This is a genomic window from Paenibacillus sp. GCM10023252 (assembly GCF_042653305.1).
In the GTDB taxonomy this organism is placed as follows: domain Bacteria; phylum Bacillota; class Bacilli; order Paenibacillales; family Paenibacillaceae; genus Pristimantibacillus.
The window spans coordinates 1-115343 of record NZ_JBHSHW010000037.1 but is presented as its reverse complement, the minus strand read 5'-3'; the positions used below and the strand labels follow the sequence as shown (position 1 = coordinate 115343).

Sequence of the window (115343 nt, the reverse complement as noted above, 5' to 3'; positions counted from 1 at the left end):
CCCATAAGATAGGTGTTTGTTCTACAAGCTCTTTGGTTATCACGTAACCCTGCTTAGCATCATAAGGTATCGTGACTTTCCCGTCCTCCACCTCAATCGTGCTCACGAATGTTTTCCCTTTGGTTTCATCCAGTCTATATAGATTTACATCAGTGACATCCTTCCAGCTCACGGGAACGGTCCACGTTTTCTCTCCGCCATTCGTGCTATAGGTATAGATTTTCTCTTCTGTCTTCGCATCCCACGGAATAAAGATTTCTTGAATGTCATCATTAAGGGTGGCATATAAGACACCATGCTTGCTGATTGAACGCTTAGTCCCATCAAATACAGATTTAACACCATCTTTAAACTCCGCTGTTAAATAGTTATGATTTGCTGCATCCCTGATAATGCTTGTAATCTGGAAGTTTTTTAGATAGGTGTCTGCTAAGGTGTGCTGCCAAAATTCACTCACTGCACCGTCAACCGTTTTTTGTGATTCCGACCATCCCAGAGTCCCGTATGACTTTTGATAGCCTGCACCTAACACATTTTGATAATCTTTCGACCCAGCTTCATAAATAGCTTGATCATTAATAATGAATCTTCTAATATCGGAGTTGCCATGGTTTCCCCCATTTTTTTCCTCTCCGTAGAAATAGGTATGCACCCACGACATATATTTAGGACTAAGAGCATTTGTTGCTTCACTATTCAAGGTATAATTCACATACCCCAGATACATTTCGGTAAAATAGGTCCAGTCCATTTCCTTAAACTTCTGAAGAGTCTTAAAGGTCGTCCATCTTGCTTCTTTTCCATCCCATCTGCCTGATGATACATCTAAATATTGAAATTTCATCGATGGAAACTCTTCTTTGTGCGCTTCATATCTCTCGTCTAGCAGCCCGCTTGACCAATACTCGATAGCATCAACCGCTGTTCCTCCTCGGTCAACCAAGTCCCACACGCCGCCATTATATTTTGGAGTCTCCTCATACAGAGGGGATTCTGGATAGGCTTCTACAGAGTTCGTATGTGTACCTACTGTAACGTTGTATTTCCCTGCTTCCTCAATAAGCCATCTGAACTGATCATTACCGCCTAGTAATGGGTTATTGTCCGCATAAGAAGGCCATCCATCTCCATATTGTCTGTGCGAGCCCTTGACCAGCATGAGTTGGGGGAAGTTGTCCGTTGCCAATGCTTGACGTTTTACATAATCAAGGCCATTTTCCCACGTCCATGACTGCCGGCCCCAATAGTTTAGAAGAATGTTAACCGCTATTGTCTTTTGAGCTACATTCTCACCAATCATTGGATCCATTATGTCTCTATAGGCTAGCGCACCATCTTGCCAGTTCAATAGCCCATCATGGTTAGCGTCATCTGTAATCGCAATCTTAACCCAAGGCAACTGGGTTACGCTTTTATCCGGACCCCGATACATGAAGTCAATATTCCATACAACGGTCTCCTTGTAGGACCCTTTTTGCTTCGTCTGGAGGTAGTTATACTGAGAAGTCATGTCGGATTCAATAGATGCTGCAAGCTCACTTGTATTTAGAATGACATGTCCTACTTTAACTGGTGCTGAATCGGCTGGCCTATCGGCTGCCTGGATGAACTTGTCTCCATTCACAAAATTAGAGTTATACGATACAGCCGCTCCAGGTTGTGTGCTTCGAATAGAAATCAGTCCGTGGTTAGGGAATTCTAGGTATCGTACCACTTGATTGGGATCAATGATATCGGTTACGTTCATCTCTAAAACGTTGTCATTAACCTTGAATTTCAAATGAATGACTACACCCAACAGGTCTGCGTCTGTAAAGTTCAAACGATAATTCACATGATCTATCTCATTAGTGTAACTTACTATGGGCGTATACAATTTACTATTGATTTTAACTTGGGTTAGCTTTTCATCTTGACCGTGCATGATTTTCCCTGTGCTTCCCCATTCATATTCAATTACCCTTGGAAACTGACGGTCTAAGAGAACAGATAGAACACCATTCTCAATGGTTAACGTTTCTCCAGCTTCCGTACTTCCTGCTGCGGCAGCATGATCTGCTGATCCAACATCATTGGATAACATGCCAAATACTAATAATGCAGTGATGACAATAAATAATCTTAACCCTTTGCTCATCCCTCTTCCTCCTTCATCTTATCCCTTAATAGATCCTGAGGTAATGCCTTCTATAATGAATCGCTGCATGAATAGATAGAACAACAGCAGCGGCAAAATAGATAAAAACATCATTGGGAAGAAATTGGTCCAGTCCACGGAAAATTGTCCGATGTTACGGAATAACTCCAGTAATAAAACTGAATTTTCACGCGATTGTAAAAATAGAAGGGGGGTCATAAAATCATTCCACGTATTCAATGCGGTTAAAATAGCTACGGTAGCTACAATAGGCTTCAACAGAGGCAAGACGATAAGGAAAAACGTCTTGAGAACACCGCACCCATCCATCCAAGCTGCTTCCTCTAGCTCCCTGGGCACCGTCGAACTGATAAAGCCTCTGAACAAGAAAATGGAGAGCGGCAGGTTATAGCATAATAGAATAAGTATGACGCCAATCAGCGTATTCATTAATCCCATATTGACTACGATGCGATACAGGGCAAGAATACCCATCTGATAAGGAACCATCATACCGACTAGAAAAAATACAAACAGGAAGCTGTATACTCTTCCTTCTTTTCTAGCAAAGCTGTACGCTGCCATCGCTCCCAGCAATACAATTCCAGTCACCGCACACACGGTTATGATCAAGTTGTTCTTCAACGCGCCCCAATAATTCATGGACTCAAATACATGATGGTAATGCTCCAAAGTAATCGTCTTCGGCAATGACAAGGGGTGAGCGACCGCTTCCGCCGGAGATTTAAACGTAGTGACGAGCAAATAGTAGACTGGGATTAGAAATACCGCTGCAACTGCCAACATCATCATCTCAAGTCCGAGCAGCTTCCATTTGAACTTGCCTGAGTAGAAGGAGTATGAGTTTTTTATCATTTGGTGTCCCACCTGCTTATGAATTTCATCTGAATGAATGTAATGATTCCTACTATACCGACGAATACCATGCCGAAGGCAGCACCGTGACTATAGAAGCCTTCACTTATACCCTTCTTGATCATCAGTGATACAATGGTCTCCGTCGCGTAACCTGGCCCTCCTGAGGTCATGGCATAGATAATATCAAATATCTTCATGCCGTTAATCATGCCTGTTACGGTTACGAACGTTATAGAAGGTAAGAGAAGCGGCAGCGTAATATATTGAAAGGACTGCATCTCGTTAGCTCCATCGATGGTGGCTGCCTCATAATAATCCTTGGATATACTCTGCAAGTTGGCAAGAAAGATGACCATGTTATATCCAGTCCACTGCCAAATCTGAGTAAAAATAACCGAATAAAGCGCTAGCTTCGGATCGCCCAGAAAATTAATACGGGAGAATCCCAGCCATTCAACAAGTCGGTTAATCAATCCAAAATCAGATGGTGAGTACATAAAGTTCCATAAAAAGCCGATGACGAGAATACTGAATACAGCCGGAGTAAAAAAAACAGAGCGCAGTAAATTTCGAGTAACTAACGGTTTGTTCAGCAGGACAGAGAGTGGTATGGCAATAGAGCTAATAATGACGGTTGATAACACAGCATAGATGAACGTATTTGAAATTCCTGTGAGATAGATGGAGTCTTCAAACAGTACTTTATAATTTGCTAATCCGACAAACTTGACGTGAACTGGATTGACATCGGACCAATTCGTGAAGCTGTACCAGAAGGTTTTAAGAGTAGGGTTTACAAAAAAAATACAGTATAGAACCAGCGCTGGAAGAATGAACAGAGCGTAAGTGACTTCCCTGCGAAAAATTTGTGTTTTCATTCTCATGGCAATCAACCTTTATCGTTTATTTATAGAGAAAGGGGCTGGAAAAATAATTATCCATGCCCCTGTCTAATTCCTTTTATTTGGATTTTGCCAATAAATCAGCTTGCTTCTTATCCACTGCCTCCAGAGCAGCCTTCGGGTCCTTCCCGCCAATCAACACCTCTTGCAGCTGCTTGCCCAGCTCTGCAAAGGAAACGTCGCGGCCTACTCCCCAGCCGTCAGGCGGATACATGATCTGCCCGGCCTTGAAAGCTTCCTGAGCACCGTCATACTCTGCCGGCATTTCGAATTGCACACCCTTCACATAGGAGGAGATCCCCTTATTATCTTCCCAATATGCGGTCTGCCCTTCAGGGGAAGAGAGAAGATCAAGAATTTGATAGACCGCTTCTTTCGCTTTTGACTCGGCATTAACCCCGAAGGACACTCCAGGTCCACCTACCATCCAACCGACTGGGCCTTCTGTTCCTACATTAGGGAACATACCAATTTTCATATCTGGAGCTTTTTGTTTGAACGTCTCCATATACCATGGACCGGATTGGAACATGGCTGCCTTGCCGCTTGTGAATTCGTCGATTGCTTGCTCTTCCTCAAGTCCAAGCATTTCCTTGGTGAATATCCCCTTATCCATATACGTCTTCCACTTCTCCAGCGCTGGCAGTAGGGCATCGGCCATCTTCGACTCGCCACTCTTGAACTGCTCATTGAATGACTTGCCTTGCTCCGTACCGATATAGTCATTGATAGCAAGCGCTATGAACGATTGACCGACTACTAATGGATTCTTCAGACCAATAGCTTGAGGCTTAATTCCATTCTGCTGGAACACTTCGCTAACCTTATAATACTCTTCGAGATTGGTTGGCACTTCGAGATTGTACTGCTCGAATAACCCTATATTATAGAACATGCCGTTGAACCAGCTTCCTTGCGGCAAGCCGTACAACTTACCATTGAATGTGTAATTAGCTGTTCCAGTCTCAACATACTTATCAGCATAACGCTCTGTCAGATCTTCGAAGTATCCTAGCTTCACCGTGTTATCGTTAATAAGACCTCCGATAATATCCGGGCCTTCCCCTGCAGCGAGCTGCGTCTTAATTACTTCTTCATATTGCTTGTTATCAATAAATTGATATTCCAGATCGATGTTAGGCAGCTTCTCCTCTACCAAGGCAAGCAGCGACTTCACGCTTTCCTCCTTGTTCCAGTAAGATAAGCGAACCTTGACCTTCTCCTCTTCTTTTGCACTCCTTACATTTCCATCGTCCGTAGTATTGACTTGCTGATTGTTCTGGTTAGAAGATCCACAGCCCGTCAATGTCATTACAACTGCAACAACCGATGAGACAAGTAACAACACTCTCTTATTCACACTGAATCTCCCCTTCATGCTATGAATGGTATCTCTTACAATTTCATAATATAAGGTTATGGTTAAGGGGGATATATAACGTTCTGTAGATAACTATCACATTCCTATGATGAAGCTCGCTCGTAAATGGGAATTCGAATCTGGATGCGAGTTCGTCCGTACTCTCCATTGCCAAGCAGAGACAATCCATAGCTTAGACCGAAGAAGAGTTGAAGCCTCTCCTGTACATTTCGTAATCCGTAGCCCTGTTTATGACTGCTCATAACCTCCTCGAGTGAGGCTTGTACAAATCCAGGGCCATTATCTTCAATAATGAATAGGATATCTTTGCCATCCCGCTTCCCTTCTACAAGCAAGCTCCCGCCTCCATCCTCCTTGCAATCTATCCCATGTTCTATTGCATTCTCAACAATAGGCTGAAGAATAAGGTTAATCATATCGTACTGCATAATTTCTTCTTCGACTTTGAATATGACAGTAAAGCTGCCGTTGTGCATTTTGCTCTGAATGCTAATATAGGTCTTAATATTCAGAAGCTCCTCACGAACGGAAATAATATTTTGCCCCTGATTCAGCGCAGTTCGATAGAAACTAGCAAGCTCCGTCACCATCTCACTAATGGAGTCAGACTCCAGCAGCAGTGCCTTTGAGTTAATGTGTGACAAGGTATTATAGAGGAAGTGCGGGCTAATCTGGGCCTGTAAGGCCACCAACTCCGCCTCACGTTGAGAGATTTGAGCCTGATATACTTCAGATATGAGCTGATTGACCTTATGCAGCATTTTATCGAATCGAGCGGATAGCTGCCCAATCTCGTCACGAGATTCCATTCGGACGGATACACTCATATCACCATTCTCTACGAGCTTCATCTTATTATTCAACTTATAGATTGACTTCAGGAACGTCTGAGATAATACATACAGCAACAAGGACAATACGAGCATACTGAGCAGCACAACCATCGTAGCTGCGCTTAATATTTTTGATGCTTCGATATTAATGTTAGAAGCCGGTACATAATATTCCATACTCCAAGTAGATGAGTCAATCGGCTTTTCTAATGAGAAGTACTGCTCTCCATTAATGGTCACCTTAGAATCAGACGAGTTAGCACTCAATAGCGAGGATAGCTGGGCAGGCTTCTCTGAAGCGAACAATGGTCGCTGACCGTCTGTAATGATAACGAGGTGGCCGGCCGGCATCTTCTTCAATACCTGCAAGACAGTCTCTTCGTAATCCAACTGCAAATAGAAGATTCCGATTATTTCCCCGTTGTAGGTATTGTAGATGTTGTGTGTGGCGAACAGCTTGTTGTCGTTATACCACCAACTCGTTCCTCTATGTCTCTTCGTTTCCTGATACCAATCGTATTGAGCGATTCTGGAAGAAGGCAAGATGAAGTTCCCATAAGCGAGCTCCCTGCCCTCAACGTATATGTACATTTCCTTAATATCTCCACCATAATATAAGTTCGTTGTTAGAATTGGTTCTATCTTCTCATTCATGATTCGAGAGAGCTGTACGAAATCAAGCGTATCATCTCCGATGCCTTCAACTAATGTCGGATTGAATACAACTGAATTAATCGTCTTCTCCTGTCTGTCCAGTCTGTAGCTGATTTCGGCAGCAGTCTGATTGAGCGAATGGCTCATATTCTCAATAGCCTGCTTCTCAAGGCTGTTCTTCGTACTGTCGTATGCATACCAACCAAGTATAATCATTGGAATGAAGATGATAGCGATGTTGGACAGTAGCAGCTTCTTATGAATGGATAAATCCCGAAAAAGACGCAGGACACTCATACTCATCTCACCTTCTCACGATATTGAGCTGGCGTTGTGCCGTATCTGTTCTTGAACATCATTGTGAAGTAAGAAGGATTAGGATAACCGACCCTCCTGCCGACTTCCGCTGACTTAAGAAACGTCGTTCTAAGCAGCTCACGGGCACGCTCCATCCTTATTTCCGTTAAGTACTTGCCTACGCTTCTTCCCATACTCTTCTTGAACAAATACGCCATATGGCTCGGTGAGAAATTATATCGAGCTGCAATCTGATCAAGTCCGATATCCTCCCCATAATGTTCCGCGATATAATCGGCCACCTGATGTATAACCTTGCGATTCTGCTCCTCGGAGGAGGTCTCCTTCAGCTCAGCAAGTTGGTCAACAATCGTAAGTAACAACCCTTGCAGGCGGTCGATGTGCATCACCTTATCAATCTGACGCAAGGTCTCCACGATGAGTGGGCGCTGTTCCTGATTGGCATGCTCATGAATCTTACGCAGCAGACCGGTGAATATCAGCTTAGAGAATAAGGGGCTGAATGTACCGGATTGCCTAATATTCCTTACAAGTACTGCGATGCTATTCCGGACTGTATTGTAATCGAATTGTTCAATTTGCCGATAGATGCTGTTAAGCTCCGTCTCCACATCCATAGCAATTCCTTCAACAGTCTCCATTATGTTGTGCCCCATATCCCAGATCACGCTACCATCCATATAGAACCGATAATTCAGATGCTCTTCCATCCGATTGAATTCAAGATGCAATTGCTCAGGCTTATGAACCTCATTGCCTATGACGATAAAACATTGCTTCCCATATTCTTGTTCAATGAAGTGCAATATATGTTCTGCATATGCAATCATGTTACTCTTAACATCTGTATGCGGAGGGTAGCACAGGATGATGACACTCTGCCGTTCATTAAGGCTAATAGTAACGTACTGCTCTCTAATAATAGTAGACAATTCAGCTTCGAACACCTTGCCACATGTGTCAAAAAGCGGGTCATAAGTATCCACAAGAATCATATGGAGGCAGCTGTTATTGAGGGACGTATTACTGAACGCCAGATGATCATGCATTTCCTTATTCCATTCATATCCATGCAACAGAGCATGAAATAGACTCTCCACTTGTAGGTTCTTATACTGCTCAAACGTCCTCGCATCTTGGTTGCAAGCCTCAATGACTTGATTCATGACTTCAAGAAAATTAGCTGGTACTAACGGCTTCATAATATAGTGAAGAACACCAATCTCTATCGCCTGCCTAGCGAACTCGAACTCGCCATAAGCGCTGTAGATTACAATTCGTACAGATGACCTCAGCTTCTTCGCTTGTCTCGCTAGTTCAATTCCATCTAAGAATGGCATCTTAATATCTGTGATCAGAATGTCTGTTGGATAATCTTCCAAATGCCTCAATGCCTCATGGCCATTCGATGCTTGAGTAACTACTAACGGTAAGCGGTATTTCTCAATTAACCAAGTTATGGTCTCAACCTCAATCCGATGATCGTCGACGACTAGAATCTGATACATATCCGCTTCCCCCTTCTACTCTCCGTTGACTAACGCTAGTATATAGTCCGTCTCTCATCTAGCGGTATATCAGTATTATACGAAAAGTATAAGGATTCGACGAATACATACCACTTCTTGAAGAAATTACCCTATAAAAAATCCGCTGACCCTAAATGGTCAGCGGATCTCTATTACTTCAAAATAGCCGTACTATAAGGCGGAAGCGTCAGCTTGCTCTTCTTCAGCTTCGCCGACTTGCCGCCGGCTGCGGCGGAGTGAGCGACCTTGCCGAACTTGCCGTATGGCTCTGATGCAGCAGGAAATTCCACCACCTGCTGCTCCCCCGTCAGGTTATGCACGACCAGTACACGCTCCTTCTGTGAGACGCGCAGATAGGTGCTTACCCCCTTGTTAGGAGCAGCTAGCTTGTACTCGGCAATTGTGCCGTCTCGCAGGGCAGCCTCTTCCTTGCGCCACGAGATCAGCTCCTTGTAGAGTGCCAGCATAGAGCTGTCATCCTTCTGCTGTGCCTCGACCGACACGGTCTCGCTATTCTCGCGATTGAAGCGAGGTAGCTCCCACTTCGTCTGCCCCTCGCCACCAGTCGGCGCCTTGTACCATGGCATCGGCTCGCGGATGTACTCATCCGGCTTCGCCCCCAGCATACCGAGCTCTTCCCCATAGTAGATGAAGGGATTGCCCGGCAGGGTGAGCAGCAGAGACGCGGCCATGCGAGCGTGCTCAGCCTTGCCTTGCAGCACCGTCATGACCCGGTTCTGGTCATGATTGCTGAGGAACGGCGCATCAACGAACGTTCCTCCTGATGACTTCTCATACAATCCATAAGCCCGTCCAAGTGAGAAAGCCAGATCAGGGTCCGTCTCCTTGTCCGCTGCGCCCAGCAGCTTGCCTGTGAGGTCGAAGTTGAATGCGGAGTCCAACCCCTTGTCGAAGTATGGCGCGATGACCGTAAGCGAATCCCACACCTCGCCGATGAGGAAGGCATCCGGCTTCGCAGCCAGCATCCCTGCACGGAACTCCTGCCACCACTGCTTGTTCTTCGCTTGAATCTCTGGAGAGTTCACGGTCGAACCATAGTCTCCGTAGATATGCTTCGCTGCATCGAGACGGAAGCCGTCCAGCCCCTGCTTCAGCCAATATTGGCCGGCCTTGATCATCTCTGCGCGAACCGCTGGCTCGTCAAAGTTCAGATCCGGCATCCCTTCCCAGAATACGCCGAGATACTGATCTCCGCCCAGGCCAAGCGAATGCCAAGGATCTCCACCGACCGCTCCGTCCGACTTCACCTCGGCATCACTGGCCGCGAAGTGATACCAGCTGCGATACTTACTGTCCGCATTCGCCGCCGCTTCCTTGAACCAAGGATGCTCCTTGCTCGTATGATTCACGACAAGATCCATAATGACCTTCATATCACGCTTGTGCGCTTCGTCTAGCAGCTTCTTGAGGTCTGCCAATGTCCCATACTCCGGGTTCACCGCATAGTAATCGGTTACATCATAGCCATGATAGCTGGGCGAAGCGTTGATCGGCATGAGCCAGATCCCTTCCACCCCAAGCTCCTTCAGATAATCGAGCTTAGCGGTAACCCCATTCAAGTCGCCAATGCCGTCTCCATTCGTGTCGTAGAAGGAACGAACGAAGATCTCATAATAGACCGAGGATGGCTGTTCATCCACGGCATATGAAGCAAGGGCAGCATCACTGCCGCCCTTGTCATCACCATCATTATTATTGCTGCATGCGCCTAGCATCAATCCTGCCAATACAAGCAATGAGACCAATCCAGCCGCACGCCAGCGCTTCATCCACAATCCCATTGGAATCATCCCTTGGATGCTCCAGATGTCAGACCCTGAACGAGGAACCGCTGCAGGAAGATGAAGAGCAGAGTAATCGGAATCGCAATCAGGACAGCACCCGCTGCGAACATCGTGAAGTTACTATTCTGATACGTACTGACCATATCCCATAGACCAACCGCCAGCGTCCAGTTCTCCTTCGAACGAAGCACCAGCCTGGCGAAGATGAAGTCTACCCAAGCACCCGTGAACGTCGTCAGCGCAACGTAGGTCAGCATAGGCTTGGACAGAGGCAGCATTATCTTAGTGAAAATCTGCAAGTGGGTCGCACCGTCAATCCGCGCCGCCTCATCCAAGGACCGAGGAATCGTGTCATAGAAGCCCTTGACGACGAATCCACCTAGCACGGAACCTGCGGAGTACACGAGGATAAGCGCCGCATGCGTATCCAGCAAGTTAAGCTGAAGCAGGAAGATATAGATGGCGATCATACTCATGAAGCCCGGGAACATACCAAGGACCAGCATCGTGGTCAGGATGTTCTTCCGTCCGCGGAAGCGGAAGCGCGACAGAGCGTACATGCTCATCGTCGTCAGAATCGTCGAGAAGATCATCGTTAAGGTCGCGATCTTCAGCGTGTTCAGGTACCAAGTGCCATACTTGAAGCTTGGGCTAGTGAACAAGTCCTTGTAGTGCACCAGCGTGAACGTCTCTGGAATGAAGCGGTCACTGAACAAGGAGGTTCCCGGTCTCAGTGAGGAGAGCAGCACCCAGAGGGCGGGATAGACCGCACAGATCGCGATGGCAATTAGAATCAAGTAGCTTAGAGTTAGACGAATCGTGGTTGTAGCCTTGCGTCCCAGTCTCATTGGATCATATCCTCCTCTTTGAATGAACGCGAACGACGGTAGTTAATAATCGAGAACGTCGCAACGATCAAGAATATGATAATCCCGATAGCCGAGGCCATATTGAACTGGCTGTTGTTCAGCGTCAGCTTGTAGAGCCATGTAACGAGCAAGTCGGTGCTTCCCGCATATTGGTAGTTCCCGTTCACCGGGTCGCCGTTCGTCAGCAGGAAGATGACGTTGAAGTTGTTAATGTTGCCCGCGAACTGAGTAATCAGGATTGGAGCAGTGGAGAACAGCACGAACGGAAGCGTGATGATGCGGAACTTCTGGAAGCCCGTCGCCCCGTCCACATCGGCAGCCTCATACATATCCTTAGGGATAGATGTCAGTACGCCAAGAATGAGGACCATGGATACCGGTATCCCGACCCACATGTTCACGAGAATAACCGTCACCTTCGCCCAGAACGGGTCCGTCAGCCAAGGCAGCTTGCCAAGTCCGAAGTAGGCGAGATATTGATTAATCGGTCCGAATTGCCCGTTGAACAGATTACGCATAACCAGCAGCGAGATCAGCTGCGGAATCGCGTAAGGGATGATGAAGAGCGTGCGCCACAGTTTTTTGAACCGGACGCCGTTAGATTCAATGAGCATCGCGACAAGCATACCGCCGAAGTACGTCGTTACGGTTGCAATAATTGCCCATATAATCGTCCAGGTGAACACCCCAATGAAGGTGTTGCTCCAAGTCTTAAGGGTAACGAGATTAGCGAATGTGTCGAACCCGACCCAGTTAACCAGCGACTTAGGCGGAATATGTGCAGGTGATGCATAGTTCGTGAACGCAAGCATGACCATGAAGATAATCGGCATAATGGTCAAGAAGAGTACGCCGATGGCCGGCAAGGACAGCATCAGGAATGGGAAGTTGCGATCCTTAATGTACTCCCATGTCTGTCCAATCGTGCCCGGCGTTCCCCCGGCTTCTCTAAGCTTGCCGTTCCGATAGGCATCCCGAATGTTCATAATGTAGATGACCAGGAATACTGCTAATAGTAATACCGTAATTAACCCGTTAATCAAGAGGAAGATCGAGTGATCTCCTTCCACAACTCTGGTAATTCTTCCTACCTTCTCGAAGCCTTGTGTCTTCGTACCTAATGTGACAATACCCCAGATGCCTTTACCCAGGTTCGGTATAAAATACAGAAGCGCTAGCGCCTCAATAGCAAGCAAAATAATCCCCTTCACGAACTGGCGATTATAGAATTGGCCTAGTCCCATGAATACCGCTGACAGTACAGATGCGGTGGTGCGATGACGATTCATCCCGCTGGGCTCCCTCCTTCTCCTTGGAAAAACATCGGTACCCGCCGAACCAGAGGTTCAGCGGGCTTCCTTATGTTCTAACTATTATTTGCCTGCGCTGCCGTTAGCATCCTTGATCTGTTGAACGGCATTGTCAAGAGCTGCCTTCGGATCCTTGCCAGCATTCCATACATCGGAGAACGCTGCGCCGATTGGCGTCCATACGTTGCCCATCTCAGGGATAGATGGCATTGGTGTAGATTGGTTGAACTGCTGAACGAACCCTTGTACGACTGCATTATCCTTAACCGCTGCATCTTCAGTAGCTTCTGTGTTAGCTGGAATTGCACCAGTCAATTCGAAGTCCTTCAGTTGTGCAGCCTTCGTGGAAGCGAAGCGAGCGAACAGGCGAGCTGCCTGCGGATACTTGGAATACGTGTTCACGTACCAAGCCTTAACGCCGGAGAAGGATGTAGAAGGCTTGCCGTTGATGCTAGGGATTGGGGCTACACCGAAGTCGATGTTAGCTGCTTTGTAGTCACCGATTGTCCAAGGACCGTTAATATCCATCGCCAGCGTGCCGCCAGTGAATAGACCTTTCTTAATGTCATACGTTACATCGCCAGACTTCAGTGGAAGCAGGCTGCTCTTCAGGGAAGAGAAGAACTTCAGACCTTCAATTGCGCCATCGTTGTTCAGACCGATATCGTCTTTGTTCTGTCCTTCGTCGCCATATACATAACCGCCTGTTGTGCCGATGAACGGGTAGTTGAAGTAGAAGTTACCTACATCCCACATCAGGGTGTATTTATTTTTCTTAGGATCATTGTAAGTTTTGGCGAAATCAAGCACTTCCTCGAATGTCTTAGGAGCTTCCTTGATTAATGCCTTGTTATAGAACAGAGCGTAAGTCTCAATGGAGCGCGGGTAGCCGTACAGTGCGCCGTCATAAGTAACAGCGGTAACTGCGTTCTCCGCATTCTCACTCTTCGCTTGCTCTTCATAGAAGTCATTCGGAAGAACTAGGCCAGCGGTAACTGCCTTACCAAGGTTATCGTGCGGGAACACGACTACGTCAGCAGCTAGACCGGCAGGACCGTCTGTTGTCAGCTTCTGAACTTGGTCAGCCGCTCCAACCTCTTCGAACTTCACTTCAATGCCATACTTCGCAGTGAATTCCTTCGCAATCGCTTCTACGAATGGACGCTCTTCCTTGGATTCCCATACGAGCAGGGATGCGCCCTTCTCAGGAGTTACATCTTCAGCAGTCGCGTTATCAGCGCCTGCATTGTTGCCGCCATTGTTGCCAGTGTTCTCAGGAGCGTTGTTGTTGCCGCCTCCGCATGCCGCGATCACGAACAGAGCGAGGACTAAGGACATAACAAGCAATTTCTTCATTTGTGGAGATCCCCTTCCAAGTTGTCTTAATGGTAGTGCTGTCCTTGCTAATCTTGCTGTGGTGCATCGTTACTTCGAACAGAAGGCTGTCTTAAGCAATCCTAGTCCGCCTATTCTCATAAAATGCAACAATCTGCCAAACAATATACAGACGCGCGACTCTAACTATTAAACCATGCTGGGCGTTGTCTGCGCAAACGTTTGATCAGATAGGTGCACTCAAACCCTATGAAAGCGCTGTATCCCATGCTGTTCAGAGGAGAATGGACAGGTGACTGATGTGTAAGCGTTCTATTCCTCGGTTCATCATACAACACGACCCCCATTTAGGAAAAACGTTTGCACAACTTAAAAATAGCGGAAATTTGCAAGTTATCTCACGCAATCCTCGCCTTATCTTCCATTTGCGTAGTCTTTCGTCATTTGTTGCCATTGTGTGCTTAGATATATATTTACTTTACATTAGCGTTGATTTAACATGAGGATGATTCAATGATTGTATGGTCACGGGGGTTAGTAAGCTATGGTCACCATTAAGGATGTTGCAAAAGTTGCCGGAGTATCCCCATCTACCGTATCTCGAGTCGTCTCCGGACACTCTAGAATTAGTAAGGAAACCTCACGCAAAGTAAAACAAATTATGGATGAGATGGGCTACCACCCTAACGTGATGGCGAAGAGCCTGGTGTCTAAAACGACGAATACGCTTGCGATTATGCTTCCTAGACCTGCTGAGGAGTTGTTTCAAGACTTCTTCTTCGGGGAACTACTAAGAGGAATCTTAACGCAATCCACTCGTGCCGGATACGATATGCTGCTCACTGCAGCTACTTCTGAACATACGGAACACGAGACGATCTCAAGATTGGTTATGGGACGCAGAGTCGACGGAGTCATTCTGCTGTCTTCACGAGTCAGCGACCCTCTCATCAGCTTCCTCGGGGAACAATCTATTCCAAGCGTGCTCATCGGCAGACCGAATATGCATCCAGACTTCCTGTCTGTGGACAACGACAATGTACAAGCCGCTTATGATGCCACTCAGCATCTCATTGCCCAAGGGCATAAGAGAATTGGCTTCGTCAGCGGACCGCCTAATCTGACGGTATCCAATGATCGCATGGAAGGCTACGTCAAGGCACTTCGAGATGCCGACCTAGAGATGCGGACCGAATGGATCGTCGAAGGAGAATTCCTGCAGGAGAGCGGCTATCGGGCGATGTCTTTTTTCATGAGCTTGCCTGAACGCCCTACCGCCCTTGTCGTCATTGACGACGTTGTCGCCTTCGGCGTGCTGCGCGGCTTGACCGAGCTTAGCTACAAGGTTCCTGAAGATATCTCGATCGTCAGCTTCAATAACATTGCGCTGTCTGAACTGGCTACACCGCCTATCACCTCCATTGATATCGGTACGTATCAGCTTGGCTATACGGCCTCTCAGACGTTAATTCGCCTTATTCAAGGAGAACCGGTTCATCAGAAGAGGATTGTCATTCCTCATCGACTGATTGTCCGGGATTCCTCTATCCAAGCCTCAACTAGAAGGAGTTAAGCAACTATGAACAGCAAGAGCATTGTGAATGCGAACACAGCCAAGCCTTACCTGGTAGACGGAATTATCGGCAACTCGAAGTTCCTCGCCTCCCTAGGCCGTACCGGCAGAATGTACCGCCTATGGTGGCCGAATATTGACTTCCCCCAGCATATGGATGAGATGCTTACTGGTCTTAAGCTGGATGGTCAGGCTTCCGTCAGCTGGTTCGATGGAGAGGAAGACGGCTGGCAGCATGAAGTCGCTTATGAGAAGCGGACGAATATTCTCGGTGTTAAGGCGTCGTCAGCTCAGTGTCCGGTTGCAGTAGACAGCCGTCATTATGCGGTTCCCGGACAGTCTATTCTCGTTCGTGAATATGACTTCAAGAACACCGGGTCTTCCGCTGTATCATTCGAATTCATCGTGTATTCCTCGTTCCTGATTACGGAGAATCCTTATTACAACACCACAACCTTCAATGTTGATCAGGATGCTTTGGTTCATTTCCGTCATAAGTACTTTTTTGCGCTTTCCAGTGCAAACGTGTGCACAAAATTCCAATCCGGCCAATCTTGGGCAGCGGCTCAGACGGGTGAGCTGAACGGGGCTGTCATTGACATGAAGCCAGATGGTGCGCTCGTGTATCGGGTGGAAGGACTGGAGCCTGGCTCTACGGTCTCCATCCCGCTGTACATTACGGCTGGGCATGATGAGCAGAGCGTCTTGCTGGAGATGGCGGTGGCCAAGCAGCGTACGGCTGCCGATTGGCATGGCGAGACAGCGGCTTACTGGCATCAATACTTGGCAGCTGCTACCCCTTGTCCTCTTGAAGGCGAAGAGATAGCAGAGCTGTATGACCGCTCCCTCCTCATGTTCAAGCTCATGTCGGACGAAGCAACCGGTACGATCGTTGCGGCTCCGGAATTCGACGAGCACTACGAGAAGTGCGGCGGATACTCCTATTGCTGGGGACGGGACGCGGCGTTCATTACGACCGCACTTAACAAGGCCGGCCTAAGCGAGCTGTCCGACCGCTTCTACGACTGGACGCTGACCGCTCAGTCGCCGGACGGCTCCTGGCAGCAGCGCCATTATCATGATGGCAGCCTTGCTCCATCATGGGGCTTGCAGATCGACGAAGGCGCATCCATCATCTGGGGGATGTGGGAGCACTACTACGAGCGGAATGACCGTGCGTTCGCAGAGCGTGTATGGCCGGCGGTGGAGCGCGGCGCGGTATACTTGGCTGCGTACCTCGACGAGGAGACGGGGCTGCCATTGCCTAGCAATGACTTGTGGGAAGAGCGCGAAGCGGAGCATACCTACTCGGCTGCCGCCGTATACGGCGGGATGACCGCGGCTGCTGCGTTCGCTCGCTTGATGGGCCGCGAGGACCTCGCTGCGGAGTGGTCGGCCATCGCGGACCGCATCGCCAAGAGCCTGCTTGAGAAGGGCTGGAATGAAGAAGGAGATTCCTTCTACCGTGCGCTCAAGCTGACCGTCAACCAAGAGAAGTATGAAGCAGCGATTGCTGCAGGGAAGTCTGGCTCAGCTGTTCCTGGGCTGAAGGGCTACACGAAGTATGTGCTGGAGCATGACCCGATTGTCGATATTAGCTTGCTCGGCATCGCCGTGCCGTTCGGTGCTGTTCCTGCGGACCACGACTACATGAAGCGTACAGCCGATACCGTAGAGCGGCTGCTGACGGTTCCTGGCGTAGGCGGCATCCTTCGCTATGAGGATGACATCTACGCAGGCGGCAATCCGTGGATACTGACGACGATGTGGCTCGCCCACTATCGGATTCAGACCGGCGATATCGCTGCAGCCGAGAAGCATCTGGAGTGGGTGCTGAAGCATCGCACCGAGACCGGCCTGCTGCCGGAGCAGATCGACAAGGTAACCGGCGAGACCGCATGGGTCGTGCCGCTCACTTGGTCGCATGCGATGTACGTGCTGTGTGTGTTCATGCTGGCTGCTGCCAAGAAGTAAGGGAGTGTGGGGCTGTCTCAAGTCTGATTGACTTGGGGCAGTCCCTTTTGGTATTCGCTGCGCGGGGCTTCGTTGCGCTGCATGGCGTTGCATGGCGTTGCGTTGCGTGGGAGATAGGTCGGGGGCTCGGGGCCGGTGGGGAGTGGGCTTAAGGCCGCTGTTCCAAGTCGTGTTCCTTCGAATTACAGCTATGCTGTAGGAACACGACTTGCAAAGGCGGACGCGATGCTCCTTAAGCTCCACCCCCCACCTCTTCCTCACCTCCCTCCTATCTCCACTGCACTGCACTGCACTGCACTGCACTGCACTGCACTTCACTGCACTTCACTGCACTTCACTTCGCTCATTAAGGGAACAGCCCCTGTCAAAAAAGACTTAGAGAAACCCCACTGGCGAGGGGAAGGGGGAAAGGAACGGCAAGAGCAGAGCATTGAGAACCTGCGGTTCTCTCGCTCCAACCCCTTTGTAACGGGCTAGCTGCCCGTTTAGAGCAACCGCAAACCCCACTCCTAAAACCATTTATTACGGGCTTCTTGCCCGTACAGCTTAACCCACCGACGGGCTTCTTGGCTTCTTGCCCGTTAGAGACTGTCAGCAGGAACTCACGAAGCAGGAATAGGTTAGTGGGGACTCAACAGCGCAGAAAGGGTGAGACGTCAATGGGAGCATGAAGGTGAGGCATCAACCTACCTTAATCCCACTTGACAAATAGACAGTTATTTATAATAATTATAAAAAAGGAATAAGTTTAAATAAGGTGATCGTAAGTATCATCAGCCACTGTTCCGTACACACTACCCTTGGAAAGGATGTCGATCACATGAGCAAATCAACGATACACACGATACTTAACCGCCAAATCGCGAACTGGAGTCTGCTGTATATTAAGCTGCACAACTACCATTGGTATGTGAAGGGGACGCAGTTTTTCACGCTGCATGTGAAGTTCCAGGAATTCTACGAGGAAGCAGCGCTGCATGTAGATGAATTGGCGGAGCGCCTGCTGGCCATCCAAGGTAAGCCAATCGCTACGATGAAGGAATATCTGTCTACGGCAACGGTGAAGGAAGCAAGCGGCAGCGAAGACGCCACCGAGATGGTTAACGTGCTTATTGCTGACTTCACAACGGTCATTGGGGAACTGAAGGAAGGCATGGAAGCGGCTCAAGAACAAGGCGATGAGACGACAGCTGATATGCTGCTTGCTATCCATACCACTCTTGAGAAGCATGTGTGGATGCTAAGCGCCTTCAACGGGAAGTAAGTAATCTTGCACGGTAAGGGAGGAGCTCCCTGCTGAACCTTATCATCATCTCAAAAGAAGAGCCTCACCCAAATGCTCGCAATTAAGCATTCGGGTGAGGCTCTTCCACTACTCCACGCGCAAGATCGCTGTAATCCGTATATCCTCACACGATGCCCCAACCATAACCAGGAACTCCCCAGGCTCTACGACTGGCTTCATATCCGCACCAAGTATCGCAAGCTTATCCGGCGTCAGCTCAAGCACAACCTCCGCTGACTGGCCAGCTCGCAGAGTAATCCGCTTGAAGTCCTGCAGCGACTTGAGAGGAGTCGCATAGCTCGCCACCTTGTCCCGCACATAGAGCTGAACGACCTCATCTCCGTCCCGATCTCCCGTGTTCGTCACCTCAACGGTCACCGTAACCGAATCCATCGGCCCTATCACATCCCTGGACAGCTTAGCCTCGCTGTAGGAGAAGCTGGTATAGCTGAGACCGTAGCCGAATGGGAATTGAGGGTTCTCCGTCATGTCCACATAGCCGTTCCTGCGGCCGGATGGTTCAGCATTGTAATAGAGAGGGGCCTGCGCCACATCCTGTGGAAAAGTAACCGGAAGTCGCCCGCCAGGATTCACCTCTCCGAATAGAACATCCGCGATGGCATGTCCGCCCTCCAGTCCAGGGTACCAGGCATATAAGATAGCATCAGCCGCATTCACCCAGTTCCGCATCGTGACGGCACTGCCTGCACTAACCACGACAATAACCGGAAGGCCCAGTCCAGCCACATTCTGAATCAGCCTCTCCATCGAGACAGGCAGATTCAGATTAGCCCTGTCCATACCCTCTCCCTCTGTAATGCCTGCCACAATGACAACCGCGTCCATTCCATCCAGCTGCTGACGCAGAAGCTGAACGCCCTCTTCAGGATTCGTGCCCCGATTCCAGCCGAGCCGAATATGCGCATCTCCGCCAGAGGAATGATATTGCACGGTCAGCGAATAACGCTTGCCCTGCTCGAGATCACAAGCGACAATCTGCGTACCGGATAAGGCATCCTCCCACCGGTCGATAAGGAGCTCGCCGTCGAGATACAAGCGCGCTCCACCATTAGCCGTCACACCGAGCTTGTACAGTCCGCTCTCCGGCGGAACCAGGTGACCGCGCCACTCGATAGAGTACGGCTTGCCATCCTCCAGCTTCGGATGTTCCGCCGGCTGGCTGCTCCCCCAGTTGAACGCGACACTTCCGTCATTGCGAATGACGACAGGCTGACCGCTCAGTGTCTGCGAGTCGATATAGCGGCCGGTCATTCCCTGCTCTACCCGATCGTCCACAACACATTCCAGACATTCCACCGGGATAAGTGACAAGGCCAGCTCATCCTCGCCCAAGCTCTCTACACCTGCCTGCACATGATGAATCTCCGTTCCCGCAGGCGCGCCCTCTCTCAGACCCTGCAGGATCGAGATGATCTCATTGCCCCAGCTGCTGTACCCGCCAAGCTTCGGCTTATCCGCTATCGCTCCCATGACCGCAAGCTTCTTCACCTTATGGCCAGCCCCCAGAGGGAGCACATCATTCACATTCCGCAGCAGCACCAAGCTCTTCTCCGCTGCCTTCCTAGCTATCTCGCGATGCCGCCTGCTTCCAGTCACCTCTACAATATCATCAGGAAGGGCATAGGGCTGCTCGAACAAGCCGATGCGGAACTTCGCCAGCAGCACTCGCCGCACAGCTGTGTCGATCGTCTCCTCAGACACCTTGCCTGTCTGGACCGCCTCCATCAGCTTCGTGAAGCCGCTCGTATCGCTCATCGCCGGAATCTCTCGATCCATCCCGGCTGAGATCGACTTCACCGCAATACCCATCAGATCCTCCGCAGCCGCATGCTGCTTAAGCGCCTTAATCATTAAGCCGTAATCGGTCACGACGAACCCTTCGAAGCCCCACTCCTCCCGGAGCACCTTCGTGAGCAGCCAGTGGTTCAACCCGCTCGGCTGTCCATCCAGCGCATTGTAGGAAGCCATGATCGACTGGGAGCCGGCTTCCCTAATGCAAGCCTCATAAGGCTTGAAGTACACCTTGCGCAGCATCCGCTCCGAATAATAGACGGGATGGCTGTCTCGTCCGCCGTCACCGCTGTTCGCTACGAAGTGCTTAGGCGTCGTAACAATGCCTGTACGCTCGAAGCTCTTGCAGAATTCTACCGCCATCCGAGAGACAAGGTACGGATCCTCTCCATAGGTCTCCTCCACCCGCCCCCATCTCACGTCACGAGCGAGGTCAACTGTTGGCGACAGCACTTGGCGGATGCCTCTCACCTTAGATTCGGCCGCAATCGCTGCCGACACTTCTCCCATGAGCTCCGGATCCCACGTTGCCCCCAGTCCGATTGCCTGCGGGAAGGAGGTTCCCTCGCGAAGCGTCAAGCCATGAAGAGCCTCTGCATGAATAAGGGCTGGAATGCCGAGCCTCGTCCCCTCCACGCAGCTCCTCTGCAAGCGGTTAATGATCTCGGCCTCTTCCTTGATCGTATAGGGCATAATGATCCGCTCGAAGGCGAACCCTCCCAGCCCGTCTTCCCCGATCGGGTCCTCCTGCTCCAGCATCTCGTGAATGAATAAGCACTGCAGCTGCTTAATCTTCTCCCCCAGCGTCATACGGCCTAGCAGATCCTCTGTTCTCTCCTCCGGTTGTCTCGCGGCATCTTGATAGATATAGCTCATGATCCTTCCACTTCCCTCTCCCTAGCTTATGAATCTAGCATAAGGGAATCGAGCCGTAGAGAACTAACGGTCAGGGCTACTCTCTTAACAGAATAATGACCATTCCCCTAGCAAAAAAATAAACAAGCCCCCTCGCCTAAGCAAGGGGGCTTCAAGGTAAATGGTCTCTATTCGTTCTTCGTTAACGAGAAGTCATCAAAGTAGCTGGTCTCCGTTCCCGTCCCCGTGACAGCTACAACAACAGAGGTTAAACTGCCGCTGTTGAAGGTGAGGCTGTAGGTCGTCCAGGTCTGGTTCCCTGTCGTGTTCCCTAGAGCAATCGCACTCCATGCTGTATTCATGACCTTGAACGTATTCGCTCTGCCCGAATTGGACCGCAGGGTGAGGGTATAGCTCGTATTGGGCTCTACCGTTACGGTCTGATACAGATTGCGGTATACCCCTCCAGCTACCAGCTTGGCAGCCTGGCTTCCGGCACTTACACTATCCCCTGAGATCGTGAAGCCCGTCTGCAGCGTCCACCCTGTCGCCCCTGATTCGAAGCCGGGGTTCTGAATCAAGTTAACCAGCTCGTAGGCCTTAATATCATCGAAGTACAGCGTTCCTGCTGCAGGTGCGCCTGAGGTCTGTCCTACATAGAATGCGAAGCTTGTTATCGTGCTGAGATCGAGCACCGCGTTGCGGTCCGCTACCCAAGCGGCCAGCTGGAACTGATTGAATGGTATCGTTACCAGCTGCGGTGAGGTTCCGGTTAGCGTGATGTTTTTCTCCCAACCGTAGCCTGAAGCATCTGAGAATTGAACCGTCAACGTATTGCCGGAGTTGTCCGGCTTCATCCAGAAGCTGACGCCAGCGTATTCGTACCAGTTCTTCCCGAGACCAATCGCGGCCCCGGCATAAGTCTTCCCGGCGAAGTCATATTGGTACTTCATTCCGCTGGAGCCCTCGCTCTTATTCACGGTATCGAGAGTGGTCGTAATGGTTCCGCCTCCCCCATTACGTGCCCAAGCTGATGTGAGCGCCGCATTCGGATCAACACTTCCCCCATATACCTCGAAGTTGTCGACGAACCAGTTGTACACTCTAGGATCAATCGGAACCTTGAAGTCCAGCACGAAGTCATCCACGTACAGGCTACCCCCTGTATCCTCCAACACTACCTCAACCGAAGTATGAGTGCCGCTGTTGAAGTCGATCGTATTCCGCTGCCAGCCCGCTCCGCTCTTGCTCGTGCCGGAAGTCAGCGCTGCAGAGCCGCTCTGGATCTTATACCCCATAGTCCCGCTAACCGTCTTAGAGTAGAAGGTTAAGGTGTAGTCCTTGTTCGGAACCACCGTTACCGTCTGAGCCGCTGTGCCACCCCCGCCCGTTCCTGTCAGCTTAAGCGAGCCCAGTCCGAGCCTCTTGTCTGCGCTTGATAGAGCGAAGGATGGCGAGAGTGTCCATGGAAAAGCTATGCCCGTCTCCAAGCTGCCATTCTTCACCTGATTGGTATCCACGGCAATCTCCGGCTTCTCTCTCACTTCCACCTCATCGAAGTAAGTGGTTGCCGCAGATCCTGGCTCCGTCAACAATACCTTCAGCGACGTATAGCTTCCGCTGCTGAACTCCTTCGTATGAAGCGTCCAGTCTGGGCTGGCCGGTATCGCAATATCCAATAGAGTCTTGCTAAGATCACTGCTCGTTACCTTGTAGCGACCGCCCTGTCCCTTGGCATACAGGGAGATGGTATACTGGCCGCCGGACTGAACCGTAATGTTCTGTGAGGAATAGACATAGTTACCTGCTCCGCCTGTCTTCAGAGAGCTCGTTCCCGCGTACTTCTCCGTCGTCACGACGGAAGCTCCGCCTCCAAGCGTCCATGCCAGGCTTCCAGACTCGAAGCCGCTGTTCGTGGTCAGAATCGGATTCTGAATAAGCTGAATATCATCGATATAGGTGACCGTCGGTGTGCTGCCTTCATAGAGAGTCAGGTACAGGGTGCTGAACGCCCCGGAATTGAATGGAATCGAGACGGGTGTCCAAGCCGTTGGAGACACCGTATACACCCCATTGGTCAGCGTGTTAGCAAGGCCTCCATCGCTGGTTACCTTCACCCTAGGATTCTGTCCCTTGGCATAGAAGCTTAGGACGTAGTTCGTATTGGGCAGTACAGTCAGCGTCTGGGTGACTCCCTTGTAGCTGCCTGCACCTGCTGTCTTCAGCGAGGAAGTTCCTGACTTTGCATCCGTTGTGACAACCGCTGCCCCGCTTGTGCCGAGATTCCATCCGCTGCTGCCATACTCGAAGCCGCCATTCATCGCATAGTTCGGCTGTTGGCGGAGCTCTACCTCATCGAAGAAGGTCGATGCGGCAGTAGAGTTGTCCATCAGCTGCACGATGACGCTGCTGTTCGACCCGCTGTTGAAGCGGACCGTGTATTCGGTCCACACTCCATTGGCTGTGGTTGCCTGCACATTCGATGCATCCGTTGTCCCTGCGATGCCGAGCGTATTCCCGCTTGCATCCGTTACCTTGATGGATGCTGCGCCGCCGGCAGCTGTCTTCGCGAAGACGGACAAGGCATAATTCGTCTTCTGCCTTACAGCTGCGGTATGCTTCGCACTCTTCCCTGCACCCAGATTAGCCGTCTTAAGCGAGTATTGCCCTGCTTGCTTGTCGGACGATGTCAATGTGAATGCTCCGGCATCCAGTGTCCAGCCATAGCTGCCAAGCTCGAATTCGCCATTGGCAGTCAAGTTCGCTGAGCTGCTGATTGGCGCTGACACAGGACCGACTACATTCGAGTAGGAGGAGCGTCCTGATACATTTTGGGCAACGACCCGGTAGTAATAGCTGGACCCGCCAATGGCAGAGCGGTCATTGAACGGCTCATAAGGATTATTCACATCCAGTACATCCACGGCCACCACTGACCATGGACCAGCTGTATCGGCAGCCCGTTCAATATCATAGCTCTCTGCACCCGTGCTTCCCTGCCAGCTGATCTTCTGCACAGAGCTGATAGGCAGCAAGGTTGGCGCATCCGGAATCGGCGGGGCAGGTACGGCCATTCCGCGAATCGCGTAAGCCTTGTTAATCATCATCTCGACAACCTTGGCTTGGTCATTCGTAATCGGGTAGCCGGTCGCTTCAGAGGAGATAGGATAATGATAAGCATAATAGCTCGAGTTCTCCCGATGCTGGTAGTAGCCCCCGTCCTTGTTGTGGAATCGCAGACTCCAGATCATCGCTCCGGAAGTACCATTCTGAATGACACGATCGAACATCTTGCTCATATTGAGTGTAGCGGTCAGCCCAATCTCACCAACGATGAGCGGCTTCTTGCCAATCGTCAGCGCTCGCTCTGCATCCACTGTCCCTGCCAGATTCGTATTGGAGTAATAGTGGTTCGACATAATGTCTACATCCGGATTATTAATGGACGCTTGGCTGAGCGTGCCCCAGTTGCCGTCCATCAGCAGCTGATTCGTGTTCACAGACTGGAAGTAGGCCGCAATATCGCTGATCCAAGCATCTGGAGCATGCAGCTCATTGCCAGTCTCCCAAGCAAGGATCGCCTTATCGTCCTTGTACTTCACGCTCGTATAGGTGTTCGTGCGGTTCATAATCGTGTTCATGACTTCCTTGAAGTCGCTAATAACTGTCGTGTCCGTGTAGAATTCATCCGCTGTCTTCCCCCGGAGATTCGCGAAGGCCGCCCGGCCCCCGAAGCCTTCAACATCATTCGTGAACGGAATAATGAGCCGGATCCCATATTGGTTGCACAGCTGCAGCGCCTTGTCGAGCGTCTGGAACAGCTCCTCGTCATACTGCATGTTGCCGCTGCCGTCCCTGCCATAGATGAACCGCTTCGCGGTATCCGTTGGCGACTTCTTAACCGTGAAGTGCATAATCCGAATGACCTGTCCGCCCATCTGAGCCACAGATCGAATTGCATCCTCCATCTCCCATGCCGTTGTTACATGGAGCGTCGGATCTTCATTAATAATAAGGCTTGGCACGTTCCATGAGATGAAGCGGAATTCGCTCCCGCCATCCATCAGCTTGTCTCCGGTACGGGTAATGTAATTCGTGAATCCGCTTCCATTTGCCTGTACACGAGCAGGAGTTAAGCCTTGTGTAATCAGGGTGAGAAGCATGGCTGCCAGTAGGATTGCTGCGGTCATGCGTTTGATCATTATTTCATCTCCCTTGTGAATGGTTGTGCTGCTCCTCTATTCTCATAGAATGATCGTGCTGGAATCTACCTGTATAATCACTGCTCTATCATTATTGTGACTCTTGTCCCCTCTCGGGCTATCCCTTAAGGCACCTATCTAACAGAATGATGACCATCCCGATATTCGGGCATGACGATACTGCCTGGCAGCCTATATAATTAAGAGATAACAGCGATGACAGCACGAAGCCAGCCCATGTTAGCAAAAATAAGGAGAATACCAAGATGCAGACAAAAGGATCGCTGCGCCGCAGCTTGATCAGTCGGGTGGCTATTTTAATAATAGCGCTTACATTACTACTTATCTATATCTTGTATGACGGAATTGGAATTATTCGATCGCAGGCCATCGATTCCCATCGGCAGCTCACGGCTACTTATATGGAGAGAATCGACAACGCCCTCTCGAAGACAAATGCTTATCTGTCCCATCTAGCTGCATACAACGATGACCTCTCCACCTTGACGGCCTATTCCTACGGCTCCTCCTCCTATATTATTAGCAAGATTAATATACAGAAGGAATTGACCGCGAATACCGGCCTGTATGACGGGGTGGCAGCCTTCTTCGTCTATATCGCGAGCAACAAGGATCTGCTGACGAGCAGCGGAGGTCAAGCTCTTATTCATCAGGCTCCTCTGCAGGAAGCGATTCAAGCAACCTCTCCGACGGAATGGACGATTCACATTGATGACCAGTCCCAGTCCATCATTCAAGTAACCTCCTTGTCTAATGGAGTGTACCTTGGTGCCTATATCGATTCGGATGATTGGAATATGACATATGACGGGTTGATCTTCCTATACGGATCCTCGGGCCATAGTCTGCTTCACAAGGATTATAACAGCGATTATCACAGCCTGTCTGCGCAGATGAGAGCTCCCTACAAGGATGGCGGCGCTGCAGAGCTGCATCAGTCGGGCACCGCTTATCTGATGGTCAAGTCTGTGTCCAAGCTCTCCAAGCTGCAGCTGGCTATCCTTATTCCAGAGTCCGAGCTGCTGCAATCCCTTAAGGTATATCGGCAATGGGTATGGCTGCTTCCGCTGCTGGTGGCTGGCATCATACTCACCTTCTACTATTTCCTGCAGAATAGTCTGCTGAAGCCGGTGCTTACGCTGCATCGCTCCTTCAAGAATGTCTCCACGGGCAGCTGGGACCTAAGCGCCAGCGCGAACGGCTCTCGGCCCAATGGGAACAAGCAGTATGAGGAGTTCGCCCTCCTGTTCCAATCGTTCCATTCGATGGTAGGGCAGATTAATGAGCTGAAGATTGATGTGTATGAAGAGCAGCTTCGCTCCCAGCAGGCGGAGTATAAGCATCTCCAGCTTCAGATTCATCCGCACTTCTATATGAACACGCTCAACATCATCTATAATATGGCAGCCCTCGGGGAGACGAAGGCGGTGCAGAAGCTGACGCTTCACCTCGCGCAGTACTTCCGGTTCATTACGAAGACGAATCAAGAGCTCATTACGGTGGCCGAGGAGATGGAGCAGGTTCACAATTATCTGGAGATCCAGAGCATGCGGTTCCCTGACCGATTCCGCTATGAGCTGCAGCTGCCGGATGGGTGCAAGGGAGCCAGCCTCCCCCCGCTCTCCATCCTTACCTTCGTAGAGAATACGATGATTCATGGCTTCCAGGACAAGAGTAACGATCTGTTCGTACAAGTAAGCATTGAGGAAGGTGAACACGGTCAGATGAATATTATGATTCGGGATAACGGCTGCGGCTTCCCGCAGGACATGCTGGAACAGAGGGAAGGTGGCAGCTCCGTTAAGGGCAATGGAATCGGCATCTATAATGTGGCCACAAGGCTTAAGATGATGGCTGGGGATCAGCCATCCGAGATTAAGCTAAGCAACGACGGAGGCGCTGTCGTTCAAATGGTGGTTCCCATACAGCAGGATAACGACAAGAGGAGGACATCCCATGTATAGAATGCTCGTAGTCGACGACGAGGTCTACGCCGTGCGAGGAGTTACCCAGAGTATTGATTGGCAAGAGCTGTCCATTACGGATATCCACGAAGCCTATGGTGCCGAACAGGCGAAGCAGCTGCTGCTGGCCCAGCCGATTGATATTGTCATAGCGGATATTGAGATGCCTCGTATGAACGGCCTGCAGCTCCTGGAATGGATCAATGAGCATTCTCCATCCACTGTCACCTTGTTCTTGACCGGCCATGCTTCCTTCAGCTATGCGAAGGAAGCTATACGGCTCGGCGGCTTCGATTACCTGCTGAAGCCGATCGATCACGACAAGCTGAAGGAGATTGTATCCCGTGCATTGAGCGAGATTGTGGAGACGCGGAAGAATGGGGAGATTCGGGACCTGTATCACCAGTATCTGGGTATGTGGGAGAAGCGCCTCCCCAGCCTGAACGACCACTTCTGGCAGGATGTGCTCGAGCGGAAGAAGCAGTTCAAGCAGGAGCAGTGGGAGCAGGCTTTCCAGGAGCTGCGCATTCCCTTCCTCCCCAGCGATCGTATTGTCGCTGTCCTGGTAAGTGTCGAAGAATGGACGCGGGAGTTCTCCGGCCGTGATGAGGAGATTATGATGTATGCGGTGCGCTGTGCGGCCCAGGACTTGTTCCTGGAGCAGGCGCAGGGATTAATCTGGCAAGATTCCAATGACAGCATATGGGTGCTGCTCGTTCATGAGGAAGGCCGTGCAGCGGCTATTCAGTCACGGGCGGAGCAGCTTATAGCTGCCTGTCGGCAATACTTCTACTGCTCAGCCTCCTGCTATATTGGGCACTCCAAGCCTGCGTCACAGCTCTCCGACGCGTATGATCAGCTGCTGCAGCTTGAGCGCAGCAATATTCATTCGCCCGAATCCGTTCAGCTGCTGGGTGAGCCGCGCTCGGATCTAAGTGTGACGGCGCTGCCTTGGATACCCAATTGGCTCACTCTGCTGGAGATGGCGAAGAAGGAGGAGCTGCTGCAGAAGGTAGACGAGACCATCAGGGAGCTGCAATCCACCAACCGCACAAGCTATGAGACCGTGTATGCCCTCTATCATGGCATCTCCTACTTGCTCTATTACGGCGCCCATAAGCAGGGCCTTATGTTCGAGAGGCTCAGCAGCTCGGCAGAGCTGCAGCAGAGCATCCCTCGCAGCTTCGCAGAGCTTAAGGAATGGACGAAGCGCGTCTTCGAAGCTTACTTCACGATGATGGGCGATCAGGAGAATGACTCCTCTGCGATGATTAAGAAGATTAAGCAGTACATCGCCGATCATCTGCATGAAGAGCTTACGCGGGAGGCGATTGCTTCTCACGTCTATCTGAATACCGCTTACCTCTCCCGTCTATTCAAGCTGGAGACCGGCGGCGTCCTCTTCGACTACATTACACAGACACGCATGGAACGAGCACAGGAGCTGCTTCGAAGCTCTCCGATGAGTGTCAGCTCCATTGCTGAATCGGTCGGCTACTCCCACTTCTCTCACTTCGCCGGCATGTTTAAGAAGATGTACGGCGTCACGCCGAAGGATTACCGCAAGCGATACCAGGAATAACAAGAAGGCTGAACCCTTGTCATCGTTGGATGACTTCAGGTTCAGCCCTTTTCCTGCTTTACTTTGCACTTTTCGTTAATTGCTGTGCAGCCTTTATTTCTGTGCAGCCTTCGCTTCCTTGAATTCCTTCTGAATCTGCTTGTAGATCGGATCATTCACGAGCGTGCTCACATACTTATCCCAATCCTCGAAGCTCATAGCGCTCATAGCCACCTTGATCGCGTTCGCATCAAGATCCTTCGTTAACGCCTTCCACTTCTCGTCATAGGTTGGTGCAGACAGCCCCACTGTGGTGTACTCTACCTTCTCAGCCTCGGCAATCTTCTTCACCGCTGCTTCAATCTCTTGTACACGAGCGGTGTAGCTTGCATCTCCGAAGTTCTTATCGGCATCGAACTGCCAAGGTGTAGCCGCATACGCCCCCATCAAGTTCTGATAGATCCATACTCCTTCATCCTTATACTTCTGAGTCTCTACCTTCTTGCCGTCAACAACCGTGTAGTAGACACCTTCAATCGGGTTCTTGGCAAAAGCAGCATACTCCGCGGTAGCCGTGTAGTTAGCAATCTCGAGTATACGCTCCGCGCCTTCTTGACCAGCCTTAGCATTAATAATCCAAGCTGCATCGAATGGCTTGGAAGCCATGATCGCGTAGCCCTTCGGTCCCTTGACCGGTTCATATACATTCAGCTTCGCATCCTTCACGCCATCCTCGAAGAACTTGATGCCCACATCCGGCAGATGAATCCAATCATACATATCGCCTAGAATAACACCTGACTTGCCCTTCTTAATGAACGAAGTAGGCTGCGCCAGTGCGAATTCAGGGTTAATCGCCTTCTGCTTCACCAGATTCTGAATCCAGCCCAGGAAGTCCTTGTACTCTGGCATGAAGTCACGGTAGATGAAGTCGCCCTTATCATCAATCTTCCAGGGGGAATAAGCGCCAGTGAACGCTGCAATCATCGGTGCGGTGTTCGTCGTGTTGAAGTTGTTCTGATCGAAGTTGAGGCCGTAGCGCTCTGGCGGATTCGTCATCTTGACCAGCAGGCTCGACAGCTCCTCAGCTGTTGTAGGCGCTTGCAAGTTCAGGCTCTTAAGCAAGTCCTCACGAATACGCATAGAGCCTCTGAAGTAAGGGTTATAGACCAGGCCCTTAGGAACGCCATAGATCTTACCGTTCACCTTCATATAATTCCAATATTCCTTCGGAATCTTAGCCAGCTCTGGATACTTCGTAGCGAAGTCAGCGCTCTCGATAATCGGAGTGAGGTCATAGAACGCCCCGCCCTTGATGGCGTTGTAGGTCTGGATCGGGAAGTTGACGTTGTCGCCTAGAATAACTTCCATGGCATCCGGGAGATTTTTGGAAGCGAGCTGCACGTTCACTCGGTCCACATACTGATCGAACGGAACGAACTGCATGGTCAGATCCGTGTTAATCTTCTTCTCCAGCTCAACTTCCAGCTCGTTGTTCTCTGGTGCTACGGTGCCCCATGTGCGCATCTGGATCGTCGCTTTTACCGGTTTGGCGAATGGTTTATAAGCTTCTGCCGTTGCCGTTGCTGTAGCTGTCGCTGTCGGCTCTGGCGTAGCAGACGCGTTGTTTCCTTTTTCTTCATTGTTTGTACCCGTATTGCCGCTGCAGCCCGCCAAGAGTGATGCGAAGACAACTGTTGCTGCTGTGATGCTGCCCCATTTTCTAACGGTCATCATGATTGAGTGCCCTCCCTGAATATCATTATATACCTTACTCATCTATGTGGTAAGAGAGCCGCCTCCGGCCGGAAGGCTGCATCCCGCGTACCCTATCGTCACTTGCTTGCATGAATGAATTGGCGCTAGCCCTTCACGGACCCAACCATGACACCCTTGGCAAAATACTTCTGAAGAAACGGGTACACGAGCAGAATAGGACCCGTTACCACCATGACTGTCGCCATCTTCACAATCTCCGGATTAATCTGCTGATTACGAATCATATCCGAGCCGGATTCTGTGAACTCCGTCATATTGGCCTGCATGACAATCTGCTGAAGCAGCACCTGCAGCGGCCACTTGTCCGGAGAAGTAATGTACAGGATAGCGTAGAAGAATGTGTTCCAATAAGCGACAGCTGCGAATAAGGTGAAGGCCGCCAGCATCGCCATCGATAACGGCAGAATAATTCGGAAGAATGTTGTGATATCATTGCAGCCATCCATCTTCGCAGACTCTTCAATCTCGGGCGGAATGCCTTGGAAGAAGCTCTTCATCACAAGCAGTGTCCATGCCCCTGCGATACCTGGAAGGATCAGTGACCACCATGAATTAATCAGATGCAGCTTATCCATGAGCAGATAGTTCGGAATGATGCCCGGTGAGAACAGCATCGTGAAGATAATTAAGTTGAGTATCCAGCCTCTTCCGGGAAGGGTCTTCCTGGCTAGCATGTAGGCCAGCATGGAGCTGATTGCAATCGATAGCGGAACCCCAATTCCTGTAATGAACATGGAAGCGGTGAAGGCATTGCTGAAGCCTTGACCAGAGAGCACGAAGTCATAGGCATCCCACGAGATGCTTCGCGGGAAGAGGATGAATTCACCGCTTATATAATTGCTGGAGTCACTGAAGGAGATAGCGAGAATATAGACGAACGGCAGAATCATAGACAATGATATAGCTAGGAGGACTAGGGTTAAGACGGCTTGATAGATGGTTTCTTTGCGTTGCATAGGGTAATGATGCCCTCCTCTCTTAATAGAGTCCTTCATAGCCGCGCTTGCGGACGAGATAATTGCTTCCTAGAACAAGGATTAGACCGATAACAGACTTGAATATCCCAACCGCAGCCGTATAGCTGAACTGACCTTCCTTAATCCCTTGCTTATAGACATAGGTCTCGAACACTTCGGAGAATTCCGTGTTGATGGGATTCTGCATGAGATAGACCTGCTCGAAGTTGTTGTCCAGCGTGTTGCCCAGTGCCAGAATGAACATGATGATGACCGTAGGCATGATGGATGGAAGCGTGACGGACCACATCTGCCGAAGCTTGCCTGCGCCGTCCATTCTTGCCGATTCATAGAGTGAAGGATCGACGCCAGAGATGGCAGCCAGGAATATAATCGAGCCCCACCCGACATTCTTCCATTGCTCTTGTCCGATGAGCAGCGGGTAGAAGGCATCATTGTTGAAAAGCAGCTCCTTGCGATCCCAGCCCCAAGAGGCGATTAGATTGTTAAGCAGCCCGACCTCCTTGGAGAAGAAAATGTACGTAAGCGAGATGACGATAACCCAGGAGATGAAGTGCGGCAGATAGACGAACGTCTGAATCCAGCGCTTCACGATCTCATTCCTTAGCTCATTGAGCAGCAGAGCAAGCACAATCGGCAGCGGGAACATACAGAGGCTCAGCAGGGATAGCGTTATGCTGTTGCGGAACAGTCTCACGAAGTCCGGATCCTTGAACAGCTGTATGAAGTGGTCGAAGCCGACCCACTCACTTCCCGTAATGCCCCTGTAGACCGAATAGTCTTGAAATGCAATCACAATGCCCGGCATCGGCAAATACTTGAAAACGAGAAAAAACAGCATGCCCGGCAGGCCCATTAGATATAAATAGCGGTGTTGAAAGATTGCTCGCAGCAGACTGTCCTGCTTACGGGCTAGTAATGGAGACGCAGGCAGCGCCTCTGTATTGGACTTGATCATATGCGTGTCTCCCTCTTACTCCTTGATTGTACTTACATTATATCGCTCAGCTTGCTTATGCTTCTAACCACAGAGCGTACTAGAATAGCAGAATAGTGACCATGTCTACCAGTCTGTTTTCTAGAGCCCCTTCCTTTTCCGGTTACTTTCCACGAGGTGTGTGGGTTTCTGCTCCTTTGCTCCACTATCCCCTTCGCTCAGACGGTGGCGCCTCTCGCCTCCTTTGCTCCACTATCCCCTTCGCTCAGACGGTGGCGCCTCTCGCCTCCTTTGCTCCACTATCCCCTTCGCTCAGACGGTGTTGCCTCTCGCCTCCTTGCTCCACTATCCCCTTCGATCAGCCACTCTTCCGACCATACTCCCACCTCATGCGCTACTATCCCCTTCGTGCTCAAGATTTTAAATTTATTTATAATCCCCTCTTGAAATAAGAACACATGTTTGCTAAGATTAATATAAGAACAAATGTTCTTAGGCGAAGGAGATGACCGGCTTTGGACATCCATTTTGAACAGATGAGCTTGGAGGCATTCCGGCAGTTTTTTCATAATGAAGAGGTGTGCTGCAATTGGTTATTCGGGCAGAAGTGGCCAAATGGCTTCAGTTGCACGAAGTGCGGCCACTCCCATGCCTACACGATCTCAACTCGCCGACTTCCCTTATACGAATGCGCCTCCTGCGGCTATCAGAATTCACTGACCGCTGGGACCGTCATGCACAATACACGCACCTCACTGTTTCAGTGGATTCACACGATGTATCTGGTCTCCCAGCAGGAGAGCATTAATGCAGAACGCCTCGCAGAGGTTATTGGAGTTACCTACAAGACCGCATGGCTCATAATGCACAAGCTTCGGGATGCTATGTCTCAGGTGGAGGAGGCGCAGCCTCTCACCGATCAGGTGAGAATCGACTCTGACGTGTATGGCTATCAGATGTTCAAGCCCACCCTTGACCGCGTCCCTCATGAGCATCCTATACTGATTGGTTCCAGCCATATTGAGGAGGACGAGGACCGTATCACGCAACTTAAGCTTCTTCAGTTGACTGCCCCCGATGTAGTTGGAAATCGCCCGACGAGATTCGGCATAGCTGATTATCAAGAACGATACGTAGAGCATTCTGCAACAATGGTTACTATTGTACCGAGGTACGGCAGGCTTAGAAGAGTACCTATTCTACGTCACTATGCAGAGGACTCCTTCCGATGGATGAACAGGAGATTCCATGGAATCGGCGGCAAGCATCTTCAAGCCTATCTCCATGAATATTGTTTCCGATTCAACACATTCGCTCACCATGCATCCTCATTCAATGCCTTGGTTCAGGCTTGTATAATCCATAGATGCCCTACTTACAAGGATTTTGTTGCTAGAGATTATAGGAGACGGTATTCCAATGTTACAGGGCTTACGGCAGCCTGATTCTATATGTGCCTGGCTTTTTATTGTGAAAGATTTTACTTAAGACTACATTACTGATTGCTTACGCGGCGAAAAAACTAGAGGAGCTAGGGTGTTCTGGAGATTTTGTTCCTGAGCGAAGGGGATAGTGAGCAAAAGGAAAAAAAAAGAGAGGTCAACCGCACCAAGAGTCAATACAAGAATGATGTATATCCATTAACAGCAGAAAACTCCAGGATTCCCCAAACAACAAAAAGCGCAGTGCAACGAGTTCCACAAACCTTGTCACACTGCCCAAAATTAAGTTATTCAAATACGTAAAGACGAACACTCTGTGCTGGTATCGGACTCGAGCCGTCTACTCGACCCAGCTCTGGTTCCGTACAGGACACCAGCCTGCGCTCTCCAGCGAGAAGGCTGCACTGCTGCGAGACAGCGCTCCTGTTCCACACGCATACAGCAAGCCTCTCTCCATCAGCAGAAGCATATGCCTTTGCAACGATCCCTTCGCTGCTATAGCGACCATCGCTGCGTTCGCCGCCTGCACCGCCCTTGTCTGCCTCGTTATAAATCAGCTCAAACCCTCTCGTGTCTACAAACGTCCCTTCCCAGAAGAATTCCGAGTGCTGCCGACAGAAGGTTATTACCTCTCTTAAATATTGCTTCGCAGCCTCAGGTGACATACTCCGCATGAGCTTATGGTCAGGCGGGTAGTACGCCACATCCGCATAATCATCCGGCACCGGCACACGTTCCTCCAGCAAATACCGGACATCTGCCCGGTAACGTGTCTCCAGTTCGAACCGCAGTCCATACAGACAGGCATAGTTGGCATGATACCTATCCATCATCGCCGTGGGATGACGCTGTGTCATCGGCAGCTCGGGGAATGTATAACGGAACAGCTCTGGGAAGCCCTCTTCTCCTCCGGACCATTTGGCAGCCGAGTCCGGCCTGAAGCCGCAGCCCCAGCCATGAACGTAGGAGATGCCCGAGAGCACAGAATCATGAATGCCTTCCGTCATAATTGCGAAGTCTGGGTTCAACCCCCTCATATGCTTAGCAATCGACTCAATGACTGCACGCCGCTCGGTCGTGTAAGCCGTAGCAGGGTTCTTATGCTTATGATTCGGGTTATGACATTCGTCAGGACCGTACACCCCAATCTGGTCGAAAAGAATACCGTCAGCGCCCAGCTCATTCGCCTGAATCGCCAGCTCCAGCATGCGGTTCTGCCATACTTCAGAGCCTGTGCAGCCCATGGCGAACGGCACAGGAGTCGCGCTGTGGAACTTGCGAACCGTTGATACCTGCAGCTCACGGTTCTCCAATAGCAGCGCTGCATCATTGCCATGATAACGATAGAACTCCGTCATTAAGTCCATGATTACCCCGTTGGCATACAGAATTGTTCGAATGCCTCGCTCTCTGGCACGCTTCAGCGCTTCACGAAGCTCTGGCCGGCCCCCCATGAGCTGGTCCGGGACGAAGTCAGGGAAGCAGCGGTCATGCCCGCCATGCGCCCAGCCGAACAATCCAAGGGTGTCCAGTCCGCGCTCCTCTGCCACCGTGCAGAGCTGATCAATGCCGCTGCGATAATCCCACATGACATCCCCATTCTGCTGCTTCAGCACGCTGAGCAGCCAACCGGATGTCTGACGGACCCAAGCTGGAGGCTCAATGATAGAGGCGCTACTGTCATACCAGCTGCGGTACTTGTCAGCCGCTTCATGCCAATGGCCGCTGAAGGTATACAGCACGAACGGAGGGGAGTTCCAGCTCTGTCCTGGCCCAAGATAAGGATGATGCTTCACGCTCACCTGTATGGACTCGTCCGATTCCACATATTGAGCCTCCAGATCGAGCTTGCCCATGTCTGCATCATGCGTGCCCATATAGAGCCCTCCGCGGACATCCGAGCTTCCGTCGTCCTTGCGACTGGCAGCTCCGCTGTCCCTAGCGATTGCGAACCAAGGCATCGTCCCAGTTCCGCTCGGATAGGATAATTTTCTCAGTCCAAGGCCCTTAACACCTTGAATCCTCTGACCCAGTCCATTCGGCCAATAGACGGAAGCATCTGCCACAGCCTCAATGCCTGATAGCCTGACCCCTTCGACTACCCGTATAGACCAAGGCTCCTTATTCTCATTGCGAATAGCAAGAGAGAGGCTCCAGCTCTGGCGATCTATCTCCACAATTCTTAATTCCACCTCGACTTGAGAGAAGGGCTCCGACTCGCTAAGCTGGCTGTACCTGATGTGATAGCCATCCGTAACGGCTTCTGCCTCTCCCGAGCAGTCGAGACTCGATATCGTCTTGCTTGCTCCGGGCATCCAAGGCTGTGAAGGCAGCTGCGCGGTCAGCTGCCAAGACAGACGCCCCTCTTGATGTGCGCTAAGAATAGTATCCAATGTAATGGTTGATCCGCTTAATGTCACGGGCTGTTCCGTTGTCTGCAGCATATTACATGCTCCTCTCTACTGCTCTATGGGTTCATATTCTCTAACTGCCTCTAGGGAAGGCATAGGAAGACCTGGCCGCCTTCGCCTTCCGATATGTCGTAGCGATCAACCTTCACGTCATACGTACGGGTCTTCATTCGCGGGTCCACCACGACGCAGCCGGTCTTAATATCGAACTCCCACTGATGCCACGGACAGCGGACGATCTCTCCATGCCTCTCCAGCTCGAACTGCCCTGGTGCAGGTGAAGTTACTAGCGGTGTGACCAAGCCTCGGCAGAGGGGCGCACCCTGATGAGGGCAGAAGTTGCGAAGCGCATACAGCTCTCCACCCAGGTTATAGACGCCAATACTCCGTCCATCTACCTCCACGACTTGATGGGAGCCCGGCGGGAACTGTTCCGTCGTGCCAATCACATATTCCTTCATCTAGATCGCAGCCTCCCGTGCAGCAGGCTTCAGACCGTACAGCTTAGCTGCATTATTATAGTGAATATTGTTCATCGTCTCCTCATCCAGCTTCGGGAACGCCATCGCAGGGGAATCGAAGTCCCAGTGCGGATAGTCGCTGCAGAACAAGATCTTGTCCTTGCCGTTCATCCACTCCAGCATCGACTTGAACGCTGCCGGACTTGGGCCCGTCTCAATCGGCTGCGAGCCGATGAACACATGCTCCATGAAGTATTCGCTTGGCTTCTTGGTCACCCAAGGTGTCTGATATCTCAGCGCCTTCCAGTCTTGATCCAGTCTCCATAGATAAGGGACGACCCAGAATACGCCGGCTTCCAGCATGACGACCTTCAGGCTCGGGAATCGTTCGAACACCCCTTCGAAGATGAAGCTCGCCAGATGAGCCATGAGCAGCTGCGGCCGGACTGATCGGTACTCAATATAGTAGGAGGGATGTCCCGCTCCCGTCGGCGAAGGATTAATGCCGAAGCCTTCCATGCCAATGTGTATGGTAAAAGGCAGCCCATACCGCTCGCACGCCTCATAAATCGGATCATACACCCGCTGGCCGTACAGCGCCCTAGCTCCGCTAGGCGCAATGGCTTGAACCATATCCTTATGGCTGCCTACCCGTTCAATCTCCTTGGCTGCGAGCAGCGGATTCTGAATGGGCAGCATAATGGAGCCCTTCATCCGGCTGTCCTTCTCCAGCCAATGCTCAATCGTATAATCGTTATACGCTGCGCATAACGCGGCTGCATAGTTCGCATCTGGAGTTGTCGTCACGGGCTGGAACTCTCCGGTCAGGATGCCGTACTCCACGTTGAACGGCTCGAACAGCTGCTCTACCGTGAAGGGCACCTCGGATGCCGGCGGATTGCCGCTTGGCGGGAAGGAATCGACTCGGCGACCCCCGACTCCGCCGTTAAGAGTTGGCAGCGCGGGCAGCTGCAGACCCCAAGTCTCTACCTGAGATCGGTAATGGCTGCTTAAGTAAGGCAGCAGATCATCCGTGCTCCGAATCTGGTGATGAATATCACAATCAATGATACGTCTCGATTTGTTAGACTTGCTGTCCATGGCGCGGCCTCCTCAAGGTCATTACTAATGATGCTCTAGCTTCAATGTAGCTCGATTGCCATGTCACTAACAGGGAATATACGATTCGTTTTTGAACGATGAATATAACCTTGACAAATCTCTGGAACTAGGAGTCAGTCTCGAATTGGCCTCAGCATGGCAGCGAATCCCCCCGAAGGAGCCATACACGCTTGAATGCCCTTGCCTTGCTCAATGACCGTACGGGACACCTCAATCGTATGTAAGGATTCCTTCCCATCGTCGGAGAACATAATCAGCTCGTAACGCTTGTCTGGATCCAGGAAGTACGTAGGAATGACGGTCAATCTAGCATTCTCATTCGTAATTGCACCGACGAACCACTCGTCCCCCTTGCGTCTAGCCAGTACGGCGAACTCGCCGATCAGACCGTCAATCACCTTCGTATCATCCCATACGGTTGACAGTCTCTCGAATAGCTCCATATCTGGCCCGTCCTGAACGAGCTCTGGGCGGTCGTACCAGAACAGCAGCTGCAGCGGGCTGTAAGCAATAATTGACATAGCCATCTGATGCGCACGCGATGTATGTACTCTCGAATCATAGCAGCAGATGGTATAGTCGCCCGCTCCAGCCGGGTATCTAGTGAAGGGAAGCATCGTATTATGTCTTGCCGTTGGAAAATACTCATTCCCCCTAATTCCCTCCTGCGTGAGCAGGTTCGGATACGTTCGGCTATAACCGGTTGGCCGGTAATAGTCATGAATATCGACCATCAGCTTATGCTTCGCACACTTGCGCACCGCCTCCAGCAGCCAGACTGTCCATTCCTGAGGACCCTCGTTGACGAAGCCGAACTTGATCCCGCTAACCCCCCACGCTTCGTAGAGTGGAAGAATCTCATCCAGCTGCCGCTCCAGCGCTCTCCGGTTCACATAGAGGAACACGCCGATTCCCCTCTCCTTGCCATACGCGATGACCTCATGGAGGTCTAACCCGTCATAGTCCAGCAAGTCCTTGATTCGATCCCAATCAGGCGAGACGAAGGAAGCATCCGCTTCCTCGTCGTATTCATGCCCGTACCAGCCCGCATCGTAGAGAATGTACTGAAGATTGTGCTTCGCAGCGAAGTCGATACACCTCTTGCCGCCCGCGGTAGAGAGCGTAATCTCGCGTATGGCCTTGCCCGGCTTAATCCATGAGGTGTCGGACAGCGCGCATTCCTCGTTCAGATTAAGCATGATATCGTTATTCTCAAGCAAGTCTCCAGGCCGCTCACCAAGGATGATGACTCGCCAAGGGGAATAGAATGGCGTCTTGCCTTGAACGGGAGAACTGAGCAGGCTTCGTAGAATGCTTGAGCCTTCGGCTGCACGAACAAGCTTCATCTTGGCATAATGATTCATTCCTGCCTCTAGGAGAGATGCATAGATGGGACCGCTCATCTGCAGAGCAAGCGGACGCTCGCTAGGCTCTGTCATCTGGCTGATTCGCATCGGATGGTAGTCATCCTCCGGCCATCCATGGTGATAAGCAATGGTGTGAATGGGACAATTGAATTCCGTCCCCTCCGACACTACGGTCACTTGCTCGAGCTCAGGCTGCTCGGGGATGATATAACGGAAGGCAACCCCCTCGTTATAAGCACGGAATTCCAGCTTGACACGCTTCCTGCCTGATCCAACATACTCCAAGATCATAGCTTGGTAGTGGTCTCTAACGACACTTCGTTCGCCGTACAGCGGCTCCCATGCCCGTTCCTGAGCGCTTCTGTCTACATGGGTGAGCTGAAGGTTAGACAGCATCTCTCCGTGTCCTGCCAGCTCCAGACTGAGTCTTGATTCCTGAATGACCATCTGAGACCCGAACTGTATCGTGTAGTACAACGTCCCATCCTTCGTGTAGCAAGCTGCCTGACATAATCCGTTCGGCGAGGCTGCTGTATGGCTATTCATAGGCTTCATTCATCTCCAGTATGCTTAGGTTCACATTCACCCTCACATTATGAAGGAGCAACCTGCTCCTATTCTCACAGTACAGATACTTAACTAACATTATTGATACCTCATTCAGCATAAGGCTCCTTCCCGTTAAGCTATGAGGTATAATGTAAGCAACTAATCTCAGCGCAGAGAGGACTATTGTTACATGGTGAAGCCAACCCTACCCATTCTCGCAGAGCCTGCATTCAGCCAGACGCATTGGTATAGAAGCTTGCTTCAGGGCATTGTTCACGAAGCTGGGCGCAAGGGGCTGAAGCCGCATATCTATCTATATGAGAAGGAAGAGCACAGGTCGATTATGGAGTCTGTTCACCATTCAGGAAGAGCTGTGCTCATCCTTGGCTCATCAGAGATGTGGGAAGAGTCCATGGTAGAGGAACTCCATGAAGCGGCCATCCATCCGATTCTAGTCGCTGCTGAACTGACGAATACCCCCTTCCCCTTCAGCTATGTTGGTCTTAACCATACGCAGGCTGCGGCTGAGGTGACTGTCTATCTGCGCAAGGCCGGATGCACACGAATTGCCTATGCTGGTCACACAGACTCAGTCACGGACGTGCTCAAGCACAAGGGCATCACCCGCGCGCTGCTCGCCGTAGGTGATGCCCTTCAAATGGAGGATATCTATTGGAATCAAGGGACAACCAGCTATATCGATCAGCTGGTCGAGCGAATAGATAACTATGATGCCATTATCTGTTCGAACGATATTGCGGCTATTCTGCTCATGCAGAAGCTGAGCGCATCAGATCTGGCCCGCTGTTATATTGTCGGGTTCGGAGATCATCTGGTTAGCCGTCTGCACTCCCCTTCCCTCACGACCGTCACCCTGGATTATGAAGGCGCCGGCAGGAAGGCTGTTGACCTCTACCTCTACTTAACGAAGCACGAGGAGGTTACCTCCTCATCCATTACAGTAGGTAGCCGAATACAAATACGAGAATCCACCTTCCTGCGAAGCTTCGAGGAACGTGAGCGATCGACCAGCCACCGTTCACTTCCTAGGCCGCAAGCACCCAGCCTTCATTCGGATAGCCGTATTCAACAGCTGTTCCGTCTGGAGCATGTGCTTCAGCAATGCGACGAACTCGATGCAGCCATTATTAGAGAGCTCTTCCACGGAATTACCTATGAGGCCATGGAAGAGTCTCTGAATCTGTCTGTCACAGCAATCAAGTACCGAATTAAGAAGCTTGTTGCAGAGCTGGGCGTACAGGATAAGACTCAGATGCTTGCTCTCATAACCCAATACTTAGGTCCGCGAGCAGCCGATAAGCTGTTAGACTTAACCCGTTAAGCCACCGGGTTGAACTGAATAATGATAGAGAGCGAAGGAGATCGGCTCGTTCAACTGGAAGGCTGCCCTTCCTCCATTCACAGCAACTGACTCCTTAGGAGCAGCATCGCCATCCGCCAGCAGCTGTCCTGACGGCCCCTCCTGCTTCAGCAAGCATTGGAGCTGGAGATGCGAGATGCCTTCCGGCATGTCCCACAGCTCCAGCTGTGCAGCAGCCTTATCCGTGCGCTCCCGGAAGAGGAGCAGATATCCCTCCTGGTCATTCCGCACAGACTGGAATCCTGTCCAGCCCGTTCCGCTTGGCTCTTCACCGATGGGTAGAATGGCTCCAGAGTGGATCGCCTCTTGATGCGGCCGATAAGCCCGTATCGCTAGAGCAAGCCGCTCTTGACTCTCGCTGCTGAGTCCTCTCAGCTCCATCCATGCCAGAGGATTCGCGAACATCGTCACCGCGAAGGAGTAGAGAATGCCGCAGCTTGCCGGGGCTAGCGGATCATCCCTGTACACTTCCTTATTACGGTCTACATTGAGGAACTCCATCTGCAGCAGCTGTGCGGGCACATACTTAGCCATTACCCACAAGTTGCGGAGGGTGAAGTGAGGATAATACACTCCCCAGTCCGTGTAACGATTCTCCAGGAATAGTCCTCCGTACTGCGTCTGACCGAAGTAGCCAAGTCTCACTTCGGCCGTCGTATCCTGGTTGAAGTATACCTCCCCGCTCGAAGCAGCCAGCACCGTCTGCATCATGCTCAGCAGATTCCTCTCGCCCGTCTTCGATCTCAGATGAATGCCATCCAGCTTGAAGTAACGAATACCGTAATTCCGGTAGAGTGTGATCAAGGTCTCGGCATCCTTGTGCCACAGGCGATAGTCATCCCCCGCATCCGGTGAGAACCATAGGCCCAGCTCTATTCCAAGCTCGCGAGCCCTGTCAACGACAGGATCAAGGCCGCGCGGAAACCGCTCCTTGTGCACCGACCAGAAGCCCTCCCCCTCCTCTGAATCGTAATAGCTTCCCCACCGTCCCCCTGGATTCACGGAATTCATCGTAGTTCCTTGCTGCCAGCCATCATCAATCTGCACATGCGTGATACCGAGCTTAGCTGCAATGTCCAGCTCCTGCAGGATGAACCGCTCGTTCACCGCGCTGTCTCTGCTTCGGTCTCCCCAGGTATTGCTCATAATGAAGCAGTCTCGGCCCGGAAGGAACCGTCGTCGGAGCAGGTGATAGTCACCAATCACCTGCAGCCCTCCGCGTTCGGAGCCGTCATAGACAGCTACGGCTGTTGAATAATAGGAGATATACTCCTCATCTACAGATGATCCCTCCATCCGCAGCATCGCATACTCCTCTTCACTAAGCCCTGATCCGGCCACGAACAGCCCTCTTCCTCGCCATTCGAAGTCCGCTTCCTGCCTGCCCAGCTGAGCTTCTACCGGTGGACTCTCCTTCACGACGAGCAGGCCAGAGCTCCTCAAGCTGCTCCGGAGATACAACAGATTGCCTCGCAGCTTGCGCCTATCGTTCGGATACAGAAGGCCTCGTTCCTCACTAACCAGATTATTATTGGTGTCTGTCCGGTCGGTCATCGCTATACAATGCCAAGCTGTATGAAGCTCCCTTACCGGAATATAGTCCACATAATGCGCAGGCATGGCATGGCTGTCCGTATTGTTCGCATCTAGCAGAGCGCGGGACTCGGAAGCATTCATATCAACGCCTACCTTCTCAGACTCCGTCCGACTACCGCCCTGCTGCCTGCGCACGCGCAGCTCTTGGCGAATAATCGGAGTGGAAGGCGCAATACGCACGAGCAGCTGCCAATGCTTCTCCCTGGTTGAGAAGGACACCGTAACCTTAAGCTGGCGTTCTCCTATGCCGAAGTCATCCCAAGCCTCGGCCTGCACTTGGACAGATCCTTCCATAGCATAGGCATCCGAGAAGCTTGCGGCCAGCAACGATTCATCCACCCATTCCGTCCCGTCCTTCTTATTGACGATGGACTCGGTATACCATTGCCCGCCCTCCAGCCGCCATATGCGTTCCACAAGTGAATTGCCTACGGTAAGCAAGCCGCCTTCCCATTCCCAGTAGCAGTCTTCCAGTCTCTTCATCGGACATCCTCTCCCATGCTATAATATTGTTGCTCTAGATCTAACGATAATGGCTCGTGAACCCATATACAATCTGATAATATCGCGATGAGGAGGTAAAATATTGTGCTGCAAATGAATGCCCATGAGCTGCTCTACCCTAAGCCTACTCCCGCTTATCTATGCCAGATTCGCAGTCTAGGCAGCCAGACCGTTGAAGAGGAAGGCTATCACTGGGATGGCCTGTCCCGTGAAGGGGGCGGGTTCATCTTCCAATACACACTAGCGGGGGAAGGGATGCTGACGCTGGACAATCAGACGCTCCCTGTTCGTCAGAACCAGGCCTTCCTCGTTCATGTGCCTGGCAATCATTCCTACAGCTACGATAAGCGAACGGGAGAGCCCTGGTCGTTCCTGTGGATTCGAATCGACTATGAGCAATCTCAGCCCTATTATGAGCATCTGCTTGGGTTGACTGGGCATGTGTTCCCGATTCATGCCGAGGCTGAGCCGATTCGCAAGCTGAAGCAGCTATGTCAGGAGATGAACAGGAAGAAGGACAAGTACGAGCTCGCTCTGCAAGCCTATGAATGGATGCTAAGCTTCACGCGCTGGGCTTCAGGGGACGAGCGTCCGTCACCCCAGTGGCCAGAGCCTTATGAACGGGTCGCTGCGCGAATTGAGCTGCACTACTATCAGCCTCTTAGCCTGGATGACCTAGCTGCTGAGGCTGGGTTGTCCAGGCATCACTTCTGCAAGGCTTTTCGCAAGCTGACTGGGCTGACTCCTATGCAATACCTGCGGAATAAGCGTATAGAGCAAGCAGCATACCTGCTCAGCAGCACAGACAAGTCAATCGCTGACATTGCTGTTCAGACGGGCTTCGATACTACCAGCTACTTCGGCAAGGTATTCCGCAGCGTTGTCGGACGCACGCCGACCGAATATCGCGAGGACCGAATGCAAGCTCTGTCCGGGCGGCTGCGGGTCTTGCCCTAACACCGCATGAACTGTCCCGCTCATAGGTTAGCTGATATACTGAGATAAGCCATTCCTTATCAAGGGAGCGATTGACATGATGGAACCATCCCATGAGCTGACATCCATGCGGCTCGCTGATTCGATCGACAAGCATCCCGATTATCATTTTCCACCCTATATCACATTAGCCCATATGTTCAATGCGCCTAAGGACTGGGCCATTCTGAATCGGGAGATGACGCAATTCTGCCTGCAATATGTGGTTGACGGGGTAGCCCACTATCCGGTTGGTGACCGACATTACGAGACCAGGCGCGGGGACCTGCTGTTCCACCGGCCTCACGAGCGCCACTCTATCATGACCGTTCCCGGCGAGCCATACGTATGCATCTCTATCGTATTCCACTTCGGAGATTCCATGTTCCCTTACGATGACTTGCTCCTGAATAAGCATCTGCTGGGCAACTTCATCGATCATCCGGTTGACTCTATGCTCTCCCAGCTGGTTCAGCATTACCGGCAGCCCGGTCTGCTGCATCAGATGCAATGTCAGATTCTGCTCCTTCAGATTCTCAGAGAGGCGGCCCAATGGGGAGAATCACATATGGCGGTCCATGCAGCTGACGACCATGCGATGCCTAAGTTAGTTGTAATTAAGAACTACCTTCACGAGCATTATGAACAGACCGTTCAGATTCGAGACCTCGAACAGGTGTCCGGTCTAAGCAAGAACTACATCCTGTCTCTATTCAGGAAGCATGTTGGGATGTCACCTATGCAATACCTGACTTGGATTCGCATTAATAAGGCGAGAGAGATGGCGATTCAGAGTAATCTCTCGATTAGTCAGATTGCCGAGCGAGTAGGATATTCAGATGTCCATTCCTTCTGCCGTATGTACAAGAAAAAAACTGGGCAGAGTATCTCCCAGTTCTGTTCCGGCTTAATCTATGCCAGTCATGTACAGACGTCTACAATTGGACGAGAAGGGCTCGGCGCCCTCAGTGCCACCGTTCTCGATCACGGAGCGCCATGAGCTTCAATGCTAGCAGTCAAGCTACTTACTCTGTATAGCATTGCCTTCCTTAGCGATTGTCTTAATGGCCTCCTGTATGTCCATCTCTCCGTTGAAGGCTAACGTAAGGTTCTTCTTCCAGATGTCTATGACCTGATCCCACTTCGGCGATGCCGGATCACCGACCGTCATTCCATTCAACGCTTCAACGAATACGCTGGGATCAAGTCCTTGATCCTTGTAGAAGGTGACGAACTTATGAATCGAATCCTTGTGTGCTGGAAAAACAGTGCCGGTATCCCCAAGAATGTCCTGGGTCGTCTGGGAAGCGAGGAACTTAGCTGCTTCCTTCGCTTGCTCAGGATACTTGGTCTTACTGTAGATACTGTCCGTGAGCCCATTAATTCGAGTAACGTTCCCCTTAGGACCCTCTGGATTACGAGCAATCCCCCACTCGAATGATGTACTCTCCTGCAGCGGCTTCATCATCCAGGGACCCGTCATCCAGGTAGCAAGACGCTGCCCGCTGAACATCGCTTCCTCCTTCATGGCTGTCAGTTCGGATTGCTTCGGAGCCACATGATACTTGAACACCAGATCGTGAACGAAGGTAAGCGCTTCAATCGCTTCCGGACTGTCGATCTCTAGATCACCGTTCTCTCCCTGAATCTTGCCTCCGTTGCCAACTACGAACATGGAGATGCCTTGTGGCTCGATAGTAGTTGGAGTGAAGCCATACTGTACGATGTTCTTCGGATCGAACCCGTCTTCGTTCGGATGCTTGCCATTCTTATCAAGGGTCAGCTTCTGCAGGAACTGAACGAAGGTTCCTCCGTCCTGAGGATTCCAGGCCAAGTCCCCCGGAACCTCCTCATAGCCAGCCTTACGCAGAAGATCCTTGTTGTAATAGATGGCGAGCGCATCCCAATCCTTAGGCAGCCCATAGGTCTTGCCCTTGTATTGCAGATTGCGAATCAGCGTCTCATTATACTTGCTCATATCCACAGACTCAGTCAGGGGTGTCAGATCCATTAGCAGGTTCTTCTCCACTAGGTCGGGAATTGGGCCAACATAGGTCCAGAATAGATCCGGCATAACCTCGCCTGCCGCTTGCGTCTTGAGCTTCTTCCAGTAATCGGACCAAGGAACCACTTCGATCTTCACTTTAATAGAAGGATTGGCCTTAGTGAACTCATCCAGCGCCTTCCTGTAAGCGGGTTCCTGATTCTGGTCCCAGATCATGTAACGGAGCTCGACGGGCCCGTCCGATGAGGCTGTGCCTCCCTCAGATCCGGCTTGGGAAGCCTGGTTCCCGTCATTCCCCCCTCCAGAACAGCCCGCTAGTAAGGTCAAGCTGACACACAATAGCAGTAAGACCGTGACGATTCCCTTCTTGTACATGGCATACGCCTCCCTATCATTCGTTCATTTATCCTAAGAGCACTTGAGGCTTACTTGAAGCCGCTCATCTGGATCGATTCCACAAAGTACCGCTGAGCCAAGACAAAAATAATGAGGATAGGCAGAAGCGTAAGCAGAGCTCCAGCCATCATCCCTGTCCAGTCTGAGGTGAATTGTCCCTGAAGATTGGCTAAGGCTACACTAATCATCTGCTTCTCAGGCGTGTTCAGCACAATGAGCGGCCATTGAAAGTTGTTCCAGGCACCTACGAATGTCAGCACACCTAGCGTGACCATCGCCGAATTCGCCATTGGCATAATAATAGTGGTGAACGTTCGCATCACTCCAGCACCGTCTATCCGTGCAGCATCCTCATAATCCTTCGGGATACTCTGGAAAAATTGCCGCAGGAAAAACACACCGAAAGCCGTCCCGAACACACTTGGCAGAATAACGGCCTTGTAGGTATCAATCCACCCCATCTCCTTAATCAAGATGTACAGCGGGATCATAGTGACAATCTGTGGAATCATCATACTGCCAAGGAACAGGACGAAGATGAGGTCACGGCCGGGAAACTCCATGCGTGCGAAGCCATAAGCCGCCATGGCACAGAAGGCAAGCTGTCCGACGACCAGCACGACAGTGACGAACGCTGTATTAGCCAGGTACATGCCAAAATCAACGTTGTTCCATACTCGTACGAAGTTGTCCCAGATGAATGACGTGGGAAGCCACTCGGGCGGGTATACGAAGGCTTGCTTGCGGTCCTTGAGTGCCATAACAATCATCCAATAGAATGGAAACAAAGACAGCACCGCGAAAAAGATAAGAAATAAATAAGTAAAGCTGTACTCTATCGTTCGCTTCACCCCGGCATCCTCCTCACGAATAATCATAGGTCGTATTGCGGAACAGCTTGAATTGCAGTAACGTGACCACCATCAGGATTATAAATAAAACAACCGACATCGCCGAAGCGTATCCCATCTCCAAGAAGTTGAAGGCCTGCTTGTAGATTAAGAAATAAAACACGGAAGTGCTGTCTCCTGGTCCTCCGCCTGTCATCGCATACACCGTATCGAATACTTGGAAGGAACCGATAAATCCAGTAATCAGCAGGAACAGCAGCGTCGGCTTGAGCAGCGGCAATGTAATGTGCCAGAATGAACGAATTCTATCCGCTCCGTCGATCTCTGCGGACTCGTAATACATCTTAGGAATGCTCTGAATGCCGACAAGCAGGATGAGCGTGGAGAAGCCTGTATGCTGCCAGATGTTAACCATTAGCACTGACTTCATGGCCATGGCAGAGGAGAACCAGTCCACCCGATTGAAGCCTAGCAGCTCGATGACATAATTCAGCACGCCCATGGAAGGATTCAACACCCACTTCCACACGATGGCAACAGCAACTGGAGTCGTCACCCAAGGCACCAAGTAGATGACGCGGAATGCCTTGATGCCTCGAAGAGGACGATTAAGAGCAAGTACGATTAGCAGGGAGATGAGGTACTGAATGGGAATGTTGTAGAGGACATAGGTGAACGTAATTCGCAGCGACTTCAGGAACAGCGGGTCATTGAACAGTTGAATGAAGTTATCCAGCCCTATGTATACCGGTTCATTGACCAGATCCCACTTGAACAGACTAAGAACAAAAACGGCCAGCGTAGGCACTAGCGAGAACAGCAGATAAGCACCGAAGGTTGGCAATATAAAAAGCAATCCATACCACTTATTACGGTTAAGCCTGCTCCTGCGGACTGAAGTGACCGGTGTATCCACTACGGTCTCTAATGGCATAAGGTAATTGTCCCCCTTTCATCGTTAAAGCGGTTACATTCCAAAGATACAATATCCTTCCACATAAATCTTTAGCCAAAACCGCCAATGTGGTTACCAAAAGAACTCAGGTGCGATATACAAATAAATAAAGTAAATAGGCCAACCAATAAGATATGGTTGACCTTATATTACCTATGCGCCAAGCAATGAAACCCTATATAACCAACTTATTCACTTGGATACAGCTTCTCCAACGCTTCTCGTTGTGCCGGCTTCACATTCACTTTTGGCCGAATGGATTTAGCTAGTGCTTCAGCTTCATCTATCGAGTGACTCTTACCAAGCTCAATTAGCGTTCCTACAGCTACAGCACCGGTTCTGCCGCTGCCGCCGCCACAGTGGAAGCCTACCTTCTTACCACTCTTGTACGCCTCTACAATGTGGTCAATTGCTTGCTTGAACAATTGGTCTTGCGGACCTTCTGCGTTATCCCCAAGCGGGACCTGAATCCATGTCAGGCTCTCGTCTGGGTAAGCACATTCGGTCGCCTCGCCCCGCAGATCAACAACGATCTCAATTCCTTCGTTCTTAACCATATCCTCGACATCGGCTGCTCCGCCGAAGAATACCTTATCCTCTACGAGGTTCTGATAGTTCTTTTGCATGCTGTTATTCTCCTTATCTCCCAGTCTCCACAAATTCGCTGACACGGCTTCTAATCGAGTCTCGCACTTCACGGAACTTCGCTGTAATCTCCTCTTCCGTGCCGGTTGCCTTGGCAGGGTCATCGAAGCCCCAGTGCCACTTCACCACATTCTTGTTCGAGATAACAGGGCAATGTTCGTCAGCGTGACCGCACAAGGTAATCACATAATCAGCACGATTGAGAATCTCAGGATCGATGACGTCTGAAGTATGGCTCGTTATATCGATCCCCGCTTCCTTCATTGCTGCTACAGCACGAGGATTCAGCCCATGTGCTTCAAGACCTGCGCTTTTCACCTCATACTGATGTCCGCCAAGCTCTCGGAGGAATCCGTCAGCCATTTGACTGCGGCATGAGTTTCCTGTGCATAAGAAGTATACAAGAGGTTTTCTGTCCATGAGTAATATCTCCTTAATAATTAATGGATTGAATCAATCACCAATAACCATACATACAGACCAGTTAATGTAATGAGAAGCGTAGGGACGGTTAAGATAATGCCGACCTTGAAGTAGTAACCCCAACCGATCTTAACCCCCTTCTGAGATAAAACATGCAGCCACAACAATGTTGCAAGTGAACCGATTGGTGTAATCTTGGGACCCAGATCAGAACCGATGACATTAGCATAAATTAAGGACTCCCTAATGATGCCCTCAGTCGAGGTTCCTTGAATGGCCAGAGCATCGATCATGACCGTCGGCATATTATTCATGATGGAGGACAGGATGGCAGCGATTAAGCCTGCGCCAATCGTCGAGACGAATAGCCCTTGTTCGCTAACCCACTGGAATACCTTCCCTAGCTCGTCCGTTAAGCCGACATTACGCAGTCCGTACACAACTACGTACATCCCGATGGAGAACACGACCACTGCCCATGGCGCGCCCTTGACCAGCTTCCAGGTGTGAATGGCCTCACTCTGCCTTGCAAAAATAAGGAACACAATTGCCGCAGCACCTGCAATCAGCGACACCGGCACATGAATGAATTCGCTCAGCATATAGGCTACTAGCAATACGCCAAGCACAACCCAAGAAAGCCGGAACAACCGCTTATCTCTAATGGCATCTAGCGGCTCCTTAAGCTGCCCTGTATCATAATCCGCAGGAATGTCCTTCCGGAAGTACAAGTACAGAACCAACAAGCTCGCAGCAATAGAGAAGAGAGTAGGGACAATCATTCGACTAGCATATTCTACGAACGTAATCCCGAAGAAGTCAGATGATACGATGTTGACTAGATTACTAACGACTAGAGGCAGCGATGCGGTATCCGATATAAAACCGCTAGCCATAATAAATGGCAGAATCATGCGATCATTAAACTTCAAGGCTCTAACCATAGCCAGTACGATTGGAGTTAGAATGAGCGCAGCTCCATCATTCGCAAAAAACGCCGCTACAGCTGCACCAAGCAAGATGACATAAACGTACATCAGTCGGCCGCTGCCTCCAGCATACCGAGCCATATGTAGAGCTGCCCATTCAAAGAAACCAATCTCATCAAGAATTAAGGAGATGAGAATGACAGCGACGAACGTAAGTGTGGCGTTCCAGACGATCTGAGTGACGTCCCATACATCCGTCAGATTGACTACTCCGAACAGCAGGGCAATAATGGCGCCGCCGGCAGCGGACCATCCAATATTAAGACCTCTAGGCTGCCATATGACGAACAGGAGCGTCACTAGGAATATAACGACTGCGATAGCTAACATGTTGCCTCCCGGTTAATCACATTTCATTATCGGTCGTGCAGCAAGCTGTTCTCTCATTGAAGGAAGCTGCTGCATCAGACTATGCAAGTGTGGCTTGTTCTCCACGTTCAAGGAATAATAGATCCACTGGCTGCGTCTGGTCTCATGAACCAGGCCGCCAAGCTTCAACTTCCTTAAGTGTTGACTTACATTAGGCTGTGTAGTCTGCAAGATATCTACAAGATCGCACACACACATCTCCTTCTCTCTCAGCAAGGCCATTATCGTTAATCTCGTCTTGTCCGAGAGGAGCTTCATACAGTCCGATAACTCGTCGATTGTACTCATCAGGCCTTCTCTCCTTCCTTCACCTATTCGAGTAATGCTTAGGCTGACATTATTATATACTCACACACTTATATAAGCAATAATGAATATAATCAGTTGATGATATGCTTTTGATGTAAAAAAAGCTGCACCATTTCCCCTCTGCAGAGGGCTGGTACAGCTTTTTTCCCGCAAGGGTAACGCAGCAGTTATCTATGGGGTCATCATCGCTATGAACTGTCCCTCACGAACGATAACTTCAAACCTGCGCAGCCCCGTGCTTGGCACATTGAGGCAGCGACCCGACTCCAGGTCGAAGGTCCAGCCGTGAAGCGGACAGTAGAACTCGCCATCCTCAATCTCCACTTCGTAGCCTGCATGCGGGCACACTCTGGAGACTAGACCGAACCCCTCGCCATCCTTCGCCAGATAATACGAGTGATGCCCAATCTTCACCTCAGCCGGGAAGCTCCCGAACGCTCCAACTTCACCTAGCACCACTTCTTCGTTCATGTCCGTCAGCTCCCTGTTATGAGTAGGATTCGAATAGCGCCCTATACAGGTCCATTATAATCGCACTCTAATAGAGGTTCCATACTAATCTTCAGTCTATCATCCACGTGAGTAGAGCAATGGGAAGTACTCGTTGTCGAACCGCTTGCCGTCGTACGGACGCGGTCCCATGAAGTGCATATTCGGATGCCACTGTACTCCCTTGCGGTAATAGGTGTCCCCCGGCATGAGATGGGCCACAATGGATCTTCGAGGCTGGTCCGTGAAGTTCGGTCCTGAACCATGGAACGTTAACGAATGATGGAAGCTGGCTTGGCCCGCCTTCAGGATGCAGGGCTCCTCCACCCACTCGCGCCCGTCGCTCGCGTACTTGGCCTTAAGCTGATCCATATCCTGGTTGAAAAAAGTGTTGCTATCCGGAATCAACCCCCACTTATGCGAACCATTAATGCTGACCATGCCGCCATTCGTCAGGTCGGTATCTTGAAGCGCAATCCACACCGTGACCATATTCGTTGTGGAGGAGCACTGCCAGTACCCATAATCCTGATGCCAGCCTACATTGCCCGCTTGTGTCGCGGCATCGGCTCCCGCCCCTGGCTTCAATATAACCTGGTCATGCCACAGCCTGACCTCGGGCACTTCCATTAGTTCGGAGGCTAGTCGGCCGATGAGGGGGGAGGTTACGACGCTCCGGACTTCGTTGTTAATCCACCAGCCGTTGTCTAGCTTTCTTATTTTCACCGAATTCGGGTCTGCACGTACTATTCCATATTGAGGATATCCATCCCCGTCCGCCTCGCCGTTCCAGATACGGTCATGGGCTAGCTTAAGTCTCTCAATCTGATCATCGTCCAGCAGCTTCGGGGATATCCAGTATCCCTTGTCCTTGTAGGATGCTAAGTCTTGCTCGGTAATGGTGATAACATTCTGGTTAATCGGTTCATTCCGCTTCGTCTGTTCCATTGTCTCTCACGCCTCTCTCCTTAAGTTCATACAGCTGTTCACTTGCTTCCTTCATTATGCCGGAGCGGAAGACTGTTGACGTTAAGAGAACCACTGTGTAGAATTCGACACATGAAGACTAATCGGACACAGCGAACACGATGGACCTATGATGAACAGGATATTGTACCGGAGCTGGTTACACTCGGCTATGAGGATACTTCGCAAGCGATCGGACTCGAGGAGCATCTGCACATGCAGTCGTTCGAGTTCGTCTATATAGAGAGAGGGAGGGCCGCTTGGGAGACGCAGAGGGAGACCTTCGAGACGAAGGCGGGCGATGTGTTCGTCGCTCAGCCTGGAGAGGTGCATAAGGGGAGGTTCAACATTATTGAGCCTTGCAGGCTGTGGTGGCTCATTGTGCAGGTACCTGTGGCAGAGGGGGACGGCAGTGATTCGGGGCATGCGGCTGCGTGGGATGGCGTCTCGGCAGGCCATTCCCATCATGCTCAGACCAGCTCTAACCAGCCCTATGTCATATACCCGCGCCGCGGTCTCATTCCGGAGCAGAGCGCGGGATGGCTCCAGCTTCAACCAGAGGAGCAGCGCTGGATGCTGGAGAAGCTATGGCTGCTGCCGCGAGTTCATTACGCTGGTCCTGAGGCTGCCCGCAGCTTCCACCGGCTGCAGCAGGTGCTGAGCCATGCAGGCCCTATGGCTCCGCTCGAAGGGCGTCTGATTCTAACTGACTTGCTCCTCTTCATGATTCGGCAAGCCGCAGCTGCTGAGGACGCACGGCAGCGCTTGGCCAAGGAGTCGCTTGCCCGCATTGTGCAATTGCTCCACAGCCAGCCCGACTGGCAGCCCACTGTCCCGGAGCTTGCCAAGGAAGCTGGTATGGGCACTACTCACTTCTACCGCAGCTTCCAAGCCTACACGGGACTGACGCCTAAGGGCTACATCGAGCATCGACGCATGGAGGAGGCCTGCAGGCTGTTGGAGCAATCGGATCGCAGCATCATGGACATCTCGCTGGATCTCGGCTTCGCTACGAGCCAGCACTTCGCCACCGTGTTCCGGCGCAAGATGGGCCGAACCCCGACCGAATGGCGGCGGGAGCGGGGGCGGTCTGAGGTCTAAGCATTGAGTATTGAGCTACTCCAGACCACGCTTCTGCTTGCGATAACGTTGAGGGGATATGCCGTAGAAGGCTGTGAATTGCTTCGTGAAGCTATGAATGGAGGAGTACCCCAGATGCTCCGCAAGATCCGTAATGGAGCTGTCGCTCTCGGCAAGGTAGATGGATGCTTGCTTCATTAGAGCTCTGGTCCAGTAAGCCTTAGGGGACATCCCCGCTGCCTGCTTGAACAAGTAATAGAACTGCGTCTTGCCCAGACCGCTCGCTGCTTGCCAGCTCTCGTACGGACAACCGCTGGCAGCTTCACGGTCCATTCGATACATGATCTCTCTTATCCTGTAGTCCCCGACTCTTCTCTCCTGTACAATCTGCAGCAGCTCCAGCAGGAATCCATAGAGTAGACTCGACGTGATGGCGTTAGTCTTCTCCCCTTGCTGATGATGCTTGTGAACAATATGAGCCAGCAGCATCGTCATCTCCCCTTCGTGCTGAAGGGGGTAATAATGCTCAAGCTGGTCCAGCTGCGTTCCTGTTACGATATGCGTCAAGTATTCCTGCTTCATGGGATTCTCGTCCCACTCCAGATGAATGGAGGTAGGCTGCGGCGCCTTCCAGAGATCACAATAGATGTTGTACGTGCTGAGCGGATCCTCTGGTCTGGAATAGAAGGAATGAACCACTCCTGGCTGAAGGTAGATAAGATCCCCCTTCGTCACAGGATAGACGGTACCATCCACCGTCACCTTCCCTCGCCCGCCATGGACGAGATGAAGGGCGTAACAATATCCCCTTCTCTGTACTTCCTTCGCATTGCGATCAGCAGGGAATTGATAATAATGGGCCACTCTAATGGCAGGCAGCATAGCCTCAACGGTCAACATCCTAGCCTTGTCCCCCTCTCTCGAATCACCGGAAGAATGGATCAATCTACGAACTCCCGGCTAAATACGAGGTCTTACCTTCGTGTTAATCTTACTCTATCATTATTTTACAATATGGAGGGATAGATTGACATGAATGACCAGCATAATGGAGGCAGCTTAACCAAGGAGCAGATGGAATTCTATAACCGTGAGGGCTATCTGCTAATCGACAGGCTGCTGACGGAAGAGGATATGGCTCCGGCGAAGGAGGCAATGAACTCGAAGGTGTCCATCATTGCGAACGACTTACTGAATGCCGGGCTCATTAACGATCTATTGGAGGACCGCCCCTTCCAATACCGCTTAGCCGAGCTGTTCCAGGATCTGACTCCGGATGACTTCCTGAAGTACGGCCGCGGCTGGCGTGATCGGCTCCCAGGGTACTTCCACCTCATGAGCAACCCCAAGATTCTGGATGCTGTTCAGTCGCTCATTGGATCCGAGATCTATGCTAATCCTGTCTACAACACTAGACCTAAGATTCCAAGAGTAGCTGCAGGAGCTGTCCCTTGGCATCAAGACAAGTCCTACTGGCCAGATGCCAATTCCAATCCGGTCATTACCGTATGGATTCCGCTTGTTGATGCGAATGAGGAGAATGGCTGTCTGCACATCAAGCCCAGAACCCATCGGAAGAGATTATTGGAATGGCATGCAGAGCAGTACAGCGGCACTGGCTACACAGCTCTAAGGGAGGATCAGCTCGGTTCTACAGAGACTGTCATTCTCCCGGCAGCCGCTGGCAGCGCGATCCTGTTCAACGATCGCTGTCTCCATATGTCTACCTTGAATCAATCCGATGGTGTGCGCTGGAGCGTCGACCTTCGGTATCAACCGACTGATCAAGACCCTATGCCGAATTATGGAACGGGCTTCCTCGCTCGTAGCGCAGTCCGTCCCGAGCGAGTTGCCACCCTTGAGGACTGGCTCGCCGATAGAGAAGAACATGAGGCAGAGAACCGCTCTGTTATTTGAATGTGCAATTGAATGCAATGACCGACTGTCAGAGAACAAGCCCTCAGCCAGATATGGCCGAGGGCTTATTCCTTCTGCTCTTCTATATACCGATGCGTACCCGTTGCACTCGTGTGTGAGCACACCATCTGACCGGACCACCAAGATATGGTGCATTTCTGCACCTGATTCCCCGCCTGCGGAGAGCTACATGCCCCATATAGTGCATTTCTGCACCTCGTTGACCGCCTACTGGTGGCTGCATCCTTAATATGGTGCACTTCTGCTCCTCGTTGACCGCTTACTGGTGGCTGCATCCTTAATAAGGTGCACTTCTGCTCCTCATTGACCACCTACTGGTGGCGGCATCCTTAATATGGTGCATTTCTGCACCTCGTTGACCGCTTACTGGTAGCGGCATCCTTAATAAGGTGCACTTCTGCTCCTCGTTGACCGCATACTGGTGGCGACATCCTTAATATGGTGCATTTCTGCTCCTCGTTGACCGCCTACTGGTGGCGGCATCCTTAATATGGTGCATTTCTGCTCCTCGTTGACCGCTTACTGGTAGCGGCATCCTTAATAAGGTGCACTTCTGCTCCTCGTTGACCGCATACTGGTGGCGACATCCTTAATATGGTGCATTTCTGCTCCTCGTTGACCGCCAGCGGGCAGCGGTCTGCCCTCCCCACCTGCGGGGAGCGGCCTGCTCCATAACTAGCACTACTCGTCCTAGCCCACCCCCACACGAGGATCTCCCCTGCTCACTTGCCCGGATGATTGGCCTTCTTATTGTCCGCTGCCAGCGACACCGTCTGCGCAATTCTCCTCTGCCTCGTCTCCGGCTTCTTCGCGCTCTGGATCCACTCGAGGATGCCGCGCTTAGAGGAACGAGAGAAGGCATCGAAGTTACTCCACGCCGCAACATTCTCCTGGAAGGCTGCCTGGAGATCATCCGGAATCGTCAGATTCTCCACTTCATCCAGGGCCGTCCACGTCCCTGTCTGCTTCGCCAGCTCCACCGCCGCCATTCCCGCCTCGGTCATCAACCCCATCTCCATCAACCGAGCGACCTTCTCCTTATTCACCCGGCTCCAGTTCGACTTAGGGCTGCGCCTTGCAAAAAACTGATAATAACTCTCCTCATCCCGCTTCTTCGGCGTACTGTCAATCCACCCGAAGCAGAGTGCCTCATCCACCGCTTCATCATAATAGACACTCGGAGTGCTGCTCTGCTTGCGATAGATAATTAGCCATACACTCTTCTCCACGAGGTGATGCTCCTCGAACCACTTTCGCCAAGCCGCTCGATCACGGGCATAATACGCGCTAACTCCGTCCTTCATCTCCATACTCTGGCTAACCTGCCCCCTTGGCGCATCCCGCCAACTCTACTTTCTAATTATTGTAGCAGACCCATCCCATTCATCTCAAAAAAGAACAAGCCCTCAGCCAGATTTGGCCGAGGGCTCCGTTGCTTCAACACGTCTATTTTCGCAAGTTAACCTTATCAATCATCTTATTCTGCTCGTCCATGTATTGATGCGTACCTGAGGGTCTCTCATGTTTTCTAACCTGATAGTCTCTCGCTTCTGCACCTTCTACGTAGCTCCTTAAGGCATTCTTCGGCTCGTCTGTCTCACCTTGGCGCATGGGCATCTGCTTCTGGTTCACAACCATTCGTTCTGCCACCTCCTCTAGTGTTGGACTCGCCTATATATACCCAGAATACGGCTTAATTGAATCACCTTACACGCTCACTTCAACTACAATTAACTCTTCTGCCTGCTCACCATATGGACCTCGTACAAGCACCTCTCCGTCCGAGCCGACTGCCAAGGAACAGCCGATGCACTTCCACCCATCCCAAGCTCCGCCGACGACTGGACCCACGTTGCTCACACCTATAACGGTCATCCCGCTGCGCTTCGCAAGCTCCATATAGGAGTTCTGCCATGGGAGTCCGTAATACTCTTCCTCATCGCTATGCTCTGGTCGAACCGCCCAGGAGGATGGCGATAATAGCAGCTTCGTTCCCATCATGCCTAAGGCATGGCCTAGATCATTATGCGGAGGCCAGTTGTCTGCACATATATTCACCCCGATTGTCCCTAGAGGTGTCTCCGCTACCGCAAGCGATCCCCCCTTGGCATACAGATTCTCAGCAATCGACAGCTCGTTAATCTTGTGATACTTCAGAATAATGTCTCCATTCGGATCAATGAGCACAGCTGCATTGTACAGCTTGTCCCCGCTCCGCTCTGTCAGCCCCGCCACGATGTAGATCTGGTACTCCTTAGCCGCATTGCAGAGCCTATCGCTGTAATCTCCTGGTATCGGGAGCGCGAGCGCCGCAGCATCTGCATAGGTCCACCCTAAGTCCATGCATTCTGGCAGAACAATTACTTGGCATCCCTGCTCGGAAGCTTCCCCAATCATGCGAACGGCAGTCGTTAGATTCTTCTCTGCCTGTCCAGGCTCTACAGCCATCTGTCCCATTGCTATTCGAAGGGAATTCGTTGTCATTATGTATCAGCACCTGCCTGTTCAAGTTGATCATCTAATCGTATAGTAGATACAACGAGGATGCAAAGGGGAGTGAGCGTATTGATCGGTTTCCACAGCAATCCACGGGGCGATGCCTACGATCGGCTGCTTGATTATGTGGGGGAGCGCGCGGCTATGTTCGTGGTGCGTCTGCACCCCAAGATGAGGCTGACTCATACCATGGAAGTCGTACTAGAGCGATTATCCCCATACTTCAAGTACAAGAAGTCATTTCATCAGCTGAGGGATAAGCGCTCAAGCTTCGCATATACCAAGGGGAACTATTATTTCTATACAAGCTGTCCTGAAGCCGTTGCCCTGTTACAAGAATCCGCCCGCAGCATGTATGCTTGGCAGCATCCTGCCTTGCCCGAAGACTTATCCTTCCTCCATGAGGATGGAAGCCCCTTGCTGATCACGATTGCTCACGAGGAGATGCTGTCTCTTGTCATTGGAGAAGAAGAAGCTGAGGAGCTGTCCGCGGAAGTCCCTGGCCTATTCATGATGCTGGCTGCTCATCAGGATCTTGATCATTATCTGGACGATGCCATCAGGCACCAGACGGATAAGCTTGATATATCGGGGTACGGCGTGACGGATCTGCCTGAGCGTCTCAGCAGCCTCCGGGGTTGTCTCAAGCAGCTTCACTTATTCGAGCACAGGGTTAGAAGACTGCCTCCCGTCCTATTCGAGCTCACTTCACTAGAGTCCCTTACCATCTACACGTATGACCTGGAGGAGCTTCCAGCCGACATCAGCAAGTTGAGCAACTTACGACACCTGACCCTCTACTGCGGCAGCTGTATCCAGATTGAGCCAGGACTTATGCAGATGATTCCAGCTGAACAGATCTCCTTGCGCGAGCTCCCTCCCGAGCTTGGCCAGCTTCACCAGCTAGAGACATTGGATATTAGTTATACCGCAATTAGCGAGCTCCCTCCCGAGCTAGAGCAGCTTCAGCGCCTCAGATCGCTGAGCATGAGTGGCAACCAGCTGAAGGAACGTCCAGCCTTCCTCGATCGTATGCCGTCTCTTACCTACGTATCAATCTAGAAATACTAGAAGTTCTGCACCACTCAGCACCCCACATAGACAAAGGCACCCGCGGGGGTGCCTTCAAGTTATTTGGCTGCGCCTATAATGGCTCGTTAGTTTGCTTTATTTTCTCAAAGTTATAAGTGCCGCTATAGAGATTATCGTCATGGAACGCAATGATTAACATATCATAATGCTCACTCTTAAGAAGCTCTCTCAAGCTGAATTCTGAATAATAACGATTGTCATATACGGTTAGATGTTTGAAATGTTGGGCTATATACGGCGTAATAGGATTCATAAAAGAATCTTTGAGCAAGAGAACATTTAATTTATTGTTTGCCTTTGGGTTCTCGTAAGTAATTTTTCGTCTGTCCCCTCCGTAGATGAGACCATAAGAATAGACGCTCCGTCCTTTTTTAAACCCATAAAAATCATTAAAATTTCTGATCACTTCCTTGCCGTCTTTACTAATAACCTCAACATTTTTAAATGCAAATGGAATTTTCGGTTCGTATATGATCGTTCTATCTGCTTTTCTTGAATTGACAGCATGTTTTATATGAAGATTGTAACTACCTTCGAAGCTGCCGGTTGTTAATCTAGATACATGTATCTCATTCAAGGACATGGGCTTGTCTTCAAATATGGCTGACTCCTTGGATAGTTGCGCAATCATCTCCTGATAGGCTGCAAACGCACCCTTTATATTCCAGTGATGATCGGTCTCGAAATAGAGCTCTTCTAATTGCGCCTTCGTAAAGGTATCGAACTTGTTTCCGATATTAACGACGTTTACATTTCTATCGAGTTTAGACAAGAAATAGTCTTTCGATTTGGCATAGGCGTCGGTTTGCAGATAGGTTGGATATAAATGCATCAAGGCTTTCGTTCTAGACGGGTTAAAGACGAAATACGCTTCTGTGTTTTGTTCTTCGGCGAACCCAATAGCTTTATTTAATTTTGCAGCAGCCCCGTCGATACTCTTCGTATGAACGACTTTATCGGTTATCGGCAAGATCCACTTATGGTTAGTCACCACAAGTCTGGATATGACTCGAGAATCTTTTATTTCCGTTCCATCCTCAGGCTTCTGCTGTTTTTTGGCATGAAATATATTTTCGAACAACATAGAGTTATACATTTTGGAGTTTTGCTGATTTTGATAGATCTCAACCATCTCGTCACGGAAAACAAGTTGGTCATTAAAATACTGATTCATGTCTTCGTAGAAGCTCCGTGTTGTCATGGCTTTGGCACTAATATGGGGGAGCTTGCTTAAGGATCTATTCTCACTGGTAGACATGCCTCTATCCGGTATTATGAGGCTTGCCAAGGAAAAACCGAAAATGATAGTTATAAATGCGACCATATAAACGATTGAAATCGATTTGCTCACTTCGTTACTCCTATTCGAAAATTTAGAATCTAAAGTACAAGAAAGGGTTATAAGTTGAATTAATAAGATATAAGATCACTTCTGTGAAAAGGAAGAAGTAGAACAGCAATGCAAAAACGGGTTGTACTTTTGAAATAGAATTGCTGAACTGCAGCTTCGCAAGCTTCGGAAACACCGGAGTGGCGACAACAATAGCAATGGACAAGTAGAGCCAATTCATAGACAACAACGAGAGTGCTTGAGAATCTATGAATTCATTGCCTCTGGAATAGAACATCGAAGTTATAAAATCCGTTGCGTATGCGAAGTTGTCCGCGCGGAAGAACACCCATCCAATCATAACGAGCAGCAGCACAACAACATGGTTGAACGGATACATTCTTGAAAGGACTTTGTCAAAACCAGCTTTCTCTATTGCTATTAAAATGCCATAGTATGAGCCCCAAGCAAGGAATGTCCAGCTGGCTCCGTGCCAGAACCCCGTTAGTGCCCACACGATGAATAGATTACGATAGATTTTCCATTGAGCAACTCTGCTCCCGCCAAGAGGGATGTATACATAATCCCTGAACCAACTGCCTAGAGAGATGTGCCAGCGTCTCCAGAATTCTGAGATGCTCTTCGAGATGTATGGATAATTAAAGTTCTCTGCGAACTCGAAGCCGAACATCTTGCCTAGACCGATAGCCATATCACTGTAGCCTGAGAAGTCATAATAGATCTGGAGAGTATAAGCAATAATGCCAATCCAAGCGCTTCCGGTTGAGAGGTCCGTAATAGGAGTGGCGAACACGGTGTCTGCAGCGGACCCGAGCGGGTTCGCTATTAGTATTTTTTTGGACAAGCCTAGAATAAATCGCTTAATTCCTTCAGCGAATTGAATGGAAGAAAATACTCGCTTGCTAAGTTGTTCTGCGACCGAATTATATCGAATGATTGGACCTGCAACAAGCTGCGGAAAAAACGTAATGTACAGCGACAAACTGAACAGATTTCTTTGCGCTTTCTCTTTTTTTCTATACACATCAATCAAATAACTGAGGGCATGGAACGTATAAAAAGAGATGCCGATCGGTAGTGGCACCGGATTCAAATGAAAACTCGTATGCAACGCTGAATTTATAGCATCAACCAGGAAGTTAGCATATTTAAAAAAGCCCAAAAGTCCGATATTAACCACGATTGCGAACGTTAAGATGGCAACTCGCTGGTTAGGATGAGTATCCGTTCTATCTATCCATATCCCATAACCATAGTTCATGATAATGGATAATAGCATTAGAATGACATATCGAGGTTCACCCCAGGCATAGAACACTAAGCTGAATATCAATAGAATCGTATTCTTATATTTGAATGGAACAGCGAAGTACAGGGTTAGAACAAGTGGTAAAAAGAAAAACAAAAATATAACCGAACTAAAGACCAAAACGAGTATCCTCCTGCTGTTAATAGTGTGTGTGATGTCTGCTATCAATGCAAAAGACCCGGAAGATGTTGTCACTTTTTTGCTAAGTGTACATCTATCGGGCCATAGTAGACATACTAGGATGTGAATGACAAAAATCGGAAAGACAATTCTCAGTAGTATACCAGCTGTAACAAGTCTTGTAAATCAGTAGTGTCTAAAACTTCGTGAACTCTAAGTCTAAGTCGTCCTTATACGGCACATGCTCAACTGTAATAGAGTTGTCTTTGCCAACCTTATCTTTTCCTCGTGTCCGCCCTGCTTGTTAGCACTAAAGGACAGATATGTTAATCTATAAGCGGGAGGTGGGGTTGTGTTATTACATACCCGCAGTGGGGAGACATACCCTGTTTCGTTCCAAGCATGGAGCTTGGCCTTGATGGTGTTGTTGCTTTTCAATCAAAAACGCAACTGCGACTCATGAAATATTATACAAATGACGTTGGAGCTACTCACATTGGTGGAGGACTCATGGTTATTGAAGAACACGTCGCTGACAGCCTTGTTATGCTATACTTATCTAAGAGGTGATTGATCATGAAGAAGACAATGAGTCTTGATGATGCTGCTCGTCAATATGCAAGTGGTCATTACGTTGAGCAATCAATGCCCGGAATCCATCCCGATCGAGACAAGATGATTAGTGATGCAATTACTAAATTAAAGCAGGCTCCACCTCCCCCCAAGGTTCGCCACAATAAGGCGAACCTTTTTTATGTGAACCAAAAATGGAGAGGCGATGCCACCACTGAGGCGCGTGTTAACGCGTGGGGTTGGCGCCTGGGGTTGGCGCCTGGGGTTGGCGCCTGGGGTTGGCGCGTGGCGCGCGCGGGGTTGGCGCGTGCCCTCCGAGAGGGCGGCTCCCGGAGGAGCCAGCCCGGTCGCCCCGCTGCGGGCGAAGCCCACGCAGCCCGCATTCCGTCATTTGACCTTGGCGGGGTTGTCTTTGTGAGGCGTGGGAGATGGTGGTGGGAGAGAAGGGGGAGGGAGCGGAGCAGGGGTGTGGGTATGGAGTGGCAGAGTTTACGTCCGCCTTTGGAAGTCGTGTCCCCACCTTGAAGCTCTTATAATTGGGGGGACACGATCTTCCAACAGCGGCTGCCGCCCATACCCTACACTCCAGCGCAGCGACCGTCCTCCCCGCCACCACCACCATCGACCCCAGCCTCCACAACAAAAGCAAACCCGCAGAGTCAACTTGACTCTGCGGGCCTGCTGCGGCTTTATTTTGGTTCGGACTTCCCATCATATCGCTTACTCCACTCGAGCAGCACCGCATCGCGGTCCTTGGCAGCGAGCGCCAGATCGTACCTAATGAGCAGCTCCAGAGGGTTCTTCTTATACCCTTCCGGAATCGTACCCGACTCATCCTTCACAGCCGTAATCGGGTAGTTCTTCTTGTACTCCGCCATAACCTCGTCGGTAATCGCCCAGTCCAGGAAGTGGCGTCGCCAGCTGCATTCACCGAATTCTCCGCTTGACCCCGTTTGCTCCATTATTGCTTTGTTATGGTTTGGTTTGTTTTTGTTGGAATTGGGGGGGTGGGCTTGGTTCATCCGTGGATAATGTGCATAACCTTAGGGACAACCACACTTGCGTGGTTATCCACATGTGGATACAACGATACAGCGGGGGTTCAAGTCTAGGGGAGGAGTTACACGCCGTCCAGTAGAATGGTAGTATGGAATAGAGCGGTACTACAACGATAGAGCTGTCTTCATGGCAGCCATTAGAGGAGTGGAGACGATGGAGCAGGACTTTTATCTTTTTCGACAGCTGGCATTCGTTAGAGCGCAGACCTTGAAGGCGGTTGAAGGAATTAGCGAGGAGACGGCAGATCTCGTTCCCGAAGGCTTCCGCAACAACATTCGCTGGAACCTTGGGCATATCTATGTCGTGCTGGAGCGGTTCGCCTTCCACTATATTGGACTCCCTCAGCAGCTGCCAAGCGGGTTCAAGGAGCGTTATGAATTCGGCACGTCCCCTGTAGACAGCACCGTCACTGGCCCAATACCAACCTTGCCTGAGCTAGCGGTGTTGTTATCCGAGCAGCAAGACCGCATCCGCGAAGCGCTGGCTGGCCGACTGAACGAGAAGCTCGAGCAGCCCTACACCACTTCAACAGGCATAACCCTGGAGACGCCTCACCAGTTCCTCGGCTTCAGCCTGTACCATGAGGGAATGCACTTCAGTGTGATTAAGCTGTATAAGAGGCTGCTCAGTGAGTAGTGAACTGCAGCCCAGTCATTCCTCATGTTAATAGAGGTCATTTTGACCTCTATTTCGCTCCCAGACCTCGTTTGACCTCTAACTCTCCACACCGCAGCACGGTTCCCTCTACCTTCGGCGCATGCAAATAGAGGCCCATGCGTCACACGCACAGGCCTGATTTATTTTTTCACCCATCAACCTAGTCCTTCCCAATCGCCACATACACCATGCCGCCGAGCACCTCAACCTTGTAGCTGCGCGTGCGGACCTTGTCGCTGAACAGCGAACGGCCGGACTTGATGTCGAATTCCCATCCGTGCCACGGGCAGCGGACGATCTGGCCTTCTCGGCCATACTCGAACTCGGCTACATTCGACGGCAGCGTCGTCCCGTGTATGTGCCCCTTGCACAGCTCGGCCCCTTCATGCGGACAGTAGTTGTGAATCGCATAATACTCGCCATCTATCCGGTACACCCCGATGGAGCGCCCCTCAAGAGTGACAATGACCCTCCCGCCTTCGGGAACGTCCGCCTCTGCCGCCGCTTCATATAACGCCATATTCCATCCTCGTCCCCTCTCCCCGTCGTCTTACAGCTGGAACAGCTGCTTCGCATTCTCGTAGAAAATCTTCCTCTTCGCCTCATCCGACAGCCGCTTCAGAATCGCCGTCGGATCGTCGAAGTCCCAGTGCGGGTAATCGCTGGAGAAGAGTAGAATGTTCTCCCCGTCGATCATATCGAAGATCTGCTTCAGATGATTGAAGTCGCTTGGCTCCTCAATCGGCTGCGTCGTCAGATAACAGTTGCTGCGAATATATTCGCTCGGCATCTTCTTCAGCCATGGCACCGTCCAGCGCAGCCCCTTATAATTCTTATCCAGACGCCACATCAGATGAGGAAGCCAGCCTACCCCGCCCTCGCAGAAAATAAACTTAAGCCGAGGGAACTTCTCGAACACGCCCTCGCATACCACCGAGATTAGCTGCGCCATGTACACTTGGGACAGAGACGTGTGCCACTGGAGGTAATTGCTCAGATAACCCGCGCCTGTCGGCGGGTTCGAGATGCCGGATCCCTCTGATCCGGGGTGGATCATGATGGCCAGTCCATGGCGTTCGGCAGCGGCATATACCGGATCATAATAGCGCTGTCCATATGGAATGCGCGAGGCGCCGCAGATGACAACGGCCTTAATATCCGGGTGCGGACCGATTCGATCAATCTCCCTCGCCGCCTGCTGCGGATCCTGCAGAGCAACCGCCATCGCTCCGATGAACACCGGGCTCTTCGCCAGCCAATGGTCAATGACATAGTCATTGTAAGCGGATGCAAGAGCAGATGCATAATCGGCATCCGGCAGGTTAGAGACATGAATGAAGGACTCCCCCGTCAGCAGCACATGCTCCATATTGAACGGCTTCACCAGATGCTCCAGCATATAGTCAGGGTCCGAACCCGGAGAGCCGCCGCTTGGTGTAACGGCATCCTTGCGCAGTACGCCGATTGGTGAGTTGTACATGAATGGAATCCGAGTACCGAACTCAGCCACCATTCTTCTCCATGGTTCCTTCAGATAGGGCAGCAGATCGTCCCCGCTTGCGAACGTATTATGAACGTCACAATCTATCACTTTGTCTGGCAGGCTCATCCGTATTCAACCTCGCTTCGTAGTTGATTGATTCTATACCTACTCTAACGCAGAATACTTGGATAGACCATTAATGATTCTATATTATTTAGAACGATTCTACGGTACAATACGATCATGATAACTACACTTCATTCCATCTATCTCGACCAGATTGAGGATGCCAGCTGGAACCGTCCCTTGTCACCAATTGAATACGATGTGCTGCTGCTCGTTACTCGCGGGGAAGTCATCTACCGTCTAGGTGGGGAGGAGTATCTGCTTCATGAAGGGGATATGCTCTATATGGCGGCAGGAACGATGCGTGAAGGCTACTGTCGTCCCGGAACCAATCACCACAAGTATTCGGCCCACTTCTCCTTGGCGGATGAGCCTCGCACAGGGGAGAACAACGCCCAGACCCCATCCGTACAACACCCGTTCGGCTCCGCAGGCTTCTGCGTTATCCGGTCCCGGCAATACGACTATGTGAAGCATCGGTTCGTTCTGCTCGTTCAGCAGTGGATTGGTCGGCAGCCTTACTATGAGGCGATGTGCAGGGGAATACTGCAGGAGCTGTTCATCTTGGCCTTGCGGGAGCATGAGGAACAACGCTATCCTTCGGTGAAGATGGCACATGTGGCGGCTATAAGACAATATATTCTGGACCATTATCGGGAGCCTATTCGAATTGAGGAGCTTGCGAAGGTGGTGGAGAGAACACCGAACTATGTAACGAGCATCTACAGAGAGGTGACGGGGCTGGCTCCTATCGATTACATGCATAGTGTCCGGCTGTCAGCGGCACGCGAGCTGCTGCTGAATACTCAGCTGTCCATTCGCGAGATCTCTGAGCAGCTGGGCTACTGCGATCAGGCGTACTTCAACCGGGTGTATAAGAAGCGGATGGGCTCGCCCCCTTCAGCCTTATTGAAGGAGAGGGCGAACCGCCCGTTATAAAAAAGTTACGGCTTGGCCGTCCTCTGAAGGCCGAGTTCAGCTGCCTGATATGGTCTCAACGAATCGTTCATCCTCGGCAGGTTAAGTGCGGAAGCCATACTTTATGAAAATATCCAGCGCTTCCTTAGATTGCAGATACGTATAGAAGGCTTCCGCCTCTTCGCTATGCTTGCTCGCCTTCACGATGCCAATGGGATACTGGATAGGCGTGTAGGCAGCCTCATCTACGGCGAAGGCAATCTTCACCTTGCTCGATCCGAGCGCATCTGTGCGATAGACGAATCCCGCATCCGTGTTGCCTGTCTCCACGTAATGGAGCACTTGACGGACGTCCTTGCCTTGAACCAGCTTAGACTTCAGTACCTCCCACAGCTTAGCAGAGGTGAGAGCCTCCTTCGCATATTGACCGGCAGGCACACTCTCTGGAATGCCTACCGCAATCTTGCCAAGCTGTTCGGAGGCCAACTCGGCCATGTCACGAACCTCCACCACTCCTTCTGCCGGCGTCACTACGACAAGCTCATTGCGAAGCAGGCTGCGCTGCTTGTCCTCCGCCACCAGCCCCTTGTCGACCAGCGCCTTCATGTTCTTCGGCGCAGCCGCGAGGAAGAGATCCACAGGGGCACCTTGTTCAATCTGCTGCTGCAGCGCCCCTGATGCTCCGAAGTTGAAGCTGAGCTTCACATGCTCACGCTTCGCTTCATAGTCATCCTTAATCTCCTCTAGCGCATCCGTCAGGCTGGCCGCCGCGGATATCGTCAGCTCCACCTCTGCCGATTCCTTCTTCCCCTCACTGTTCGTACCGCAGCCTGCCAATAGGCATACAGCAAGCAGAACAATCAAGACACTTGATTTATGTAGCATAACGCACACCCTCCCCCCATCTCTCTAATTTCAACGCTAACTAAATTATATCTAATCATAAGGATTTTAAGATGACAACAACATGGATTAGCTCTGTGCAGAGCTAATTAACCTTCACAACCATTCGCATGCTTGAAGGGAGGAGACTGGTTAAATATTGCGTGGGTAGAAACTCTTTGAGCGCTATAGCCTCACATTGTGATGCTGCAGGTGATCTAGGTGGCTCGTTTTGACCTGTAGCATCACATTCTGATGCTGCAGGTGACCGAGGTGGCTCGTTTTGACCTATAGCATCATATTGTGATGCTGCAGGTGACTGAGGCGGCTCGTTTTGACCTATAGCATCACATTGTGATGCTGCAGGCGACCCGAGGTGCCTCGTTTTGACGTGCAGCATCACATTCTGATGCTGCAGGTGATCGGGGCGGCTCGTTTTGACCTATAGCATCACATTCTGATGCTGCAGGTGACCGAGATGGCTCGTTTTGACCTATAGCATCACATTGTGATGCTGCAGGTGACCGAGGCGGCTCGTTTTGACCTATAGCCTCACATTCTGATGCTGCAAGCGACCGAGGCGGCTCGTTTTGACGTGCAGCATCACATTCTGATGCTGCAGGCGACCGAGGCGGCTCGTGATGCTGCAGGTGCCCCGAGGCAGGCGTTATGCCCTGTAGCATGTGACGGCTGCTACCGCTCATAATGAAGAGGGCTTAGTCGAACTGTTCGACTAAGCCCTCTACTTGTGATTGTGGTTGGTGCTACTACTTGAACTGGTCTCTAAGGAGTAAGCTCCTTCTCTATCCCCACATTGCCTATCATGAGCGCACCGCTGTCTGTCTGGTCGAAGGTGAGCGTCACGGACTTCAGGTCACCCAGTTGGTCTGCTCCTTCGAATTCCATAAGCGGTATTCGAAGTGTGCTGAGCGGCGTGAAGGTCGACCAGTACTTGATGTATTCATTCTCCAGCAGCTTGCCAGGCTGCAGACGAGTGGCCGGCGTATTGGCTGGCAGCGTATAGCTGGACTTGCCGCCCTTCGTATCGGTCAGCTTTACAGTGAAGGCGGGATGAACACCCTGAGCGTTAAGTGTATCAGCAGAGTCTGCGGCTATATAGAGTGTAAGCGCCGAGCCCTTCAGCGGCTGCTCAATGGACGCAGGAGCCTTCATCTGAAGCGCACCTCCGCGCTTCGTCCAGCGTACTGACAGCAGTTCCAGCTTCTCCGGATCGCCCGGGTGCCGGAACCCGCCTGTCTCATCCTCGTTAGGAATGTAGCTGTCCGTCACATACTTCAGCTTGACATCAGTTGAAGGAACGATCTCCTCGCTGCCGTCAAGCGGCTTCTCCCCATCCCTCGCCGAGTTCATGATGTACTGCGTACCCGGTAGATAAGTAGATTGCAGAACGGGATGCCCGTAGAGCATACCGACATTCGGCCCCGATGACACCGCCTCTGCCGTGGTATTCCAGAATCCCTTGCCACCGCCAGGCGCCACCGATTCCAGGAAGTCCACCGCATAGCTGCTTAAGAACTGACGCTGCTCTTCGGCGGTCAGCCTCTCCTGCAGGTTGTCGTTCTCCTTGCTCGGTCCTATCCCATCATCCTTGCCTTCCAGCTTGGAATTGAAGTAGTTGTGATTCGCTCCATATAGATACACCAGTGAGACAGGAGACTTCCGGTCTTGCCGTATCGCCTCCCGATCATACGAGCGCTGCCCGTCCAGACTCACCACATCTCCGTCATACTGTGGAATGATGATTCCTACAGGAACATCAGGGAACGGCGTCTTCATCGTGAAGAATTGGATCGGTGCCGCCATCACAATGCCTTCCAGCTTCATGTCCGCGTCTGCCGAGACCAGTTCCGCCATCGCATGCGTCAGCTGTCCACTCCGGGAATGGCCTATCACAGATACTCTCTCCAGATCTCCCCGACCCTTAAGCGATACGCCGTAACCTGCGTCCTCCCCTTGAAGCGCCCGCTTGAACGCCTTCAGCTGCGTCTGCATAATGGCATTGAATCGCTCGTGCTCTATGGGCTCGCCGTGCTCCCACACATAGTGAGCATTTACATCCACGCTAACGGTCAGATATCCTTGCCGAGCTAGATCTCTAACCAAGTAGGTGAAGCCTTGATCGTAGCGATCGGTGTCATACTTCTTGATGGGGTGATTCCCGTGAAAAACAAAAACAACCGGACGCTTCCTCGTACCAGTAGGCACCCCAAGCGTCCCCTTGACCGTGTAAGGGACCTTCCAGCCTGTCGCTTGGACAATCTCGCTGGCTCCTAGGTTATAGTCCACAATCTGCGGCTCACCGAACGTCTCCTTCACCGGAGTGACGGTTGGAGACGCTGCCGGCGTCTGTGACGGCTTCACTGAAGGGTCAAGCTCGTTATTCACATCGCCATTCGAGGTACATCCACTGAACATGAGACCTGCCATGGCAAGCGTTGCTATCCACGTCATTGTTCGGCGTCTAATCCCCATCTAGTCCATCCTCCATAGGTGTATCTCCTAAGCTAACTTAGCTGCAGTATGGGGCATCAACAATGATGCTAATCATCTAGGAATGAGCATGCAGCGAGATCGTACAGCCGCCTGCCGAGCTGTCTCCCCATAGCATATCCAGCACATCCCCGTCCTGCAGAGCACCCACCCCTGCCGGTGTGCCGGTGTAGATGATGTCGCCTGCTCCGAGGCCGAACCGTGTTCCGATATGATGAATGAGCTGCTGGGTAGGGAAGATCATATCCCGCACGTTGCCCCGCTGCGCCTCTACACCGTTCCGCACGAGGACGAAGTCCTGCTCCTGCAGCGCTTCAGCACCCGGATACGGCAGCCACTCACCGAGTGTGGCCGAGTTCTTGAACCCCTTGGCGTCCAGCCACGGATGCCCCTTCTCCTTCAGCTTGCTCTGTACATCCCGCAGCGTCAGATCAAGGCCAAGCGTCATGCCGTCAATCAGCTCATCTGGCGCCATTCCTGGCTCATAATCACGGCCAATTCGAATGACCAGCTCCAGCTCGAAGTGAACCTCACCGCGGTCTCCCGGCAGCGTGACAGCTCCTCCATTCATTGAGGCTAGAGCATGAGTTGGCTTGGTGAAAACCATCGGAGACTTCGGCACTTCATTGCCAAGCTCCAGCGCATGCAGCCGGTAGTTACGGCCGATGCAGTATATATTGCGTATGGACGAGAAGTCCTTCGTACCATTAATCGTTGTCATCGTTAATCCCCTTCCAGCTCTTATACCGCTTAGCTCTTCTTCTGACTAGCGATCTGCTCAGCCAGCTCATTCAAGTACGTCCAGCGTTCCATTAGCTCCTCAAGCTTGCCTTCCAGCTGCTCCTGCTCCGAGGACAGCTCCTGCAGCAGGACGGAATCACTCGCGGATTGCTCCATGCGCTTAGCAATGTCCCCAAGCTTCGCTTCCGTCTCTTCAATCCAGCCGTCGATCTGCTCGAAGTCCTTCTGCTCCTTGTAGGACATCTTCGCGGCGCGCTCTCTGCTCAGCGGCTCATTCTTCGGAGCCGCTGCTTCAGCTGCTTGAGCTTCTGTGACGGCAGGTGCCGTCTTCGCCACACTAGCAGACAACGAGGAGTGCCCTGCAGCTGCCGGAGCCTCAGTGCGTCCCACAGACTCCTGATAATCCGAATAATTACCGGTATGATGTGTAATGACACCTTCCCCTTCGAAGGCAAGGATTCGATCCACTGTACGGTCTAGGAAGTAGCGGTCATGCGAGACGATGAACACAACGCCGGGGAAGTCATCCAGATAATCTTCCAGCACGGTCAGTGTGGCAATATCCAGATCATTCGTCGGCTCATCGAGCATGAGCACGTTCGGCGCATCCATCAGCACGCGCAGAAGCTGAAGCCTGCGCTTCTCGCCGCCGGACAGCTTCGCAATCGGCGACCACTGCATCGCGGGCGGGAATAGGAACCGCTCGAGCATTTGCCCTGCGGAGATGGTATTGCCATCCGCGGTTTTGATTTGCTCGGCATTCGCACGAATGTATTCGATGACTCGGACGGTTCCGTCCATCTCTTCATGCTCCTGGGAGAACCACCCGAGCTTCACAGTCGGTCCCATCTCGGCAGTGCCGCTGTCCGGCTGCAGCTTGCCCGCAATGAGCTTCAGCAGGGTGGACTTGCCGCTTCCGTTGCGCCCGACGATGCCGACCCGGTCCTCCGGTACCGCAATGTAGCTGAAGTCTCGAATAAGGGTGCGCCCGCTCATCGCCTTCGTCAGTCCTTCAACCTCGACAATCTTCTTGCCCAGCCGCGTTGAAGCAACCGACACCTCCAGCTTGCCGCCGGCTGCCTTCGGCCCCTGCTTCTTCAGCTCCTCGAACCGGTCGATCCGCGCCTTCTGCTTCGTCGTCCGCGCCTTCGCCCCGCGCCGAATCCAGGCCAGCTCATTACGCATCAAGTTCTGCCGCTTGTCCTCCGTAGCTGCCTCGCGCTCTTCGCGCTCCAGCTTCAGCTCGAGGAATCGGCTGTAGTTGGCCGTGTAGAAGTGCGCTTGCCCCTTGTCCAGCTCAATGACCCGATTGCTCACACGATCCAGGAAGTAGCGGTCATGCGTAATCATCATCAGCGCGCCCTTGCGCTTCTGCAGCATGCTCTCCAGCCAAGCGACCGATTCATTGTCAATGTGGTTCGTCGGCTCATCGAGGATGAGCAGGTCGGAAGGCTGCAGCAGGGCCGCGGCCATCGCTACACGCTTGCGCTGTCCCCCAGACATGGCGCTGACCTTCGCTTCGTAATCCTGAATGCCGAGCTTCGTGAGCGCAATGCGCGCATCTGCCTCCAGATCCCATGCATCCAGCTCATCCATTCGCTGATTGGCCGCAATGAGACGGTTCTGCAGCGCTTCGTCAGCCGGATTCAGCTCAATTGCTTCCATCGCCGCCGTATATTCTCGTACCGCCTTCAGCTGCGGGGTATCGCCGCCAAGCACATGCTCCAGAGCCGTCTCAGAGGGCTCGAATACAGGATCCTGCGAGAGCATGCGGATACGCACCCGATTGCCGACCGACACCTGGCCGGAGTCTGCCGGCTCGAGCCCTGCAATTACCTTCAGGAACGTGGACTTGCCCGTCCCGTTCACGCCAATGATGCCAATCTTGTCGCCATCCTCGACACCGAAGGTAACGTTCTCGAATAACAGCTTTTCGCCGTAGGTTTTCGTTATATTTTCAATCGATAGTAGATGCATGGTCATATCCTCTTCTTGTATCAGTCGTTAGACGGCACCACGCGTGGAACCGTATATAATCGTTATTCTAACACAGATGGGAACCTCTTGGCGTCACACTCCCGGGCGTCATTCATGTAATAATACCTGACACATACATTGCGCTAACCTCACTCTCGCAAGTATATTAGAAGAATACGATACCAGATAGCCGCAACGGAGGGGAACGGGCATGCCAGGTGAACTCATATTAACCGTAGATGACGAAGTCAGAATTGGGGAACTCATCGGAATGTACCTATGCAAGGACGGATTCCGCCATATGAATGCAACAAGCGGGAAGCAGGCGATCGAACTCACCAAGAGTGAGCAGCCTTCACTAATCGTACTCGATGTGCTGCTGCCGGATATTGAAGGTTATGAGCTGTGCGCGCGGCTGCGCCAGAACACGGATGTGCCAATCGTATTCCTAACCTGCAAGGACACAGAGATTGACAAGGTAGTAGGACTGAGCGTCGGAGCCGATGATTACATGAGCAAGCCATTCAGCCCCGTCGAGCTGGTCGCTCGCATCAAGGCTCAGCTTCGCCGCAATCGGATTGCCGGAGCCAGAGAGGCGGATGTCCGGACTTCCGTTATAGCCTCCAGGCATGTGCAGCTGCACCTCGATGCTCATGAAGCTTACGTAGACAACCGAAGGATTGAGCTGTCGGCTAAGGAATTCCAATTACTAGCCTACCTGATGCAGAACGCGCGCCAGGTGCTGACCACCGAACGTCTACTCACTCATATATGGGGATATGACAGCAGCCTGGATACGAAGACCCTTCAAGTACATATAGGTCACCTTCGCAAAAAAATTGAAACCACCCCTTCCTCACCGACGCAAATTGTCACGATAAGAGGAATAGGCTACAAATTCGATGAATCTGTCCAAGCACGTTAATAAGCTGCTCCAGCCGCGCACCTTCGCGTTCCAGATGCTGTCGGCGATGCTCATTGTCTCTCTTATCCCCCTCGTGCTGCTGTCCGTCGTCGCCGGTCAGACGGTGAATAAGCAGCTCGCCCACTTCAACGAGCTGAACACCGCGCTTATTGAGAAGAACTTCATTCATATGTACGTAGCCAACATTGAGGAGCAGGCCCGAGCCATTAATACCGAGCTCAGGCTTATAGAGGATGCCGTTCTGCTTGCCAAGGCTATGGCAGAGTCTATCTTCACCTATGAATCCAAGTCAGATATACCTCCTCTATCCTTCACTTACGATAGCGGGAAGATGAGGTATATAGAGAGAGTTCAAGATGGCAAGGGCGTCGTATCCATCCGTACGGCGAGCCAGCTCGTACCGCCCACTCCGCAGCAAGCCTATGATTTTGCCAGAAGCAAGGCACTCTATCCCTTATTCGAATCTGAGACCACCAGGAATCCTAATATCGTATCTATGTACTATATTCACCCTCAATCGGGGGCGTTCTACTACCCAGAGTACAGAGGCAGCAATGAGAACAGCCATCCCCGGCCAACCTATTCCTTGACGTCCTACAACTTCTATTCCGATGCACTGGGCATTAAGCCTCGGGTCAATCAAGTGGCATGGACCAAGCCGTATCTGGATATTACACCGCGAGGGTGGATGTTCACTGCCACGACACCCGTCTATGATGAGAATCAGGTGCTGCGAGGAGTAGTAGCTGCCGATGTGACGATCAATCAATTCGTTAACAATGTACTGGACATGCACTTCGATGATGGCACAGGATTAGCCCTGCTGCTGAACACCGATCAGGAGTTAATAGCCGCGCAGCAGCATCCCGATTACCAGCTCTCACAGCTCAATCTTGCCGAGCTATTCGATCCGGGAACGAAGGACAGCTATCGAAGACTGACCCTTGATGGGGAAGAGAAGGTCGTCTTCAGCCGCTCGATCGGAACGACCAACTGGACACTAGGCTATATCATCCCGGAGAGCAGACTGCTGGAGCCGATTCAATCTGCTAATCTTGCACTCGTCACGGAGACTAGGGAGAAGCTCATCCTGCTGCTCTCTGTACTCGGACTAGTTGCCCTGCTGCTCAGTATTCTGCTAGCCCTCTACCTGCGTTCCAAGGTGGCACGTCCCGTCCATCTGCTCACCGGAGCATTCGCCGAGATGGGAGCCGGCCAATTCACCACCTCGCTTCACGACACGAGAACGCTGGAGTTCAATCAGCTGCTAAGCTCCTTCAACCGGATGGCGGGCAAGATTCGGGAGCTCGTGGAGCAGCAGTCCGAGCTGAACCAGCAGCTGGAGAAGAAGGTAGAGCGAAGAACAGAGGATCTGCGGGATATGAATACAGAGCTGCAGCTGAAGGTGGAGGACTTGCTTCGGCTCGAGCACTGGCGTCAAGAGCTGTTCATGTACATCTCCCATGACCTGAAGACACCGATTACACTTATACGCGGATATATTGAAGCCATTAATGACGGGACGATTCCAGAGAAGGATATTACGCTCTACCTGCGAAGGATCTATGAGGATATTCAGACGATTAACCAATTCGTGCGCAATCTGAACGAGCTTAGTCTCCTGGAGACTAGACAGCTCTCCAGTGAGTTCCACCACGTGGACAGCTATACCTTCTATTCGGATACCGTCCTGAAGTGGGATGCCTACTTGAAGCTGGAGCGAAGACCCTTCTTCACAAGCGTACCGGACAAGGCGGCTAGCCACACTGGCGATGAAGCTCGTCAGTCTACGAGCAGCTGCTTCCTTGGAGATCCTCATCTGATTAGACGAATCATTGACAACTTAATGGATAACGCGCTTAAGTATTCCGATCCAGGCTGCCCTATTCGATACGAATATGAATGTAAGGGTGAGACGGTAGAATTCCGCGTCATCGACGAAGGAAGCGGCCTCTCGATTGAAGACATGGCTTATGTATTCCAATCCTTCTACCGTGTCGACAAGTCGCGCAACAGCGGCATTCCCGGCAGCGGTCTCGGTCTATCCATCGCTAAGGAGATCGCTGACATGCATAACGGACAACTAACGGTACGCCGCAACGAAGAGCGTGGTACCGGCTGTATCTTCACCCTGACATTGCCACTGCTGAGCGCTGAGACAGCCATCGCGCAGAGCAATCTCAACTCTTAATCCCCGGTCTCTAGCAGCACGAAGCAGACCGCCCACCTCCCTTATTAAGGAAGTTGAGCGGTCTGTTTTTTTTGCTGAGAAGCTGCTTATTCCGTTGGAACCTTGGCCAAGTCTAGTGTAGGCGTCTCATTGAAGAAGTTGAATGGCTTAATCATCGCGGTTACCCACTCTGTAGGCATAATCGGGAATTCTTCCGCACGCATGACATGCGTCGTCCCCGTCGTCAGCCAGACGACCGTATCCTTGTTCACAATACTTCGATTCTGCTGCGTCCACAGCCCAAGTCCAGTGTCTGTATTATGGGTGGTGTACTTCCCTTCTGAGTACTGCTCGTCCTTCTTGTATGGAGTGACCCAGATATGATTATTAATGAATTCAGCACGCTTCAGCACATAATCTGTCTTCGTGAACAACGGCTCCTCCATGAACGGATGCGTCCCGCCGGCATAAGGCATTACTTGGTAGCCTGTTGCGTAGCCCAGCTTGTTCTCCTTCACGGAATTTTTGACAATAACCATCTTATCCGCATCATACTTATGAATCGCTTCCTGCTCTGTCCTATACGTCTTCTCGAGTGTAATCATCTCACTGCGAGCGAATTCCGGATCAGCGACCGTAACAGCCTTAGGCAGAATCTCTCCAACCGAGTTCATGGCGCCATCCACATCAAGATCCAGGCGGTAGCTGAAAATATGCTGATGAGTAGGAGCGACGATATTCTCATCTACCAGCTTGCCATTACGCGTCTCCTTCTTAGCCGTTGGATCATCCATGTTCTTGGCCTTGGCCGCCTTCACCTGAGCAAGCCCTGTCGCACCGGCCATGATCTTAACCGAACCGTTCTGCAGGAACACCCAGTCCAGCACATAGTCATAGTTGCCAATCGTTGATATAGCCCGAAGCACCAGCTCCCTGCGTTCGCGAGCCTCGCCGTTATGAGACCACTCTGGATCTGCATAACGCTCGAACAAGGCGAATGCATTCTTGATGACTGCAGCCTTGCCCTCTGTATTATTTATTGCTGCATCGAAGAATATCGCATTCGAAGGGGCATCCGAGCCTTTATTAAGCTCACGCGTGGAGAGACCAACGCCGTATTCGCCAGCGTCCATGAATATTTTGTACAGCCACGCCGGATCAGGGTCGCCGTAAGGCACCATCATACCGCCGAGCCCGCCCTCATACATGATCTTGCGCTTATTCCCGTTCTCGGTATAGGAGACGGTTGAGATCATCGGTCCAACACGAGGATCCAAGCGGAAGTGGAACTTCCAGTTCTGCCAATCAATCATAGAGCCCTTCACAGAGAAGCTCGCGCCATCCGGCTGGGATATAATGAGCGGCTTGATCTCTGCCGTACGCTTCGTATTGATTACCTTCGAATAGTCATTCGGATCGGTTGGAGTCGGGGGATTGCCCGTCTCGTATATTTTCAACACCTTCTTCGTATTCAGGTCAACGAGGAAGGATAGGCCATCCATTGGATGGGCGAAGTTATTAACTGCGCCTGCCACCTTCGGACGAGGAACGGATATTGCGAGGCGCGAGCCCGGAGGCGTAAGCTCAGGACCGTAGTCACCCAGAGGTCCGTCTGCGAAGGACACCTTGCTAAGATCCGTAATCCCTCTTCTAGCAAGAGCGGCTACAGCGTCCTTATCCGCTTCCACAATCGCTTCAGATTGGCCCCATTCCGTATAGAACGGCCATCCCTGCTTCACTTCCTTCCAGTAGGTAACCTGGCTGGTATCCAGATTGACCGTACCCTCGTAAGGCTTGCTGCCCTTGATTAGAGTGAAGGTCGCTTCCCGAGGAAGCTGTGCTCCTCCCTTGTCATCCCACTCCCACACCTTGAGCTTATCCGGCTCCTCCAGCTTGATCTCGGAGAAGTACATGTCTTTGCTGCCATATTGCGAGCTGCGAATGATGGTTGAAGCCTTCTCAATCTCCTGAGGAGTCAGAGGGTTAAGCGGATGATAGACCATCTTCTCCACTGCAGCAGCACTTAGGCGGCCCAGACCGAATGTGTTTGTCACTAGATTAACGGATCCAAGCGCTACGAATGTGGCAAGTGCCGTTACAATTAATTTTTTCCTCTTCATCGTACCCCTCCATGTTCATACTCTTCCTATGCCAATTGCTATGCTATCTCTAACCTTCGCCTTCTCCGCACTACCATCGCATCCCTCCAGTTCCAACTTGATGTCACCTATCCTAACATCCCAAGGTAATAGCTGAAGCCTATTCTGGTAAATTCGACTTAATAGGTTGAGGGGAATTGGGTAAACCGATGAGTATAAGAATATGAATCGTCCTCACGCGCGCAGCAAAAACATAATGTGAATCGCCCTCATACGTACAGCAAAAACCCGCCGGCCGTTATGGCCTGCGGGCTTCCTTATTTAATCATTTTCACACTGTAACTATAAATGGAATGATCATATCCACCCCACCCCGCCGGAATTGCCCCCACAGCTTATAGGTGCCGCTAACGGGAAAGCTCACTCCAAACACGGCTTGCGGACCAGAAGATGCCCAGTTAAGAGGATGCACATGAATGAATTGCTGCAAAGCTTCATCAATAGCCACCACATGCCCTACCGCGCCGAGGTACAGCTCCAGGTCCTCGACCGGCTCACCTGTCTTCCCATCTGTGAACGTATACGTCATGGAGGTTGCAGAACCAGGTGCTGGCTTATCAGCGAACTCAAGCTGAACCTTCATGCCATGGACATGAGCTGTGAGAGAGTCGCTCTCCTCTAGAGGTACAGGCTGATTAAGCTTCCCTTGTACCTGAACCGATACCGACCTTGTCAGCTCGTTCATACCGGTCGGCAGGAAGTCGGCGTAGAGCTTGTAAGTCCCGCCAGTCGGGAAGGATACATTCACCTTGAAATGACCCTGTCCCGTGTATTCAGGATGGATATGCTGGAAGTACTGCAAGTCCTCGCTGACGACAATCAAGTGCATGAGCTTCTCATTGGTGATGACGAAGTCCTTGAGGAGCTCTCCTTGACCATTAGTAATCGTTAGCGACAGATCGGAATGAACTCCTGCTTGCGGCGGCCCTCCTGTCCATTCTATCTGCAATTGTACCGCCTTCTCCGAAGCGGACTCCATCCCATGACCAGCATGGCGATGAGCCAACGACAGAGCGTAAGGATCCAGGAACGGATCCGACAAGTCAGCACGCCCAGCTGATCTGCCCGCACCTTGCAGCAGAGATACAGCAGCGAAGGCTATCATCGTCATTAGCAGCAGCATTATCCACTTGTACTTAATGAGCATTCACTCTCCACATCCCTCTATCACTCTGTCTAGATACTCATTGTAGAGCACAGAGGTAAATCTCGTAGGAACGGCAGGTAAAGGGGAGGTAAAATCAAGTCAAACCCGATTACTTCGTTCGTATGACTGATAGCCAGGACCCTTGTATTTGCCAAGGTCAGCTTCGCTAGGGATACGAGCAGCTTGGTCTCTTATGCTCGGGGGGACCGTTACGGGGAAGGCTTCGTCTTGCTCGGCTGCATCTATTCGTGCAGCAGATGCCGCGAAGCTTAGAGCCGGCGGAGCGAGAGGTCCGCCTCGCTGAGCTGGCCTTGGCGGAGGAGGCTCGTACGAGCGGGCTCGGTCCGAGCGATGAGCTGCCCCTGCCGGACGACGTACCGGCAAGGGGGCTGCCTGCGCAGGAGATCGCGGGGGTCATCCGCGTCTACGAGCACGAATGAGGCTGGCTTGCCTGGGGCCAGCCCGTACTGGTGAGTAATGCCGAGCGCCTGCGCGGCATTGGTCGTGATCATGGCGACGGCCTGCTCCAGCTCGGAGAGGCCCGTCATATGGGCTAGGTGGACCGCCATGTGGGCGGCGGTCAGCATGCTGCCGCTGCCGAGCGGATAGAACGGCGTCGCGATGTCATCATGCGCGACGGCGACGTTCACCCCGGCTGCGGTCAGCTCCGCAATGCGCGCGATCCCCCTTCCCTTCGGGAAGGAGTCGAAGCGCCCTTGCATCGCGCTGTTAATGAGCGGGCAGCAGACGATGTTCATGCCCGCTGCAGCCACTTGACCGGCGAGCTTACGGAAGTAAGCCTCGCCGTAATAGGCCGTCGCGTTCACGTGCGCAGCCGTGACACGCGGGCCTAGCCCGAAGCGGCTGGTGCGCTCAGCCGCCGCTTCCAGATAGCGCGAGTGGGCATCGTCCAGCTCATCGCAGAACAAGTGCAGCTGGCAGCCGGTATCTGCTGCCAGCGCGAACACATCGTCCAGCGACGCGATGCCCGCCTCGCGGGACGGCTCCCCATGGGGGATGGCGCTGATGCCATCTGCGCCGAGCCGCAGCGCCTCGCGCAGCCGCGCTCGGTTATCCGGGCATGCGATGAGCCCGTCCTGAGGGAAGGCGATGACCTGCAGGTCAACGAGTCCGGCCATCGACTCCTTCAGCTCCAGCAGAGTCCGCAACGCGGTCATGCTAGGCTCCGAGATATCGGCGTGCGTGCGAACATGCAGCACGCCCTGCCCAACCAAGCTATGCAGGACTGCCGTTGCCCGTCGCAGCACATCCTCTCGGGTGAGCAACTGCTTCCTCCGCCCCCACACCTTAATGCCCTCGAACAGTGTCCCGCTCTCATTCCATTCCGGATCACCTGCCGTCAGCACAGTGTCGAGGTGAATATGGGACTCCACATAGGGAGGCAGCATGAGCATGCCCTCTCCATCCAGCACCTCCTCTTCGACCAGTTCTTCGAGCGCGTGCCTGCCACTTCCCTCGTTTATGCCCTCCAATATAGTTCCCGACTCACCCCATTCAACCTGAGCCTGTTCCTGATGCACTTCCTTGAAGAGTCTGAACTGACCATTTACAATGGTCACATCCACCAGCCCCTCCTTCCCTGGCATTCTTACATTTCGCACCAATCTAATCATGCTAATCGCCCCCATCAGTTCTATCGCCAATTGTCCACTAAGCCACCAACTACCTGCTGGCTCTAACTATGTCAGGTCTAGCACCGCTATTATTCTTAGACTGGCCCTTATAGACAAAACAGCGACAGCCTTGGGCCAGAAAATAAACCCTAGACTAGCGCTGTTTTATCCATCTAACGCCGGATAACCTTTTTATTCTTGGTCTGGATTCTCGATAGATCCCATGAATAGCATTGTACCTGTCGAACCGTCTTCGATCGTGAAGAAGAACGGTCTGTTGACCTCCATGGAGAAGGATTGTCTTGCCGACGTCGTTTGCATCAGCACTGATGTTACCGCAGCCGCTTCCGTTCCTTGCTCATTGACTTCGATAAATGTTTTATGCAGTACCTCACCGATGTAAAGACTTGGCTTGATTGGCCCCATGTTGCCGAAGTTAGCACGTTCTGGGTCAAATGCGATTTCCATGCCCAAAGCTTTTAGAGTATCGTTTAATGAAACGGAGTACTCTGACTTGAATCGCGGTATGCGGAGTTGTCCATCAGTCATATGAAACCCTTTTGTCATTTGGTCAATGTCTGAGAGTAATACGGACATCATTTTACTGAGATCGGGACTTTTCACAGTTGGCAAGTATATAACCATTCGCATAGCACCTTTACCGTATGGCATGCGAACAGCCTCATAACCTTCCCCCATTTTGTACTCGTATTCACCTGATTGTCTCATCATGGGGACCTGAACTGCCGGTCCATCTGGAATAAAGAATTCACCTTCAGATGTAGCTTCTTTTTCGAACGGATGCGCCCATTCTCCTTTAAAATAAATGGCGTTTATCAAGAACAACACCGTCAATGGATCGATCGGTCCTTCTACAATCTTTTCAATCTTTCCATTCGTATTCTTTTTCACCCAACGATTGATTTGATCGGGCGCTCCGGATGAGGCCAAGTCCAGCGTTGTCACCTCGGCGTCGTAAAAAGTCCGGTTGTTGTCAAGGAACGGTTTATGGAATTCCTTACCTTCTGAAGCCCACAGCGAGTTTGCAACACTTAGAGACACACTTGGGTCGGTATGTTCAAGCACATCATTCAGCACCTGATTCCCCCTGTTGATGTCATGAAGTGTCATCCCTTTGAGCTGCAGCACCTCTTCCATTGCCGCCTTGGTCTCTGCTTCTGCACCGTTATAAGTCATAGCTAATGCGTTCTCAATACTCAGAGGTGAGATGACCTTATTGCCGCTGAGCTTATCCGATAGAAGAAGTTCTTTGAATAACGCCACACCAAATTTATTGTTCGCCTGCACCATCCTCTTGTCCACATCATCCGAGGAATACATCTGTGTCGCTGGAGTAGGAGATGCTGCCCCTTTCATCGCGCCTCCTCCTCCGCATCCAGTAACCGTCAGTAATACTGCCATGAAGCTTATAGCTAACCTTTTTTTCATACCTATCCCCCAGAGACAATTGATCATCTCTAGACGGGTTATAGAATGAATAAGTTGCAGCAGGAATAAGAGAATTAACAACGGTTATAGCGTTGCAGAGTCTGCTCACTTGCTATGTGCACGCAGCTACCGGAACGAAGCCCGCTCACTCGCCTCCGCCCACAGCGACGCGAGTCCGCTGTCCTGCCACTCCGCACGCGGAGCGGGGATGCGCAGCCACTGCTGCCCGCTGTACACCCAGCGGCGCTCTGGCTGCATGGCGAACAGCTCCTCCACAGAGCCCGCGTCCACGACGACGAATCGTGCGTCGGCTCCCGGAGCTACACCATATCCTTGCAGCCCCATCACCTCTGCCGGAGCCGTGCTGACCATCCGCAGCAGCGTCCGCAGATCGGCAGGACCGCCCATATGCGCCGCATACGAGCTGATCAGCGCAATCTGCAGCAGATCTCCGCGACCGAACGGATGGAACGGATCATGAATGTTATCCGATGCGATCGCGGTCACGATGCCTGCCTCCCACAGCTGCTTCAGCCTCGTCACTCCACGGCGAACGGGATAGTTGTCTTCCCTCCCCTGCAAGTACAGATTCACGGCCGGCAGCGATACCGCCTTCAAGCCCGCTTCCCGCATATCCGCGATAACCGCCTCCGCAGCAGCGTCACTCATGGAAGCCAGCGAACAGAGATGGTCCGCCGTCACCCTTCCCTGCATCCCATACTCCAGCGTCAGCTTGGCCGCATACTGCACGGTCCGGCTGTCTGAACGATCATTCTCATCCGAGTGCAGATCGACCAGACATCCATGCTTCGCCGCCAGCTTGAAAATAAATTCCATATGCTGCTTCGGATCCGCAGACAGATGAGGTGCTCCGCCCAGTCCATCTACTCCCATTCGGAGCGACTCCTCAACAGCAGCCAGCACTTCCGTACTTAACCCATAGCCAATCATGGGAATAAGCTGCATGGTTAAGTAAGGAGCCAGCTCTGCACGCACTTCGAGCGCAGCCTCTATCGTATTCATAGCCGTCCGAATAGATGGATTCGTATTGAAGTCCAGGTGCGTCCTCAGATAGGTCGTCCCATAGGACAAGGCTTGCAGCGCAGCGCGCATCATACGCGCCTTGATCTCCTGCTTGGTGAAGGAGCCAGCCGCTGCGCCATAATTAACGCAAGCCTCTATCAGCGTCCCGCTCTCATTCGGAACTCTTCCAAGGGAGAACGCCTTATCCAGATGCATATGGGAGTCAACGAGGCCGGGCAGCAGCAGCTTGCCTTCCACATCGAGCCGCAGGACTTGCCGAGTGGAAGCGTCTTCGGAGTACAGGGAGGAGCCCTGCACCTCAGAGCTTCCAGCATCAGGCTGCTGTCTTGAGACCCCTTCACTTCCCCGCTCTGCTGAAGATGCAGGAATGGGAGAGAGTACTGAACGTGTCAGCACTCTCCCGCTCCACTCCTCCATTGACACGAACCCATCATCCGATCCAATATAAGCGGCCTGCTTCATCACACTGACCCACTTACCTGCCTCTGCCCGCAGGACATACAGACTGCCCTCGTCGCCAAGCGGCATTCTCACATTACGCAATTCAAGCACATCTGCTATCGTCATGTCTGTCACCTCTCTAGCTCCATCTCAGCATCAGTTGTACTGACTAGCCCCGTATCAGCCGCTTATTTACTTCTTAGGAAGGAACTCCGTCGTGAATGCCTTGCTCACATCCTGCTTCTCCTTGAGCACGCCCACCTCGACGAGCTGCTCGTTCATCGCTTCCCACCGCTCCGTCGTCATGATGCCAATTCCGCCCGCTTCTGCATCTCCACCCGTAATGAGAGGCTTGATGGCGACTGCGCCGAACTCCATTTTCGCCTCAGGCGTATCGGGGTTGCGTTCCTTAATGATTGGGTTAATCTCCTTGTAGTTATCCAGATAGTACTCCCAGCCCTTAATCGTCGCCTCGACGAAGGCGCGCACCTGCTCCGGATGCTCCTTAATCATCTTCTCCGTCGTATACGCGAGATTGCCGTAAGGGGCGAAGCCGGAATCCGCGTTCAGCAGATACTCCGACTCAATGCCTTGAAGCTTCAGATCATAAGGCTCGGACGTAATGTAGGATTGCACGACAGACGTCTCATCCGCCATGAAGCTGCTCAGCTCGAAGTTGTACTTCATCTCCGTCACCTTATCCAGCTTGTACTTCTTCTTAATGAATTCCCAATACCCGGCCCCGCTGCCCACGAACACCTTGCGGCCGTTCAGATCCTCGAAGCCCTTAATATCCTGTCCCTTACGGAACAACAGAGCTTGAGGACTCTTCTGGAAAATCCCCGCAACCGCAACGACCGGTATCCCGTTCGAACGAGAGATGAGAATCTCATCGGTGGAGCCCATGCCGAACTGTGCCTTGCCGGAAGCGATCAGAGCAGCAGCCGATACGCCAGGCCCGCCGGAGGTAATCGTCATATCAAGGCCCGCTTCCTTGTAGAAGCCCTTAGCCAGCGCCGTGTAATTCCCGCCATGCTCCGGCTGCGCCACCCAGTTCGTCACCTGCGTCACCTTGAATAGTTCATCCTTGGCAGGCTCATTGTTCCCACCGCTGCAGCCCGCTAGTCCAACCACTGCTGCAAGCGCGATTACCATACTTCCAACCAGACCTCTGCGAACCTTACCAGTATGCATCCTCATTCTACTCATCTTGCTCCAGCCTCCTATATGATCTCTGTATAGTAGTCCAACTAATAGCGGCTAATTCTCAGTACGCATCTCGGATTCATGCCAGGAGCTAAGCATCCACTTGGAGAATAGATTCACCAGCAGGAAGAACCCAATGCCAAGCGCGGATGCGGCTAGGCCGCAGGCGAATAGGTAAGGCGTCTGCAGTCTGGAAGCAGATACCGTAATGGCATAACCTAGTCCCCCCTTAATGCCTCCAATCCCTGCGACGTATTCTCCTACGATGGCTCCGATAATGGAGAGGGAGCAGGAGATTTTCAGACCGCCAACGATATAAGGTAGGGCCGCCGGTATACGGAGCTTCCACATGACTTGAAGACGGGAAGCGTTGTAGAGGTGGAACAGGTTCTTCATATTCTGATCGGTGGAATTGAGGCCTATGAGTGTATTGGATAGCATGGGGAAGAAGGCAATGAGGAAGGCAATCGAGACGATGGCGTTCAGCCCCGGTCCGAACCAGATGACGATAATCGGCGCCACGGCCACGATCGGAATCGTCTGCAGAATAATCGCATACGGGTAGACGCTCCGCTCCACCGTCTTGGACAGCGCGAGCAGGATAGCGGCAGACACCCCGAGGATAATACTTAGGAAGAAGCCCAGCACAGACTCGATAATCGTCGTCAGCACGGAAGTCAGCAGATTCGTATAGCTCTCTTGAATGGAAGCATAGATATCGGAAGGCTTAGGAACGAGGTAACTCGGCACATCGAACAGCTGCACCCCAAGCTCCCACCCCCCGATGAAAATAACAAAAGTAAAAAGCGGAGCAATCGCCTTGCGAATCGCCTTCGTCAGGGCAGAAGGTCTAGCCTTCGCCGCTTGCTCTCTGAGCGCATCTGCCTGTGTACCAGCAAGCGCGGAGTCGGCGGTTAGATAGCTCTTGTCCATAGCCATGGGTGTCATCCCTCCTCTTGTTCTACAGATCCATCTCAATCTTGCCTGGATTAAGCAGCCCCAGCGGATCGTTCACCAGCTTCTGCTGCTGCATGCTCGGTCTAGCACCCGCACCTGCCTTCAGCGACCAGATATGAGGATCGCTCACCGACACACCTATCGATTCGAAGTAATGGATAATCTCATACAATCGCTCTTCATTAGTGTACCTAATGAGTGGAATGGAGCCCGGCACCACTCTACCGCCGCCTCGCATCCATTCGAAGTGAAGCAGCACTTCATCTCCGAACTTCGCCTTAATCAGCCGCTTCTGCTCCATGAACCGCTCAGGGGAGAAGCCGGCCTGAATGTAAGTGATAGCAGGGTCGGCCTTCAGCCCCCACAGCGTCGTATGGTTCCAGGTGAAGTCGGACAGTCCGACTCCCTTGCGATAGTTCTCGGGAGGGATGGTGTGCGTCATTCTTCCGCCGTACAAGGCCGCCAGTTGGTGCAGAGTGTCCAGGTCCGCTTCATTCGTCTCGATGAGCACCGCATGCGCATCCGTCTCCAGACACTTGGACAGCGGAGTGAAGAAGGAGGGAATCGGCCACTCCATAGGTGCGATGAGACGCTTGCCGATGCCGTCATGTCTGGCCAGCGCATCTGCGAACAAGAGCGAATCCTCGAAGTGAGGCCGATCGAAGGAGATGATACTCTGCCTCCATTCGTTGCGTGGAGCGAGCGGAATGAGCAGCTCCGTCACAATGCCGGTCGTACCGTAGCTATGAATGTAGTTGAACAGCTCCTCTCCGGTGACAACCAGTCGCTGCGGCTCTTCCTCCATCGTATAGATGACAGCCTCAAGCACGTTGCCATCCCACAGATTGCCCCAAGTGATCGATCCGATGCCGCCAGATCCGCCGCTAATGAATCCGCCGACTGTCGCCTTCACGTAGGTGCTCGGGTAGATGCGCAGCTCCTGCCCCCGCTCCCGGGCGGTCCGCTCCAGCACACCCAGCTTCACACCGCACTGGACTCTGGCGAGTCCATCTCTCAGCTCGATAATCCGGTTCATCCCGCTCAGGTCAAGCACGATGCCTCCTTGGAGCGGAACAGCCTGCCCGTAGTTGCCGGTTCCTGCTCCTCGCGTCGTTATGGGAATGCGGTGCTTGTATGCGAACGAGAGCACCTGCGCTACTTCCTCTTCGGTTACCGGCTGGACGACCGCCTCCGCTACCTTGTCCCTCAGCTTGCTCTCCAGTACGGGGGAGTACCAATAGTAGTCTTTCGAGAGCTTCTCAATAGATGCCCTATCCTGAAGCACCTTATCCTCGCCGAACAGCTCCGTTATATCCTTCATCCATACCATCGTCTGCACCTCGCTTACGCCTCCTTCACAACACCGTAGCTATTCGCTTATCCTGACTGACCGTCTTTTCACCAGCTCACCTGACATTCTTCCCCAACTGATGATCGTCCTCACCTGATGGGCATCCTCACCTAATGGGCATCCTGCTTGATGGTCATCTTCACCTGCCTCACCTGACGGTTCTCTTCACCTGACAGACAGCCTTGCCCCTCCCTTGCCGCCTAATGCTTCAATGTTCCAGACACTTCGCGAACGAGCTCGCTGAATTGGGCGTCCGAACGGAAGGAATCATTACGCGGATAGGGAACGGGAATAGGTATCGTCGCTGCAATCTTGCCCGGTCTTGGCGTCATGACGACCACTCGTGTAGAGAGGAATACGGATTCGAACACATTGTGAGTGATGAAGAGCACCGTCATCTTCGGGTCCATCTGCCAGATGTTCAGCAGCTCATCCTGAAGGGTCTGCCTCGTAATCTCATCCAGAGCACCGAATGGCTCATCCATGAGCAGCAGCTTCGGTCGCTGAGCGAGGGCTCTTGCGATGGATACGCGCATTTTCATCCCGCCGGACAGTTCTCTTGGCAGTGACTTCATATGATCCTTCAGCCCAACCAGCTCCAGCACGCGTTCCGCCTCAGCCTTCTTCTCCCCCTTGGAGAAGCCGCGCAGCTCGAGGGGCAATCCGACATTATCGAGCAGGGAGCGCCACGGCAGCAGCGTATGCTCTTGGAAGACGAAGGCAATATCACTCTGCTTCAGCGCCTGCTTCGGCGACAGGCCGAGTATGTTCAGCACCCCCTGCGTAGGAGGAATCAATCCCGTAATCAGGTTGAAAATCGTCGACTTCCCGCAGCCCGACGGCCCCACGAAGCATAGGAACTCGCCCTCGTGAATGTTCAGGTTGACGTTCTGCAAGGCGATGGTCCCGTTCGGGTACACCTTGCTTAGGTTGCTCATCTCTACGATTCGCTGCGGGGGCTCTAGCTGTGGGGATGTCGCTATGGCTGCTGATGCTGGAATTCCGGAGGCGGTTGTCATTGCACCACCCCTTCTCTCTTCGCAATTAAGGATCTCATCTCGAAGCTCGCGAATTGTTGCAGCGCTTCTGCTAGAATCTTGCCGCCTCGGGCGAGGATGGCCTCTCCCTTCTCAGGAGTTGCGAGTGTCGAGTCGCCTCCGATTCCAGATACGGACACATCATCCATGACCCAGGCGAATGCCTTCGTCTTGAAGCCTAAGTAGGGGGAATCGGGGAAGTTGATGAATTCGCAGGGAAGGAGCTCGTCCGTGACCCAATGTCTTCGGAGCGCCATGACGAGCGAAGCCTCCTCGTCGCCGCCATGGATGCCGTATCGGCGTTCTTCCGCAGTGATGATGCCTTCAGACGGAATGTGTCCGCCCGTGTTCAGGTTCAGTACAGTGAGTCCTGTTGCAATGCGAATCTCTCGGCCCATCATGCTGAGCAGATCGACATTGCCGCCGTGAGTATTCCAGAACACCAGCTTGCGGAATCCGCTTCTAGCGAGGCTCTGAGCTATGTCCATTAATACGGCCATCAACGTCTGGGCCGAGAGGGTGATTGTTCCGGGGTGGTTCATATGCTCCGTGCTCTTACCGTAGGACAAGGCAGGGATGAGCCATATGTTCGAATCGACGGGCAGATGCTTGAACGTCTCCGTCATGAAGCCTTCGCCAATCAAGGTATCCGTGTAGGTAGGCAGCGCCGGGCCATGCTGCTCCGTTGCTCCAACCGGGAGCACCACTACCGCATTCTCCTTAGGCAGCTGTTCTACTTGCAGCCTAGACAACCTCGGCAGGAAGTGGGTATCCCATGCTTTGCCGTTGTACCGATCATTCATCATCACTCATGCACCTCCGTTATGCCCTCATTGTAGCCCCCTCGTCAGATATATGTAAACATACTTAACACAAGTTTGTAATTGGTCCTAATAATTTCGCGAATAGGTTGTGCTGAGTGCCTTTAGGGAAGGGGAGAACGACGATTTTTTACAAATGTTGTATAATTACATGTTTCAATTTTTGGTATTAGTCAAATATATAACATGCATGTAACACTTCTATTATTGAGTAAGCATGTAGGAGCACACCAATCCCGATTCTGCTTAGCAGGTTGCAAACGAAAGAGTCTCCTCGTTATGAGGAGACTCAAGGTAATTTACTATGTATCATATATCCTCTTTGTCCACCTCATACCACAACAAGCTGCTGAATGAGTCAGGAATACATGTACTATTCACCCAATAGTACTCACCGTTCAAACCAAGCTGAGCAGCGAGTATGTTTTGAGTGTATTTACCGGTTTGAACCTTCCATCTCTCGCTGGCAAAGGCTCTATCTTCTTGCATCATTTTTAAGATATCGCCCCAAGAGTAACGCCCGCCAGCGCGGTGCTCCATACTAATAATTTTCGTATGGTATCGCATTAGTTGACCTAGATCGACCTCTTTACTGATTTCGGAGTCCCATACCTTACTGAATTCAAAACCTTTTAGTTTAGATGCCTCAACCGCTTCTTTAAACGTGTCTGTAACATACACTCTCGTTTTGGGGAACTCAGGAATTTTAAAGATGTTCTTATCACGAATGTAAGCTTCAAGAAAGTAAATTTCTGAAATACCATCTACAAAACCAAGGCGGTTATTTTTCTCCACAACTGATTTCGTATAATCCAAACAATTGATTAAGCTCAGTACATTTACTAATACAAACTCATTTCCCTCTACAGTTGTCGGAAGGAATTGAACATCATCTTTAATAAGATCTGATACAACATCAAAGGCTTTTAGATTAAATACTGGAATACCTGCTGTTAAATAAGCTATTTCATTATGTCGTCCTTTTTTTACCAAGGAAATTCTGTTCTCATAGGAATGATGGATTGGAACCCCTTGAAAATCATTTTGATAATCTTCTAGCAGATTGAAATCTAATTCCATACATTTCTCAATGGGTCTCAATTGCCATATCTTCATAATATCCTCCTAGGTGCTATGCACGTTCCTCCTTATTATCGTGATAATTAATAGAATTGTTAATGAAAAAAGGAGTGACATTGAAACTACAGCAGGTTCTCTGCTGGTATCTCAATCTCACTCCGATAATGATTCTAACTGGCTTGTAGTACAACCTGTCTATCCTACCCCCGCTGCCCCGTCATCGCCTCCGGCTTCACGTAGGCGTCGAACTGCTCAGCGGTGAGCAAGCCGCTGCGAACGGCGGCTTCCTTCAGCGTCAGGCCCTCCTTGTGGGCCTGCTTAGCGATGGCTGCGGCGTTCTCATAGCCGATATGAGGATTGAGCGCCGTGACCAGCATCAGCGACTGCTGCAGGTTGCGCGCGATGACCTCATGGTTCGGCTCGATGCCGACGGCGCAGTGGTCATTGAAGGAGTGCAGCGCGTCCGAGAGCAGCCTGACCGACTGCAGGAAGTTGTAGAGAATGACGGGCTTGAACACGTTCAGCTCGAAGTTGCCCTGCGAGGCCGCGAAGCCGATCGCCGCGTCCGCACCCATCACTTGGCAGACGACCATCGTCATCGCCTCGCTCTGCGTGGGATTGACCTTGCCGGGCATGATGGAGCTGCCCGGCTCATTCGCCGGAATCGTAATCTCGCCGATTCCGCTTCTCGGTCCGCTGGCGAGCCAGCGGACGTCGTTGGCGATTTTCATCAGGTCGGCTGCCAGCGCCTTGATTGCCCCGTGCACATAGACCATCTGGTCATGGCTGGTGAGGGAGTGGAACTTGTTCGAGGCGGTAATGAAGGGTTCGCCTGTCAACGCAGCAACCTCCGCAGCAACAGCAACGGCATAGTCGGGGTGCGCATTGATGCCTGTCCCAACCGCTGTGCCTCCAAGAGCAAGCTCGTACATCGTACCAACGCTCTGCGAGATCATGGCTGCGGACTTCTCAAGCATCGCCTGCCAGCCACTAATCTCTTGGCCAAGCGTAATCGGCGTTGCATCCTGAAGATGCGTGCGGCCAATCTTCACGACATCGCGGAACTGCTCACTCTTCGCCGCCAGCGTCGCTCGAAGCACCTCGATAGCAGGAAGCAGCTGCTCACGAACAGCCAGCACGCCTGCAATATGCATCGCTGCCGGGAAGGTGTCGTTAGAGCTCTGCGATCGATTCACATCATCATTCGGATGTACGCGCAGGCCAGACTCAGCCGCAGCCCCCCGCTCCTCCAACAACTGATTCGCACGATGCGCGATGACCTCATTTACGTTCATATTCGTCTGCGTGCCGCTGCCTGTCTGCCAGACGACGAGCGGGAACTCATCGTCCCACTGCCCCGACAGAATCTCATCCGCCGCAGCCGCGATCACCGCAGCCTTCGCCTCATCCAGCACGCCCAGCTTGCGATTCGCTTCGGCCGATGCCTTCTTCACAATCGCCATCGCATACACCGCCGCCAGCGGCATCCGCTCCACGCCTATTCGGAAGTTCTCGCGGCTCCGCTGCGTCTGCGCTCCCCACAGCTTGTCCGCAGGCACCTGAATCTCGCCCATCGTGTCCTTCTCTATTCGATAGTCCATCACATTCCAACCTCCTTCAACTGTTGATCATCAACGAATATGTACAGCCCGCCAAGCTGCATGAGCAGCTGGCAGGCGCAGATGAATTAACGCTTCTTCTTGTTCTTCTTGGATACGCTGGCTCTCTTCGTGCTGCGTCCGCTGACTGAACCGTGGCCTCCATGGCTGCCATGACTGCCATGACGGCCGCCGCTGCGATTGTCCATGGCTCCACCGACGGAGTTGTTGTTGTCATCGACGTAACAGAAGAATTTACGGTGAACTGGAATACAATGAACACGGTCAACCACTCGGATCGGTTGAATAACGTCAACGAATTGCTTCACACAGCGGTCACGATATACCGTAATCGGATCAAGCACAATGGGGTCAATTTTGGGACAGCAATGATGATGATCTCTAGACATAAGGTTTTCCCTCCTTGTAAGCAGGCTTAGTCTAGTATACGTTAAGGCGCTTACCTTGCTTGGACTAGACCCCACGGGCTGCGCCTTACTTGATCTTAGCTAGTCCCTACACTGCTCCTTACTTGACCTGAGCTAGTCCACCCACCCACTCCACGATGGCCTGGCTAACCTGCCCAAGCTGCTCTTCCGGAGTAATGGTTGCGGGCTTATCCCCCTTCTGCTGCCCATATGAACCGAATTGTGCGTGATTCCCGCCCTCAATCTCGACATACTTCGTGTCCTCAGGCATATTGGGCTTGCCCTTATTCCAGCTCTCCACGTTCAATACCCCGTCCCGCGAGGCTGTAATCTGCAGTGCCTTCAGACCTGTCCCCTTCAGACTGCCTGCTTCATCTGCATAGGAGCCCATATAGAACACACCCCTCAGCTGCTCCTGGTGATTCACTGCATAACGCGAGGCGAACACCCCTCCAAGCGAATGACCCCCAATGACATACGTATCCTTAGGATGCTCGGCAATGAAGGCATCCGCCTTATTCTCACCCGTGAAGGCCAGATTAAGCGGCATATCGGCAATGTACGTACGATGTCCAGCCTCAGCCAGCTTCGCAGCCAGCAGTGAATAGCTCTCAGGCTCTACCAGCCCCCCAGGGTACAAAATAACCGAAGGAAGCTTAGCCTCCCCAGCCGGATCGAACCTGAAGCCCCCCTTCACTTCCGCTACCTTAACGGCGTCACTTCCAGCCATCGCCGCCTTCGCTTCCGCCGAAGGCGGGTAGAGCAGAATCTGATAAGCGATAACCCCTGCAACGACAAGTACGGTTACAATAACCCCAAGCCATACAAGCACCCTCTTCCATAGGGCTCTCTTAGGCTTGCGCCTGCGGTTGCCCCTCTCTCTCATGAGAGCTTCAGCCATCTCGTCTCTCTCCATTTCCTCTAGGTGAACAGCGCATACCGCTGCCCCATCCCTCTATACACGCAGCCTGGACAAGAGCCCTGCTGACCACTTCATGTATCAACAGAACTCTTCTGTATGAGCTTGCCTTCCAATTACGCTTACTTCTGCACCGCAACCGCCTGAGGATGCTCATCACTCACCAGCGCGAGCTCCGCTGCTGCCGCATTGGACCGCACCTGCTCCGGGCTCTTGCAGCCTGGAATGACGCTCGTTACGGCCGGATGCTGCAAGCACCAAGCTAGCGCCCACTCCGCCATCGGAACACCCGCCGGCACTTCATCACGCCCAATCTGCTCCACGGTCCGAAGCACATCAGACTTATATTGCTCATCATGCCGGTAACGCACATCATTCGCTTCGAACTTAGCACCCGGCTTGTACTTCCCGCTCAAGTATCCGCTGGCCAGCGGCACTCTGGCCAATACACCAAGGTTCTGCCTCTCACAGGAGGCGAACACTCTCTCCTCCGGCTTACGATCCAATCGGTTGTAGACCACCTGAATAGCGCCTGCTCCTACCTTCGTCGCCGCATCCGTCTGATGCACATTGTCATTGCTTCCAATAGAGATGCCCAGGTGGCGAATCTTGCCTGCTTGCACCTGCTTGTCCAGCAGTGTCCATAAGGCATCGTTGTCGAACTGCTCATCCGAGCCGGAGTGGAATTGATAGAGGTCAATATAGTCGGTACGCAAGGCTGTAAGCGAGTCTTCCAGCTGCTTCAAGACTTGCTCAGGCTGCCACTGCTGACTGCGCTCGAGATGTCCCGTGAAGTGATGTCCGAACTTCGTCGCAATAATCCAATCCCCTCTTGAAGAGCTTCCGCTGGCCAAGTACCCGCCAATAAGCTCCTCCGACAGATGGTCGCCATAGCATTCCGCCGTATCAATCAGGTTAATGCCGACATCCTTCGCCTGATCCAGAATCGCGTTCACCTGCCCCTGCGTGAAGTCCATGCCCCACTCCCCGCCGAACTGCCAAGTGCCTATTCCAATGACCGATACATCCAGACCTGTCCTGCCCAGCTTGCGAACCTTCATGACCATACTCCTCCCAGTCTTCGCCTCCAACCTTAGTGGAAGCTTATTCCCATCCATTATAATCCAATGCCACTTGTATTAACAAAAAAAGAGCCGCTCCCGGTCCAATCCCCCCGAAAGCAGCCCTTCTAATCAAATGGCAGCCTTAGCTGCGCGATAAGCTTCTATATAAGCAGCAGACTTCTTCTCAATAAGGGAGAAGTCTCCACTCTTCACGGCATCCTTCGTCAGGTCGGAGCCGATGCCGACCGCTACTGCGCCAGCCTTAATCCAATCGGCAAGATTGTCCAGCGATACGCCGCCTGTTGGCATAATGTTCGCCTGCGGCAACGGCCCCTTAATGGAAGGAATGACACTCGGCGAGTACAGATTGCCCGGGAACAGCTTCACGATATCCACGCCAAGCTCAAGCGCACTCTGTATCTCATGAATCGTCATCGTGCCCGGCATGATCGGTACAGCATATCGGTTGCACAAGGTAATGGTTGCCGGATTAAGCGCAGGCGCCACGACATACTCGGCCCCAGCCAGGATGGCTGCTCTAGCCGTCTCAGGATCGAGCACCGTACCTACTCCGATGATGGCGAAGCGGTCGTCCTCTGGCGATACGGCGGATGAATATTCACTCGCCAGCACCTCGATGGCACGCAGTGCCCCGGGAACGGTCATCGTAATCTCAATGGCTTTGATGCCGCCTTTAATAGCATGCCTAGCCATCGCTGCAACTTCCTCCGCCGAATCGGCGCGAAGCACGGCAACGACGCCTGCATTCGTTAATTGCTGCAAGATTCGTAGCTTTTTCACTAGTAAGTAGCCTCCTTAATGAATAACAGCGTTAACATTCCATCTATTAGTAGATTATAGCACGACAGCCAGCCAGCAATCGTTGTAAAATCCCGCGTTCACGGAATTTGCACATTTCCTGCACATAATTACCAGCCGAGCGAACCATACTACGCCGTAGATAATTCCTAATGGAAGGTGCTGGTAACGAAAATGGACAGTGTCGTACTTGCCCGAGCTTTGTTTGGCAGCTCGATGGCTTTTCATATTATTTTTGCAACGCTGGGGGTCGGGGTGCCGCTCATGATTGTATTCGCTGAGGTGATGGCAGGCGTGACGAAGAATCCGGACTACTCCATCATGGCTAAGAGGTGGACGAAGGCGCAGGCGATTCTGCTTGGCGTTGCAATTCCTTCCGGCACAATCGTAGGGGTCATGCTGTCGCTGCTGTGGCCAGGGTTCATGGAGATTGTCGGACAAGTCATCGCGGTGCCGTTCCAGGTCGAGATCTGGGCATTCTTCCTCGAAGCCCTCTTCATGTCCATCTATATCTATGCCGCGGACAGGCTCTCGCGCAAGCTGCGTATCTTCAGCGTCATCATGGTGTCGCTCGGGTCGGCCGCTTCAGCCGTGCTCATCACGAACGTGCATGCATGGATGAATACGCCGCGGGGCTTCAACATGGTGAATGGCAAGGTGACGGATGTGAATCAGTGGGCTGCCGTGTTCAACCCGAGCTTCGCTGTGACGGCTATTCACGTCGTGGCTTCCGCCTTCATGACGGGCGCATTCTGCATCGGATCCATAGCGGCGTATAAGCTGCTCAAGAAGGACAAGACCGAGCGCGAGCGTGCCTACCACCGCCGCAGCCTACAGCTGGCGCTGGCTGTCGGCTTCGTCTGCTCGATGGCGACCGCGGTCAACGGGCATTACACCGCGCAGATGCTTCACAATTACCTGCCGCTGAAGCTTGCCGCGGCTGAAGGGCTGTTCGAGACGACGGACTATGCGCCGCTCGAGATTTTCGGCAGGACGAGCGTCGAGGAACAGCGAGTGGTTAATGGCATTAAGGTGCCTTGGGCGCTGAGCTTCCTAGCGACGGATCGGTTTGACGGCGTCGTGAAGGGGCTGAATGATTTTCCAAGGGAGCTGTGGCCCCCTCTGTACGTTCACACCTTGTTCAACGTGATGGTTATTATCGGAACGGTGCTGATCGGGCTGTCGTTCCTCGGGCTGTTCATCCTCTACATCCGGCGAAGGCCGCTTCCGAAGTGGCTGCTCGCTGTGCTGGTCATCGGCGGGCCGCTGTCGATTATCGGCATTGAGACGGGGTGGGTGTTCAGTTGTACCGGCCGCCAGCCTTATGTCATTAGCGGCATTCAGTTCACGGCGGATGCGGCCACGAGGTCGAAGGATATCGGAGTACTGTTCGCTCTGTTCATCGGACTGTATGTGCTCTTAATGTTCCTGACGATCTTCGTCATGCGATTCTACTTCAAGAGAAGGCCGGTCGCACGCGAGCTGACCGCCACGGAAGGGGCTTGATAGAGGATGGATAATCCGACGATTGCCATCTCGATCCTGTGGGCGTTCATCTTCGCGTATGCGATACTCGGCTCCGTCGACTTCGGGGCCGGATTCTGGGCGCTCATCTATGACCGGAACAGTGGGGATACGAGGGCGGCGCAGATCGCCAACCGCTACCTGTCCCCCTCATGGGAAGTGACGAATGTGTTCCTCGTGCTCATTGCCGTCGCGCTCGTCGGCTTCTTCCCGCGCGCAGCCTTCTGGTTCGGCACGGTACTCATCGTCCCGGTCTCGCTCGTGCTCATCCTGCTGACGGTGCGAAGCAGCTTCATGGTGTACAGCTACTCGACGAAGCGCTACAGCCGCTTGCTGCGCTGGATCTCCGGGCTGACCGGCGTGCTCATCCCCGGCCTGCTGCTCAGCGTGCTGCCCGTCTCGCTTGGCGGCTTCGTCGAGGTCGACCCGGGCCAGCAGCCGTACCTGCTGTTCGGCAAGCTGCTCAGCTCACCGACCGAATACGCACATCTCGCGTTCGGCATCGCATCCGAGCTGTTCCTCGCTGCCTTGTTCCTGTCCGACTATGCGCACGAAGCAGATGACATCTCCACTTACCGTGTCTATCGCAAGTCGGCGAAGGTGCTTGGTCCGCTGACGCTAGTCACCGCTGTGCTGGCTACCTATACGATGGCGCCTGAGGCGGAATGGATTGTCGAGGGCATTCAGGCCCATTGGCCGTGGTTCCTCGCCTCCATCGTCTCCTTCGGCATCGGCTACAGCGCCCTCTGGTGGCCGAAGAAGGCCGGTGCTCCCGGCAGGCCGCGCATCGCGATTACGTTCGTCATCGGCCAGTACTTCCTCGCCAGTATCGGTTACGGCATGGCGCATCTGCCTTATCTGCTCTACCCGCATCTGACAATTGACCAAGCGGTGACTAATCCGTCCATCTTCCGCGCGCTGCTCATCTCCTACTCGCTCGGTGTAGCAGTGCTCGCTCCAGGCTTCTACTTGTTCTGGCGCCTGTTCCTGAAGGACAAGAAGTATATCGGCAAGGGACCCGATGCTGAGGGCAGTGTGAAGTAGAGATGAGCAAGGGTACTTCGTGTAGGTGACAGCAAGAAAAAGACGACTTCAAGCGCGAGAGTATCCCCTCCTGCACTTCAAGTCGTCTTCTCTGTCTGAGCTGCTGCTGCTGCCGTCGCCGCTTCCAGCCGGCCAACCCTGTATTCGTAATTGCTTGCGCACAGCTGGAGCAATGCCAGCTTCAGCCCGCGCTTCGGGTGAACGATGCGCGGCGCATACCCTCTGCTCCGGCGAAGCGCAGCTCGGACCATGCGAATATTGCTCACGCTGCTTACAATAATCTCATCCGGCAGCGTCTCTCGCTCCAGGTAATAGCTTGCGAGGAAGCGGTCATATGCCGCTAAGGATTCCTTCTCTCCAGTATCCCCAGATGCATCCGCATCGCTCCCATAACCTATCGGAGCCTCGTCCGCAACGCCAGACGATTCCACATCGCATTCAGTACCTGCCCGCTCTGCAGCTGACTTCACAACTCCAGCTTCACAGCTCTCATCCTGTACAGGACCGTTGCTCGCTTCCGCTGCCCCTGAACCCTTCCAAGGCAGCAGCCGCATCTCACGCAGCATGCCCTCTTGCACCGCAGCAATCAGCACGCCTGAGGAGCCGAAGTAGACGACCTCTTGGCTTAGTGTGCCCTCACGGTCTACAATCTGCTTCGCCGGCTTCCGCTCCAGGATGCGAATATGCTCGAGCAAGCTCCCGGCCTGCTCGAATTCCAGCCGCTCCGCATGCTCCTCCATCTTCGCCTTCATGACGCGGATGAGCTCCTCGCCCCTGTTGCTCAGCAGCTCAGCGGCCTCATTCACCCGCCCGCGATACTCCTCCTCGCTAATCATCCCTTCGCACACCCCGCTGCAGCGGCCGAGATGATAGAGCAAGCAGACCCGCTTCGGCATCGGGTCACAGGTCCGCAGCCCATAGTGGGCAATGAGGAACTCCATGAGCGCCGTTCGGAACTGCCTGCTCTTGAACGGCCCAAGTCGTCTCACAGGCGGCTCACTGGAAGGGGCCGCGATGCTCGTCGACGCTCCCATAGCTCTCCCTGTGCGCGAGGCACCTGCAGTCTCTGTGCTCAGCGCCTTCGCAGCTCCCACCGCTCTCTCCGCACGCTCAGCATCTGCAGCTCCTGAGCTCCCTGCCTTCGCAGCAACCCCAGCTACGCCCCCTATTCGATTCCGCTTCCGGTAATGCACACCCAGTCTCGGATACCGTTCCTCCGTCAGATGCAGGTAGGCATATCCACTGTTCTCGCGACGCAGCGCGCGGTTGTATGGCGGCTTGTGCAGCTTGATCAGATTATTCTCGAGCAGCAAGCTCTCGTCCTCATTGTTCACGAGCATAATCTCAATATCCGCGACCTCGCTAACGAGCTGCTGCAGCCGCCGAACCTTATGCCGCTGGTGGAAGTACGACCCTAGACGAGCCCTCAGCCGCTTCGACTTGCCAATATACAGAATCTTGCCTTCCGCATCCTTCATGATGTAACAACCTGGTGCTTCCGGATAGTCAGCCGCCCGATATTGGAAGCTCACTCGCTACACCCCCCGGCTTCTAGCCGAATGGTGATAAGCTGCCCACTTCTGCAATAAGACATCGAGCTCACTCATTCGAATCGGCTTCGACAGGAAGTCCTGCATCCCGCTAGCCAGACAGGTCTGCCGGTCCTCTTCACGCGCGAAGGCTGTTACGGCCACAATGACTGGGGCAGCAGCAGACTGCACCTCAGCTTGCTGCGTAATGATGCTCGCAGCTTCCAGCCCGTCCATGACCGGCATCTGAATATCCATCAGAATAAGATCATAATGAACCTTCATCGCGGCATGAACGGCAGCCTCTCCATTCTCCACTAGATCCGCCTTGTACCCCCGCTTCTCCAGCACCTTCAGGAGCAGCGTCTGATTCACCGCGTTATCCTCAGCAACCAATATACGCATAGGACCGTATCTCGGAGCATCCGCTTGCTCAAGGGCAGGAGAGGCTTCTCCTCCCCCGATTCGTTCCACTTGAGGGGGAGGAGCATCGTCCACCTCATCCACAATCAAGCGCTCGAACGGCATATCGAAGTAGAAGGTCGAGCCTAAGCCTTCCTTGCTCTCGACGTCGATAGTGCCGCCCATGAGCTCGACGAGTTTTTTGCTAATGGATAATCCGAGACCTGTCCCTCCGTACTTACGGTTAATGGAAGGATGCAGCTGAGTGAACGACTGGAACAGCTGGCCCTGTCTCTCTAGAGGAATACCAATTCCGGTATCTCGCACTAGGAAGTTAAGATAGACGAGCTTCCCATCCTGCAAGCTATTCGGCTTCAGCTCAATGTTGACCCAGCCGGATTCGGTGAACTTGACCGCATTGCCGACCAGATTGACAAGTACCTGCCTGAGGCGCGCTTCATCTCCGATGACAACCGCAGGCGCATTAGGTGCTATCGTATACGAGATGGCAATCCCCTTCTCATACACCTTGGCTGAGAATAACTCGACGACCCCCTTCAGCAAGGGCTGCAGTTCAATTGGCTCGTGAGCCAGCACCATCTTGCCTGCCTCAATCTTGCTGAAGTCAAGAATACCGTTCAGCAGCTGAAGCAGCGACTCACTGCTATGGGTAATGATCTGGGCATAGCTCTGCTGCTCCTCATCCAGCTCAGTATCTGTCAGCAGCGAGGTCATACCGATAATGCCGTTGAGAGGCGTGCGAAGCTCATGGCTCATGATGGCCAGGAATTCAGACTTCGCCCGATCCGCACGCTCTGCGGACTCCTTGGCTGCGATAATCTCCTTCTCATCGGTCATATCCCGATACACAATAACAGCACCCTTGCTGACTCCGCCCTCCAGCAGCGGGGTGACTCGGTATTCGGCCAGGAAGCTTGATCCATCCCTCCTCCAGAATACTGCTTCCTTGGTCCGGTAGGAGCGGCTCTCCCTAGCGGCCCTCAGTATAGTCGAGTCTCCGAATGTATACGCACTTCCATTCGCCCTCGTCTGCTCCATCAAGCCCAGGTATGAGCCTCCCAGCATCTCCCGCCGATTGGTATAACCAAGCTTAGCCGCCCCTGCCGGATTAATGAACAACGTCCGTCCTTCGGTATCAATGACGAGGATGCCTTCGGACACCGAATTCAATATGAGTGCATTCTCATTGCTCAGCTTCTCAATCTTCTCTACATAACGCTTCTGATCAGTAATATCACTAGAGATGCCATATACGCCTACGATCTGTTCATCTACGATAATCGGAATATTCGCTACGCTAATGTCCACATCATGGCCATCCTTGTGAACAATCGTTATCTCGTAATTCTGCGGATAGCCTAATGCTGCCTGATTGAAGTGGTAGAGGGTCTTCGGAAGATCCTCCTCCTTCACAATGGGACCGAAGTACATGCCGATCAGCTCATCGAGCGTATAACCGGTCAGCACCTCCAGATTCGCATTCGCGGTCAAGTAATCCCCGTTCAGGTTCATGGAATAGACTGCGGCCGGATTGTATTCGAACATCGACTTGTACCGGCTCTCGCTCTCCTTAAGCTGTCGCTCCGCTTCCTTGCGTGCCGTAATGTCACGTGAGATCGCCACAACCTCCTCTGCCTGGTTGCGGTCATCGACGATATAACGGCTGGTCGTCTCGAACCAGACGTAGCTGCCGTCCTTGCGCCGGAAGCGGAAGGTAATCGTCTCCGAGCCTTGCCCGGATTGGTTCTGCACCAGATAGCTCTGCACCTTGCCCACATCCTCAGGATGGATGAAGCCAAGTCCAGATCGACCGACGATCTCCTCAGGCTCATAGCCTAGAATGCTGCGGCTTGCCGGAGAGGCGAACAGGAAGGTCGCCTCTTCATTGACTGCATGTCTGGAGATGAAGTCGAGGGAGCTGTCGGTAATTAAGCGATAATATCGCTCACTCTCTCTTAATCTCTCTTCCATCAGCTTACGCTCTGTAATGTCCTGAACAAGCGCCAAGAAGTGGAACGGCTTGCCCTCCGAGTCCTTCGTCACCTCCCACTGACCGCTGACGATCCGAATGGAGTCATCCGGAAGCACGATGCGGAAGGCAATGTCCCCAGCGGATGAACCGCGCATTTCCTTCCTAATTGCATCCCTTACTCGCGGAGCATCCTCCTTGTGAATGCTGGAGATTAAGGCGGAATACCCCTTCTCAACCGAGTTGATAGCGTAGCCGAACAATCGACAGGCTTCCTCTGAGAACACCATTCGATTCGTCAGGAGATCCCAGTCTACCGTCCCGATGTGGGCAATGCGCTGCGCCTCAGCCCACTTACTCTCCAGCTTGCGCCGCTCAGTGATGTCCCTGCCAATAGACAGCACGGTCTTCACACGGCCATGCTCATCCAGCACCGCACGCGACAGAATCTCAATCCACAAGTAATGCCCGTTCTTGTGCTTCACTCTGCGAATCATCCGGTTCGTATCTAAGTTCAGATGACCTAGCTCGTTCGTCTCCAGCACATCATCCGGATGGTAGAAGGCCATTCGATTGCTGCCCTGCATATATTCCAAGTCATACCCCAGCTGTGTCTCGACAGAGGGAGAGCTGTAATGGATCGTACCGTCAGGGGAGCTGAATGAGATCAGATCAGGGATGTAATCCAGTATTAACTTGTACATCTCCTGCTCTGCCTTAAGCTTCAGCTCAGCTTCCCTCTCAGTTGTCATATTCCTGATGTGGGTAATGAGATACCCCGGCAAGCCTGCCTCAGCCTCATAGATGAGCTGTACATGAAGCGTGGCCCATATGATATGACCTTCCTTATGCACATATCTCTTCTCGAAGGTATAATCGCCAGTCTCCGACTTCATCATCTCCTGTGTATAGCTCGGCTTCCACAGGTTAATATCCTCCGGGTGGGTAATATCGTTGTACGTGAGCTGCAGCAGCTCTTCCTCTGCGTACCCCAGCATGGTGCAGAAGGCGGGGTTCACGAGAAGGAACTGGTTAGCCCCCACTTCCGATATGGCAATCCCATTAGGAGAATGTTGATACACTACTCTGAAAATATAATCTAAATCAGGCTGCTTCGTCGTCATGGCTATACCCCCTAGAACAGACACGCCCTTCCACCTGCATGGGTTAGAAGGGCGCGCTCATTATGATAGACTTCGGCTGTGTCAGCCGCTTCGCTTAGAAAGCCCAGTTCCCTTGCAGGAAGATCGGCTCCTTGCTGCCATCCGCTGCAATTCCATGAATATCCATGTCTGCAGCGCCGATCATGAAGTCCACATGGGTCAGGGACGTATTCAGGCCCGCTCTCTCAATCTCGTCCTTGGACATCTTCTTGCCGCCTTCCAGACAGAAGGCATAGGCGGAGCCGATGGCCAAGTGGTTGGAGGCATTCTCGTCAAACAGCGTATTGTAGAACAAGATGTTGGAATCGGAGATCGGCGACTTGTGCGGGACAAGTGCGACTTCTCCCAGGTAATGCGAGCCTTCATCCATATCCACTAGACGCTGAAGCGTGTCCTGGCCCTGCTCCGCTGTCACGGATACGATGCGGCCATTCTCGAACGTCAGGGAGAACCCGTCAATAATGTTGCCGCTGTAGCTGAGCGGCTTCGTGCTGCGAACCGTTCCGTTCACGCCGTTCCTGAGCGGAGCCGTGAATACTTCTTCGGTTGGCATATTCGCCACGAATGTCTCGCCATTCGCATTGACGCTGTCCGCCGCCACCCACAGATGACCTTCCGGCAGCTCGATCGTCAGGTCAGTGCCTTGCGCGGTATAGTGAAGCGCCTTGAACTTCTTCTTATTCAAGTAATCCGACTTCTCGTTGAGATTCTGAATATGCTTCTGCCACAGACCGACCGGATCCTCCTGATCTACGCGCACGGTGAACAGAATCGCATCCCATAGCTTCGCAATCTGCTCCTCCTGCGGAAGATTAGGGAAGACCTTCGCAGCCCATGCCACGGATGGCACGGCTACGATGGACCAGCTGAACTTGTCGGCTTGCTGATACTCACGGTACTTGGCCATTGCTGCTGCATAGGTCTTCTGGAAGTTGGTAATTCGCTCAGGAGCAACCCCCTTCAGCAAGTCTGGATCAGAGGAGACGACATGGAGGATTGCAGCGCCGTTCTCCACCAGCTCCAGCATCTCGCCGGCATACCACGTGTGAGGAAGCAGGAAGGATTCATCTGGCGCCAGGTCGTATCTGAGGCGGGTGACTGTCTCGTCAGTCCAGTTGACTTTCACCAGCTTCGCCCCAGCTTCATATCCCTTGCGAACTAGCAAGCGGATGAATTCTGCGGATTCAATGGACCCCACGATGACAAGCGTCTGTCCTTGCTGTACGTTAACGCCCACCTTCACGGCTAGCTCTGCATATTTATCTAATTTTTGTCCGAATTCCATCAGTTAAGTTCCTCCTTCATCTATGTACATCTTAATTACCGCTATCTTCTTCTGTCATTTTACCGTATATCTGCCCCTATTCCAAATGGATAATATAGTGGCAGCTGCCATGGCGATGGCGGTGGAGGAGGATTGGTCAGAAAGGTACTAGCCCTAGCTAGATGAGTCGTTGTACACTCGGAGTACATGTACACTTACATATATTATCCTCATGATAGGAGTTGGTTGAACGATGGCTATGATGCAATGTCAGTTCTTCTCGGAAGTGCTTAGCTTGAATACAACGATGACGGTCATTCTTCCTCAGCAGACGTCGAATCAGATCGGAATGGAGGGGAAGCAGTCGGCGGGCAGAGAGCGCAAGCATCCTGTATTATACTTGCTGCACGGCTACTCCGATGACGATTCCATCTGGCTGCGCCGGACTTCCATCGAACGTTATGCGGCAGCGCTAGGTATTGCGGTCGTTATGCCGCAGGTTCACCAGAGCTTCTATACCGATATGGCTTACGGCAACCGGTATTGGACCTTCCTAAGCGAGGAGCTCCCGGCCCTTGCCCGTTCGTTCTTCCCGCTGTCGGAGGCTCGGGAGGACAACTTCGTCGCCGGCTTGTCCATGGGCGGTTACGGCGCATTCAAGTGGGCGCTTCGCCACCCCAATCGCTTCGCAGCAGCAGCGAGTCTCTCCGGCGCGCTGGACATGGCGCACCCGGAGCCGCTCATCGGGCTGAATCCGTCACGCGAGCCGCTATTGCGCCTCATCTTCGGCGAGAAGGCCGCCGCCTCAGGCGAGGATGATCTGCTCTGGCTGCTGGAGCAGAGCAAGAGCGCCGACGCTGACAGCCGTGCGGCGGCTAGCGGCTCCGCGGCGGGCAGCTCGAGGGCTGGGGGATCGGCGACTGACAGCCGTGCGATGACTAGCGGATCGGTGGCTGGCGAATCGGCAACTGGCGAATCGGTGGCTGTGGCTGGCAGCTCGATGGCTGGCGGTAAGCTCCCGATGCTATACCAGTGCTGCGGCACGGAGGACTTCTTGTACGGGCATAACGTGGCCTTCCGGGATGCCTGTCTAGCAGCAGGTACGTTCGAGCTTACCTACGAAGAAGGTCCCGGCAACCACGAATGGGGCTACTGGGACCGCAAGATTCAAGATGTGCTGGCATGGCTGCCTATTAGGCGAGGCTAATCAACTGTGATAATAAGCTAGCCGCGGAGCATACCGCGGAACGCGATGCGCCTCTATGGCTCTGGGATAACAATCCCAGTACCCATAGAGGCGTATTTTCATATGCTCCAAGGCTATCTGAGTATCCCTCTCTCCCCCTCCAGCAGTCGACGTCTCTTCCCACACAGACCGCGCTAACCCGGACCTTTGTACCCACCCCATTAACTGGAAGCTAGCTTCCAGTCTTCACAATATCCATACATTACCAAAATAATCGGATAACACTTCCCTGTTAATCTAGCTGAGGTTGTACAAAAGGACCAGCTTATGGGTCCATGTACTTAAGAAGCGGCTTGGGAGGGATTCAGCCCATCAATTCAGACGACGCGGGCTGTCGAAGAATGTATTTTTATTAACCAATAAAAATAAATAGCCAATGAAAGGTGACATCCATTCCATGCAAATGAAAAAAGCTCTAGTCATCTCCGCACTCGCTACAGCGCTTAGCGCAACTTCAGTCAGCACCGCTGCTCTTGCTCAGTCCTCCCAGACTACTCAGACATCTATCGAGCAAACTATCTATTCCGTGAACGGCAAAGACGAATCGCTGCGCACCATCGTATCTGGCGACATCATCCTCACTTCGGTCCGCGACCTGAGCAATGCGCTCGGCGCAACTGTAACTGCTGCTAACGGTACGGTAACCGTTCAATTCAAGGAAGAGACACTGGTTCTAACCGCTGCTTCCGAGGAATTCTCCATCACTAAGGTGAACGGCTACAACTTCGTCGCTGCTGATGCATTCGCTGAAGCTCTAGGCGTCACTTACTCGGACAAGGATGGCAAGCCTTCCCTCTCATCGGCTGATCTGCTTGAAGCCGTCGAGACCTCACGCTTCCTGGCAAGCGGTCAACTGCTCGTAACCAAGACAACGGACACTGGGCGCACCGATTACATCGTGGATGCAGCAACCGGCGAATATAAGGAGCTGTTCACCTCTGCAGACACTTCTGAGCTGGTCATCTCCCCGAGCGGCGAGCAAGCGGTCTACTCCGATGCAGAAGGCAAGGTCTACTCCCTTGACCTGAGCAGCAAGCAATCCAAGCTGCTTAGCGAAGACCTGACGATCAAGAACGAGCTGCAATGGTCCGCCGACGGCTCATCCCTGTACTTCCTGCAAGGTGACAAGAGCTCTGTGATTGCGAAGATTACCGTTGCTGACGGAACGGTCTCCAAGGTATTGGAAGACAAGGTAGACTACAAAGCCAATCTTAGAGTATCCGCCGACGGCAAGAAATTCTTCTACAACGTGTTCAAGCAGCCAAAAGTAACGGCAGATGGTACGAAGGATGTTGAGCTGGACGATGTAGCCATTGATGCTACCGGCACAGAGCCGCAAGTGTACAGCTATGATGCTTCGAATGCCACGAACAAGCCTGTTCAGCTAACGACTGAATCAGAAGACAAGGTATTCCTGGAACTGCTCGCTGACGGCAGCAAAGCGTTCTTCGTCAGCCTGAGCAACAATGAGGAAAGTACAGGAAGACTGTTGTCCGTAGACAGCAGCAAGCAGATTACAACGGTGTTCAAGGATAGAGATGTGTACCAGCTAGTGAACAACGGCACCAAGCTGTATCTGCTCACGGCAGGCGTTGGTGCGACGAGCAATATCTACGAGGTTGACCCAGCAACTGGCCAGAGCAAGCTGCTAAGAGTGGTCAAGGATACCGTATCCGAGATTGTTGTATCCAAGGAAGGCTCCATCGTCGTGGTCCAGGATGGCGTGCTGCGCGTCCTAGTCGAAGGCAAGTGGCTGAACCTGACGAAATAATCAATTATCCCAACCTCAAGACCCATTAACCTTAAAGGAGATTACAAACTCATGAAATGGTTCAAATCAATCGCAATGCTGGCCTTGCTTGCTGTGTTCACCCTTAGCTCCGTCCATATCCCAACTGCTGAAGCGGCAAGCAAGCTTAGCGGCAAGATCGTCATTAACGGTTCCTCTGCCCTCCTGCCTCTTACTCTTCAAGCTGCTAATGAATTCAAGAAGCTTCATCCTAAGGTGAAGATCTCTGCTTCCGCAGCTGGTTCCGTAACCGGTCCGCAAGCGGTCCGCAAGGGCATCGCTAACATCGGCGCAGTAGACTGGGACGCGTCCAAGGACGTTCCTGGCTTCAAGAAGTTCGAAGGCCAAGTGCCGCACAAGGTTGCTGTCATCCCGTTCGCAGCCGTTGTGAACAAGAGCGTATCGGTAACGACGCTTACGAACAAGCAGCTTCAGGGCATCTTCTCAGGTAAGATTACGAACTGGAAGGATGTTGGCGGCAAGGATGCGAAAATCATCGTCGTTAACCGTACCTTCGGCTCAGGCACACGCGTTAACTTCCAACAGAAGGCGCTGCTTGGCACGGCCTTCATGACGAAGGGCGACAACTATAAAGAAGTGAAAACAAGCGGCGACATGAAAACCGCGATCGAGACTACACCTAACGCCATTGGATACATGGACCTTGCCTATGTAACAACGAAGATGACCGCTCTGAAAATTAACGGCGTTGCTGCTACAGAAGCTAACGTTGTGAACGGCAAATACAAAGTATGGGGCTATGGCTACTACATGACGAAGGGCCAGCCGACGGGCGCAACGAAGGAATTCATCGCTTATGTTCAGAGCGCGAAGTTCCAGAACGGTTCGCTTAAGAAGCTGAAGTTCATACCAATCTCCGCTATGAAATAAGCAAGCGAGTGACTCTGATTAGGATACATCGCTTGTCCGATTGATACCATGAAGGAGCGGCCGGCTTGTACGCCTCTAGGCGACTTGCTGGCTGCTCTTTATTGAAGGAAGGGATCGAACGCTTATGTTAGAAAGTGCACCTGCAAGCAGGCCCGCTGCCGCAGCGGAGCTGGGAGCAAGCTTGCTGTCCGGTTCAGGCAAGGCCTTAGACCGCAAGACCAGGCTGTTCCTGGCTAACCGGCTGTTCCGTTACATCTGCACCGGCTGTGCCATATTCGTCTGCCTTATCTTATTCGCCATTCTGTTCCTCATGCTGCGAACCGGATCACTAACCTTTACCGACGTGTCATTCGCGGAGTTCTTCCTGTCTGCAGAATGGAATCCGGAGAACGAGCAGTATGGTGCACTTATTTTCATCTTCGGTACCTTCGCACTGACGCTCCTGACGCTAGTCATCTCTGTACCGATCTCGGTTATGATTGCGGTGTTCCTATCTGTATTCGTACCGGTCTGGATGCGGAATATGCTCCGGCCTGTGATGGACCTGCTCGTCGGCATTCCGTCGGTTGTGTATGGCTACCTCGGCCTGACTGTACTCATCCCTCTGCTGCGAGATGTGACCGGGATGGGGATGGGTGATGGTCTGCTTGCCGCAGCCCTCGTCCTGACGGTCATGGTGCTTCCAACGATTAGCCGAATTAGCGACGATGCCATTAGTGCTGTCCCTAAGCGGTTCAGCGATGCATCGTATGCGTTAGGCGGCACTCGATTCCAGACCGTCTGGAAGGTGCTTATCCCCTCTGCCCGGAGCGGTATTATGTATGCCGTCATTCTGGGTATGGCTCGCGCGATTGGCGAGACGATGGCTGTCGTCATGGTCATCGGCAATACGCCTCAGCTGGCGAATACACTATTCAAGCCCACATCCGTGTTAACGAGTAACATTGTTATGCAGATCTCCAATGTGCCGTTCGACTCCACTTGGAACTACGCCCTCTATCTGATGGGCTTCCTGCTGCTCGTTATCTCCTTGCTCATGATCGTCGCGGTTCGTTGGCTGCAGAAGAGAGGGATGGCATCGTAATGAATGATGTGAGAAGCGCCGCAACCACTGCTGGAAGCAGTACTATGTCCGCCGCTTCGTTCCGCAAGGGACGCAGCTTGAATCGGTTCAACAATAATGTCTTCACCGGGGTGATATGGGCTGCTGGAATAGGTATCGTCGCCTTCATCTTCGGGTTGCTCTTCCTTATTCTTCAGGATGGCTTACCTAAGCTGAGCTGGGGCTTCCTGTTCGGGTTGCCTAGCGAGATTGAAGAAGGCGGCGGGATCGGACCAGCCTTGTTCAACTCGTTCTATATTCTCGTGCTGTCGCTGCTCATTGCCGTTCCTCTAGGGATGGCAGCCGGAATCTATCTGGCTGAGTTCGCACCAGACAACAAGTTCATCGGCTTCATACGCATATGCGTGGAAGGGCTGGCCTCTGTTCCTTCCATTATATTCGGCCTGTTCGGCATCGCGATCTTCGTCGAGGCGTTCGAGATTGGCCTAACCATTATTGGCGGAGCGGTAAGCCTGGCGTTCCTTAACCTCCCCGTGCTGACGCGGGTGACCGAGGAGTCCATTCGTGCGGTGCCTTCTGAGCTGCGCAATGCTTCGTTCGCGCTGGGGGCTACTCATCTGCAGACGATTACACGTGCGCTCATTCCAGCCGGTTTGAACGGCATCATTACCGGGATCTGTCTAGTTGCGGGGCGCGCCTTCGGCGAGAGCGCGGTTATTATATTGACTGCTGGGGTAACCACCTCCGGCGAGATGTGGGACTTCAGCTTGTTCTCACCCGGCGAGACGCTGGCCGTCCACCTCTGGTATGTCCAGTCTGAGGCTATCGTTCCCGATGCCGGGGACATCGCACAGAAGGCAGCTGCGGTACTCGTATTCGTCGTTCTGCTCATTAACGTGCTCTTCCGCGTGCCCCTGTGGCTGAATTCGCGCAGAATGCGGGGGTAGGAGCGGGTAGGCGGAGCCTAGTGGAGCCTTGCGGAGCCCTGCGGAGCCCTGCGAAGCCTTGCGAGGCCTTGCGGAGCTTTGCGGAGCCTTGCGAAGCCTTGCGAAGCCTTGCGGAGCCTTGCGAAGCCCTGCGGAGCCTAGTGGAGCCCAGCGGAGCCTATACAAAAAAAACGTTAGTTCCTTAAGGGGAGCTAACGTTTTTTTGTACCATAGGAACCATTCTACCAGCCTAAGTCCAATGTCTTCCCTGTCTCGGCGAGCGTCTTGACGCTGCTAAGAATAACCGACCATCCCTCCCCAGCGTTCGCATAGGAAGGATTGTGGTCCTCCCATTGGTCTTGAATGAGCGTCAGCTTCGTGCACGCGCCGACCGGCTCAAGCCTAATGGTCACCCTTGTCTGCAGCTCGGCATGATTGTCGCGATAAGACGGACCTGGATGCTCCGTATAGCTGAATCTAACCTCTGGCTCGAAGGCCTGCACTTCCCCGTAGATGTGCACCGTCTCCGCTCCATCTTGTCCAGGGCCTACGTACTCTATCGAGGAGCCGATCTCGAAGGTGGAGCGAATCTCACAGCCGAACGTTGTTTTCCTCACCCCATCGGGCAGGATGAGAATATCCCATACCTCTCTGGGGCTTGCCCCAATATACAGTTGATAGTTCAGGTCTGCTAACATAGATGGATTACGCTCCTTTGCCGCCGAGTGTCTGAAGCTTCGTATGCTCCATCCCCGCGATAAGTGGTCTTGCTTGTGCAATGAGTGACTGCGTGTCTTCCATGGTGAGCGACTGGGCATGGGCCTCCGCACTGCTCCATACTTCAGTAATCCAGATAGCATCCGGCTCCTCGTCCGATATGCTGACGACATAGAGGTCACACCCCTCTACTTCCTTCAACTCCTCTGCTGCTGTTAACAAAAGATCAGCAAGCGCATCCCGCTTGCCTGCCTGAGCCGTGAACTTGCCTATCAATCCGAACTTCACACTCATACCGCCAGCCTCCTTCGCTGTTACCTGTTGATATAACCAGTATAGACCGCTATCCCTGACAGATACGGTCAGTCAAGGTGCAGCGGCTGTATAATCCATACGGGGGTGAATAATTCGTCCTCACTTAACATAGCTTGTAATGTACTCAACCTGCACAGGAGGTGGCTAAGCTTGCGATCCTTACCCTTCATCAGCTTGATTCTAGTCATAATTGGCGGCTTGAACTGGTTAATCATCGGACTCTTCGACCGCAACATTGTAGCAGAGGTGTTCGGGGGCACGGAGAACGACATCCTGCTCCGAATTGTCTACATCCTCGTCGGCGCCGCAGCTATATACTTGTTAGTTAACCTGTCGAAATACAGACGAATATAAAATGAGAACAGCCAGCGGGGTTCACGCCCTTGCTGGCTGTTTTTTGTCCTATCCACGCTCGCATGTCTTCGCTAGCTAACCAATAGGTGCAATTTATACCCTATCCACGCTCGCTTGACCTCGCTAGCTAACCAATAGGTGCAATTTTGGACCTCTGTCAAGAAAGTAGACACCTGTTATGCCGCTTTTCTCTTGTTAAATTTTGCAGCAAACTGGACTGGAGATAAGTAGCCAAGTGCACCGTGGATTCGTTTGCGGTTATAGAAAAACTCAATATACCTGTAAATCTCATCGTATGCCTGCTGTTTTGTTTTAAATCGTTTGCGGTAGACAAGTTCCTTCTTAAGCAAGCTATGAAATGACTCCATACAGGCATTGTCATAGCAGTTGCCTTTCCGACTCATGCTAGGCTTCATTTTATAGGTTTTAAGTTGTTGCCTATAATCATGAGAGGCATATTGACTCCCGCGATCTGAGTGATGAAGCAGCCCTTTTTTTGGTTTTTTAGCTACGTAAGCGTCTTGCAGGGCACCAAGTACTAAGTCGGTTGTCATACGGCTTCCAAGACGCCAGCCTACGATTTCGCGCGTGCAAAGGTCCAGGATGCTTGCTAGGTAGAGGCGACCTTCTCTGCAAGGAATATAAGTAATGTCCGCCACCCAAACCTGATTAGGTTTCTCTGTTTTGAAGGCTTGATTTAGCACGTTAGGAGCTATGGGTAAGTCATGGTTAGAGTCCGTTGTTTGTACCTTGTACTTATGAGAGACGCAGGACCGTATTCCAAGTTCCTGCATGTATAGGCCTACGGTCCGCTCGGAAACAGTAATATCTTCGTTGTGAAGGAGATAGGTAATCTTCGGAGCCCCATAGCACTGGTATGAATCGTGGTAATGAAACACAATTCTCTCCATTACCGCTAGCCTACGCAGTTCTTGGTTGCTTGGACCTGTGCTTTTCCATTTGTAGTAACCGCTGCGTGAAACGCCCATGACTTCGCACATCTTCTTCAAATTGAACTCAGAACAATGATCCTTTATGAACTGGAATCGTCGTTCTTTGGCTTGCTGAAGATGTGCACAGCCTTTTTTACAATCGCGAGCTCCTCTTCTACGTCAGTAATCCGTTTATCTCTTAAACGGAGTTCACGTTCCTGCTCTTTTAGGAGTTGCTCTAATTGACGGATACGGTCCATACTGGCTACCGATTCATTTTTGAATTCCCGATACTGTGCTTTCCAACCATGCAATGTCTTTGCGGGGATATCCAGTTCGAGGGCGATGTCCTCCACCGACTTTGTCTGCTCTTGCAGATACTTTACCGTCTGTTTCTTGAATTCTTCGTTATATCGTTTCCGTTGTTCACCCATTGTGAACACCTCCTATTTCATTCATTATCGAATTCTCTTAACGAGGTGTCCACTATTTATTCTACTTGCATTTACACCCTATCCTCACTCGCATGACCTCGCTAGCTAACCATTAAGTGCAATTTATACCCTATCCACGCTCACATGACCTCACCAGCTAACCAATAGGTGCAATTTATACCCTATCCTCACTCGCATGACCTCGCTAGCTAACCATTAAGTGCAATTTATACCCTATCCACGCTCGCTTGACCTCGCTAGCTAACCATTAAGTGCAATTTATACCCTATCCTCGCTAGCATGACCTCGCTAGCTAACCAATCTAAGAAACTAAATTGTTCACTTAGCTCCGTGGACAATACCGTTTTTAGAGGGACCTAAGTAGTAACCATTTTTGCACCTATTACAGCTTACCAGTCGTCGCTGGGATCGATTTGCACCTCATTCAGCTCGCCAGACATCGTCGGGCTCGATCTAAGTGTGCATCTGTGCACCTTCCCCACTCCGACCCGTCGGCTGTTACCACAACTCTCCATCGGTTGTTATTAGAGTCATTATAAATTACCATTAGAGAGTAAGTTCCATACTGCCTGATGGGAATCCATCAGATGAATGGACCAGAGACAACACATCATTCCCACAACTACAAGGAGGGATATTCCACTTGAGTTCCAACACTAAGCAAGTGCAAGCGTTGTTCGCTCCATTCCATTCGGCTAATCTGTCATTAGATAACCGCATCGTCATGGCACCTATGACGCGCGGGTTCTCGCCGGGCGGTGTGCCTGGGCAGGATGTAGCGGACTATTACCGCCGTAGGGCCGAGAACGGCGTCGGCCTCATCGTGACCGAAGGCACTCTGATTAACCATCCGGCCGCAGGTGGAAGCAAGAGCTGGCCTAACTTCTACGGCGAGGAAGCACTGCAAGGCTGGGCGAATGTAGTCTCCTCTGTTCACCAAGCAGGGGGCCGCATCGTCCCTCAGCTATGGCATATCGGCGTTACCCGTCCGCCTGGCACGGGTGCACATCCTGAGGCTGTAACTGTCAGCCCATCCGGCTATAATCTGGCTGGAGAGCACGTTGGCGAGCCCCTCTCCGAGGGTGAGATTGCCGATCTCATTGCCGCTTACGCGCAAGCTGCCGCAGATGCGAAGCGTATCGGATTCGACGGGCTGGAGCTGCATGGCGCTCATGGTTATCTCATTGACCAGTTCTTCTGGGGCGTAACCAACCGCAGAACCGACCGCTTCGGCGGAGATCTGCTCGGTCGCACCACCTTCGCTGCAGAGATTATCAAGGCTTGCCGTGCGGCCGTCGGTCCAGACTTTCCCATCATCCTTCGCTATTCCCAGTGGAAGTCAGACGCCTATGATGCTAAGCTAGCTGATACTCCTGCTGAGCTCGAACGCTTCCTGAAGCCGCTCACCGAGGCAGGCGTTGACATCTTCCACTGCTCGACCCGCCGCTTCTGGGAGCCTGAATTCGAAGGAGACACGGAGCTGAACTTAGCCGGTTGGACGAAGAAGCTGACAGGCAAGCCAACCATTACTGTTGGTTCCGTAGGGCTTGACGCAGAGTTCACCAAGCTGTTCAAGGAAGGCAAGGGAGCAGAGACGGCTAGCTTGGAAGGCTTGCTCGAGCGGCTGAGTCGCGGGGAATTCGATCTCGTAGCCGTCGGACGAGCTCTGCTCAACGATCCAACTTGGGTGGACAAGATTCGCGAAGGACGTGACGACGAAGTGCTTCCCTTCACACCGGAAGCAACCAAGACTCTTCACTAAATGACCAGAGATCCTGAGTTCGTAAGTTCGTGAGATCCTGAGTTCGTGAGATTCTGAGATCCTGAACTTGGGATTCAGGATGGTCAATCATGAATGTGACACAATCTATAGCTGCCGCGTGGCCAGTTAACGGAACTCACAGACCTTATTCGGATGTATATCGGCCTTCTGCGAGATCTTACGGAACTGAGCGCTCTTATATGCGTTGCAAAGCGAGGTTGAACGTCTCAATTGGCCCAATAAGCGCTCCTAGTTCCGTCCCTCGTATTTAAGGGGCTTTCTCACGAATGCTCACTCATTCGCAGGATTTCATTACAA

Annotated in this window: 90 protein-coding genes (1 of these 90 running past the window's edge); 25 read left to right on the top strand and 65 right to left on the bottom strand. The window is 52.1% G+C overall.

The genetic code is table 11. The annotated features are described in order from the left end of the window. From ACFO9Q_RS21100 to ACFO9Q_RS21055, 10 genes are all read right to left on the bottom strand, one after another. Window positions 1-2137 carry the start of an endo-alpha-N-acetylgalactosaminidase family protein gene (locus ACFO9Q_RS21100; RefSeq protein ID WP_379185553.1) on the bottom strand. It extends 2999 nt beyond the left edge of the window, so the window shows 2137 of its 5136 coding nt (coding positions 1-2137); the start codon lies at window positions 2135-2137; the stop codon falls past the left edge of the window. Between the two features lie 18 nt (window positions 2138-2155). Then, window positions 2156-3013, bottom strand: a complete 858-nt coding sequence (locus tag ACFO9Q_RS21095) for a carbohydrate ABC transporter permease (protein ID WP_379185552.1) — start codon at window positions 3011-3013, stop codon at window positions 2156-2158. Next, window positions 3010-3900, bottom strand: coding sequence for a carbohydrate ABC transporter permease (locus tag ACFO9Q_RS21090; protein ID WP_379185551.1), 891 nt, complete (start codon window positions 3898-3900; stop codon window positions 3010-3012). Before ACFO9Q_RS21090 ends, ACFO9Q_RS21095 begins: the two co-directional genes overlap by 4 nt. Before the next feature lie 76 nt (window positions 3901-3976). Then, window positions 3977-5278, bottom strand: a complete 1302-nt coding sequence (locus tag ACFO9Q_RS21085; protein WP_379185550.1) for an ABC transporter substrate-binding protein — start codon at window positions 5276-5278, stop codon at window positions 3977-3979. 104 nt (window positions 5279-5382) lie between these two features. Continuing rightward, a complete protein-coding gene (locus ACFO9Q_RS21080; protein WP_379185549.1) occupies window positions 5383-7089 on the bottom strand; it encodes a sensor histidine kinase in 1707 nt (568 codons plus the stop codon). Then, window positions 7086-8612, bottom strand: coding sequence for a response regulator (locus tag ACFO9Q_RS21075; protein WP_379185548.1), 1527 nt, complete (start codon window positions 8610-8612; stop codon window positions 7086-7088). The genes ACFO9Q_RS21080 and ACFO9Q_RS21075 overlap by 4 nt, the downstream gene beginning before the upstream one ends. 173 nt (window positions 8613-8785) lie before the next feature. Continuing rightward, on the bottom strand, window positions 8786-10444 hold the full coding sequence (locus ACFO9Q_RS21070; protein ID WP_379185547.1) for an alpha-amylase family glycosyl hydrolase: 1659 nt from the start codon (window positions 10442-10444) through the stop codon (window positions 8786-8788). After that, the gene (locus ACFO9Q_RS21065; RefSeq protein ID WP_379185546.1) at window positions 10441-11286 is read right to left on the bottom strand and encodes a sugar ABC transporter permease; all 846 of its coding nucleotides are present in this window, start codon (window positions 11284-11286) and stop codon (window positions 10441-10443) included. Before ACFO9Q_RS21065 ends, ACFO9Q_RS21070 begins: the two co-directional genes overlap by 4 nt. Next, entirely contained in the window at window positions 11283-12596 is a 1314-nt protein-coding gene (locus ACFO9Q_RS21060; RefSeq protein ID WP_379185545.1) for a carbohydrate ABC transporter permease, read from the bottom strand. Before ACFO9Q_RS21060 ends, ACFO9Q_RS21065 begins: the two co-directional genes overlap by 4 nt. A gap of 84 nt (window positions 12597-12680) precedes the next feature. Then, window positions 12681-13973 carry a sugar ABC transporter substrate-binding protein gene (locus ACFO9Q_RS21055; RefSeq protein ID WP_379185544.1) on the bottom strand — a complete coding sequence of 431 codons (1293 nt, stop codon included), beginning with the start codon at window positions 13971-13973 and terminating at the stop codon, window positions 12681-12683. Window positions 13974-14496: 523 nt separating this feature from the next. On the opposite strand from ACFO9Q_RS21055, the gene ACFO9Q_RS21050 reads away from it, so the two are divergent. The 3 genes from ACFO9Q_RS21050 to ACFO9Q_RS21040 all read left to right on the top strand — a co-directional run bounded on the left by ACFO9Q_RS21050 (window position 14497) and on the right by ACFO9Q_RS21040 (window position 18763). Continuing rightward, window positions 14497-15525, top strand: coding sequence for a LacI family DNA-binding transcriptional regulator (locus tag ACFO9Q_RS21050; RefSeq protein WP_379185543.1), 1029 nt, complete (start codon window positions 14497-14499; stop codon window positions 15523-15525). A gap of 6 nt (window positions 15526-15531) precedes the next feature. Continuing rightward, window positions 15532-17499, top strand: a complete 1968-nt coding sequence (locus ACFO9Q_RS21045) for a glycoside hydrolase family 15 protein (RefSeq protein WP_379185542.1) — start codon at window positions 15532-15534, stop codon at window positions 17497-17499. Between the two features lie 820 nt (window positions 17500-18319). Further along, entirely contained in the window at window positions 18320-18763 is a 444-nt protein-coding gene (locus ACFO9Q_RS21040) for a Dps family protein (protein WP_379185541.1), read from the top strand. Between the two features lie 108 nt (window positions 18764-18871). On the opposite strand, the gene ACFO9Q_RS21035 is transcribed toward ACFO9Q_RS21040, so the two are convergent. Further along, a complete protein-coding gene (locus tag ACFO9Q_RS21035; protein ID WP_379185540.1) occupies window positions 18872-21472 on the bottom strand; it encodes a glycoside hydrolase family 3 N-terminal domain-containing protein in 2601 nt (866 codons plus the stop codon). Between the two features lie 167 nt (window positions 21473-21639). Further along, entirely contained in the window at window positions 21640-25653 is a 4014-nt protein-coding gene (locus ACFO9Q_RS21030; protein ID WP_379185539.1) for a carbohydrate binding domain-containing protein, read from the bottom strand. Between the two features lie 266 nt (window positions 25654-25919). Between ACFO9Q_RS21030 and ACFO9Q_RS21025 the strand changes: the two genes are divergently transcribed. Further along, window positions 25920-27638 (top strand): sensor histidine kinase, encoded by a 1719-nt coding sequence (locus tag ACFO9Q_RS21025; protein WP_379185538.1) that lies wholly within the window; start codon window positions 25920-25922, stop codon window positions 27636-27638. Further along, the gene (locus tag ACFO9Q_RS21020) at window positions 27631-29220 is read left to right on the top strand and encodes a response regulator (protein WP_379185537.1); all 1590 of its coding nucleotides are present in this window, start codon (window positions 27631-27633) and stop codon (window positions 29218-29220) included. Before ACFO9Q_RS21025 ends, ACFO9Q_RS21020 begins: the two co-directional genes overlap by 8 nt. Before the next feature lie 93 nt (window positions 29221-29313). Here ACFO9Q_RS21020 and ACFO9Q_RS21015 read toward each other — a convergent pair whose 3' ends face one another. The 3 genes from ACFO9Q_RS21015 to ACFO9Q_RS21005 form a co-directional block, all read right to left on the bottom strand. After that, window positions 29314-30936 carry a hypothetical protein gene (locus ACFO9Q_RS21015; RefSeq protein WP_379185536.1) on the bottom strand — a complete coding sequence of 541 codons (1623 nt, stop codon included), beginning with the start codon at window positions 30934-30936 and terminating at the stop codon, window positions 29314-29316. Between the two features lie 125 nt (window positions 30937-31061). Beyond that, window positions 31062-31934: a carbohydrate ABC transporter permease gene (locus tag ACFO9Q_RS21010; protein WP_379185535.1), complete on the bottom strand. Its 873-nt coding sequence runs from the start codon at window positions 31932-31934 to the stop codon at window positions 31062-31064. Window positions 31935-31956: 22 nt separating this feature from the next. Next, window positions 31957-32913, bottom strand: coding sequence for an ABC transporter permease (locus tag ACFO9Q_RS21005; protein ID WP_379185534.1), 957 nt, complete (start codon window positions 32911-32913; stop codon window positions 31957-31959). 494 nt (window positions 32914-33407) lie between these two features. On the opposite strand from ACFO9Q_RS21005, the gene ACFO9Q_RS21000 reads away from it, so the two are divergent. Further along, complete coding sequence (locus tag ACFO9Q_RS21000; RefSeq protein WP_379185533.1) at window positions 33408-34337, top strand: transposase; 930 nt, start codon at window positions 33408-33410, stop codon at window positions 34335-34337. A 284-nt stretch (window positions 34338-34621) separates the two neighbouring features. Here the strand turns inward: ACFO9Q_RS21000 and ACFO9Q_RS20995 are convergent, their stop codons facing one another. The 4 genes from ACFO9Q_RS20995 to ACFO9Q_RS20980 all read right to left on the bottom strand — a co-directional run bounded on the left by ACFO9Q_RS20995 (window position 34622) and on the right by ACFO9Q_RS20980 (window position 40241). Then, window positions 34622-36778 (bottom strand): DUF6259 domain-containing protein, encoded by a 2157-nt coding sequence (locus ACFO9Q_RS20995; protein WP_379185532.1) that lies wholly within the window; start codon window positions 36776-36778, stop codon window positions 34622-34624. A 50-nt stretch (window positions 36779-36828) separates the two neighbouring features. Continuing rightward, window positions 36829-37206, bottom strand: coding sequence for a Rieske (2Fe-2S) protein (locus ACFO9Q_RS20990; protein WP_379185531.1), 378 nt, complete (start codon window positions 37204-37206; stop codon window positions 36829-36831). Continuing rightward, entirely contained in the window at window positions 37207-38307 is a 1101-nt protein-coding gene (locus ACFO9Q_RS20985; protein ID WP_379185530.1) for an amidohydrolase family protein, read from the bottom strand. 134 nt (window positions 38308-38441) lie between these two features. Beyond that, window positions 38442-40241, bottom strand: coding sequence for a glycoside hydrolase family 97 protein (locus ACFO9Q_RS20980; protein WP_379185529.1), 1800 nt, complete (start codon window positions 40239-40241; stop codon window positions 38442-38444). A gap of 193 nt (window positions 40242-40434) precedes the next feature. Between ACFO9Q_RS20980 and ACFO9Q_RS20975 the strand changes: the two genes are divergently transcribed. Next, entirely contained in the window at window positions 40435-41586 is a 1152-nt protein-coding gene (locus tag ACFO9Q_RS20975) for a substrate-binding domain-containing protein (protein ID WP_379185528.1), read from the top strand. Here the strand turns inward: ACFO9Q_RS20975 and ACFO9Q_RS20970 are convergent. After that, complete coding sequence (locus tag ACFO9Q_RS20970; RefSeq protein WP_379185527.1) at window positions 41575-43704, bottom strand: alpha-galactosidase; 2130 nt, start codon at window positions 43702-43704, stop codon at window positions 41575-41577. The genes ACFO9Q_RS20975 and ACFO9Q_RS20970 overlap by 12 nt on opposite strands. A 114-nt stretch (window positions 43705-43818) precedes the next feature. Between ACFO9Q_RS20970 and ACFO9Q_RS20965 the strand changes: the two genes are divergently transcribed. Beyond that, window positions 43819-44682, top strand: coding sequence for a helix-turn-helix domain-containing protein (locus ACFO9Q_RS20965; protein WP_379185579.1), 864 nt, complete (start codon window positions 43819-43821; stop codon window positions 44680-44682). A 76-nt stretch (window positions 44683-44758) separates the two neighbouring features. Continuing rightward, window positions 44759-45700, top strand: coding sequence for a helix-turn-helix transcriptional regulator (locus ACFO9Q_RS20960; RefSeq protein WP_379185526.1), 942 nt, complete (start codon window positions 44759-44761; stop codon window positions 45698-45700). A 21-nt stretch (window positions 45701-45721) separates the two neighbouring features. On the opposite strand, the gene ACFO9Q_RS20955 is transcribed toward ACFO9Q_RS20960, so the two are convergent. The 9 genes from ACFO9Q_RS20955 to ACFO9Q_RS20915 form a co-directional block, all read right to left on the bottom strand. Continuing rightward, entirely contained in the window at window positions 45722-47080 is a 1359-nt protein-coding gene (locus tag ACFO9Q_RS20955) for an ABC transporter substrate-binding protein (protein ID WP_379185525.1), read from the bottom strand. A 50-nt stretch (window positions 47081-47130) separates the two neighbouring features. Further along, on the bottom strand, window positions 47131-47952 hold the full coding sequence (locus tag ACFO9Q_RS20950; RefSeq protein ID WP_379185524.1) for a carbohydrate ABC transporter permease: 822 nt from the start codon (window positions 47950-47952) through the stop codon (window positions 47131-47133). 13 nt (window positions 47953-47965) lie between these two features. After that, window positions 47966-48886, bottom strand: a complete 921-nt coding sequence (locus ACFO9Q_RS20945; protein ID WP_379185523.1) for a carbohydrate ABC transporter permease — start codon at window positions 48884-48886, stop codon at window positions 47966-47968. Window positions 48887-49095: 209 nt separating this feature from the next. Continuing rightward, window positions 49096-49533: a protein-tyrosine phosphatase family protein gene (locus ACFO9Q_RS20940; protein ID WP_379185522.1), complete on the bottom strand. Its 438-nt coding sequence runs from the start codon at window positions 49531-49533 to the stop codon at window positions 49096-49098. A gap of 13 nt (window positions 49534-49546) precedes the next feature. After that, window positions 49547-49972, bottom strand: coding sequence for an arsenate reductase (thioredoxin) (gene arsC, locus ACFO9Q_RS20935; RefSeq protein ID WP_379185521.1), 426 nt, complete (start codon window positions 49970-49972; stop codon window positions 49547-49549). A 20-nt stretch (window positions 49973-49992) separates the two neighbouring features. Further along, window positions 49993-51294, bottom strand: coding sequence for an arsenic transporter (locus ACFO9Q_RS20930; protein ID WP_379185520.1), 1302 nt, complete (start codon window positions 51292-51294; stop codon window positions 49993-49995). A 12-nt stretch (window positions 51295-51306) separates the two neighbouring features. After that, window positions 51307-51621 (bottom strand): ArsR/SmtB family transcription factor, encoded by a 315-nt coding sequence (locus ACFO9Q_RS20925; RefSeq protein WP_379185519.1) that lies wholly within the window; start codon window positions 51619-51621, stop codon window positions 51307-51309. 192 nt (window positions 51622-51813) lie between these two features. After that, entirely contained in the window at window positions 51814-52113 is a 300-nt protein-coding gene (locus tag ACFO9Q_RS20920; RefSeq protein ID WP_379185518.1) for a Rieske (2Fe-2S) protein, read from the bottom strand. 99 nt (window positions 52114-52212) lie between these two features. Then, window positions 52213-53079 (bottom strand): phytanoyl-CoA dioxygenase family protein, encoded by an 867-nt coding sequence (locus tag ACFO9Q_RS20915; protein WP_379185517.1) that lies wholly within the window; start codon window positions 53077-53079, stop codon window positions 52213-52215. A gap of 111 nt (window positions 53080-53190) precedes the next feature. Here ACFO9Q_RS20915 and ACFO9Q_RS20910 point away from each other — a divergent pair, with 111 nt between their 5' ends. After that, window positions 53191-54198 carry a helix-turn-helix domain-containing protein gene (locus ACFO9Q_RS20910; protein WP_379185516.1) on the top strand — a complete coding sequence of 336 codons (1008 nt, stop codon included), beginning with the start codon at window positions 53191-53193 and terminating at the stop codon, window positions 54196-54198. 15 nt (window positions 54199-54213) lie between these two features. On the opposite strand, the gene ACFO9Q_RS20905 is transcribed toward ACFO9Q_RS20910, so the two are convergent. Beyond that, window positions 54214-55077: an AraC family transcriptional regulator gene (locus tag ACFO9Q_RS20905; protein ID WP_379185515.1), complete on the bottom strand. Its 864-nt coding sequence runs from the start codon at window positions 55075-55077 to the stop codon at window positions 54214-54216. A gap of 132 nt (window positions 55078-55209) precedes the next feature. Between ACFO9Q_RS20905 and ACFO9Q_RS20900 the strand changes: the two genes are divergently transcribed. Next, window positions 55210-56094 carry a phytanoyl-CoA dioxygenase family protein gene (locus ACFO9Q_RS20900; protein WP_379185514.1) on the top strand — a complete coding sequence of 295 codons (885 nt, stop codon included), beginning with the start codon at window positions 55210-55212 and terminating at the stop codon, window positions 56092-56094. Between the two features lie 743 nt (window positions 56095-56837). On the opposite strand, the gene ACFO9Q_RS20895 is transcribed toward ACFO9Q_RS20900, so the two are convergent. The 3 genes from ACFO9Q_RS20895 to ACFO9Q_RS20885 all read right to left on the bottom strand — a co-directional run bounded on the left by ACFO9Q_RS20895 (window position 56838) and on the right by ACFO9Q_RS20885 (window position 58599). After that, complete coding sequence (locus ACFO9Q_RS20895; RefSeq protein WP_379185513.1) at window positions 56838-57425, bottom strand: YdeI/OmpD-associated family protein; 588 nt, start codon at window positions 57423-57425, stop codon at window positions 56838-56840. 136 nt (window positions 57426-57561) lie between these two features. Then, window positions 57562-57753 carry a hypothetical protein gene (locus ACFO9Q_RS20890; protein WP_379185512.1) on the bottom strand — a complete coding sequence of 64 codons (192 nt, stop codon included), beginning with the start codon at window positions 57751-57753 and terminating at the stop codon, window positions 57562-57564. Between the two features lie 69 nt (window positions 57754-57822). Next, window positions 57823-58599 (bottom strand): carbon-nitrogen hydrolase family protein, encoded by a 777-nt coding sequence (locus tag ACFO9Q_RS20885; protein WP_379185511.1) that lies wholly within the window; start codon window positions 58597-58599, stop codon window positions 57823-57825. Between the two features lie 72 nt (window positions 58600-58671). Between ACFO9Q_RS20885 and ACFO9Q_RS20880 the strand changes: the two genes are divergently transcribed. After that, window positions 58672-59673, top strand: a complete 1002-nt coding sequence (locus ACFO9Q_RS20880; RefSeq protein WP_379185510.1) for a leucine-rich repeat domain-containing protein — start codon at window positions 58672-58674, stop codon at window positions 59671-59673. A gap of 82 nt (window positions 59674-59755) precedes the next feature. On the opposite strand, the gene ACFO9Q_RS20875 is transcribed toward ACFO9Q_RS20880, so the two are convergent. The 3 genes from ACFO9Q_RS20875 to ACFO9Q_RS20865 form a co-directional block, all read right to left on the bottom strand. Continuing rightward, on the bottom strand, window positions 59756-61054 hold the full coding sequence (locus ACFO9Q_RS20875; protein WP_379185509.1) for a DHHW family protein: 1299 nt from the start codon (window positions 61052-61054) through the stop codon (window positions 59756-59758). A 22-nt stretch (window positions 61055-61076) separates the two neighbouring features. Beyond that, window positions 61077-62483, bottom strand: a complete 1407-nt coding sequence (locus ACFO9Q_RS20870; protein ID WP_379185508.1) for an MBOAT family O-acyltransferase — start codon at window positions 62481-62483, stop codon at window positions 61077-61079. A gap of 1262 nt (window positions 62484-63745) precedes the next feature. Next, entirely contained in the window at window positions 63746-64018 is a 273-nt protein-coding gene (locus tag ACFO9Q_RS20865) for a hypothetical protein (protein ID WP_379185507.1), read from the bottom strand. 223 nt (window positions 64019-64241) lie between these two features. On the opposite strand from ACFO9Q_RS20865, the gene ACFO9Q_RS20860 reads away from it, so the two are divergent. Then, a complete protein-coding gene (locus ACFO9Q_RS20860; protein ID WP_379185506.1) occupies window positions 64242-64751 on the top strand; it encodes a DinB family protein in 510 nt (169 codons plus the stop codon). Between the two features lie 181 nt (window positions 64752-64932). On the opposite strand, the gene ACFO9Q_RS20855 is transcribed toward ACFO9Q_RS20860, so the two are convergent. Both ACFO9Q_RS20855 and ACFO9Q_RS20850 read right to left on the bottom strand, forming a co-directional pair. Beyond that, window positions 64933-65292, bottom strand: coding sequence for a Rieske (2Fe-2S) protein (locus tag ACFO9Q_RS20855; RefSeq protein WP_379185505.1), 360 nt, complete (start codon window positions 65290-65292; stop codon window positions 64933-64935). A gap of 30 nt (window positions 65293-65322) precedes the next feature. Further along, window positions 65323-66381 carry an amidohydrolase family protein gene (locus ACFO9Q_RS20850; protein ID WP_379185504.1) on the bottom strand — a complete coding sequence of 353 codons (1059 nt, stop codon included), beginning with the start codon at window positions 66379-66381 and terminating at the stop codon, window positions 65323-65325. 117 nt (window positions 66382-66498) lie between these two features. Between ACFO9Q_RS20850 and ACFO9Q_RS20845 the strand changes: the two genes are divergently transcribed. Beyond that, window positions 66499-67320 (top strand): helix-turn-helix domain-containing protein, encoded by an 822-nt coding sequence (locus tag ACFO9Q_RS20845; protein ID WP_379185503.1) that lies wholly within the window; start codon window positions 66499-66501, stop codon window positions 67318-67320. Window positions 67321-67401: 81 nt separating this feature from the next. Here ACFO9Q_RS20845 and modA read toward each other — a convergent pair whose 3' ends face one another. The 4 genes from modA to ACFO9Q_RS20825 form a co-directional block, all read right to left on the bottom strand. Beyond that, window positions 67402-68184 carry a molybdate ABC transporter substrate-binding protein gene (gene modA, locus ACFO9Q_RS20840; RefSeq protein ID WP_379185502.1) on the bottom strand — a complete coding sequence of 261 codons (783 nt, stop codon included), beginning with the start codon at window positions 68182-68184 and terminating at the stop codon, window positions 67402-67404. A 780-nt stretch (window positions 68185-68964) separates the two neighbouring features. Then, a complete protein-coding gene (locus ACFO9Q_RS20835) occupies window positions 68965-70674 on the bottom strand; it encodes a hypothetical protein (protein WP_379185501.1) in 1710 nt (569 codons plus the stop codon). Between the two features lie 76 nt (window positions 70675-70750). Continuing rightward, the gene (locus ACFO9Q_RS20830; RefSeq protein WP_379185500.1) at window positions 70751-71413 is read right to left on the bottom strand and encodes a fumarylacetoacetate hydrolase family protein; all 663 of its coding nucleotides are present in this window, start codon (window positions 71411-71413) and stop codon (window positions 70751-70753) included. A gap of 29 nt (window positions 71414-71442) precedes the next feature. Further along, on the bottom strand, window positions 71443-73410 hold the full coding sequence (locus tag ACFO9Q_RS20825) for an ABC-F family ATP-binding cassette domain-containing protein (protein WP_379185499.1): 1968 nt from the start codon (window positions 73408-73410) through the stop codon (window positions 71443-71445). Window positions 73411-73621: 211 nt separating this feature from the next. On the opposite strand from ACFO9Q_RS20825, the gene ACFO9Q_RS20820 reads away from it, so the two are divergent. Both ACFO9Q_RS20820 and ACFO9Q_RS20815 read left to right on the top strand, forming a co-directional pair. Next, window positions 73622-74335, top strand: a complete 714-nt coding sequence (locus ACFO9Q_RS20820; RefSeq protein WP_379185498.1) for a response regulator transcription factor — start codon at window positions 73622-73624, stop codon at window positions 74333-74335. Continuing rightward, window positions 74313-76526: an ATP-binding protein gene (locus ACFO9Q_RS20815; protein WP_379185497.1), complete on the top strand. Its 2214-nt coding sequence runs from the start codon at window positions 74313-74315 to the stop codon at window positions 76524-76526. Before ACFO9Q_RS20820 ends, ACFO9Q_RS20815 begins: the two co-directional genes overlap by 23 nt. Window positions 76527-76612: 86 nt before the next feature. On the opposite strand, the gene tynA is transcribed toward ACFO9Q_RS20815, so the two are convergent. The 16 genes from tynA to ACFO9Q_RS20735 form a co-directional block, all read right to left on the bottom strand. Then, window positions 76613-78625: a primary-amine oxidase gene (gene tynA, locus ACFO9Q_RS20810; protein WP_379185496.1), complete on the bottom strand. Its 2013-nt coding sequence runs from the start codon at window positions 78623-78625 to the stop codon at window positions 76613-76615. Window positions 78626-78935: 310 nt separating this feature from the next. Then, complete coding sequence (locus tag ACFO9Q_RS20805) at window positions 78936-79811, bottom strand: hypothetical protein (protein WP_379185495.1); 876 nt, start codon at window positions 79809-79811, stop codon at window positions 78936-78938. A gap of 269 nt (window positions 79812-80080) precedes the next feature. Next, the gene (locus tag ACFO9Q_RS20800) at window positions 80081-81445 is read right to left on the bottom strand and encodes an amidohydrolase family protein (RefSeq protein ID WP_379185494.1); all 1365 of its coding nucleotides are present in this window, start codon (window positions 81443-81445) and stop codon (window positions 80081-80083) included. A gap of 192 nt (window positions 81446-81637) precedes the next feature. After that, window positions 81638-82894, bottom strand: a complete 1257-nt coding sequence (locus tag ACFO9Q_RS20795) for a serpin family protein (protein WP_379185493.1) — start codon at window positions 82892-82894, stop codon at window positions 81638-81640. Between the two features lie 126 nt (window positions 82895-83020). Then, entirely contained in the window at window positions 83021-84505 is a 1485-nt protein-coding gene (locus ACFO9Q_RS20790; protein ID WP_379185492.1) for an amidohydrolase family protein, read from the bottom strand. Window positions 84506-84571: 66 nt separating this feature from the next. Further along, on the bottom strand, window positions 84572-85588 hold the full coding sequence (locus tag ACFO9Q_RS20785) for an ABC transporter substrate-binding protein (protein WP_379185491.1): 1017 nt from the start codon (window positions 85586-85588) through the stop codon (window positions 84572-84574). 51 nt (window positions 85589-85639) lie between these two features. Next, window positions 85640-86518 (bottom strand): ABC transporter permease, encoded by an 879-nt coding sequence (locus tag ACFO9Q_RS20780; protein ID WP_379185578.1) that lies wholly within the window; start codon window positions 86516-86518, stop codon window positions 85640-85642. 28 nt (window positions 86519-86546) lie between these two features. Beyond that, window positions 86547-87872, bottom strand: a complete 1326-nt coding sequence (locus ACFO9Q_RS20775) for an FAD-binding oxidoreductase (protein WP_379185577.1) — start codon at window positions 87870-87872, stop codon at window positions 86547-86549. A 221-nt stretch (window positions 87873-88093) separates the two neighbouring features. Beyond that, window positions 88094-88831, bottom strand: a complete 738-nt coding sequence (locus ACFO9Q_RS20770; RefSeq protein ID WP_379185576.1) for an ABC transporter ATP-binding protein — start codon at window positions 88829-88831, stop codon at window positions 88094-88096. A 77-nt stretch (window positions 88832-88908) separates the two neighbouring features. After that, window positions 88909-89736: a creatininase family protein gene (locus ACFO9Q_RS20765; RefSeq protein WP_379185490.1), complete on the bottom strand. Its 828-nt coding sequence runs from the start codon at window positions 89734-89736 to the stop codon at window positions 88909-88911. A 324-nt stretch (window positions 89737-90060) separates the two neighbouring features. Then, entirely contained in the window at window positions 90061-90867 is an 807-nt protein-coding gene (locus ACFO9Q_RS20760) for an imm11 family protein (protein WP_379185489.1), read from the bottom strand. 164 nt (window positions 90868-91031) lie between these two features. Further along, window positions 91032-92432: a class II fumarate hydratase gene (gene fumC, locus ACFO9Q_RS20755; protein WP_379185488.1), complete on the bottom strand. Its 1401-nt coding sequence runs from the start codon at window positions 92430-92432 to the stop codon at window positions 91032-91034. Between the two features lie 86 nt (window positions 92433-92518). Next, on the bottom strand, window positions 92519-92839 hold the full coding sequence (locus tag ACFO9Q_RS20750) for a hypothetical protein (protein WP_379185487.1): 321 nt from the start codon (window positions 92837-92839) through the stop codon (window positions 92519-92521). A 118-nt stretch (window positions 92840-92957) separates the two neighbouring features. Beyond that, window positions 92958-93758, bottom strand: coding sequence for an alpha/beta hydrolase (locus ACFO9Q_RS20745; protein ID WP_379185486.1), 801 nt, complete (start codon window positions 93756-93758; stop codon window positions 92958-92960). A gap of 140 nt (window positions 93759-93898) precedes the next feature. Then, the gene (locus ACFO9Q_RS20740) at window positions 93899-94837 is read right to left on the bottom strand and encodes an aldo/keto reductase (protein ID WP_379185485.1); all 939 of its coding nucleotides are present in this window, start codon (window positions 94835-94837) and stop codon (window positions 93899-93901) included. Between the two features lie 132 nt (window positions 94838-94969). Beyond that, complete coding sequence (locus tag ACFO9Q_RS20735; RefSeq protein WP_379185484.1) at window positions 94970-95641, bottom strand: bifunctional 2-keto-4-hydroxyglutarate aldolase/2-keto-3-deoxy-6-phosphogluconate aldolase; 672 nt, start codon at window positions 95639-95641, stop codon at window positions 94970-94972. 192 nt (window positions 95642-95833) lie between these two features. Here ACFO9Q_RS20735 and ACFO9Q_RS20730 point away from each other — a divergent pair, with 192 nt between their 5' ends. Continuing rightward, window positions 95834-97165, top strand: coding sequence for a cytochrome ubiquinol oxidase subunit I (locus ACFO9Q_RS20730; RefSeq protein WP_379185483.1), 1332 nt, complete (start codon window positions 95834-95836; stop codon window positions 97163-97165). 6 nt (window positions 97166-97171) lie between these two features. Next, window positions 97172-98227 carry a cytochrome d ubiquinol oxidase subunit II gene (locus tag ACFO9Q_RS20725; protein WP_379185482.1) on the top strand — a complete coding sequence of 352 codons (1056 nt, stop codon included), beginning with the start codon at window positions 97172-97174 and terminating at the stop codon, window positions 98225-98227. A 77-nt stretch (window positions 98228-98304) separates the two neighbouring features. Here the strand turns inward: ACFO9Q_RS20725 and ACFO9Q_RS20720 are convergent, their stop codons facing one another. From ACFO9Q_RS20720 to ACFO9Q_RS20710, 3 genes are all read right to left on the bottom strand, one after another. Next, window positions 98305-99759, bottom strand: coding sequence for a GIY-YIG nuclease family protein (locus tag ACFO9Q_RS20720; RefSeq protein ID WP_379185481.1), 1455 nt, complete (start codon window positions 99757-99759; stop codon window positions 98305-98307). Window positions 99760-99762: 3 nt separating this feature from the next. Beyond that, the gene (locus ACFO9Q_RS20715; protein ID WP_379185480.1) at window positions 99763-103272 is read right to left on the bottom strand and encodes a PAS domain S-box protein; all 3510 of its coding nucleotides are present in this window, start codon (window positions 103270-103272) and stop codon (window positions 99763-99765) included. Window positions 103273-103366: 94 nt separating this feature from the next. Further along, window positions 103367-104599 carry an aminopeptidase gene (locus tag ACFO9Q_RS20710; protein ID WP_379185575.1) on the bottom strand — a complete coding sequence of 411 codons (1233 nt, stop codon included), beginning with the start codon at window positions 104597-104599 and terminating at the stop codon, window positions 103367-103369. A gap of 229 nt (window positions 104600-104828) precedes the next feature. Between ACFO9Q_RS20710 and ACFO9Q_RS20705 the strand changes: the two genes are divergently transcribed. From ACFO9Q_RS20705 to pstA, 5 genes are all read left to right on the top strand, one after another. Further along, on the top strand, window positions 104829-105782 hold the full coding sequence (locus ACFO9Q_RS20705; RefSeq protein WP_379185479.1) for an alpha/beta hydrolase: 954 nt from the start codon (window positions 104829-104831) through the stop codon (window positions 105780-105782). Between the two features lie 436 nt (window positions 105783-106218). Continuing rightward, a complete protein-coding gene (locus ACFO9Q_RS20700; protein WP_379185478.1) occupies window positions 106219-107592 on the top strand; it encodes a hypothetical protein in 1374 nt (457 codons plus the stop codon). A 51-nt stretch (window positions 107593-107643) separates the two neighbouring features. After that, window positions 107644-108501 carry a phosphate ABC transporter substrate-binding protein gene (locus ACFO9Q_RS20695; RefSeq protein ID WP_379185477.1) on the top strand — a complete coding sequence of 286 codons (858 nt, stop codon included), beginning with the start codon at window positions 107644-107646 and terminating at the stop codon, window positions 108499-108501. Between the two features lie 124 nt (window positions 108502-108625). Further along, the gene (gene pstC, locus ACFO9Q_RS20690) at window positions 108626-109585 is read left to right on the top strand and encodes a phosphate ABC transporter permease subunit PstC (RefSeq protein WP_379185476.1); all 960 of its coding nucleotides are present in this window, start codon (window positions 108626-108628) and stop codon (window positions 109583-109585) included. 44 nt (window positions 109586-109629) lie between these two features. Next, window positions 109630-110511, top strand: a complete 882-nt coding sequence (gene pstA / locus ACFO9Q_RS20685; RefSeq protein WP_379185574.1) for a phosphate ABC transporter permease PstA — start codon at window positions 109630-109632, stop codon at window positions 110509-110511. 221 nt (window positions 110512-110732) lie between these two features. On the opposite strand, the gene ACFO9Q_RS20680 is transcribed toward pstA, so the two are convergent. After that, window positions 110733-111188, bottom strand: coding sequence for an SRPBCC domain-containing protein (locus ACFO9Q_RS20680; RefSeq protein WP_379185475.1), 456 nt, complete (start codon window positions 111186-111188; stop codon window positions 110733-110735). Between the two features lie 7 nt (window positions 111189-111195). Further along, entirely contained in the window at window positions 111196-111501 is a 306-nt protein-coding gene (locus ACFO9Q_RS20675) for a putative quinol monooxygenase (RefSeq protein WP_379185474.1), read from the bottom strand. Window positions 111502-111672: 171 nt separating this feature from the next. Between ACFO9Q_RS20675 and ACFO9Q_RS20670 the strand changes: the two genes are divergently transcribed. Next, complete coding sequence (locus ACFO9Q_RS20670; protein ID WP_379185473.1) at window positions 111673-111876, top strand: DUF378 domain-containing protein; 204 nt, start codon at window positions 111673-111675, stop codon at window positions 111874-111876. A 176-nt stretch (window positions 111877-112052) separates the two neighbouring features. On the opposite strand, the gene ACFO9Q_RS20665 is transcribed toward ACFO9Q_RS20670, so the two are convergent. Both ACFO9Q_RS20665 and ACFO9Q_RS20660 read right to left on the bottom strand, forming a co-directional pair. After that, window positions 112053-112913, bottom strand: a complete 861-nt coding sequence (locus ACFO9Q_RS20665; protein WP_379185573.1) for an IS3 family transposase — start codon at window positions 112911-112913, stop codon at window positions 112053-112055. Further along, window positions 112910-113242 carry a transposase gene (locus ACFO9Q_RS20660; RefSeq protein WP_379185472.1) on the bottom strand — a complete coding sequence of 111 codons (333 nt, stop codon included), beginning with the start codon at window positions 113240-113242 and terminating at the stop codon, window positions 112910-112912. The genes ACFO9Q_RS20665 and ACFO9Q_RS20660 overlap by 4 nt, the downstream gene beginning before the upstream one ends. 664 nt (window positions 113243-113906) lie before the next feature. Between ACFO9Q_RS20660 and ACFO9Q_RS20655 the strand changes: the two genes are divergently transcribed. Continuing rightward, window positions 113907-115025, top strand: a complete 1119-nt coding sequence (locus ACFO9Q_RS20655) for an NADH:flavin oxidoreductase (protein WP_379185471.1) — start codon at window positions 113907-113909, stop codon at window positions 115023-115025. Window positions 115026-115343 lie beyond the last annotated feature (318 nt).

Excerpts from the sequence above, each read along its gene's own strand:
- ACFO9Q_RS20910 (WP_379185516.1), top strand. The coding sequence starts at position 53,191 with ATGAAGACTAATCGGACACAGCGAACACGATGGACCTATGATGAACAG.
- ACFO9Q_RS21075 (WP_379185548.1), bottom strand. The coding sequence starts at position 8,612 with ATGTATCAGATTCTAGTCGTCGACGATCATCGGATTGAGGTTGAGACC.
- ACFO9Q_RS21020 (WP_379185537.1), top strand. The coding sequence starts at position 27,631 with ATGTATAGAATGCTCGTAGTCGACGACGAGGTCTACGCCGTGCGAGGA.
- pstA (WP_379185574.1), top strand. The coding sequence starts at position 109,630 with ATGTCCGCCGCTTCGTTCCGCAAGGGACGCAGCTTGAATCGGTTCAAC.
- ACFO9Q_RS20820 (WP_379185498.1), top strand. The coding sequence starts at position 73,622 with ATGCCAGGTGAACTCATATTAACCGTAGATGACGAAGTCAGAATTGGG.
- ACFO9Q_RS20730 (WP_379185483.1), top strand. The coding sequence starts at position 95,834 with ATGGACAGTGTCGTACTTGCCCGAGCTTTGTTTGGCAGCTCGATGGCT.
- ACFO9Q_RS20885 (WP_379185511.1), bottom strand. The coding sequence starts at position 58,599 with ATGACAACGAATTCCCTTCGAATAGCAATGGGACAGATGGCTGTAGAG.
- ACFO9Q_RS20680 (WP_379185475.1), bottom strand. The coding sequence starts at position 111,188 with ATGTTAGCAGACCTGAACTATCAACTGTATATTGGGGCAAGCCCCAGA.
- ACFO9Q_RS21005 (WP_379185534.1), bottom strand. The coding sequence starts at position 32,913 with ATGATCAAGTCCAATACAGAGGCGCTGCCTGCGTCTCCATTACTAGCC.
- ACFO9Q_RS21035 (WP_379185540.1), bottom strand. The coding sequence starts at position 21,472 with ATGAGCTATATCTATCAAGATGCCGCGAGACAACCGGAGGAGAGAACA.
- ACFO9Q_RS20975 (WP_379185528.1), top strand. The coding sequence starts at position 40,435 with ATGGTGAAGCCAACCCTACCCATTCTCGCAGAGCCTGCATTCAGCCAG.
- ACFO9Q_RS20745 (WP_379185486.1), bottom strand. The coding sequence starts at position 93,758 with ATGGCTGAAGCTCTCATGAGAGAGAGGGGCAACCGCAGGCGCAAGCCT.
- ACFO9Q_RS20965 (WP_379185579.1), top strand. The coding sequence starts at position 43,819 with ATGAATGCCCATGAGCTGCTCTACCCTAAGCCTACTCCCGCTTATCTA.
- ACFO9Q_RS21025 (WP_379185538.1), top strand. The coding sequence starts at position 25,920 with ATGCAGACAAAAGGATCGCTGCGCCGCAGCTTGATCAGTCGGGTGGCT.
- ACFO9Q_RS20905 (WP_379185515.1), bottom strand. The coding sequence starts at position 55,077 with ATGTTGACCGTTGAGGCTATGCTGCCTGCCATTAGAGTGGCCCATTAT.
- ACFO9Q_RS20920 (WP_379185518.1), bottom strand. The coding sequence starts at position 52,113 with ATGAACGAAGAAGTGGTGCTAGGTGAAGTTGGAGCGTTCGGGAGCTTC.
- ACFO9Q_RS21015 (WP_379185536.1), bottom strand. The coding sequence starts at position 30,936 with ATGATGACCGTTAGAAAATGGGGCAGCATCACAGCAGCAACAGTTGTC.
- ACFO9Q_RS20740 (WP_379185485.1), bottom strand. The coding sequence starts at position 94,837 with ATGAAGGTTCGCAAGCTGGGCAGGACAGGTCTGGATGTATCGGTCATT.
- ACFO9Q_RS20675 (WP_379185474.1), bottom strand. The coding sequence starts at position 111,501 with ATGAGTGTGAAGTTCGGATTGATAGGCAAGTTCACGGCTCAGGCAGGC.
- ACFO9Q_RS20960 (WP_379185526.1), top strand. The coding sequence starts at position 44,759 with ATGATGGAACCATCCCATGAGCTGACATCCATGCGGCTCGCTGATTCG.
- ACFO9Q_RS21050 (WP_379185543.1), top strand. The coding sequence starts at position 14,497 with ATGGTCACCATTAAGGATGTTGCAAAAGTTGCCGGAGTATCCCCATCT.
- tynA (WP_379185496.1), bottom strand. The coding sequence starts at position 78,625 with ATGAAGAGGAAAAAATTAATTGTAACGGCACTTGCCACATTCGTAGCG.
- ACFO9Q_RS21060 (WP_379185545.1), bottom strand. The coding sequence starts at position 12,596 with ATGAATCGTCATCGCACCACCGCATCTGTACTGTCAGCGGTATTCATG.
- ACFO9Q_RS20815 (WP_379185497.1), top strand. The coding sequence starts at position 74,313 with ATGAATCTGTCCAAGCACGTTAATAAGCTGCTCCAGCCGCGCACCTTC.
- ACFO9Q_RS20805 (WP_379185495.1), bottom strand. The coding sequence starts at position 79,811 with ATGCTCATTAAGTACAAGTGGATAATGCTGCTGCTAATGACGATGATA.
- ACFO9Q_RS21010 (WP_379185535.1), bottom strand. The coding sequence starts at position 31,934 with ATGCAACGCAAAGAAACCATCTATCAAGCCGTCTTAACCCTAGTCCTC.
- modA (WP_379185502.1), bottom strand. The coding sequence starts at position 68,184 with ATGCTACATAAATCAAGTGTCTTGATTGTTCTGCTTGCTGTATGCCTA.
- ACFO9Q_RS20725 (WP_379185482.1), top strand. The coding sequence starts at position 97,172 with ATGGATAATCCGACGATTGCCATCTCGATCCTGTGGGCGTTCATCTTC.
- arsC (WP_379185521.1), bottom strand. The coding sequence starts at position 49,972 with ATGGACAGAAAACCTCTTGTATACTTCTTATGCACAGGAAACTCATGC.
- ACFO9Q_RS20970 (WP_379185527.1), bottom strand. The coding sequence starts at position 43,704 with ATGAAGAGACTGGAAGACTGCTACTGGGAATGGGAAGGCGGCTTGCTT.
- ACFO9Q_RS20995 (WP_379185532.1), bottom strand. The coding sequence starts at position 36,778 with ATGCTGCAGACAACGGAACAGCCCGTGACATTAAGCGGATCAACCATT.
- ACFO9Q_RS20760 (WP_379185489.1), bottom strand. The coding sequence starts at position 90,867 with ATGAAGATATGGCAATTGAGACCCATTGAGAAATGTATGGAATTAGAT.
- ACFO9Q_RS20865 (WP_379185507.1), bottom strand. The coding sequence starts at position 64,018 with ATGGAGCAAACGGGGTCAAGCGGAGAATTCGGTGAATGCAGCTGGCGA.
- ACFO9Q_RS21065 (WP_379185546.1), bottom strand. The coding sequence starts at position 11,286 with ATGAGACTGGGACGCAAGGCTACAACCACGATTCGTCTAACTCTAAGC.
- ACFO9Q_RS21040 (WP_379185541.1), top strand. The coding sequence starts at position 18,320 with ATGAGCAAATCAACGATACACACGATACTTAACCGCCAAATCGCGAAC.
- ACFO9Q_RS20955 (WP_379185525.1), bottom strand. The coding sequence starts at position 47,080 with ATGTACAAGAAGGGAATCGTCACGGTCTTACTGCTATTGTGTGTCAGC.
- ACFO9Q_RS20835 (WP_379185501.1), bottom strand. The coding sequence starts at position 70,674 with ATGGGGATTAGACGCCGAACAATGACGTGGATAGCAACGCTTGCCATG.
- ACFO9Q_RS20700 (WP_379185478.1), top strand. The coding sequence starts at position 106,219 with ATGCAAATGAAAAAAGCTCTAGTCATCTCCGCACTCGCTACAGCGCTT.
- ACFO9Q_RS20770 (WP_379185576.1), bottom strand. The coding sequence starts at position 88,831 with ATGAGCAACCTAAGCAAGGTGTACCCGAACGGGACCATCGCCTTGCAG.
- ACFO9Q_RS21045 (WP_379185542.1), top strand. The coding sequence starts at position 15,532 with ATGAACAGCAAGAGCATTGTGAATGCGAACACAGCCAAGCCTTACCTG.
- ACFO9Q_RS20660 (WP_379185472.1), bottom strand. The coding sequence starts at position 113,242 with ATGGGTGAACAACGGAAACGATATAACGAAGAATTCAAGAAACAGACG.
- ACFO9Q_RS20855 (WP_379185505.1), bottom strand. The coding sequence starts at position 65,292 with ATGGCGTTATATGAAGCGGCGGCAGAGGCGGACGTTCCCGAAGGCGGG.
- ACFO9Q_RS20915 (WP_379185517.1), bottom strand. The coding sequence starts at position 53,079 with ATGGAACAGACGAAGCGGAATGAACCGATTAACCAGAATGTTATCACC.
- fumC (WP_379185488.1), bottom strand. The coding sequence starts at position 92,432 with ATGGACTATCGAATAGAGAAGGACACGATGGGCGAGATTCAGGTGCCT.
- ACFO9Q_RS20765 (WP_379185490.1), bottom strand. The coding sequence starts at position 89,736 with ATGATGAATGATCGGTACAACGGCAAAGCATGGGATACCCACTTCCTG.
- ACFO9Q_RS20715 (WP_379185480.1), bottom strand. The coding sequence starts at position 103,272 with ATGACGACGAAGCAGCCTGATTTAGATTATATTTTCAGAGTAGTGTAT.
- ACFO9Q_RS20980 (WP_379185529.1), bottom strand. The coding sequence starts at position 40,241 with ATGAATAGCCATACAGCAGCCTCGCCGAACGGATTATGTCAGGCAGCT.
- ACFO9Q_RS20895 (WP_379185513.1), bottom strand. The coding sequence starts at position 57,425 with ATGGAGATGAAGGACGGAGTTAGCGCGTATTATGCCCGTGATCGAGCG.
- ACFO9Q_RS20800 (WP_379185494.1), bottom strand. The coding sequence starts at position 81,445 with ATGATTAGATTGGTGCGAAATGTAAGAATGCCAGGGAAGGAGGGGCTG.
- ACFO9Q_RS21055 (WP_379185544.1), bottom strand. The coding sequence starts at position 13,973 with ATGAAGAAATTGCTTGTTATGTCCTTAGTCCTCGCTCTGTTCGTGATC.
- ACFO9Q_RS21070 (WP_379185547.1), bottom strand. The coding sequence starts at position 10,444 with ATGATTCCAATGGGATTGTGGATGAAGCGCTGGCGTGCGGCTGGATTG.
- ACFO9Q_RS20945 (WP_379185523.1), bottom strand. The coding sequence starts at position 48,886 with ATGCCATTAGAGACCGTAGTGGATACACCGGTCACTTCAGTCCGCAGG.
- ACFO9Q_RS21090 (WP_379185551.1), bottom strand. The coding sequence starts at position 3,900 with ATGAGAATGAAAACACAAATTTTTCGCAGGGAAGTCACTTACGCTCTG.
- ACFO9Q_RS20990 (WP_379185531.1), bottom strand. The coding sequence starts at position 37,206 with ATGAAGGAATATGTGATTGGCACGACGGAACAGTTCCCGCCGGGCTCC.
- ACFO9Q_RS20790 (WP_379185492.1), bottom strand. The coding sequence starts at position 84,505 with ATGACGATAGCAGATGTGCTTGAATTGCGTAATGTGAGAATGCCGCTT.
- ACFO9Q_RS20930 (WP_379185520.1), bottom strand. The coding sequence starts at position 51,294 with ATGTTAGCTATCGCAGTCGTTATATTCCTAGTGACGCTCCTGTTCGTC.
- ACFO9Q_RS20695 (WP_379185477.1), top strand. The coding sequence starts at position 107,644 with ATGAAATGGTTCAAATCAATCGCAATGCTGGCCTTGCTTGCTGTGTTC.
- ACFO9Q_RS21030 (WP_379185539.1), bottom strand. The coding sequence starts at position 25,653 with ATGATCAAACGCATGACCGCAGCAATCCTACTGGCAGCCATGCTTCTC.
- ACFO9Q_RS20900 (WP_379185514.1), top strand. The coding sequence starts at position 55,210 with ATGAATGACCAGCATAATGGAGGCAGCTTAACCAAGGAGCAGATGGAA.
- pstC (WP_379185476.1), top strand. The coding sequence starts at position 108,626 with ATGTTAGAAAGTGCACCTGCAAGCAGGCCCGCTGCCGCAGCGGAGCTG.
- ACFO9Q_RS20985 (WP_379185530.1), bottom strand. The coding sequence starts at position 38,307 with ATGGACAGCAAGTCTAACAAATCGAGACGTATCATTGATTGTGATATT.
- ACFO9Q_RS21095 (WP_379185552.1), bottom strand. The coding sequence starts at position 3,013 with ATGATAAAAAACTCATACTCCTTCTACTCAGGCAAGTTCAAATGGAAG.
- ACFO9Q_RS20785 (WP_379185491.1), bottom strand. The coding sequence starts at position 85,588 with ATGAGTAGAATGAGGATGCATACTGGTAAGGTTCGCAGAGGTCTGGTT.
- ACFO9Q_RS20830 (WP_379185500.1), bottom strand. The coding sequence starts at position 71,413 with ATGACAACGATTAATGGTACGAAGGACTTCTCGTCCATACGCAATATA.
- ACFO9Q_RS20890 (WP_379185512.1), bottom strand. The coding sequence starts at position 57,753 with ATGGTTGTGAACCAGAAGCAGATGCCCATGCGCCAAGGTGAGACAGAC.
- ACFO9Q_RS20780 (WP_379185578.1), bottom strand. The coding sequence starts at position 86,518 with ATGGACAAGAGCTATCTAACCGCCGACTCCGCGCTTGCTGGTACACAG.
- ACFO9Q_RS20795 (WP_379185493.1), bottom strand. The coding sequence starts at position 82,894 with ATGAAAAAAAGGTTAGCTATAAGCTTCATGGCAGTATTACTGACGGTT.
- ACFO9Q_RS20705 (WP_379185479.1), top strand. The coding sequence starts at position 104,829 with ATGGCTATGATGCAATGTCAGTTCTTCTCGGAAGTGCTTAGCTTGAAT.
- ACFO9Q_RS20860 (WP_379185506.1), top strand. The coding sequence starts at position 64,242 with ATGGCAGCCATTAGAGGAGTGGAGACGATGGAGCAGGACTTTTATCTT.
- ACFO9Q_RS21080 (WP_379185549.1), bottom strand. The coding sequence starts at position 7,089 with ATGAGTATGAGTGTCCTGCGTCTTTTTCGGGATTTATCCATTCATAAG.
- ACFO9Q_RS20845 (WP_379185503.1), top strand. The coding sequence starts at position 66,499 with ATGATAACTACACTTCATTCCATCTATCTCGACCAGATTGAGGATGCC.
- ACFO9Q_RS20775 (WP_379185577.1), bottom strand. The coding sequence starts at position 87,872 with ATGGTATGGATGAAGGATATAACGGAGCTGTTCGGCGAGGATAAGGTG.
- ACFO9Q_RS20925 (WP_379185519.1), bottom strand. The coding sequence starts at position 51,621 with ATGAGTACAATCGACGAGTTATCGGACTGTATGAAGCTCCTCTCGGAC.
- ACFO9Q_RS20750 (WP_379185487.1), bottom strand. The coding sequence starts at position 92,839 with ATGTCTAGAGATCATCATCATTGCTGTCCCAAAATTGACCCCATTGTG.
- ACFO9Q_RS20825 (WP_379185499.1), bottom strand. The coding sequence starts at position 73,410 with ATGCATCTACTATCGATTGAAAATATAACGAAAACCTACGGCGAAAAG.
- ACFO9Q_RS20850 (WP_379185504.1), bottom strand. The coding sequence starts at position 66,381 with ATGAGCCTGCCAGACAAAGTGATAGATTGTGACGTTCATAATACGTTC.
- ACFO9Q_RS20940 (WP_379185522.1), bottom strand. The coding sequence starts at position 49,533 with ATGCAAAAGAACTATCAGAACCTCGTAGAGGATAAGGTATTCTTCGGC.